74 protein-coding genes and 3 pseudogenes are annotated in these 87058 nt (G+C 58.5%); 39 read left to right on the top strand and 38 right to left on the bottom strand.

What is annotated here, in order from left to right:
• The first annotated feature begins 232 nt into the window (after positions 1 to 232).
• Positions 233 to 1558, top strand: a complete 1326-nt coding sequence (locus tag AO068_RS11980; protein ID WP_058408459.1) for an ammonium transporter — start codon at positions 233 to 235, stop codon at positions 1556 to 1558.
• A gap of 161 nt (positions 1559 to 1719) precedes the next feature.
• On the opposite strand, the gene AO068_RS11975 is transcribed toward AO068_RS11980, so the two are convergent.
• Positions 1720 to 2757 carry an LLM class flavin-dependent oxidoreductase gene (locus AO068_RS11975; protein WP_058408458.1) on the bottom strand — a complete coding sequence of 346 codons (1038 nt, stop codon included), beginning with the start codon at positions 2755 to 2757 and terminating at the stop codon, positions 1720 to 1722.
• Between the two features lie 208 nt (positions 2758 to 2965).
• A complete protein-coding gene (locus AO068_RS11970; protein WP_058408457.1) occupies positions 2966 to 3301 on the bottom strand; it encodes a hypothetical protein in 336 nt (111 codons plus the stop codon).
• Positions 3302 to 3623: 322 nt separating this feature from the next.
• Between AO068_RS11970 and sfnG the strand changes: the two genes are divergently transcribed.
• Positions 3624 to 4724: a dimethylsulfone monooxygenase SfnG gene (gene sfnG, locus AO068_RS11965; RefSeq protein ID WP_044322159.1), complete on the top strand. Its 1101-nt coding sequence runs from the start codon at positions 3624 to 3626 to the stop codon at positions 4722 to 4724.
• A 334-nt stretch (positions 4725 to 5058) separates the two neighbouring features.
• Positions 5059 to 6642, top strand: a complete 1584-nt coding sequence (locus tag AO068_RS11960; protein WP_058408456.1) for a sensor domain-containing diguanylate cyclase — start codon at positions 5059 to 5061, stop codon at positions 6640 to 6642.
• 38 nt (positions 6643 to 6680) lie between these two features.
• Here the strand turns inward: AO068_RS11960 and AO068_RS11955 are convergent, their stop codons facing one another.
• On the bottom strand, positions 6681 to 9824 hold the full coding sequence (locus AO068_RS11955; RefSeq protein WP_058408455.1) for an efflux RND transporter permease subunit: 3144 nt from the start codon (positions 9822 to 9824) through the stop codon (positions 6681 to 6683).
• A 33-nt stretch (positions 9825 to 9857) separates the two neighbouring features.
• Entirely contained in the window at positions 9858 to 11018 is a 1161-nt protein-coding gene (locus AO068_RS11950; RefSeq protein ID WP_058408454.1) for an efflux RND transporter periplasmic adaptor subunit, read from the bottom strand.
• A gap of 179 nt (positions 11019 to 11197) precedes the next feature.
• Between AO068_RS11950 and AO068_RS11945 the strand changes: the two genes are divergently transcribed.
• Positions 11198 to 11752, top strand: a complete 555-nt coding sequence (locus AO068_RS11945; protein WP_005779656.1) for a TetR/AcrR family transcriptional regulator — start codon at positions 11198 to 11200, stop codon at positions 11750 to 11752.
• A 17-nt stretch (positions 11753 to 11769) separates the two neighbouring features.
• Here AO068_RS11945 and AO068_RS11940 read toward each other — a convergent pair whose 3' ends face one another.
• A complete protein-coding gene (locus AO068_RS11940; RefSeq protein WP_058408453.1) occupies positions 11770 to 14268 on the bottom strand; it encodes a TonB-dependent receptor plug domain-containing protein in 2499 nt (832 codons plus the stop codon).
• Between the two features lie 394 nt (positions 14269 to 14662).
• Here AO068_RS11940 and AO068_RS11935 point away from each other — a divergent pair, with 394 nt between their 5' ends.
• From AO068_RS11935 to AO068_RS11910, 6 genes are all read left to right on the top strand, one after another.
• A complete protein-coding gene (locus AO068_RS11935) occupies positions 14663 to 15268 on the top strand; it encodes an SCO family protein (RefSeq protein WP_004658527.1) in 606 nt (201 codons plus the stop codon).
• On the top strand, positions 15262 to 15756 hold the full coding sequence (locus tag AO068_RS11930; protein ID WP_031596194.1) for a copper chaperone PCu(A)C: 495 nt from the start codon (positions 15262 to 15264) through the stop codon (positions 15754 to 15756). The genes AO068_RS11935 and AO068_RS11930 overlap by 7 nt, the downstream gene beginning before the upstream one ends.
• A gap of 735 nt (positions 15757 to 16491) precedes the next feature.
• The gene (locus tag AO068_RS11925; protein ID WP_058408452.1) at positions 16492 to 17322 is read left to right on the top strand and encodes an energy transducer TonB; all 831 of its coding nucleotides are present in this window, start codon (positions 16492 to 16494) and stop codon (positions 17320 to 17322) included.
• Positions 17323 to 17439: 117 nt separating this feature from the next.
• Positions 17440 to 18168 carry a MotA/TolQ/ExbB proton channel family protein gene (locus AO068_RS11920; protein WP_057420663.1) on the top strand — a complete coding sequence of 243 codons (729 nt, stop codon included), beginning with the start codon at positions 17440 to 17442 and terminating at the stop codon, positions 18166 to 18168.
• Between the two features lies 1 nt (position 18169).
• Positions 18170 to 18571, top strand: a complete 402-nt coding sequence (locus AO068_RS11915; RefSeq protein ID WP_002553831.1) for an ExbD/TolR family protein — start codon at positions 18170 to 18172, stop codon at positions 18569 to 18571.
• Between the two features lie 280 nt (positions 18572 to 18851).
• Positions 18852 to 21254 carry a TonB-dependent receptor plug domain-containing protein gene (locus AO068_RS11910; protein WP_058408451.1) on the top strand — a complete coding sequence of 801 codons (2403 nt, stop codon included), beginning with the start codon at positions 18852 to 18854 and terminating at the stop codon, positions 21252 to 21254.
• A 257-nt stretch (positions 21255 to 21511) separates the two neighbouring features.
• On the opposite strand, the gene AO068_RS11905 is transcribed toward AO068_RS11910, so the two are convergent.
• Complete coding sequence (locus AO068_RS11905) at positions 21512 to 22549, bottom strand: ABC transporter substrate-binding protein (protein ID WP_058408450.1); 1038 nt, start codon at positions 22547 to 22549, stop codon at positions 21512 to 21514.
• Positions 22550 to 22782: 233 nt separating this feature from the next.
• On the opposite strand from AO068_RS11905, the gene AO068_RS11900 reads away from it, so the two are divergent.
• The 7 genes from AO068_RS11900 (at position 22783) to AO068_RS11870 (ending at position 31657) form a co-directional block, all read left to right on the top strand.
• Positions 22783 to 23598 carry a class II aldolase/adducin family protein gene (locus AO068_RS11900; RefSeq protein WP_058408449.1) on the top strand — a complete coding sequence of 272 codons (816 nt, stop codon included), beginning with the start codon at positions 22783 to 22785 and terminating at the stop codon, positions 23596 to 23598.
• A 70-nt stretch (positions 23599 to 23668) separates the two neighbouring features.
• Entirely contained in the window at positions 23669 to 24577 is a 909-nt protein-coding gene (glsB, locus tag AO068_RS11895; protein ID WP_002553827.1) for a glutaminase B, read from the top strand.
• A gap of 80 nt (positions 24578 to 24657) precedes the next feature.
• Positions 24658 to 25728 carry a DUF1615 domain-containing protein gene (locus AO068_RS11890; protein ID WP_058408448.1) on the top strand — a complete coding sequence of 357 codons (1071 nt, stop codon included), beginning with the start codon at positions 24658 to 24660 and terminating at the stop codon, positions 25726 to 25728.
• A gap of 305 nt (positions 25729 to 26033) precedes the next feature.
• Positions 26034 to 27845, top strand: coding sequence for an ABC transporter ATP-binding protein (locus tag AO068_RS11885; RefSeq protein WP_058408447.1), 1812 nt, complete (start codon positions 26034 to 26036; stop codon positions 27843 to 27845).
• 87 nt (positions 27846 to 27932) lie between these two features.
• The gene (locus AO068_RS11880; protein ID WP_058401124.1) at positions 27933 to 28970 is read left to right on the top strand and encodes an NADP(H)-dependent aldo-keto reductase; all 1038 of its coding nucleotides are present in this window, start codon (positions 27933 to 27935) and stop codon (positions 28968 to 28970) included.
• A 67-nt stretch (positions 28971 to 29037) separates the two neighbouring features.
• Positions 29038 to 29838, top strand: coding sequence for an SDR family oxidoreductase (locus AO068_RS11875; protein ID WP_058408446.1), 801 nt, complete (start codon positions 29038 to 29040; stop codon positions 29836 to 29838).
• Positions 29831 to 31657, top strand: coding sequence for a glycoside hydrolase family 15 protein (locus tag AO068_RS11870; RefSeq protein ID WP_058408445.1), 1827 nt, complete (start codon positions 29831 to 29833; stop codon positions 31655 to 31657). Before AO068_RS11875 ends, AO068_RS11870 begins: the two co-directional genes overlap by 8 nt.
• Positions 31658 to 31705: 48 nt before the next feature.
• On the opposite strand, the gene AO068_RS11865 is transcribed toward AO068_RS11870, so the two are convergent.
• The 5 genes from AO068_RS11865 to AO068_RS11845 are packed head-to-tail and all read right to left on the bottom strand — an operon-like array spanning position 31706 to position 37648.
• Positions 31706 to 33130: a DUF2723 domain-containing protein gene (locus AO068_RS11865; protein WP_058408444.1), complete on the bottom strand. Its 1425-nt coding sequence runs from the start codon at positions 33128 to 33130 to the stop codon at positions 31706 to 31708.
• Positions 33131 to 33184: 54 nt separating this feature from the next.
• Positions 33185 to 34150, bottom strand: coding sequence for a lysylphosphatidylglycerol synthase transmembrane domain-containing protein (locus AO068_RS11860; RefSeq protein ID WP_058408443.1), 966 nt, complete (start codon positions 34148 to 34150; stop codon positions 33185 to 33187).
• On the bottom strand, positions 34147 to 34887 hold the full coding sequence (locus AO068_RS11855) for an SDR family oxidoreductase (RefSeq protein ID WP_058408442.1): 741 nt from the start codon (positions 34885 to 34887) through the stop codon (positions 34147 to 34149). Before AO068_RS11855 ends, AO068_RS11860 begins: the two co-directional genes overlap by 4 nt.
• A complete protein-coding gene (locus AO068_RS11850; RefSeq protein WP_058408441.1) occupies positions 34884 to 36200 on the bottom strand; it encodes an FAD-binding oxidoreductase in 1317 nt (438 codons plus the stop codon). Before AO068_RS11850 ends, AO068_RS11855 begins: the two co-directional genes overlap by 4 nt.
• On the bottom strand, positions 36197 to 37648 hold the full coding sequence (locus AO068_RS11845) for a UbiA family prenyltransferase (RefSeq protein WP_058408440.1): 1452 nt from the start codon (positions 37646 to 37648) through the stop codon (positions 36197 to 36199). Before AO068_RS11845 ends, AO068_RS11850 begins: the two co-directional genes overlap by 4 nt.
• Before the next feature lie 370 nt (positions 37649 to 38018).
• On the opposite strand from AO068_RS11845, the gene norR reads away from it, so the two are divergent.
• Complete coding sequence (gene norR, locus AO068_RS11840) at positions 38019 to 39569, top strand: nitric oxide reductase transcriptional regulator NorR (protein WP_058408439.1); 1551 nt, start codon at positions 38019 to 38021, stop codon at positions 39567 to 39569.
• 116 nt (positions 39570 to 39685) lie between these two features.
• A complete protein-coding gene (locus tag AO068_RS11835; RefSeq protein ID WP_004658504.1) occupies positions 39686 to 39910 on the top strand; it encodes a DUF6555 family protein in 225 nt (74 codons plus the stop codon).
• Positions 39911 to 39932: 22 nt separating this feature from the next.
• On the opposite strand, the gene AO068_RS11830 is transcribed toward AO068_RS11835, so the two are convergent.
• Positions 39933 to 41351: an MFS transporter gene (locus AO068_RS11830; RefSeq protein ID WP_058408438.1), complete on the bottom strand. Its 1419-nt coding sequence runs from the start codon at positions 41349 to 41351 to the stop codon at positions 39933 to 39935.
• Positions 41352 to 41667: 316 nt separating this feature from the next.
• Here AO068_RS11830 and AO068_RS11825 point away from each other — a divergent pair, with 316 nt between their 5' ends.
• Positions 41668 to 42975 carry an Nramp family divalent metal transporter gene (locus AO068_RS11825; protein WP_161796148.1) on the top strand — a complete coding sequence of 436 codons (1308 nt, stop codon included), beginning with the start codon at positions 41668 to 41670 and terminating at the stop codon, positions 42973 to 42975.
• A gap of 61 nt (positions 42976 to 43036) precedes the next feature.
• Positions 43037 to 44488: an MFS transporter gene (locus AO068_RS11820; RefSeq protein ID WP_058408437.1), complete on the top strand. Its 1452-nt coding sequence runs from the start codon at positions 43037 to 43039 to the stop codon at positions 44486 to 44488.
• 8 nt (positions 44489 to 44496) lie between these two features.
• Here AO068_RS11820 and AO068_RS11815 read toward each other — a convergent pair whose 3' ends face one another.
• From AO068_RS11815 to AO068_RS11805, 3 genes are all read right to left on the bottom strand, one after another.
• Positions 44497 to 44694 (bottom strand): hypothetical protein, encoded by a 198-nt coding sequence (locus tag AO068_RS11815; protein WP_002553811.1) that lies wholly within the window; start codon positions 44692 to 44694, stop codon positions 44497 to 44499.
• Between the two features lie 159 nt (positions 44695 to 44853).
• On the bottom strand, positions 44854 to 45057 hold the full coding sequence (locus AO068_RS11810; RefSeq protein ID WP_002553810.1) for a hypothetical protein: 204 nt from the start codon (positions 45055 to 45057) through the stop codon (positions 44854 to 44856).
• A gap of 63 nt (positions 45058 to 45120) precedes the next feature.
• Entirely contained in the window at positions 45121 to 45609 is a 489-nt protein-coding gene (locus AO068_RS11805) for a DUF3828 domain-containing protein (protein ID WP_005733540.1), read from the bottom strand.
• A 198-nt stretch (positions 45610 to 45807) separates the two neighbouring features.
• On the opposite strand from AO068_RS11805, the gene AO068_RS11800 reads away from it, so the two are divergent.
• A complete protein-coding gene (locus tag AO068_RS11800; protein ID WP_058401136.1) occupies positions 45808 to 46392 on the top strand; it encodes a LysE family translocator in 585 nt (194 codons plus the stop codon).
• Between the two features lie 9 nt (positions 46393 to 46401).
• Here AO068_RS11800 and AO068_RS11795 read toward each other — a convergent pair whose 3' ends face one another.
• From AO068_RS11795 to AO068_RS11785, 3 genes are all read right to left on the bottom strand, one after another.
• Positions 46402 to 47235, bottom strand: coding sequence for an AraC family transcriptional regulator (locus tag AO068_RS11795; RefSeq protein ID WP_058408436.1), 834 nt, complete (start codon positions 47233 to 47235; stop codon positions 46402 to 46404).
• 183 nt (positions 47236 to 47418) lie between these two features.
• Positions 47419 to 47727 (bottom strand): RcnB family protein, encoded by a 309-nt coding sequence (locus AO068_RS11790; protein ID WP_057404684.1) that lies wholly within the window; start codon positions 47725 to 47727, stop codon positions 47419 to 47421.
• 97 nt (positions 47728 to 47824) lie between these two features.
• Complete coding sequence (locus AO068_RS11785; RefSeq protein WP_058401138.1) at positions 47825 to 48682, bottom strand: SDR family oxidoreductase; 858 nt, start codon at positions 48680 to 48682, stop codon at positions 47825 to 47827.
• A gap of 88 nt (positions 48683 to 48770) precedes the next feature.
• Here AO068_RS11785 and AO068_RS11780 point away from each other — a divergent pair, with 88 nt between their 5' ends.
• The 15 genes from AO068_RS11780 to AO068_RS11710 all read left to right on the top strand — a co-directional run bounded on the left by AO068_RS11780 (position 48771) and on the right by AO068_RS11710 (position 66567).
• The gene (locus tag AO068_RS11780; RefSeq protein ID WP_058401139.1) at positions 48771 to 49199 is read left to right on the top strand and encodes a winged helix-turn-helix transcriptional regulator; all 429 of its coding nucleotides are present in this window, start codon (positions 48771 to 48773) and stop codon (positions 49197 to 49199) included.
• Positions 49200 to 49337: 138 nt separating this feature from the next.
• Positions 49338 to 51227: a penicillin-binding protein 2 gene (gene mrdA / locus AO068_RS11775; RefSeq protein WP_044322311.1), complete on the top strand. Its 1890-nt coding sequence runs from the start codon at positions 49338 to 49340 to the stop codon at positions 51225 to 51227.
• Positions 51228 to 51378: 151 nt separating this feature from the next.
• Entirely contained in the window at positions 51379 to 53097 is a 1719-nt protein-coding gene (gene poxB, locus AO068_RS11770; protein ID WP_058408435.1) for a ubiquinone-dependent pyruvate dehydrogenase, read from the top strand.
• 432 nt (positions 53098 to 53529) lie between these two features.
• Positions 53530 to 55446 (top strand): methyl-accepting chemotaxis protein, encoded by a 1917-nt coding sequence (locus AO068_RS11765; RefSeq protein WP_058401164.1) that lies wholly within the window; start codon positions 53530 to 53532, stop codon positions 55444 to 55446.
• Positions 55447 to 56091: 645 nt separating this feature from the next.
• Positions 56092 to 57231, top strand: coding sequence for a hypothetical protein (locus AO068_RS11760; RefSeq protein ID WP_058401141.1), 1140 nt, complete (start codon positions 56092 to 56094; stop codon positions 57229 to 57231).
• 182 nt (positions 57232 to 57413) lie between these two features.
• Complete coding sequence (locus tag AO068_RS11755; protein ID WP_227447928.1) at positions 57414 to 58622, top strand: glycerophosphodiester phosphodiesterase; 1209 nt, start codon at positions 57414 to 57416, stop codon at positions 58620 to 58622.
• 291 nt (positions 58623 to 58913) lie between these two features.
• Positions 58914 to 59741 (top strand): energy transducer TonB, encoded by an 828-nt coding sequence (locus AO068_RS11750; RefSeq protein ID WP_058408434.1) that lies wholly within the window; start codon positions 58914 to 58916, stop codon positions 59739 to 59741.
• Positions 59742 to 59752: 11 nt separating this feature from the next.
• Positions 59753 to 60439 (top strand): MotA/TolQ/ExbB proton channel family protein, encoded by a 687-nt coding sequence (locus tag AO068_RS11745; protein WP_058401143.1) that lies wholly within the window; start codon positions 59753 to 59755, stop codon positions 60437 to 60439.
• 1 nt (position 60440) lies between these two features.
• Entirely contained in the window at positions 60441 to 60845 is a 405-nt protein-coding gene (locus AO068_RS11740) for an ExbD/TolR family protein (protein WP_058401144.1), read from the top strand.
• 71 nt (positions 60846 to 60916) lie between these two features.
• Positions 60917 to 63217 (top strand): TonB-dependent receptor, encoded by a 2301-nt coding sequence (locus AO068_RS11735; protein ID WP_058401145.1) that lies wholly within the window; start codon positions 60917 to 60919, stop codon positions 63215 to 63217.
• A gap of 39 nt (positions 63218 to 63256) precedes the next feature.
• Positions 63257 to 63652, top strand: coding sequence for a type IV pilus modification PilV family protein (locus AO068_RS11730; RefSeq protein ID WP_057430691.1), 396 nt, complete (start codon positions 63257 to 63259; stop codon positions 63650 to 63652).
• 23 nt (positions 63653 to 63675) lie between these two features.
• Entirely contained in the window at positions 63676 to 64398 is a 723-nt protein-coding gene (locus AO068_RS11725; protein ID WP_058408433.1) for a general secretion pathway protein GspK, read from the top strand.
• A gap of 557 nt (positions 64399 to 64955) precedes the next feature.
• The gene (locus tag AO068_RS11720; RefSeq protein WP_058408432.1) at positions 64956 to 65273 is read left to right on the top strand and encodes a hypothetical protein; all 318 of its coding nucleotides are present in this window, start codon (positions 64956 to 64958) and stop codon (positions 65271 to 65273) included.
• 224 nt (positions 65274 to 65497) lie between these two features.
• A complete protein-coding gene (locus tag AO068_RS11715) occupies positions 65498 to 66016 on the top strand; it encodes a chalcone isomerase family protein (RefSeq protein ID WP_058408431.1) in 519 nt (172 codons plus the stop codon).
• Positions 66017 to 66033: 17 nt separating this feature from the next.
• Positions 66034 to 66567: a DUF3833 domain-containing protein gene (locus tag AO068_RS11710; protein ID WP_005783065.1), complete on the top strand. Its 534-nt coding sequence runs from the start codon at positions 66034 to 66036 to the stop codon at positions 66565 to 66567.
• Positions 66568 to 66609: 42 nt separating this feature from the next.
• Here the strand turns inward: AO068_RS11710 and moaA are convergent, their stop codons facing one another.
• From moaA to AO068_RS11665, 9 genes are all read right to left on the bottom strand, one after another.
• Positions 66610 to 67608, bottom strand: a complete 999-nt coding sequence (moaA, locus tag AO068_RS11705; protein WP_058401150.1) for a GTP 3',8-cyclase MoaA — start codon at positions 67606 to 67608, stop codon at positions 66610 to 66612.
• Positions 67609 to 67887: 279 nt separating this feature from the next.
• Complete coding sequence (locus AO068_RS11700; protein WP_058408430.1) at positions 67888 to 69234, bottom strand: cation:proton antiporter; 1347 nt, start codon at positions 69232 to 69234, stop codon at positions 67888 to 67890.
• Between the two features lie 149 nt (positions 69235 to 69383).
• Positions 69384 to 70436 (bottom strand): ABC transporter substrate-binding protein, encoded by a 1053-nt coding sequence (locus AO068_RS11695; RefSeq protein ID WP_058401152.1) that lies wholly within the window; start codon positions 70434 to 70436, stop codon positions 69384 to 69386.
• Positions 70433 to 71617 (bottom strand): NAD(P)/FAD-dependent oxidoreductase, encoded by a 1185-nt coding sequence (locus AO068_RS11690; RefSeq protein WP_058401153.1) that lies wholly within the window; start codon positions 71615 to 71617, stop codon positions 70433 to 70435. Before AO068_RS11690 ends, AO068_RS11695 begins: the two co-directional genes overlap by 4 nt.
• Entirely contained in the window at positions 71614 to 73005 is a 1392-nt protein-coding gene (locus AO068_RS11685; RefSeq protein ID WP_058408429.1) for an FAD/NAD(P)-dependent oxidoreductase, read from the bottom strand. The genes AO068_RS11690 and AO068_RS11685 overlap by 4 nt, the downstream gene beginning before the upstream one ends.
• Positions 73002 to 73292, bottom strand: coding sequence for a (2Fe-2S)-binding protein (locus tag AO068_RS11680; RefSeq protein ID WP_002553787.1), 291 nt, complete (start codon positions 73290 to 73292; stop codon positions 73002 to 73004). Before AO068_RS11680 ends, AO068_RS11685 begins: the two co-directional genes overlap by 4 nt.
• 17 nt (positions 73293 to 73309) lie before the next feature.
• The gene (locus tag AO068_RS11675; protein WP_058408428.1) at positions 73310 to 74104 is read right to left on the bottom strand and encodes an ABC transporter permease; all 795 of its coding nucleotides are present in this window, start codon (positions 74102 to 74104) and stop codon (positions 73310 to 73312) included.
• Between the two features lie 3 nt (positions 74105 to 74107).
• Entirely contained in the window at positions 74108 to 74980 is an 873-nt protein-coding gene (locus tag AO068_RS11670) for an ABC transporter permease (protein WP_058408427.1), read from the bottom strand.
• A complete protein-coding gene (locus tag AO068_RS11665) occupies positions 74977 to 76005 on the bottom strand; it encodes an ABC transporter ATP-binding protein (RefSeq protein WP_058408426.1) in 1029 nt (342 codons plus the stop codon). The genes AO068_RS11670 and AO068_RS11665 overlap by 4 nt, the downstream gene beginning before the upstream one ends.
• Before the next feature lie 241 nt (positions 76006 to 76246).
• On the opposite strand from AO068_RS11665, the gene AO068_RS11660 reads away from it, so the two are divergent.
• Complete coding sequence (locus AO068_RS11660) at positions 76247 to 77086, top strand: IclR family transcriptional regulator (RefSeq protein ID WP_058408425.1); 840 nt, start codon at positions 76247 to 76249, stop codon at positions 77084 to 77086.
• 14 nt (positions 77087 to 77100) lie between these two features.
• Here the strand turns inward: AO068_RS11660 and AO068_RS11655 are convergent, their stop codons facing one another.
• The 6 genes from AO068_RS11655 to AO068_RS11630 form a co-directional block, all read right to left on the bottom strand.
• Complete coding sequence (locus AO068_RS11655; RefSeq protein WP_235592556.1) at positions 77101 to 78624, bottom strand: methyl-accepting chemotaxis protein; 1524 nt, start codon at positions 78622 to 78624, stop codon at positions 77101 to 77103.
• Positions 78625 to 79011: 387 nt separating this feature from the next.
• On the bottom strand, positions 79012 to 79974 hold the full coding sequence (locus tag AO068_RS11650; RefSeq protein ID WP_005783041.1) for a class I SAM-dependent methyltransferase: 963 nt from the start codon (positions 79972 to 79974) through the stop codon (positions 79012 to 79014).
• 65 nt (positions 79975 to 80039) lie between these two features.
• Positions 80040 to 80744 carry a YoaK family protein gene (locus tag AO068_RS11645; protein WP_058408423.1) on the bottom strand — a complete coding sequence of 235 codons (705 nt, stop codon included), beginning with the start codon at positions 80742 to 80744 and terminating at the stop codon, positions 80040 to 80042.
• Positions 80745 to 80794: 50 nt separating this feature from the next.
• Positions 80795 to 81022, bottom strand: a complete 228-nt coding sequence (locus tag AO068_RS11640; protein WP_002553778.1) for a hypothetical protein — start codon at positions 81020 to 81022, stop codon at positions 80795 to 80797.
• A 130-nt stretch (positions 81023 to 81152) separates the two neighbouring features.
• On the bottom strand, positions 81153 to 81494 hold the full coding sequence (locus tag AO068_RS11635) for an FKBP-type peptidyl-prolyl cis-trans isomerase (protein WP_002553777.1): 342 nt from the start codon (positions 81492 to 81494) through the stop codon (positions 81153 to 81155).
• A 150-nt stretch (positions 81495 to 81644) separates the two neighbouring features.
• Entirely contained in the window at positions 81645 to 81926 is a 282-nt protein-coding gene (locus tag AO068_RS11630; protein ID WP_002553776.1) for a hypothetical protein, read from the bottom strand.
• Positions 81927 to 82577: 651 nt separating this feature from the next.
• On the opposite strand from AO068_RS11630, the gene AO068_RS11625 reads away from it, so the two are divergent.
• Positions 82578 to 84146 carry a TerC family protein gene (locus AO068_RS11625; protein ID WP_057403377.1) on the top strand — a complete coding sequence of 523 codons (1569 nt, stop codon included), beginning with the start codon at positions 82578 to 82580 and terminating at the stop codon, positions 84144 to 84146.
• Between the two features lie 70 nt (positions 84147 to 84216).
• On the opposite strand, the gene AO068_RS11620 is transcribed toward AO068_RS11625, so the two are convergent.
• The 5 genes and pseudogenes from AO068_RS11620 to AO068_RS11600 form a co-directional block, all read right to left on the bottom strand.
• Positions 84217 to 84792: a GNAT family N-acetyltransferase gene (locus AO068_RS11620; RefSeq protein ID WP_058408422.1), complete on the bottom strand. Its 576-nt coding sequence runs from the start codon at positions 84790 to 84792 to the stop codon at positions 84217 to 84219.
• Positions 84793 to 84848: 56 nt separating this feature from the next.
• Complete coding sequence (locus tag AO068_RS11615; protein ID WP_058408421.1) at positions 84849 to 85592, bottom strand: hypothetical protein; 744 nt, start codon at positions 85590 to 85592, stop codon at positions 84849 to 84851.
• Between the two features lie 165 nt (positions 85593 to 85757).
• A pseudogene (locus AO068_RS29240) lies at positions 85758 to 86045 on the bottom strand (hypothetical protein); the annotation flags it as partial.
• A 92-nt stretch (positions 86046 to 86137) separates the two neighbouring features.
• Positions 86138 to 86422: pseudogene (locus AO068_RS11605) on the bottom strand (permease); the annotation flags it as partial.
• Between the two features lie 52 nt (positions 86423 to 86474).
• Positions 86475 to 87026: pseudogene (locus AO068_RS11600) on the bottom strand (hypothetical protein); the annotation flags it as partial.
• Positions 87027 to 87058 lie beyond the last annotated feature (32 nt).

Genomic DNA, 87058 nt, shown 5'->3' with positions numbered 1-87058 from the left:
CTACTTTGGCCCCATCAAAGTAGGTCGCCGAGGGGCGAAAAGGTGACCTGAGTCGAACCCCAATCTGCCTGAAACCACAGAATCGTCGTGTGACGCGGAGCGTCACGAAATGCATTACCACGCGGAGCGTGGGAACGAGAATTAGCCCCCCCAAGAGGCCGAAGAGCCTCGCCTGTCTCGATGACCTTCCTTGCTGCCAGACACTTTCCATTCATTTGTGGGAGCTTTGAACATGGTCAATCGTCTACACGGCAAATCCCTTACAGCTTTACTCGCGCTAGGTGCCTTTGCTCCGATTGCGCAGGCAACTGACGCCCCCGTACTGAACACCGGCAGCACGGCATGGATGATCACCGCAGCCGTGCTGGTGCTGTTCATGTGCCTTCCGGGGCTGGCACTGTTTTACGGCGGGCTGGTGCGGGCCAAGAACATGTTGTCGCTGTTCACCCAGTGCTTCGGCATTGCCGGAGTGGTCGGCGTACTGTGGGTCATCTACGGCTACAGCATGGTGGTGGATACCAGCAACATGGTCGAAGGGCAGGTGAGCTTCAACAGCTTTGTCGGCGGACTGAGCCGCGCGTTTCTGGCCGGCATGACCCCCGACAGTCTGGTCGGTGACATTCCGGAAGGCGTGTTTGTGACCTTCCAGATGACCTTCGCCATTATCACGCCTGCGCTGATTGCCGGAGCCTTTGCCGAACGCATGAAATTCTCGGCCGCGCTGCTGTTCATGGCGCTGTGGTTCACCCTGGTGTATGCGCCGGTGGCGCATATGGTCTGGGGCGGGGCAGGGGCACTGATGCACAACTGGGGCGTGCTGGACTTTGCCGGTGGCACCGCCGTGCACATCAATGCCGGTGTCGCGGCACTGGCGGCGTGTCTGGTGCTTGGCAAACGCAAGGGCTATCAGAATACCCCGATGCCTGCACACAACCTGAGCCTGACCATGGCTGGCGCGGCGATGCTCTGGGTCGGCTGGTTTGGTTTCAATATCGGCTCCGGTGGCGGCCTGAACGGCACCTCAGGCATCGTCATGCTCAACACGCAAGTGGGTGCCTGCGCCGGAATACTCGGCTGGATGTTCACCGAGTGGTTCAAGGTCGGCAAACCCAGCGCGCTGGGTCTGGCAAGCGGCGCGTTGGCGGGTCTGGTCGGCATCACCCCGGCGTGTGCCTACGTCGGAGTCGGCGGAGCACTGGCGATTGGCGTGCTGTGCGGGGTGTTCTGCTACCTGAGCGTGACCGTCCTGAAGAAACGCCTGGGTTACGACGACAGCCTCGATGTCTTCGGCCTGCACGGCATCGGCGGCATGATCGGTGCAGTGCTCACCGGCGTGTTCTGCGTGCCGGCAATGGGCGGGCTGGTGCCGGACGTAACCGTGGGAGCCCAGGTGATTGCCCAGATCAAAGGCGTGCTGTTCACCACGGTATATTGCTTCGCAGTCAGCTGGATCATCCTCAAGGCCGTGCAGGCACTGATCGGCCTGCGTGCACATGAATCAGTGGAGGAAATGGGCCTGGACCTGGCTGAGCATAATGAACGGGCTTATAACCATTGAGATAACTGTCGTGCCAATGTCATGTCTTGCCCGTCATCACTGCGCATAAAAACCGCCGTGTGACGCAGAGCGTCACGAACTGCATTCCCACGCGGAGCATGGGAACGATCAATATTGTGGTCTGAGCAGCATTTTCAGTGCTCCTCAGACCATCTCAACACTCAACGAAACACCGGCACCACGTGCTTGATGAACAGCTCAAGTGATTTTTTCTTCTCGGCGTGCGGCAGACTGTTGTCGCACCAGAAGCTGAACTCGTCGACCCCCAGCTCCTGGTAATGACGGATGCGCGGGATGATCTCTTCCGGCGTGCCGATCATGGTGTTCTTGCGGATATTCTCCAGCTCGAACTCCGGACGCTCCTTGAATTTCTCTTCCGGGCTGGGCGCCAGAAAACCATTCACCGGCGTCTGCTTGTTGCCGAACCAGGCGTCGAAGGTGCGGTAGAACTTCGCGATGGCGGCAGCACCGGTTTTCCAGCCTTCAGGGTTGTCCGCAGCATGCACATGCGTGTGGCGCAACACCATCAGTTGTGGCCGAGGTACGTCAGGGTTATTGGCCAGCGCTGCTTCGAACTTGTTCTTCAGGTCGACGACTTCTTCGTCGCCCTTCATCAATGGTGTGACCATCACATTGCAGCCGTTCTGCACGGCGAAGTTATGCGAATCAGGGTCGCGCGCAGCGATCCACATGGGTGGCGTGTTGATCGGCTTGGGCACGGAGGTCGAAGTCGGGAATTTCCAGATATCGCCGTCGTGGGCGTAGTCACCCTGCCATAGCGCACGCACCACCGGCACCATTTCGCGCATCGCCTTGCCGCCTTCGGAGGCCGGCATGCCGCCCGCCATGCGGTCGAACTCCACTTGATAGGCGCCGCGTGCCAGGCCGACTTCCATGCGTCCGTTGCTGATCACATCCAGCAGCGCGCATTCTCCCGCCACCCGCAACGGATGCCAGAACGGCGCAATGATGGTGCCCGCGCCCAGATGGATGCGCGTGGTTCTGGCGGCCAGATACGCCAGAAGTGGCATCGGGCTCGGCGAGATGGTGTATTCCATCGCATGGTGTTCGCCGATCCATACGGTGCTGAAACCGCCTTGCTCAGCCATCAGCGTCAGCTCGGTCAGGTCTTCGAAAAGCTGGCGATGACTGACACTTTCATCCCAGCGTTCCATGTGCACGAACAACGAAAACTTCATGACACTTACCTCGTTTAAATCCTGCTGCCTGCACGGGCATGGTGAGTTATTTCTGTCTGATGGTATACCGTAATACTTTACGTGCAAGCGTTTTTTGCGTCCGACGTGTTGGCTGAATGGCGAGGCAGCCGAAACGAAAAAAGCGCCTCATGAGAGGCGCTTTCGGGCGTGGTGAATTCAGCCGGGGAGGTGCTTGATCAGGGCGAGATCAGCTGCAGGCTTCGGACTCGATATAGTCGGCTGTGGAGTCACGTATCACCGGTCCCATGCCGCTGATGGCCTGAGCCTGTTCCATGATCTCCAGGGTAGAGCCGGTGCCCACCAGGTTCACTGTGTGATTGGCGCAGTTGTAGACGCGCTTGGAGTAGATCACGCCCAGCAGACCTTCACGTCGAGTAACGACGACGCGCGCTTGGGCGCTGCCGCTTTTCTCCACCAGCGCGTGCTGCCCGGTCGGGTCATGGGGGACGGGTATGGTCTTGCCTTCGGCATGTGCCGACAGCGCTGGTATCATCAAGGCCAGAAAACAGGCATGCAGTTTCATCGGTGCTCCTGCGGATGAACGCGGTTTCATTGGATCCAAAAATACCCTAGCCATTTGATTCTGGATAGCTGCGCGGTCAGCCTTCCGTCGGTTTGTTTCTGCGCAATTAACACTGCGTGAGTGAGTAACCCGGCCAGGTACTGTTGCTCTGGCAACAGCGTTTCGACAGCCTGCCGAAGTGCAAACAGTTGACGCTACCCTCCAGACGCTGCAACCCTTTGATCTATAGTCATTTAACTGTCTGGCACGGTTGCTGCTCTGTGCTTCTGCAAGCCCGTTCGATTAATGCGCTCGGGAAGCCTGCAGTCAGAGGAGTGCCGATATGAGCCAATCTTCCATAAAATTTGCGTACTGGGTGCCGAACGTCAGCGGTGGGCTGGTCGTCAGCAAGATCGAACAGCGCACCAGCTGGACCATCGACTACAACCGCAAGCTGGCGCAGATCGCCGAGCAATCCGGTTTCGAATATGCGCTGACGCAAATTCGCTTCACCGCCGGTTACGGTGCGGAATTCCAGCATGAGTCCGTAGCGTTCAGCCATGCCCTGTTGGCGGCCACCGAAAAGCTCAAAGTCATTGCAGCAATATTGCCAGGACCGTGGACGCCCTCTGTGGCGGCCAAACAACTGGCAACCATTGATCAGCTCACCGCCGGGCGCGTGGCGGTCAATATTGTCAGCGGCTGGTTCAAGGGCGAGTTTCAGGCCATTGGCGAGCCCTGGCTGGAGCACGACGAGCGCTATCGCCGTTCCGAAGAGTTCATTCGGGCCCTCAAGGGTATCTGGACCACCGACAATTTTACCTTCAAGGGCGACTTCTATCGCTTCCACGATTACACCCTCAAACCCAAGCCGATCCAGCGTCCTCATCCAGAGATCTTTCAGGGCGGCAGTTCACGTGCTGCGCGGGATATGGCGGCCCGGGTGTCAGACTGGTATTTCACCAATGGCAATACCGTCGAAGGCATCAAGGCCCAGGTCGATGACATTCGAGCCAAGGCTGCCGCGAACGGCCATTCGGTGAAAATCGGCGTCAATGCCTTCATCATTGCCCGGGACACCGAAGAAGAAGCGCGAGCGGTGCTGGCCGAAATTGTCGACAAGGCAGACCCGGAAGCCGTCAATGCGTTTGGTGATGCCGCGAAACAGGCCGGCAAGGCCAGCCCGGAAGGCGAGGGCAACTGGGCCAAATCCACCTTTCAGGATCTGGTGCAGTACAACGATGGCTTCAAGACCAATTTGATCGGCACGCCGCGCCAGATTGCCGAGCGCATCGTCGAGCTCAAGTCCGTTGGCGTCGACCTGGTACTTTCCGCATTTCTGCATTTCCAGGAAGAAGTCGCCTATTTCGGCGAGCATGTATTGCCTTTAGTGCGCGAACTGGAAGCCGCAGCACTGCGCAAACCTGTCGCCGAAACGGCCTGAAGCCTCGCCAATAACAGCGTCCTGCCTTGCCCCTGTAAGCGAGCTTCGCTTCCAGCCCCTTCAGTAAGCAGCCCTCCAGAAAATCAGGCACCACTGTGATCCAGTGCGTGCCTGTCTGCGTAAGTTGAACCCCGATCAACCAATAGACCGCTGTACGTGGCATTATGATGCCACTCTCTGGCATGCTTCATTGATGCCAGGCCTTCAGGTACGGCCGAGCGCTTGCCGACAATGGCAGTTGATAGCGAAAGGATTGTCGATGGCCCCTGAGCAATCAGGTCCGGTTTTCAGAAAAACCAGATGCACTGGTTCTCACCTGTTGTGGAGGCAAGTTTTGAAACGCGACCTTCGGCTTGCGTCATGGCTGATCTTCGTAGTGTGCGCCTGCGTGGTGATGTTGATGGCCTGGCAAGCATGGACCGCGCGCCGTAACACGCTGGAGAACATCCAGACCAGCACGATTAATCTGGCTGGGGCGCTGAGCACTTACACGGACGGCATTTTCAAACAAAGCGAGCTGATGCTGATCGGCCTGACGGAGCGTGTCGAAAGAGACGGTGCCGGGCCCGAGCAGATCGAGCGTCTCAGATGGGTCATTGCCCGTGAGATGGGCGCGTTGCCGCAAATCGGTACGGTTTCGCTGTACAACGCTGACGGTATTTGCACCTTTTCAACCAATCCCAAGGCGATTGGCGTCAACAGCACCCAGCGCGAGTTCTTTCAGCACCACCTTCAGACGCCTGACAAAGCACCTTACATCGGCCCGACGATTCGCAGTCGCGCCTCCGGCGAATGGGTCATATCGGTCAGCAGGCGCATCAACCACCCTGATTCGAGTTTTGCCGGGCTGATGGTCGTGACCATTGGTGTCGATCATCTGTTGAAGTTCTATTCGGATATTCAGGTCGGCAAAACCGGCATCATCAGCCTGACGTCGACGGCCGGGCAGTTGCGTGTGCGCTATCCGCACCTGGAAGCGGAAATAGGTCGTGACCTCTCATCGACGCCGATCTTTACTTCTGAGCGCAATCGACCCTCTGGCACCACTCAGTTTGTCTCCAGAATCGACGGCGTTGCGCGCTTTTATGCGTTCAAGCGCAGCGCCGTGTACCCGATTGTCACTGTCGTCGCGCTGGGCCAGAAAGAGGCCATGCTCGACTGGCTGGGCCAGACCAAACAGTCGATTCTGGTCATGCTGGTGCTGCTCGGGCTGGTGGTCGGCCTTGGCATCCGTCTGATAGGGCACATTCACAGCCGTATACGTGCGGAAGATCAGTTACTCGATTCTCAGGCAGCCCTCATCCAGTTGAATCAGCACCTGGAGTTCATAGCTTCGGAAGACAAGCTCACCGGGCTGGCCAATCGCAGAAGATTCGATCAGTTTCTGGAGGTTGAATTCAAGCGTGCCAGACGCGAGCGCAGCCTGCTCTCACTGATTCTGATCGATGCCGATCATTTCAAGCGCTACAACGATCATTACGGCCATCTGGCTGGTGACGAGTGCCTGGTGGCAATGGCCCGTGTGGTCGAACAATGCATCCGCCGCCCCGGTGATGTCGCTGCTCGTTATGGCGGTGAAGAGATCGCGGTGGTGCTGCCCGGCACTGACGAGTCGAGTGCTCGTCAGGTGGCCGAGAACATCCTGCAGGCTATCCGCGACGAGCAGATCGAGCATCCCGCCAGCCCGTTTGGCATCGTGACGGTCAGCCTCGGCGTTGCCACCTTCGTCGGCACGGATCGACAACTCGACCAGCGCAGCCTGATCGAACTTGCCGACCGTGCGCTGTATGCCGCCAAGTCACAAGGTCGCAACCGGGTGAATGTGGCGTCGGAAATCGCTACCAGCACACTGCCGGCCTGGACCCGCGTAAAGGCATCGGCGGACCCGCAAACCGACAGCAGGCCAACGGCGGAGTGACGGGATTGAAGCCCGCCAGCCCGCTGACCACTCGTCGTTTATGGTTTCTCGGGTAGCTGTGCATCGCCACCAACCTGCTGTACGTGCGGCTTGCGGCGCAACACTGACAGCACCCAGACAAAAAATATCGGCACCAGAATCACGCCCAGCAGTGTAGCGCTGAGCATGCCGCCTATGACGCCGGTGCCGATCGCGCGCTGGCTCGCAGCGCCTGCGCCGGTCGCCAGCGTGAGGGGCACGACGCCAAGGATGAAGGCCAGCGATGTCATGACAATCGGCCGAAAGCGCAGTCGCGCAGCCTGAAGTGCCGCGTTACGCAGCGAATGGCCTTGATCCCACAGCTCCTTGGCGAATTCGACGATGAGAATCGCGTTTTTTGCTGCCAGCCCGATGATGGTGATCAACCCGACCTTGAAATACACATCGTTAGGCATGCCGACCGCAGTCACTGCCAGCACGGAGCCCAGCGCACCGACGGGTACGATCAGCATCACCACCAGCGGAATCGCCCAGCTTTCATACAGCGCAACCAGCAGCAGGAACACCACCAGCAGCGCCAGGCCGAACAGGCCGGCTGCCTGGCCGCTGGCGACTCTTTCCTGATAGGAGAGGCCGGTCCATTCATAGCCGATGCCTTGCGGCAGCTCGGAAACGATCCGTTCGATTTCCGCCATCGCTTCACCTGTACTCACACCCGGTGCTGCATCGCCGGAAATCCTGAACGCGGGGTAGCCGTTGTAGCGGGCGATTTGCACCGGGCCTTGTTCCCATTGCGTCGAAACGAATGCGCCCAGCGGCACCAGCGTGCCGCTGCTGTTGGGCACGTAGAGCTTGAGTACGCTTTCCGGAGTCATTCGCGAACTTTGTTCTGCCTGCACGACGACACGTTGCTGACGTCCGGCATTGGCGAAATCGCTGATCACCGAGGAGCCGAATGCAGTGGACAGCGCGTTGCTGATCGACTCGAAACTCACGCCGAGCGCACGGGCTTTTTCGCGGTCGATATTTAGGCGTAACTGCGGCGCTTCGGCCAGACCTTCCATCATCGCGTAGAGAATTTTCGGGTTGCCGTTGGCTTTGCCCAACAGCTCGTTGCGCGCCGCCAGCAACGCTTCACGGCCCAGGCCTGCGCGGTCTTGCAGGCGCAGCGAGAAGCCACCCGAGGTGCCCAGGCCGTCAATGGGCGGTGGCGTCACCGCCATCACCGTACCGTCGCCCAGCCCGGCAAAATGCTGGTTGAACGCTGCCGCTTCTTCAGCCGCCGACTGACCCTTGCCGCGCTCCGACCAGTCCTTCAGGGTCGGGAACGCCAGACCGGCGTTTTCACCCATACCGGAGAAGCTGAAGCCCAGCAGCATGGTCACCGCGCCGGTTGCCTCGCGTGACAGCATGTAGTTTTCCAGCAGTTGTGCGGTGGCGTCGGTACGCGCCCGGGTCGCGCCGGGCGGCAGTTGCACGTCGATGATCAGGTAACCCTGATCTTCCACGGGCACAAAAGACTCCGGCAGACGCAGGTAGAAAAAGCCCAGCAGACCGACGATACCGACGTACAACAGCATGTAGCGGCCAGCGCGTTTGATCATGCTGGAACTGGCCCGCTCGTAACGGTCGGTGAATTTACCGAACAGCCGATTGAAGCCGCCGAAGAACCCACGCTTCTCACTGTGCCCGGCAGGAATCGGCTTGAGCAACGTGGCACACAGTGCCGGGGTAAAGGTCAGGGCCAGGAAACCCGAGAACAGAATCGACACGGCCAGCGACAGCGAGAACTGCTGGTAGATGACCCCGACCGAGCCACCCATGAACGCCAATGGCAGAAACACGGCGGCCAGTACCAGCGTGATACCGAAAATCGCGCCGGAGACCTGCTGCATTGCCTTGACCGTTGCGGCTGCCGGAGAAAGGCCTTCTTCGGCCATGATCCGCTCGACGTTTTCCACCACCACAATGGCGTCGTCGACCAGAATACCGATGGCCAGCACCATGCCGAACATGGTCATCATGTTCACCGAGAAGCCCATCAGGTACATGATCGCCAGGGTCCCGGCCAGACACACCGGCACCACAATGGTCGGGATCAGCGTGTAGCGAATGTTCTGCAGAAACAGGAACATGACCAGGAACACCAGCACCATGGCCTCGATCAGAGTGTAGATCACCTTGTCGATGGCCACGTCGACGAAACGCGAAGTGTCGTACGGTATCGAAAACTCGACGCCTTCCGGGAAATTGACCGACAGCTCGGTGAGGCGCTGCTTGACTGCCCGGGCGGTCTGGATCGCATTGGCACCTGGTGACAGTTGCACGGCACCGGCCACTGCACGCTGCCCGTTCAGGCGCGATTCAAAACTGTAATCCTGACTGCCGATGGCCACACGTGCCACATCGGACAAATGCACAGCAGAGCCGTCTTCGTTGGCGCGCAGAACGATGCGGCCGAACTCCTCCGGGTTGTCCAGCGTGCCCTTGACCGCCAGGGTCGCGGTCAATTCCTGCAGTGATGAGCCCGGACTGCTGCCGAAGCTGCCTGCCGGAACTTGCACGTTCTGCGCCCGAATGGCCGCGTTCACGTCATCGATGGAGAGCCCGAAACCAACCAGCTTCTGCGGATCGATCCAGACCCGCATTGCGGCTTCGGCGGCGAAAAACTGTAACCGGCCGACGCCGTTCACCCGGCTGATTTCATTATTGACGTTGCGGGCCGCGTAGTCGGCCAGCGCGACCGTATCCTTGGTAGCCGAGCCGTCCTTGTAGTTCAGGGTAAAGATCAACAGGAACCCGGAGCTGGCCTGTTCGACTTGCAGGCCCTGGCTGAGCACCGTCTGCGGCAGACGCGCTTCGGCTTTCTTGATACGGTTCTGGACTTCAACCTGTGCCAGGTCCGGGTTGGTGCCCGGTACGAATGTCACATTGATTTCAGCGCTACCGGTCGAGTTGCTGGTCGACTCGTAATACAGCATGCCCTTGGCACCGTTCAGCTCTTCCTCGATGACGCTGGTCACCGAATCGACCAGCACTTTCGCGGATGCGCCGGGGTAAGTAGCGGTAATGGTGATCTGCGGCGGTGCCACATCAGGGTACTGCGCCACTGGCAAGGCGGGCAGGGCCATCAGGCCTGCCAGCAGAATGAACAGGGCCAGCACCCAGGCAAAGTTGGGTCGCTTGATAAAGAACAGAGACATGAACGGTGATCCTCGATCGCGCTGAAGGCGGCTTTATTGCGACTTGGATTGCGGCTGGGCGGAGGGCGATTTGGCGACGACCTTGTCACCGGAATTGAGCCCGGTCATGTTGCCGACGACAACCTGTTCACCTGCCTTCAGCCCCTCGGTGATCTGCCAGCGCGAATCCTGCATTGCGCCGGTTTTGACCGGGCGGACTTCGACCGTACCGTCCTGGGCAATCACCAGTACGCGGGCTGCGCCATCACTGGAGCGCTGAACGGCACGTTGCGGGACGAGGATGGCATTGGCATCGACCCGCTGCGGTGTGCGCACTCGCACATACATACCGGGCAGCAACACGCCTTTGGGGTTGGCGAAGCGGGCGCGTAACGACACCTGGCCGGTGGTCCGGTCTACTGCAACGTCGGTAAACAACAGGGTGCCGGTGCTTTTATAATCAGTGCCGTCGACGCTCAGCGACAGCGCGTCTTCGCCACCCTTGGGCAGGCGACCTTCCTGAATGGCCGCGCGCATTTGCAAGGCGTCGGCGACCGGCTGGGTGAAGTCGGCGTAGACCGGGTCGAGTTGCTGAATGGTTGCCAGCAGGGTGGTTTCGCCCTGACCGACCAGCGCGCCTTCAGTGACCATTGCGCGGCCGATGCGCCCTGAAATAGGCGCTTTGACCGTGGCATAGCCCAGGTTCAGTCGGGCCGTTTCGACATCTGCCTGAGCCGACTTTTTAGCGGCGATGGCGTTTTGCAGCGCCGAGCGGGCGGTGTCGAAGGTCTGGCGGCTGACCGCTTCGATTTCGACCAGCGACTCGTAACGTTTGACCGTGGCCTTAGTCTCGAACAGCGTGGCTTCTGTACGGGCCAGGTCGCCCTGAGCCTTGGACAGCGCGGCCTTGAACGGTGCCGGGTCGATCTGGAACAGTACCGCGCCCGCTTTCACATCGGCGCCTTCCTCGAAATTGCGCGTGAGCACGATACCGGCCACCCGGGCGCGTACCTGCGCCACACGAACCGGTTCGATACGGCCCGGCAGTTCGTCGACGACAGTGAATGATTCGGCTTTGACCTCGATGGCTTCCACCTCTTTGGGCGCTGTCGATGCCGCGTGATCCTGCTGCTGTTTCTGCTCGCACCCGGCCAGACCGAACACTGCCAGTAGGGCTACTGCAGGCATGACACGCCAATCGCTCAAACTACTCATCGCTCACCCGGGCGCAGCCCATCAGACACTAAAGCCGCGAATGATCTACTGTGTAAGAGAATGAGTCAATATTGACTCATGTGAGACTTTAGTGACTAATTGTGTGTAGGCTTTGAGAACGCGGTAAGGTTTCTGCACAATGCGCCGCCTGCCACTTATACGAGTTGAAGACGTACCCAATGGAATTACCTGCTGCTGACGACAAATTTCTGAAAGCCCTGGCCGTTGCGCTGGTTGACCATTCCAACGGTACGCTCAAGGACATTGCTCAAGCCGCTGGCGTCAGCAAGGCGACGCTCAACCGCTTCTGCGGCACCCGCGCCAACCTCGTGGAACTGTTGCTCAATCACGCCTCGGACCTGATGAACCAGATGGTCGCTGACGCGGATCTGCAGCATGCTCCGCCGCTGGAAGCGCTTCAGCGACTGGTCGACAACCACCTCATGCACCGCGAAATGCTGGTTTTTCTGGTATTTCAGTGGCGCCCGGATTCGCTCGATGAAAGCAGCGGAGGGCGCCGCTGGTTGCCTTACTCCGACGCCCTTGATGCGTTTTTCCTGCGTGGTCAGCATGAAGGTCTGTTCCGGATCGACGTCAGTGCCGCCGTCCTTACCGAAATGTTCGCAGCGCTGCTCTCCGGGATGGTCGACGCCGAACGCCGCGGCCGTGTGGCTCGCGCCGGTATGGGCGCATTGGTGACGCAGTTTTTTCTGCACGGCGCGGCGGCACGCTAAGCAAGTCTGTGCAGACGTCAGAAATCATAGGCAATCTTGCTGTACCAGAAGCCACCGCCCGGATAGAACGGTGAATTGCCGTACAGGTTGAGTCCAACGGCGGAAGGAATTGCGTTTTTGTCCGGGCGCACATCGAAGATATTGGTGCCACCGACGCTGAGGGTGATGTTGTCGTAGAGGGTGTAGGACACATCCAGGTCGGTGATCCACTTGGCCCCGAAGCTGCGATCTCCGCTCTCCAGCTGCTGGAGGGTCTTGACCTTGCCGTAGCGGGTGGTTTGCAGGTTCACGCCCAGATCGCCCAGCGTCCATTTACCGCCCAGCACCCATTTGGTTTTCGGTTGGGCATCGGTCAGGTCGCCTTCGCGGGCCCGGCCGACCCAGGTCAGGCTGCCGCCGGGGTTGTTGCCCAGGCCCTGCAAGGCTGCCGGTGCGTCCTTGACGTCGGTGATGATGGTCTTGTTGTAGTTGAACCCGGCGCTCCAGCGCACGTTGCCCCATGCACCGTACTGGCTGGAATGGTCGAGGACGATGTCCAGGCCGCGCGTGCGAGTGTCAAAGGCGTTGGCGTAATACGAAGTCCAGGTGCTGGTGTCCACACCTTGAGCCGTGAGAATGGGCGCCAGCGCTGGGCCGTACAGGCTTTCGGTACGGGCGATGCGGTCGGCGATCTCGATCCAGTAGGCGTCTGCGGTCAGGCTGGTGCGCGGTGCCGGTTGCCAGGTCACGCCGAAGCCCAGATTGCGCGATTTTTCCGGGTCCAGGGTGGTCGCGCCGAGCGCCTGGGCCAGCGCCGAGTTGACCGGCGCGATGCGCGTTACCGCGGGCACGATGGTGCCATCCGGCGCAGCACCGACCCGGTTGTCCGAGATGCTGTAGCCGACCTGGGTCAGCGAGGGCGCACGAAAGCCAGTGCCGACGGTGCCGCGTACGGCGAAAGTGTCGGTGAATTCGTAGCGCGAGTTGAGCTTGGCACTGACCGTGTTGCCCGAGTCATCGTCGAAATGCTCTGCACGCAGCGCCAGGTCGACAAACAACGGTTCTATCGGGGTGATACCGAAATCGACGTAAGCTGCGTAGTTGTTGCGTTGCAGGCTGGTGGCATCCAGCGGCGAGATGACCGCTGCGGCCTGGGCGGCAATCGACGCCAGTTGCCCGGCCAGCGGGTTGGCCTGGCCATTGGGCAGGGTGGCCGGAAAGCGATAGCCGCCTACCTGATAGGCCTGCGCGTCGCCGGAAAACGTCCGGAACCGTTCCCAGCGATGTTCAAGCCCTGCGGACACTTGCAGCGGCACGCCAAACAGCCCGTCGAACGCACGGGTGATGTCGACGTTGTTGACCCATTGTTCGAATCGATAGGTTGCCAGGTCGTCGAACGACGTCGGCGAGGCCGGTCCCAGCGACGGGTTGATGGTCAGGTCGCTGTACTGATGGTTGTTGTTGCGCCCGTATGTAGTGCTCAGGTCCCAGTTCCAGCCCAGCGCTTCACCCTTGGCGCCAATCAGGTACTGATAGTCGGTATCGTCCAGGTTGTTCAGCGGGTAGTAGCCGTCGGCAAACAGTTCGGGAATGTTGGCGTTGCTGTTGGGATAGCGGAAGTAGTTGTTGATGATGGCGTCACGCTGCCCATAGGTGCCGTAGGAATACAGTGTGGTCTGATCACCCAGCGGCAATTCGGCGTTGTAGGCCAGGTTGAATGCCTTGATCTGCGGGTCGCCATTCTTCACGCCGACCCGATCCCACGTCGCCTCTCGAGGGTCGCCAGGAAAGTAGGCGTTATTGGTGGCTCTTTCGTTCCAGCTGGCATCGCCACGCCTGCGGGCGTCGGCCGAAAGATGCAGAAAGCCGCCGTCGCCCAGTTCGAAGCCGGTGTCCCCTTCGAACTTGGACACTTCGCCTTCGCCGCTGTACAGCTTGCCGTACGTCACCCCCAGATGGCCGCCCTCGGCGCTGGATTTGAGAATCACGTTGATCACCCCGGCAATCGCATCCGAGCCGTATTGCGCAGCGGCACTGTCCTTGAGCACCTCGATCCGCTCCACCGCGCTGATCGGGATCATGTCGATGTCCACCGAGTTCGCGCCGCTGCTGTCGGTCGAGCCATTGGCGGGCAGGGCGCTGTTATGGCGGCGTTTGCCATTGACCAGCACCAGCGTGTAGGCCGGTGCAAGGCTGCGGTTGGACAACGGGCGGATGGTCGAGTTATAGCCTGCGACGTTGGTGCCATAGTTGAACGAAGGCAGCAGTTTGGCGATGGCTTCGGTCAGGTCGGCGCGACCGGTTTTCAGTAACTGATCGCTGGTTACGATATCAATCGGGGCCGGGCTTTCAGTCACGGTGCGCTGTGTACCGCGAACCCCGGTGGAAATCACCGTGACCTTGTCCAGCCGGGCCTCACGGTCGAGGGTTTCATCGGCGGCCTGAGCGGGGTTCATCAGGCCAAGGCCGACAAGCGCTATGCTTTTGATCAGCGGGTTGCGCAGGGCGTGGCGGGGAGCTTGAGCGGGTAAGGCCATGACGGAGTGATCCTTGGGCAATGCTGAGAAAGTTCTGGGCACCTCCACAAGGCAAGGGTCGGTTTGCTGGCGAATATAGGGTTATGAAACGAGCCTGTGAAAGGCCTTTTGGTTATATGTTAATTATAAAAATATTGAATTATTTTTATTTATTATATGTTTTATATGCATTTAAAGCGTTGCGCACGGGTGTTCGGTAACAGTACTTGAGGGTGGTAAAGCTGCCTGTGCTGTTTTGTCGCACGACGTATTGCAGCCCATAAGCCCGACGTTTGCACGCCTGCTCATGGTTTGAAACAGGATTGGCGGTATTCCCTGTTGCCTTGGGGTGGTAAATTCGCCGCCTTTGAATGTGTCAGAACCCACGCGCCTAACCCTCCAGGGGACGCAAGACATGACGTACCAACCGACCCGCCGCGAGGTGGTCACAGGCCTATCGTTGCTGAGCCTTGGCCTGCTGACTGGCTGCGGCAATTCCAATGCCTTGCCGTTCAAGCACGGCAAAGACATGAGCAACGAGATAGTTGGCCGCAACTTCCGACTCAAGGATGCACAAGGCAACGTCAAGACCCTGTCGAGTTTTCGTGGCCTGATGCCGATGATCTTCTTCGGCTTCACCCAATGCCCGGCCATTTGCCCGACGGCACTGGCGCGAGCTGCACAGATCAGAAAGCTGATGGGCGAAGAGGGCAAGACCCTCCAGGTAGTGTTCATTACCCTCGACCCGGAGCGTGATACGCCCGAGGTGATCGACGCCTACGTGAAGGCTTTCGATCCGACCTTCGTCGCCCTGTCCGGTACGCTTGAAGAAACGGCCGCAACGGCAAAGGAGTTCGGCGTATTCTTCGAAAAGGTCCCGCTGGGCGACACCTACACGATCTCGCATACCGCCACCAGTTATGTCTACGACACCCGCGGCGTGCTGCGCCTGGGCCTGTCGCACAGGCTGTCCGCCCAACAATGCACTGAAGATCTGCTCACTTTGATGGAAGTATGCTGATGACCGTTCTGATTCGTAACGTCGCAAAGCCTCTGTTGCTGACCCTTTCGCTGCTGGGCCTGAGCGCTCAGGCGCTGGCCGAAACCAAAGTCGATGACGCCTGGGTGCGTGCCACTGTGCCAGGCCAGTCCGCCACTGGTGCGTTCATGCGCATCACTTCGGACACGGACAGCAAGCTGGTCGACGTTGCTTCACCTGTTGCGAAAACCGTGCAGATCCATGAGATGAGCATGAAAGGCGACGTGATGAGCATGCAGCGCGTCAACTCGGTCGACCTGCCGGCCGGCAAACCGGTGATGCTCGATTCCGACGGTTACCACGTGATGTTCATGGGTTTGGCCGCGCAGGTCAAAGAGGGCGACCAGGTGCCTCTGACCCTGACCGTGGAAGATGCCAAGGGCGTGAAAGAGTCGATTCAAGTCACCGCAATTGCGAAGTCACTGACTAGCGACGAGCACAGCGGGCATGGTGATCACAGCGGTCATTGAGCCTGATCTACCTGACGGCTATCGTTCCTCACGCTCCATTGAGGGAATACCTTTCATGACGCTGCGCGTCACAACTCTGCGCCGCACTGCAATTCAAGAGCGGACGCAGAGCGTCCAGAACGGCATGCGACGCGGAGCGTCGCACGATAGTTGATCTACCTGACGACCATCGTTCCTCACGCTCCAGCGTGGGAATGCCTCTTGTGAAGCTCCGCGTCACAACTCTGCGCCGCACTGCAATTCAAGAGAGGACGCAGAGCGTCCAGAACGGCATGCGACGCGGAGCGTCGCACGATAGTTGATCTACCTGACGACCATCGTTCCTCACGCTCCAGCGTGGGAATGCCTCTTGTGAAGCTCCGCGTCACAACTCTGCGCCGCACTGCAATTCAAGAGAGGACGCAGAGCGTCCAGAACGGCATGCGACGCGGAGCGTCGCACGATAGTTGATCTACCTGACGACTATCTTTCCTCACGCTCCAGCGTGGGAATGCCTCTCGTGACGCTCCGCGTCACAACTCTGCGTCGCACGATAGTTGAGGTTATCGTTCCTCACGCTCTCGCATCACGGTCTGCGCTGATTGATATATTCATTTAAAGTCTAACCAGCGAACCAAATATTCTTTTCAGGAACAAGCCTCTTTCAGCGATGATTGCCTTGCCACATCAACTTTGGAAAGGTGACTGATACCAACAGAACCTGGATTTTTATAATGAAAATGCAGGAGTGTATCAATGGGCAATGTCCAGACCGCAGCCAGCGCACATGATGTGCCCTGGCGCCAGACGCCGAGTGGCGACCTGGTCGATCTGGGGCGTCCTTTCCGTGCGCCTCTGGCGTTATCGCGGTTGCAAAGCACCCCCAGACCCATACTCGGACGACGCGAAGCCATTCTGCTGGGTGCACTGGCGCTGGTATTTCATGGCGCGGTCATCTATTGGTTGAGCCAGAACCCGACACCCGCATTGCCGGTCGTGCCGCCGGAAGTTCCGCCGATGACCATCGAGTTATCTCAGCCCGCACCGCCGGTTGTGGAAACACCACCGCCACCGCCCGAGCCTGTCGTGCAGCCGGTGGTCGAGCCGCCGCCCCCGGTCGAAGATGAACTGGCCGTCAAGCCGCCACCGCCCAAACCGATTCCAAAACCCAAGCCGCAGCCGCCCAAGCCTGCGGTCAAACCGGTCGTCAAGCCAGTGGCAAAACCGGTCGAGCAACCCGCACCACCGGTGCCCGCGCCACCGGTCGCTGCGCCCGCTGCTCCCGCACCGCCCGCACCAAAACCGGTAACTCCGGCTTCTGCCAGCGCTGGCTATCTACACAACCCGGCACCGGAATACCCGTCGCTGGCCATGCGTCGCGGCTGGGAAGGCACTGTTCTGCTACGCGTTCAGGTATTGGCCAGCGGCAAGCCCGGCGAGATTCAGATACAGAAAAGCAGCGGCCGCGATCAATTGGATGACGCAGCGCTGGCAGCGGTGAAGCGCTGGAGCTTTGTGCCCGCCAAGCAGGGCGATGTCGCTCAGGACGGCTGGGTCAGCGTGCCCATTGATTTCAAGATCAAATAACGTTTCAAGTTCCAATAACCAGGACATTCGATTGACCCGGCGAGCTACCTGAACCAAAGGCGCATCGCGATACACCCAATGCCTTGTTCAGACTTCGTTCATAAAGAGAGCTGCGCCATGAACCTACTTGCTTCGCCTTTTGAATCCATCGAACACGCGGTCATCTGGCTGCTGGTGATCTTCTCCGTTGCCACTTGGGGTCTTGCTTTGCTCAAGGGCGTGCAGTTCTCGCGCCTGAAGTCCCAGGACCGCAAGTTCCACAAGCAATTCTGGGCTGCATCGAGCCTGGATTCGGCCGCGCAACTGGCCCAGGAACAGCCCGGCGCTGCTGCTCGTGTTGCGCTGGCCGGTTACGCCGCCATTCAGGTGCCGGACGGCGCGCAGGCTAACGACCTCAGTCATTCCATCAACCATCAGGACCGCCTTGAACGTGCCCTGCGTCAGCAGATCGTTCGGGAGCGCCGCTCGCTGGAGACCGGTCTGGCGATTCTCGCCAGTATTGGCAGCACCTCGCCGTTTATCGGCCTGTTCGGTACGGTCTGGGGCATTATGTCGGCGCTCAAGGGCATCAGTGCTGCCGGTTCGGCAAGCCTGGAAACCGTTGCTGGTCCGATCGGCGCAGCGCTGGTGGCAACCGGTGTCGGCATCGCCGTCGCCGTGCCTGCGGTGCTGGTCTACAACTACTTCCTGCGGCGCCTGAAGCTGACCGCTGCTGACCTGGATGACTTTGCCCACGACTTCTACAGCCTGGCGCAGAAGAGTGCATTCCGCGTGTTGCTGCATCCGGTCCTGAAGTCTGGCGCTACAGGCGGGCAGGCCGGGCAGAAAGTGAAGGAGGCGTCCTGAGATGGCTTTTTCCACACAAGATACCGATGAAGTGCTGAGCGAGATCAACGTCACGCCGCTGGTGGACGTGATGCTGGTACTGCTGGTGGTGTTCATCGTGACCGCGCCGCTGCTGACCAACTCGATCCCGATCAACCTGCCCAAGACCGAATCGGTTGCGCCAGTGGAGCAGAAAGACCCGCTGGTGGTGAGTATCGACGGGCAGGGCAAGCTGTTCATCAACAAGGATGAAATTCAACCAGATCTGTTGGAAACCAGCCTCAAGGCGGCCAAGGACAAGGCCCCTGACGTGCGCGTGCAGTTGCAGGCGGACAATGGCGTGAATTACGGCGAAGTGGCACGAGCCATGGCTTCCATCGAACGCGCAGGTATCACCAAGCTGTCGGTAATCACTGCCAAATAAGCGCTTTTTCGTCCATCAGCTTCATCAGTTTTGGGCCGCATCCTCAGGCAGGTGCGGCCTTTTTTTGTCCGCGTTTCAGGCATTTTTCAGTCTGGACACAAATGTAGATGCTTATTCTTTATTGATATTTAAAAATTTAAATCAATGTCATTAAGCTATAAAGCATCGGACCTCCGGAACACCAATCAGACACTGTAATGATCGCTACCGTCCGCCGCACGGATCGCTCGTTGTAACCAGAACAGAGTTTCTGGATCAAGGATTTTCAAGGGGTAGTGGTATGGGGAATTTCAAGCGGAGTGTATTGGCCACGGCGATTTTTTCAGCCAATTTGCTGAGCGTCGCAGGCATCAGTGCAAGCGCTCACGCTGCACAGGCAACAGATGAACAAAACAACCAAAGCGCATCCACCCTGGGCACGGTAATCGTTACCGGCACCAGGGCGCAGGAGCGCACGGCCAGTGCCTCGCTGTCGCCCATTGATGTGATTTCCGGTGACAGCCTGCGCAGTTCCGGCTCCAGCGAATTGGGCACGGTGCTGGCGCGCTTGATCCCTTCGATCAACTTTCCGCGGCCCAGCCTGGTGGACGGTGCCGAGCTGACCCGGCCGGCGCAATTGCGCGGCCTGTCGCCGGATCAGGTGCTGGTGCTGGTCAATGGCAAGCGTCGCCACACATCGGCCTTCGTCAACCTGGGTGGGGCGGTGGGACGCGGTTCGGCACCTGCCGACCTGAACGCCATTCCGCTGTCCGCCATCGACCACATCGAAGTGCTGCGCGACGGTGCTTCAGCGCGTTACGGTTCCGATGCGATTGCCGGGGTGATCAACATCATCCTCAAGAGCGCCGATCATGGCGGGTCGATTTCCAGCAAGTACGGACAGTACAAGAAGGGCGACGGGATTCAGCGTCAGGTGTCCGGTAACACGGGTTTCGCGCTGGGCGACAACGGCACGTTGAACCTGTCGGGTGAAGGCTCCAACAACGACTACACCAACCGTGCCGGTGATGATCTTCGTACTTCCAGCATAGGCTCCACGACTTACGGTCAGCAGGTGTTCCGTCAGGGTGAGCCGCAAACCCACGAGGGCAAGTTGCAATACAACGCCGAGTACAGCTTCAACGATGCAGCGGAGTTCTACAGCTTCGGGGGCTACAGCAAGCGCCGTGGTGAAACTGCCGCGTTTTATCGGCCGAGCAACGCCTCCAACAATATCGCTGCAATTTACCCCAACGGTTATCTGCCACTGATTAACGGCACTCTGGAAGACACCTCGCTGGTAGCGGGGTTACGCGGCGAACTGGCGGATGACTGGCACTACGACGTGTCTGCCAACTACGGGAAAAACACCTATGAACTGCGCACCAAAACCATCAATACGTCACTGGGCTTGAATACGCCGCGCTCGTTCGATAACGGCACGCTGACCAACGATCAGAAGCAACTTGGCTTCGATCTGTCGCGGGAGTTCAGCGCGGCATGGCTGCCTTACCCGGTGTCGGTCGCGTTCGGCGCCGAATACCTGCGCCAGGGTTATCAGATCGAGGCGGGGCAGGCCGAGTCGTATTTTCAGACCGGCAGTTCCGGGCTGGGCGGCTTCCGCGCCGCCGATGCAGGCAGCTACTCGCGACACAACTTCGCCCAGTATCTGGATGTGGAAACCAACCTGACCGAGAAGCTCGGTGTGTCGGCTGCCGTTCGCCACGAGGACTACAGCGATTTTGGCTCCAACGTCAGCGGCTCGCTCTCGGCGCGTTATGACTTCACTCCGCAGGTGGCCTTGCGAGGCAGCGTGTCGACAGGCTTCCGCGCACCTTCACTGGCGCAGCAGAATTTCACCTTCACCTCGTCGCAACTGATTGGCAACACTGTTCAGGAAGCGGGCACGTTCCCGGCCGGCAGTAACGTTGCGCAACTGTTAGGCGCCGAAGACCTCAAGCCCGAAAAGTCGCGCAACTACAGCCTGGGCCTGGTGCTCCAGCCACTGGACAGCCTGACTGTGACCGCCGACGTCTATCGCATCGATATTCAGGATCGTATCTCGCTGTCCTCTAACCTGGTGCTCAACAACACGGCCATCAACTACCTGCGCAGCAATGGCGTGGGTGATATCAACTACACCAGCGCGCGCTATTTCACCAACGCCACAGACACCAGCACCGATGGTGTCGATCTGGTCGCCAATTACCGCTACCAGTTCGATAACGGCGTCCGTTGGAACAGCACAGTGGGCTACAACTACAACCACACTAAAGTCACCGACGTGAAAGCCAACCCGGCGATTCTCGATCAGTTAGGGGTGAATCTGGTTCGGGTGGATCGCAGGGAGCGTATCGGTCTGCTGGGTGACACCACCCCGCAGCACAAACTGACGCTGGGCAATGATCTGACGTTCGGTAACTGGGCACTGCATTCCAACCTGGTTCGCTACGGCGAGTTCACCAGCTACCAGGCCGACAAGGTCAACGATCAGACCTTCAGCGCTGCGTGGCTGCTGGACCTCGCAGTAGACTACACACTCAAGAACTGGGTCTTCACCCTGGGCGGCGATAACGTCACCGACAAGTACCCCGAAAAGCTCAACGACTTCTCGTCCAGCGGCGGCAACCTGGCTTACAGCACGTTCTCGCCTTACGGGTATAGCGGGGCGTTTTACTACGGCAAGGTGACGTACAACTGGTAATTTGATTTGTCGCTGATTGTCATGTCGAAGCTTCGCGTGATACACAAGTCCGCTCTTGATTCTGGCCGAAGGCCGTGGGAGCGGACCGGGCGACGCTTCGCTTGTTCGCGAAAGGGCAGGTTTAATCGACGAAAATGCATCGTCTGCAACACCGTCTTCGCGAACAAGTTCGCTCCCACGCCCTCCGGGCAGAAGCCCGTCATCCGGACTTGTCTATACGCCGAGCGACTGTTGCGTATAAGGATCAGTGCGAGAACTCAACTGCCCTGCAACGGGGTGGCATCCTGAAAGAAGTAATCCTTCCACGACGCCGGCTTGTTCTTGATCGCGCCGACACGGTACAAAAACTCGGCCAGCGGGTAGGTGTTCTTCGGCGTGATGGTGAACTGAAACTCCGGCTGATCAATGATCTTCAACAGTTCGGCACGGTCGATCTTCGCTTTGGTGACGCGCAGGTAGATGTCGGCGGCAGCCCCGATGTCGTTACTGACGAAAGCTTCTGCCTCGGCCAGCGCTTCAATGAAGGCCTTGTAGGTTTTCGGGTTTTCGTTGCGAAATTTCTCGGTGGCGAACAGTACGGTGGGAGAGTTAGGCCCCAGCAGGTCATAGGTATTGAGCACTACATGCACGTTGGGGTTTTTCAGTTCCTGATCCTGATAAGGCGGGTTGGAAAAGTGCCCGGTCAACTCGGTGCCGCCAGCGATCAGGCTGGCGGCGGCGTCCGGGTGCGGCAGGCTCAAGGTGTACTTGTCCAGGCGTGCGTATTCCTTATCGCCCCAGAGTTTCGCGGCGGCGAACTGCAGGTAGCGTGACTGCACTGAAACACTGACTGCCGGCACCGCGATGCGGTCCTTTTCGGTGAAGTCGGCGATGGTTTTGACGTTGGGGTTATTGCTCACCAGGTAATAGGGGAAGTTGCCCAGCGACGCGACCGCCTTGACGTTCTGCCTGTCCTTGGTGCGGTCCCAGATGGTCAGCAACGGGCCAACCCCGGCACCGGCAACATCAATGGAGCCTGACAGCAGAGCATCGTTGACCGCCGAACCTCCGGACAATTGGGTCCAGTCCACCTTGATCTCCAGGCCGTCTTGCTTGCCGTGTTTCTCGATCAATTGTTGATCGCGCACCACATTGAGCAGCAGGTAGACGATGCCGAACTGCTCGGCGATGCGAATTTCGCCTTCAGCCTGTGCGCTGGCGGGCGCAATCAGCATTCCGGTCAACAGCGCAGCACCAAGCCCGATGGCCGCTGCCAGGCGGCTGAAACGGGGTAGAAAGGGGGCAGGTTTTGACATGCATGGCTCCAAAACGGAAACGGAATTTTCTGGAGCATATCGCTATATAAAAATTTATTTAAATAACCTTACCGAATATCAATAGACCGCCTGATGCGCTTGGGAAACCTGTATGGCAGTCATTTTTAATATTCTTATTTTTTATAATTAGCTTAGAAGTAAATGTAATTTTTAATTGATTTGTAATGCGCCTAGTCTGGCTGGCCAGTCAGCAGTCACCAAGGAGCAACATTATGAGCAACGTCAGCGCTTTGCCACTCCAGCCAGGTACTACGCCGTCAGGTGGCGGCAGTGTGCGTGACAGGGTTTCGCCGCAGGAATGGGACGTCCGGGTCAAGCTGGCGGCGGCCTATCGCCTGGCCGCGCTCAAGCGCTGGACCGACCATATCTATACACACTTCTCGGCGCGGGTGCCGGGGCCGGACGAGCACTTTCTGATCAACGCGTTTGGCCTGCTGTTCGATGAAATCACCGCATCCAATCTGGTCAAGGTCGACATCGACGGCACGATTGTCGATGACCCGACAGGGCTGGGTATCAACTACGCCGGTTACGTGATTCACAGTGCCATCCACGCTGCGCGCCATGACCTGCAAGCGGTGTTGCACACTCACACCCGTGACGGTATTGCGGTGTCGGCGCAAAAGGACGGGCTGCTGCCGATTTCCCAGCACTCCATTGCCTTCTCCGGGCGCGTGGCCTATCACGGTTACGAAGGCATTGCGCTGGACCTGAGCGAGCGTGAACGACTGGTCGCGGATCTGGGTGACAAGAGCGTGATGATCCTGCGCAATCACGGCTTGCTCACCGGCGGTGTGAGTGTAGAGCACGCGTTCCAGCAGCTGCATGCCCTCGAGTACGCCTGCAATATTCAGATTGCAGCGCAGTCTGCCGGCAACGCTGAGCTGGTGTTTCCGCCCCGGGAGGTCATCGCCAAAGTGGAAGAGCAGGCCAAGTCCATCAAGGACGGTCATGGTCCGGGTGTCGCCCGACACTGGAATGCGCTGATCCGAGAGCTGGAGCGCAACGGCACTGATTACCGGGACTGAGCCTGCAACACATTGATGCGAGGCGCTTGGGGTTGGTGTAGTGTGCGCAGCCAAAACAAGGGGCGCACACATGCAAGACCTGCTGAACGAAATCCTCGATGAAGTAAGACCCTTGCTTGGTCAGGGCAAGGTGGCCGATTACATTCCGGCGCTGGGCGGGGTGCGGCCTGATCAACTGGGCATTGCGGTGTACGGCAACGACGGCCAGGTGTTCAGCGCCGGTGATGCCGAGACGCAGTTTTCGATACAGAGTATTTCCAAGGTGTTCAGCCTGGTGCAGGCCATCGGGCACTCCGGTGAGGACATCTGGCAGCGCCTGGGGCACGAGCCCTCCGGCCAGCCATTCAACTCGCTGGTGCAGCTGGAATTCGAACGTGGCAGGCCGCGCAACCCGTTCATCAACGCCGGCGCGCTGGTGATCTGCGACATCAATCAGGCACGGTTTGCGGCACCGTCGCTGTCAATGCGTGACTTCGTTCGGCGCCTGTGCGGCAACCGTGCGATCACCTCCGATTCCAAAGTGGCGGAATCCGAATACCAGCACCGTTCGCGCAACGCCGCAGCGGCCTATCTGATGAAGTCCTTCGACAATTTTCATGGCGATGTGGAAGACGTGCTGCGCAGCTATTTCCACCATTGCGCGCTGAGCATGAATTGCATCGATCTGGCCAAGGCTTTCGGTTTTCTGGCCAATCAGGGCTTCTGCACTCACAGTGGCGAGCAGATACTCACCGCACGCCAGGCCACTCAGGTCAATTCGATCATGGCCACCAGCGGGCTTTACGACGAAGCCGGCAACTTTGCCTATCGCGTCGGCCTGCCGGGCAAGAGCGGAGTTGGGGGTGGTATCGTTGCGATTGTGCCGGAGCGCGCTTCGGTCTGTGTGTGGTCCCCGGAGTTGAACGCGGCGGGCAATTCCCTTGTCGGTATGGCTGCGCTGGAAAAACTCAGCGCGAGGATCGACTGGTCGGTGTTTTAAAGCCTTCTGAAATGAACGGTGCTGTAAAGCGCGAACCTGGCAGGAGTCATGGATTGAATCGAAGGCTAAGCAAATCGCTCATGCTGAGCGTCGGGCTGCTGGTGCTGGCAGGCTGTGGCACCCAGCGTGTGCAGGAACCTGAACTGAGCCCGGAACAGGCGCGTGCGCAGATCGTGCGCCTGATGCCTGCCAATGCCACGGATCGGCAGGCATGGGCAACGGATATCCATGCCGCATTTGCCGCGCAGAAAATTCCGATGACCACCGAAAACCTGTGCTCGGTATTGGCCGTGACCGAACAGGAGTCAACCTTTCAGGTCGATCCTGCGGTGCCGGACATGGGCCGCATTGCGCGTGCCGAAATAAACCGCCGCGCGGCGCGCCTGCACATCCCCAATGCGTTGATAGCCACTGCGTTGCGCGTACGTTCACCCGATGGCAAGACCTACGGCAAGCGGCTCGATTCAGCCCACACAGAGAAAGACCTCAGCGCGATCTTTGATGATTTCATCGGCATGGTGCCGCTGGGCCAGACACTGTTCGGCAATTTCAATCCGGTCAAGACCGGCGGCCCGATGCAGGTCAGCATCGCCTTTGCCGAGAAGCATGCGGAAGATTACCCCTACACGGTGGATGGCTCGATCCGACGTGAAGTCTTTACTCGCCGTGGTGGCATGTATTTCGGCATCGCTCATCTGCTGGGTTACCCGGTGAGCTACACCCAGTCCCTGTACCGCTTTGCCGACTTCAATGCTGGCTGGTACGCCAGTCGCAATGCCGCGTTTCAGAACGCGGTGAGTCGGGCGACCGGCATCGAGCTGGCGCTGGATGGCGATCTGATTCGTTTTGATTCCACCTCGCCGGGCTCCACCGAGTTGGCAGTGCGAACCCTGGCTGACCGGCTGGGCATGAACAAGTCGCAGATATGGAACCAGCTCAAGCAGGGCGATACCCTGGAGTTCGAAGAGACTGATCTGTACAGTAAGGTGTTCGCACTGGCGGACAAGGCAGCGGGCAAACCCTTGCCAAGAGCCATCCTGCCCGGCATCACCCTGAAAAGCCCGAAAATCACCCGCAACCTGACCACCGCCTGGTTCGCCGAGCGCGTCGACGACCGCCGCGAACGCTGCGTACAGCGCGCACCGAAGTGAGGGTGAGTCCGGAATAAGCGATCACACATCGATTATCGTTACCACGCTCCGCGTGGTAATGCAGTTCGTGACGCTCCGCGTCACACATTAGAGCCTTGACACCTGATTCAGGCCGCACGAGATGCAGGCCTGAGCTCCGGTTACGCCTGCTGTTTCACCAGACTGAAGATGTGTGACGCAGAGCGTCACGAACTGCATGCCAACGCGGAGCATTGGCACGATAGTCATCTCAAGGCTTTGTGTATAACGATGAGCGCTCCAGTGAACTGCCCCTATATGTAAGGCTCTTCAGGATTTTTTAACGTATGCCGGTTTTCAAACGCTTCACGTCGTTCATGCAGCAGGCCTTGCGGGCCATGCATCTGGTGTGGACCACGTCCCGAGCGCTCTCCATTGGTTTGATCGTTGCCACGCTGGTGGCAGGCTTGCTGCCCGCGCTCGCCGCCTGGCTGGGGCAGCGGATCGTCGATGCGGTGGTCAGTGCCATGCAGCTGCATGCCAGCACTGGCGAGGCGCCTCTATGGCCGGTGTTGCGTTATGTATTGCTGGAGGCCGGAGTGCTGGCCCTGCTGGCAGCGGCGCAGCGCGGGCTCTCAGTGCAGCAGGCACTGTTGCGAGTGTTGCTGGGGCAGAAGGTCAATACCCTGATTCTGGAGAAAGCCCAGACCCTGTCACTGTCGCAGTTCGAGGATTCGGAGTTCTACGACAAGCTGGTACGAGTCCGGCGTGAAGCCTCGACACGGCCGCTGGCACTGGTGACCAAATCCCTGGGATTGCTGCAAAACCTCATTTCGCTGATCAGCTTTGCCGTACTGCTGGTGCATTTCTCGCCCTGGGCGTTGCTGATTCTGGTGCTCGGCGCATTGCCGGTGTTCTTTGCCGAGGCGCATTTTTCCGGCGACGCGTTCCGCCTGTTTACCCGGCGTGCTCCGGAAACCCGTCGGCAGAACTACATCGAAACACTGCTCTCCCACGAGGGCTACATCAAAGAGGTCAAGCTGTTCGGCTTCGCGCCGCTGCTGCTCAAACGATATCGCGACACCTTTGAACGGTTGTACGCCGAAGACCGCCGTCTGACCGTGCGCCGTGATGGCTGGGGCTTTCTGCTCGGCTTGCTGGGCACTGCTTCGTTCTATCTGGCGTACGCCTGGGTGGTGGTCGACGCGGTGCATGGGCGTATTACGCTGGGGCAGATGACCATGTACCTGGTGCTGTTCAAGCAGGGGCAGGCCGCGGTGAGCAGCAGCCTGAGTGCGATCAGTGGTTTGTACGAGGACGGGCTGTACCTCGCCGACCTGTACATTTACCTCGGCCAGCCGGTCACGCCGTCTGCCGGCAGCCTGACCCAGGGTGCACTGCCCGGCGATGGCATGCGTTTCGAGAACGTAAGCTTCACTTATCCGGGCACCAGCCGTGCGGCACTGGAAAACATCGATCTGCATCTTGCACCGGGTCGTAGTGTGGCGCTGGTGGGCGAGAACGGCTCGGGGAAGACCACCCTGATCAAGTTGCTGACGCGCCTTTATCAGCCCGACCAAGGACGCATTCTGCTGGATGGCAGCGATTTGCAGGAATGGGACGAAGACGCCCTGCGTTCACGCATCGGCGTGATTTTTCAGGACTTCATTCGCTATCAGTTTCTGGTCGGTGAAAACCTCGGGGTCGGCGATACCCAGGCCTTTCACGACGAAACCCGCTGGCGCGAAGCCGCTGCGCAAGGCATGGCAGCGCAGTTTATCGAACAGCTCGACAAGGGTTACGCCACACAATTGGGTCGCTGGTTCGCAGGCGGTCAGGAGCTGTCCGGCGGGCAGTGGCAGAAAATCGCGCTGTCACGCGCCTACATGCGTCGCGATGCCGATATTCTGATTCTCGATGAGCCGACTGCCGCGCTGGATGCCGGGGCAGAAGCTGCGGTATTCGAGCATTTTCGCGAGTACGCCAAGGGACGCATGACGCTGCTGATTTCCCACCGTTTTTCCAGTGTGCGCAACGCCGAACATATCGTCGTGCTGGAGCATGGGCGGGTGCTGGAACGCGGTGATCACGACAGCCTGATTGCCGCCGCAGGGCGCTACGCCGCTCTGTTCGATCTGCAGGCGCAAGGCTATCGCTAGATAAAAAGTGTTGCAGTCAATGACCAGTCGGCGTTTTATGGTAGCCCTGTTTCAAGCTGTATCTTTTTGAATCAAACGGAGACATCGATGCAATTTCGTAAATTGGGCAAAACCGATCTGTCGGTCAGCGCGATCTGTCTGGGCACCATGACCTGGGGCGAGCAGAACACCCAGGATGAAGCATTCGAACAGATTCGTATGGCCAAGGATGCCAAGGTCAACTTCCTCGACACGGCAGAAATGTACCCGGTGCCGCCGCGTGGCGAGACGTATACCAAGACCGAAAGCATCATCGGCGAGTACTTCAAGAAGTACGCTGACCGCAACGACTGGGTACTGGCCAGCAAGGTCGCCGGTCCAGGTCGAATGGATCATATCCGCGATGGCAATCCGCGGCTTGACCGCAAGAACATCACTGCGGCGCTGGAAGCCAGCCTCAAGCGTCTTAATACCGATTATCTGGACCTGTACCAGCTGCACTGGCCAGATCGCAAGACCAACTTCTTCGGCGTGCTGGGTTACACCCACGACCCGGATGATCAGGCTGTCGAAATCGAAGAAACCCTGTCGGTGCTGGGCGATCTGGTCAAGGCGGGCAAGATTCGCCACTTTGGCCTGTCCAACGAAACGCCGTGGGGCACCCAGCGTTTTCTGCACCTGGCCGAAACCCTTGACTTGCCGCGTGCTGTCTCGATCCAGAACCCCTACAACCTGCTTAATCGCACCTTTGAGGTCGGTCTGGCAGAGATCGCCATTCGCGAACAGATCGGCTTGCTGGCCTATTCGCCACTGGCGTTCGGTGTGTTGGCTGGCAAGTACCTGGACGGTGCACGTCCGGCCGATGGCCGCCTGACCCTGTTCGAGCGTTTCCAGCGCTACAACAACCCGCAGGCGGTCAGCGCTACCGCAAAATACGTCGCGCTGGCCCGCGAACACGGCCTGGACCCTTCGCAGATGGCGCTGGCCTACGTCACCAGCCGTCCGTTCGTAACCAGCAACATCATTGGTGCCACGAAACTGGATCAGCTGAAGATCAATCTGGAGAGCATCGACGTCACGCTGTCCGATGAGGTTATCGCCGGTATCGAAGCCATTCATACCGCTCAGCCCAACCCGGCACCCTAAGCCGAACTGAACTTACTTTCAGCCTCGTCAGTCAGCACTAGTACGCTTACTCCGAGGCTGAAATTCGATGCATATCTCACTCAAGCAACAAGTCGCAATCGTTACCGGCGCCAGCTCCGGTCTGGGCGCAGGTGCTGCGCGAGCGCTGGCGGACGCCGGTGCAGCGTTGGTGATCAATTACAACTCCAAGGCTGAACCTGCCGAGAAGCTGGCTGAAGAGATTCGTGCAGCGGGCGGTCGTGCCCTTGCTGTCGGCGCCGACGTGTCGAAAGAAGCAGACGTCGAGCGCCTGTTTGCGCAGACCATCGAGCACTTTGGCGCATTGGACATCCTGGTCGCCAACTCGGGCCTGCAAAAAGACGCAGCCATCGTCGACATGAGCCTGGAAGACTGGAACACGGTCATCAACGTCAACCTGACCGGGCAATTTCTCTGTGCCCGCGCTGCGTTGCGCCAGTTCATCAAGCAAGGCATGCGCCCTGATGTGTCACGGGCGATGGGCAAGATCATTCACATGAGTTCAGTGCACCAGCTGATTCCATGGGCCGGGCACGTCAATTACGCAGCGTCCAAGGGCGGCGTCGATCTGTTGATGCGCAGCATCGCTCAGGAAGTCGGCGAGCTGAAAATTCGCGTCAACAGCGTTGCGCCGGGTGCCATTCGCACGCCGATCAATGCCGACGCACGCAAGGGCGACGCCGAGAAGGAAATGCTCAAGCTGATCCCTTATGGCCGTATCGGTGAGCCCGAAGACGTCGCCAATGCCGTGCTCTGGCTGGCCTCCGATGCCTCGGATTATGTGCACGGCACTACCCTGTACATCGACGGCGGGATGACCCTCTATCCGGAGTTCCGTGGCAATGGCTGATTTTCCCCAGGAAGCGCAAAACCGTATCGAAGACCACGGCATCATTGGCGATATGCGCAGCGCCGCGCTGATCGCCGACACGGGCAGTATCGACTTCTGCTGCTGGCCGGATTTCGACAGTCCGTCGATTTTCACCGCGCTGCTGGATACGCCCGATGCCGGGATTTTTCAACTGGCACCTGACTTGCCGGACGCCAGAAGGCTGCAGATTTACCTGCCCGACACCAATGTCCTGCAAACCCGCTGGATTTCCGAGGACGCAGTGGTGGAAGTCACCGACCTGATGCCGATTGGTGAAGATCAGGACGATCTGCCGCGCATCGTGCGCAGGGTTCAAGTGCGTTTTGGCGAGGCCACGATTCGCATGCGCTGCCGGGTACGCATGGACTACAGCCGAGCTGAAACCACCGCGCGTATCGATGGCCAGGACATCTGTTTCGAGGCCGAAGGGCAGCCAGGCATGCGCTTGTCGGCCGCTACGCCGCTACAGCTGGAGCAGCAAGACGCTGTGGCCGAGTTTCACATGCACAAAGGCCAGACCATCGAGTTCATTCTTGGCGGTATCGATGACCCGAACGTGGCCGCAGGCAAATGCTCGCGCTATTTCGACGACACGCTGAAATTCTGGCGGCGCTGGGCCGGGCAATCGCAATACAAGGGCCGCTGGCGTGAAATGGTCACTCGTTCGGCGCTGGCGCTCAAGCTGCTGACCTCGCGCAAGCATGGCGGTATTGTCGCAGCCGCGACGTTCGGTCTGCCGGAAACCGAGGGCGGCGAGCGCAACTGGGACTACCGTTACACCTGGATACGTGACGCATCATTCACCGTGTATGCGTTCATGCGCCTGGGGTACACCGATGAAGCCAATGCCTTCATGAGCTGGGTGCGCGGGCGACTGGATGACTGCTGTGAACAGACCGAGAAACTCGGCATTCTGTATGCCCTCGATGGCCACGCAGAATTGCCGGAAGACAATCTCGATCATTTGTCCGGCTACGGCGGTGCTCAGCCGGTACGCATCGGCAATGAGGCCTACAAGCAGGTTCAGCTGGATATCTATGGCGAACTGATGGACGCCGTCTACCTGGCCAACAAGTATGGAGACGCTATTTCCCATGATGGCTGGCAGCATGTCGTTCGCCAGGTTGACTACGTGTGCGAACACTGGAGCGACCGCGATGTGGGCATCTGGGAAATGCGCGGTGGCGATCAGCATTTTCTGCATTCGCGGCTGATGTGCTGGGTGGCACTGGACCGGGCACTGCGCCTGGCGTTCAAGCGCTCGCTGTCAGGACCCTTCGAGCGCTGGACCAAAGTACGCGAAGAGATCCATAACGACATCTGGGAAAACTTCTGGAACGAAGACCTGGGCCACTTCGTGCAGCACAAGGGCAGCCGCAATCTGGACGCCTCGATGTTGCTGATGCCGCTGGTGCGCTTTGTCGGCGCCAATGACCCGAAGTGGCTGGCGACGCTGGACGCCATCGAAGCAGCACTGGTGCGTGACGGGATGGTGTTCCGCTATCGCAACGATGATGATCACGATGACGGTCTGGCAGGCGAAGAGGGCGCATTCGTCGCCTGTTCGTTCTGGTACGTCGAATGTCTGGCCCGCGCCGGTCGGGTCGAGCAGGCGCATCTGGAGTTCGAACAATTGCTGCGTTACGCCAACCCGCTGGGCTTGTACGCCGAAGAATTCGACGCGCACGCTCATCATCTCGGTAACACACCGCAGGCCCTGAGCCATCTGGCGTTGATCAGTGCGGCCAGTTTTCTGGACCGCAAACTGGGCGGCGGGCAGGCGCTCTGGCAGCCTTGAGAGTGTGCGCGAACTGATCATGAATGAGAGTCAGAGGTTCATTCATGATCAGTTCGCCTGCAATGAATACCCTACCGGCTGTTCTTCCAGCCGGTAGTGCTGCGTAAGTGTCCCGCAATAGCTCAACCGTGGCAGATAGACGCCATCGCTGTTCAAGGCTGCTCGAATGGCGATGTTGTCGTCGCACATGGCCAGCCTGCGACCGCCAAGCAGCCCGATAGCTTGCCCGGAGCGCATTGCGCCCATCGGTGTCCAGTCGGCGATGATTAACGCACCTTTGGGTATGACCTGCTCATACGCGCGTACGAACTGCTCGGCAGAGCGGTCGCGCAGGTAAGGCACCATGAAATAACGGATATCGTCGCGATAGGGCAGCTCCTCCTTATGCTCAGGAAAATGTATGACTCCGTTTGCGTACAGTGAATACGCCAACAGAATCACTGTCGGCGAGGACAATACCGAGAGATTGAGCAAGATGCCGCGTGTCGAATTGCGTGGCAAAACCCGCCGCAGGTGGATCATGCCGATGATGCTCAGCATCGCCACACCGGGCAGAAAAAAGGTGAAACGGTCGGTCACGTTATAGGAAATGGCAAAAACCAGATTCAACAGCGCCGCGCTCCACAACAAACGCAGCCGACTCTCCTTGGGAAACAGCAGCCCCGCCAACTGCGGCCCTATCAGCGACAGCAGCAACAGTATGGCTGCGTTCTTTTCCTCCAGGAGTTCGTCGAAGCGCAACAGGCTGCCTTCCCACTCCGGCCCCGCAACGGTTGCGGAGGCTCCGGTCAGGTAACGCCGCGCAATATCCAGCAGACCCATTCCGCTGTTCAGGTCATTGAACAGCGCAACAGCGGCTGCCGCGAAGCCGAGCATGAAGCCGGGCAGGGTGATCAAAACGCGCGCCTTATGCAGGTACAGCACATGCAGGTACAGCGGCAGCAGGACCACGAAGGTCAGTTGATGGGTCGAGGCCGCCATGCCAGTCAGCACGCCAATCATGAACAGCTTTTTCAGCGGCGTCAGACGCTTGCTGTCATTGAACTGCAGTGTATAAGCCAGCAGTACGAACAGCGTGTGCAGCAGGTAAACCTCTGCTTTGGTCGACACCCAGAATATCCCGTGCGCCAATACCGTTGCTGCGCCAGCGAGTACGGCCTGACGTGGCCCGGCGCCGAGGCTTTGCGCCAGTCGATAGACGATCCATGCCAACGGCAGGAGCAGTAACGAATTCAGCAGGCTGAGCGCACGTGAGCCGAACAGTGTGAAGAATACCGAGTTGAGCAGTTGATAAAGCGGGTGCTCCAGCGGTCCGAGCGACTGACTGAAATAATGGCCTTCGCGGGCGTTGGCCAGAAACATGCCATTGTCCATCCATTGCACCGGCCCGCTGGAGGCCAGAAAACTTGCGGCGATGGCGGCACCCAGCAGAAACAGGGGCATGGCAATCGAGGTGCGCGAATCGGGTGGCATTGAACAGCTCCTCCGTGAGGTGAACAAAAGGTGTCGGGTGCCTGCTTTACTGCCTCAAGGCTGACGTCCCGGTGGTGCAGCGTTGAATCGGGAAAGCATCACGGCACCGATCGCCACTGCGAACCACAGGGTCGCCAGACGTATCAGCAGCGTGGCGGCAATCGCGTCGGCCCCAGGCATGCCCTTGAACATCAGCAGCCCGACCATCACTGCTTCGGCACTGCCCAGGCCACCCGGCATGAAGCTCAACGCTCCGGCGAGCATTGCCAGTGCATAGGTGAACACGGCAAACGTCAGTGGGATCTGCGCGCCCATCCAGCCAAGCATCCAGTAAAACGCTAGTGCCTCGGCGCTCCAGGCAAGCAGACTGAGCAGGCTGGCAGTCAGCAACACTCTTCCGTGCAGGCATTGACGGGCGGCGAGCAGGATGTCGAACAGCTGCCGCCGCAGCCTGCGCAGTCGTGTGCTCTTCTCCGTCGGCAGCGCACCTCGCATGCGCTTCAGCAAATGACCCTGAGACAGCACCAGCAGCCCCGCCAGAACCAGCGCCAGGCCGATAAAAATCATGGGTTGCGCCTGCTGGTACCATGACAAACCAAACAGCGTCAGCAGCACGATAGCCAGCAGGTCGGACAGGCGTTCGCTGAAAAATGCAGCAAAACTTCGTGGGTACGGTACGCCCAGCGGCCTGAGTAATACGCCACGCAATGCTTCGCCGGCCTTGCCGGGCGTGGTTGTCAGAGCAAAGCCGGCCAGGTAGATCCACAGGCTTTGCCGCCAGGCAAGCGGATGCCCCAGCACCTCAAGGTAAAGCTGCCAGCGTCCGAAGCGCAGCGCGTAGTTGATTGCCGACATCAGCAAGACCAAGCCAATGCCCTGCACCCCGACCTTGCCGGTTGCTGCGCTGACTGCCTGCCAGCCGCCCCACAGGGAAAATCCCAGATAGCCCAGTGCCGAGACGACGACCGACAGCAGCACCGCCCGATAGCGCCAGCCTGACAGCAGCGGCATGTCGCTCAAAGGTCGAGCCTTTTGAATAATGGCTGTGGAATCGCGCGAATCACCCACATGATCCATGCCCAGAAGCCCGGCGCATAAAGGCTTGTAGACCGGCGTGCGATGCCCTTGACGATGCGCTCCGCAACAGCTGCCGGTTGCGCAACCAGCAAGGCAGGCAACGGCAGGCCGTGGGTCATGGGCGTGTCGACAAAACCCGGCTTGATGGTCACTACGTGTACGCCGAGCTTGAACATCCGCGCCTGCAACCCGTCGCAGAACGTCGAGACGGCAGCCTTGGCCGAGCCGTACAGGTAATTGGACGGGCGTCCTCGATCACCAGCGACGGAGGAAAGCACTGCCAGTGTGCCGCAGCGCTGCACTTCGAAATGCCTGGCCAGCAGGGTCAGCAAGGCAATAACCGATGCACCGTTGGTGATGAATTCCTGTATGGCCAGGCCTGCGTATTGCTCGCAGGCCTTCTGGTCGGGCAGGGTGCCGTGAGCCACCAGGACGATATCGATCTGCCCCAATGCAGCCAGACAGTCGGCCAGCATCGCCGGGTGCTCTGAAAAGTGCGTAACGTCCAGTCGGTGTGTGTCGATACGCCCGGCACCGCGCGCCTTGAGATCGGCTGCATTGCTGTCGAGCTTCTCCATGTCGCGCGCCACCAGAAAAAAATCACAGCCCTGCGCGGCCCAGAGTCGGGCACAGGCGTGGGCGATGGCTGATGTCGCGCCGATGATCAGAATTTTTTTCATGGCATCACTCGTTTCCAGAAGCGGGACATCAAGGAAGGGTCACGCAGGGCTTCAAGTTGCTCCCAGGCTGGATAGGCCTGGCGGAAATCGCTTCCGGTCATGTGTGCATCTTTTGCCGGATATAGACGTCCACCCGCTTCACGGACAATGGCATCCAGGCGTGGGAACAGTGTTTCGGCCAGCTCGCGCGTCTGCGAAAAATCCAGTGCCAGCGAAGTACCCGGCATCGGGAAGGACAGCAGCCCCGGCGAAGCGATATCGCCGCAGCGCTTGAGTACCGCAAGGAATGAACCCCGGCCCGATGCAGCAATCGCATCGAGCAGCAGTTGCATGGCCTTGGGCGCGCAATGCTCGGGGATCACGCACTGATATTGCTGAAACCCTTTGCGACCATAAAGACGATTCCAGTGCTGGATGCGATCCAGCGGGTAGAAGAACGCTTCGCACGCGCTGCGGTGGGCCTTGGCCTGTTGTGGATGGGCGTGCCAGTAGATCGAATTGAATGCACGCAAGGACAGATGGTTGACCAGTGAAAGCGGGGCAATGAACGGTATGCTCAGACGCTTGGGCGCATCGACCGTTAGCGACCCATAACGAGCGTGGTCGCCGACGATGTACACGCCACGGCCGCTATTGCTGCCTCGCGCGAGGCAATCAATCCAGGCCACGCTGTATTCGTGCTGCGCGTCCAGCTCGTGCGACAGGGTAAAAAATTCTGCCAGATTGGCGAAGCGCACCACCGTGCTGTTGATCTGACTGGTACGGATCGGCATCAATTGCAGCTCGACCCGACTGATAACGCCGGTCAAGCCCAGGCCGCCGATGCTGGCAGCGAAAAACAAAGGGTTTTCCACGGCCGAACAAACCATCGGTGGCTCGCCATGACGGATCAATTCGAAACGCATGACATGACAGCCGAAGGTGCCGCGTAGATGATGATTCTTGCCGTGCACGTCGTTGGCAAGTGCGCCGCCTATCGTCACAAACTGCGTGCCCGGTGTGACCGGTAGAAACCAGCCGCGCGGGATTGCTGCCGCCAGCAGTTGTGACAGGGTCATGCCTGCTTCCAGTTGCACCACGCCGTTCTGCCAGTCTGCGGCGATGAAGCGATCCAGCTTGCGCATGTCCAGTACGTGACCACTGCTGGCCAGACAACTGTCGCCGTAGCTACGGCCGTTGCCGAACGGCAGGCTGGTGTGATGGTGCGCAAGTGTTTCTGAGATGTGCGCCGGCAAGCGATTTACCGCCTCACAGTCATGACCTTGCTGGGCAACCTGCGGGTAGCGCCCCCAGGAGTAGAGAGGCGCGCTCATGCGGCGATCCAGAACACCAGCAGGAACAGAAAACCGATCCCCTGGCTGATCCGGTCGCGGATCGCGAAAACTACCGGGTCCTCGTTCATCTGGCCGCGATGGGTGAGCATCCAGATCCGCGTGATCCAGAACAACAGCAACGGGCAGGCCAGCCAGATCACATGCGGATGCTGATACAGGGCTACCGTCGCGCCCTCATGGATGTACAGCGCCAGAACCATTACCGCCAGATTGCCCGACGATGCACCCAGGGAGGCGATCATGTCCAGATCGCCCGGGTAGTAGCCGCGGCCGCGTGTCTTGACGGTCACATCGCACAGCCTCGCGTCGCGCAGTTCGGCATAGCGCTTGACCAGCGCGAGGCTGAGAAACAGAAACATTGAAAATGCCAGAATCCAGAACGTCAGCGGTAACTGAAACGCCGCCGCACCGGCCAGGATGCGCGTGGTGTAGAGCATCGCCAGAACAATGACATCGACTGCCATGTGGCGCTTGAGGTAAAGCGAGTAGACCAGCGTCAGCAGGTAATAGGCAGCCAGCACCGCCGCAAATTGCCATGGCAACATGATTGCGGCCAGGGCGAAGGCTGCTGCGAGCAACAGCGGGATCACCAGCAGGCCGGACTCGATCGGCAACTGACCGCTGGCGAACGGGCGCTCGCGTTTGCTGCGATGGTGGCGGTCATCTGCCAGATCAAGCAGGTCATTGAGCAGGTAGACGCTTGATGCGCACAGCCCGAAACACAAAAGTGCGAGCAATCCGTCGAGCAGCAATTGCATGCTCTGGACTTGGTGAGCGGCGAGCAGAGGCACAAAAAGCAGTGTGTTTTTCAGCCATTGGTGGAGGCGTAACGCCTTGCGCCACGCACTGCGTCGGGACGATGTGGATTTGATCACCTGTTCGACGTTTCCTTGTGCCCGCGCCGCGCGTTCCACACCTGCGAGCGGGCTGGCGACGATGGCCTTGCGTGAGACTTTCCAGATGCACAGGTCGTCCCGGGAATTACCGATGTAATCAAAACCGCCCTCACCATAATGGCTGACCAGCAAATCGCGTTTGCGATGGGCAGAAAGATTGGTTTTACCGTCCGAGGCCCAGACCTGATCAAACATTTGCAGGTGAGCTGCGATCTGGTTGGCAAGGGTTTCGTGAGAGGCCGTTGCCAGAATCACCCTGCGCCCGTGCTGCCGCTTGGCCTGGATATAAGCAATGACCGCAGCGTCGTAGGGCAGTAACGCAACGTCGATGTTGGTGCCCAGAGCCAGCCCTTGCTTTAGGAGCGCCTTGCCTTGTAACAGCCAGGTAAAAAGCCTGAATACCTGCAGTGGTCGGCCGCGGATAAAGGCCACCGCAGTTTCAAACAGCAAATCTGAACGCAGCAGCGTTCCATCGAGGTCGACAACCAGAGGTGTATCAACCTCAAGAGCTCTTCCTTGAGTGCCGGGCATGGACAGTTGCTCCTGTAAAAGTGAGCGCACTATGGAACAAAGCCGGACAATCGCCACATCAATAAAATTAAACGATATCCATCATTCAGCCGTGCCTGTGGCGTCAGAAAAATTAAGGGGCGGGCAACTATGACTGCATGAACGCTATTGATTCATTGATTGATCAACTCACGGAGTCTGGTGCGGAAACTGTAAAGTTAATGAGTCATTTCAAATAGCTGATTAACCCGGAGGACTCTATTCGCGCGTTGATACAAGGCGTTCGGCATAAGGTGGCAGAACGGGCGAGCCTGGATAAACATCGCGGTGACCACTTGTTCGGCATGGCGAGTCATAATGACGCCTTTGTTGACCGTCTGCCGGAGTCGTAATGACCCATCCCCTGTTGCGTGAGCTGATACCGTTGGTGTCCGACCTGTCCAGAGAACTGCCGGACGAAGAGCGTTATCGGCGTCTGCTGTGCTCGCTGCGCCACTGGTTGCCTTGCGACGCTACTGCACTGCTCAGGCTAGAGGGTGATGTGCTGATTCCGCTGGCGGTCGACGGCCTCAGTCCGGACACGCTCGGCCGTCGCTTCCGGGTCAGCGAGCATCCGCGCTTCGAGGCGTTGCTTGCGAGTGACGGGCCGCTGCGCTTTGCTGCCGATTGCGATTTACCGGACCCTTATGACGGGCTGGTCGACGGTCATGGTGCGCTGGAAGTGCATGATTGCCTGGGCTGCGTGCTGTCTGTTCAAGGGCGGCCCTGGGGGCTTATTACCCTGGATTCGCTGGACCCTTCCAGCTTTGGCAGCGTCGATCTGGATAACCTGCAGGCCTTTGCCAGTCTCGCAGCGGCAACGGTCATGGCGGGCGAGCGTATCAACCAGTTGGCGCGGGGCTTTGAAGATCAGCGTCAGTTGGCCGAGGTCTACAAGCGCGCTGCCGGTGGGCGAGCACCTCGCGAGCTGATTGGTCAGAGCGCGGTTCACCAGCGTATGCAGCAGGAGATTGAACTGGTCGGCAACAGCCCGCTGACGGTACTGGTCACGGGAGAAACCGGTGTCGGCAAGGAGTTGGTGGCCGAGTCCATCCATCTACACTCGCCGCGGGCACACAAGCCGCTGATCAGCCTCAACTGCGCCGCGCTGCCTGAAATGCTGGTCGAAAGCGAATTGTTCGGGCATGTCAAAGGCGCTTTTTCCGGGGCGGTCAACGGGCGTAGCGGCAGGTTCGAGCTGGCGGATGGCGGTACGTTGTTCCTTGACGAGGTGGGTGAGCTGCCATTGTCGGTGCAATCCAAGCTGTTGCGTGTGCTGCAAAGTGGTCAGTTGCAACGGGTCGGTGCTGATCAGGAACACCATGTGGATGTGCGCATCATCGCTGCCACCAATCGTGATCTGGCCGAGGAAGTGCGCTCCGGCCGGTTTCGGGCGGATCTCTATCATCGATTGAGCGTCTACCCGCTGCTCGTGCCAGCACTGCGCGAGCGCGGACGGGATGTGTTGCTGCTGGCCGGCTATTTTCTCGAGGAAAACCGTGTGCGCATGGGGCTACGTGGACTGCGTCTGAGCGCCGAGGCGCAGCGGCTGCTGCTCGCGCACCCCTGGCCGGGTAACGTTCGTGAGCTGGAGCACCTGATCAGCCGGGCGGTGCTCAAGGCGTTGTCTGCCCATCCGCAAAAGCCGCGCATCCTGACGGTCGAAGGGGCAGCGCTGGGTCTCGACGGCTCGGCGTCTGCCACGCCACTACCCACGGCTGAAAAAGCCCTTTCAGCGGCTGTGCAGGGGGCAGGGCTCAAGGCGTCGGTGGATGCTTTTCAGCGTTCTTTGATTGTTGATTGTCTTGAACGACATCAAGGCCGTTGGGCAGAAGTGGCGCGCGATTTAGCGGTGGACAGAGCCAATCTCAATCGACTTGCCAAGCGCCTGGGTATTCGCTGATATATCCGAATGGGGATGTTCGTTGGTCGCCGATATTGAAAAAAGAATGAATTTCTTTGCAGTGAATGCAGTCACCTATACTTCAAGCCACTGCTGAAAAAAGGATCAGGCTTTCAATGGCACTTCCAAAGCATTACCGCATTGATTATCTGCTGAACGGTTCGTTCAAGAGTTTTTATATACGCACCGAGAATATGGACAACGCTGAAGCATGGCACTGTGCAAGTGTCGACGCGGGTCTTGCGCGCATACCGAAATACCGTTTGGAGAAAGTCGCCAAAGTGTCCAAACCTTATGCGGAACACTTTGGTGTCACCAATGTGGAGTGGGCTCAGGCCTGAACCCACTCCTCGGTCAGTTCAATCAACGGTGGGCTATCTGCTCCAGCGCCAGATTGCGTGTACGTGGTCCGAACCGGCCAATGGTGATGATCACGATCAGCATGCTGCCAACGATGAACGCCAGTACGCCCGGTGTGCCGAAGTGGTCGAGGAAAATCCCGATCAGCAGGCTGCTGAACACTGTTGACAGGCGGCTGAACGAGTAGCAAAAGCCCACGGCACGTGCGCGGATGTTGGTCGGAAACAACTCGCCCTGGTATGAGTGATAACTGAAGCTCAGCCATGCGTTGCAGAATGTGATCATGATCCCGCAGAAAATAAGGCCTGCCGCGCTGGTCTGGAAGGCAAACATGCTGCCGAAGATCATCGCTCCCAACGCTGAGCCGACGATTTGCCATTTGTTCTCGAAGCGGTTGGCAAATTTCACGAACAGCAACGGGCCGAGCGGGTAGGCCAGCGTGATCACGAACGCGTACCCCAGGCTGTGTGTGACACTCAGGCCCTGGCCGGAAAGCAGGGCGGGTAGCCAGTTACCAAAGCCGAAGAAGCCAATGGCCTGGAAGACGTGAAATACGATCAGCATCAGTGCACGACGACGGTATGGCGGTTGCCACATATCAGCGAAGCGGCCGTTGCCTGACAGCGCGACTTTCTCCGGTTCAGGTTCATCCAGCGGCTTGCCCTGGTCTTTGATACAACGTGCTTCAATTCCGTCCATGATCAGTTCGGCTTCGTCGAAACGCCCCTGCTGCGCCAGCCAGCGAGGTGATTCTGGCAGTGCTGAACGCAGCCACCAGACAAACAGCGCAAATACCGCGCTGCCAATCACCACCCAGCGCCATCCGGAAAAGCCGAAGGGTGCTTGGGGCACCAGCCACCATGACATTAGCGCCACGCTGGGGACTGACAGGAACTGGATGAAAAATGCGAAGGCGAACGCCGAACTGCGTATGCGTTTGGGCACCAGTTCCGACAGGTAAGTGTCGATGGTCACCAGCTCGACGCCCAAGCCGATACCCACTAAAAAGCGCATGCCAATCACGCCCAGAGCGGAGGTCTGCAGACCCATGATCACCGTGGCAATGGTGTACCAGATCAGCGCGAAGGTAAAAATTGCGCGGCGACCGTAACGGTCGGCAATCGGGCTAACCAGACTGGCACCGAAAAACAGACCCAGAAAGGTCGCCGAGGCAAAGGCTGCCTGATCGGAAAAGCCGAACAGGCCCTGGTTTCCCGTGGCAAAGATTCCGTCGCGAATCAGGCCGGGGCTGATATAGGCCGTCTGAAACAGGTCGTAAAGCTCGAAAAAACCGGCGATAGACAGCAGGGCGACCAGTTTCCAGATAGTGGCAACCGCAGGCAGTCGATCAATACGCGCCGAGATATACGCTGCCCGCAGCTGTTCGCCCTTGGGTGCACCTGTGCGAGGTGATGAGTTCATCGATGGCCATCCTGAGTGCTTGTAGATGCCTGAATGGTACTCTTTACAATTTGTAATGAATGGTCTTTTAATGCGGTTAATGGCCCCTAAAAGATTAATAATTGTTTAGTTGGTGCGGTTTTTGAGTGTTTATACCGGTTAGCTCAGGCTGTACGCCGTTGAAATAGCTTGTGATTAGCAATGCAGCGCCAGCCTCAAAGACCAGCAAGCGTCAAAACAGCAGGCATGAAGCCGCCAATGATGTATCAACATGTGTCGCAAAACCTTAGGATGAGGGTCTTGATTTTCTGCCTGTCGGGTTCCCGTGACGTACAAACTGCCCACCACTGCAACAGCCCCTTTCTGCCCATCGGCGACCACCGACAGCGTGACCATCCCGCCGAATGCGTCCTTGCTGCGCAAGATGATGCTGTTCGTGGGACCCGGCCTGCTGGTTTCCATCGGTTACATGGACCCCGGCAACTGGGCGACGGCTATCGAGGCCGGGTCGCGCTTTGGCTATTCATTGTTGTTTGTGGTGGTGCTGGCCAGTCTGTCGGGAATGGTCTTGCAAAACCTCTGTTCCCGCCTTGGCATCGCCACCGGGCGTGATCTGGCGCAGCTGTCTGCTGCCCGCTACAGCCGTAATGTCGCCAAAGGCCAGTGGCTGCTGGCAGAGCTGTCGATTATCGCCACCGATCTGGCAGAGGTGCTGGGGGCGGCGTTGGCGTTTCATCTGTTGTTGGGCGTGTCGATCACCACCGGTGTAGCGCTGACCGCTTTCGATACCCTGATCGTGCTGGCCTTGCAGGGCGCCAATTTCCGGCGTCTGGAAGCTATCGTGCTGGGGTTGATTGCAACCATTGCCAGTTGTTTTGCCGTCGAGCTGTTTCTGATCAAGCCATTCTGGCCGGATGTGGTGGCGGGCCTGAAACCGAGCTGGGATGTACTGAGCAGCCAGGAGCCGCTGTATATCGCCATCGGTATTCTGGGTGCCACAGTCATGCCGCATAACCTTTATCTGCATTCGTCGGTGGTGCAGACCCGCGTCAATGGTGCTGATCTGGCCAGCAAAGCCACTGCCATTCGCTACGCCCGACTGGACACTATCGGTTCGCTGAGCCTTGCGCTGCTGATCAATGCGGCGATTCTGATCCTCGCGGCTGCGGCGTTTCACAAGACCGGGCATACCGAAGTTGTCGAGATTCAGGACGCTTATCACCTGCTTGATCCATTGGTCGGCGGTGCCATTGCCAGCGTGCTGTTCGGCGTCGCCTTGCTGGCGGCAGGGCAAAGTTCGACGTTCACGGGAACCATCGCCGGGCAGGTGGTGCTCGAAGGCTTTCTGCAGGCCAAAATTCCTTGCTGGCAGCGGCGCTTGATTACTCGCGCACTGGCACTGATTCCGGCGCTGATCGGCGTGATCTGGCTGGGTGACAGTTCGGTCGGCAAGATGCTGGTGCTCAGCCAGGTGGTGCTGAGCCTGCAACTGCCGTTTGCGCTCTGGCCGCTGATTCGCTTTACCAGTGATCCGCAGTTGATGGGGCCGTTCGTCAACAGTCGGTTGGTCAAGATTGCCGCCTGGGGTCTGTTCGGTCTGATCTCGGCGGCCAATCTGACGCTGCTGTGGTTCTGGGTGAGCTGAACTTGATCGCCGTAAGTCACTCTCAAACCTGACACCAATGTTCGCTGTCAGGGAGCCGGAAATGACCACAACCGATGAAAAGGGTGCAGTGTTCGAAACCGATTTGCCGGCTCGTCTGGACCGCTTGCCCTGGGGGCGGTTTCACACCTTACTGGTTGTGGCGCTGGGTATCACCTGGTTGCTCGATGGCCTGGAAGTGACCCTTGCCGGCTCGGTGGCTGGCGCCCTGAAAGCCAGTCCGGCGCTCAACCTGACCAACAGTGACGTGGGCCTGGCGGGTGCCGCGTATATCGCCGGTGCCGTAATCGGCGCATTATTTTTTGGCTGGCTGGCGGACCGTCTCGGGCGTCGCAAACTGTTCTTCATCACCTTGCTGCTGTACGTCGGTGCCACGGCCGCCACGGCGTTTTCATTCAGTGTCTGGAGCTTCATGCTGTTCCGTTTTCTGACCGGCATGGGTATCGGTGGCGAGTACACCGCAATCAATTCGACGATCCAGGAATTTACCCCGGCGCGTTACCGGGGCTGGGTCGACCTGACCATCAATGGCACGTTCTGGCTGGGTGCTGCGCTGGGCGCGATTGGCTCGATTGTGTTGCTCGATCCGCAATGGGTAGGTGCCGAACTGGGCTGGCGCCTGTGTTTCGGGATCGGTGCGGTATTGGGCCTGCTGGTGCTGCTGATGCGTCTGTGGCTGCCGGAGAGCCCGCGCTGGCTGTTGATTCACGGCCAGGCCACGCAGGCGAAAAAGATCGTTGAACAGATAGAGGCCGATTTGCAGCGCCAGGGCCATGTGCTGCCCGCGGTGCAGGGCAAACCCTTGCGCCTGCACGTGCGCGACCACACGCCACTGGGGGAGGTTGCCAGAACCTTGCTGGTGACGTTTCGCCAGCGTTCGCTGGTTGGCCTGACGCTGCTGACGGCCCAGGCTTTTTTCTACAATGCGATTTTCTTCACTTACGCGTTGGTATTGACCGACTTCTATGGCGTGCCGTCCGAGCGCGTCGGTTGGTATGTGTTACCGCTGGCGTTGGGTAATTTCTGCGGTCCGCTGCTGCTGGGCAGGTTGTTTGACGTGGTGGGGCGGCGGGTCATGATCAGCCTGACCTACGGTGTGTCAGGCGTGCTGTTGGCGATCAGTGGCTATATGTTCGAGCAAGGTCTGCTGGACGTAACCCAGCAGGCCATTGCCTGGATGGTGATTTTTTTCTTTGCTTCGGCAGCGGCCAGCTCGGCCTACCTGACAGTGGCCGAAACCTTTCCGCTGGAAATCCGCGCATTGGCGATTGCAGTGTTCTACGCCTTCGGTACGGGGCTGGGCGGGATGATAGGCCCGACGTTGTTTGGTGAGTTGATAGAAACCGGCGAACGCAGCAATGTGCTGATCGGCTATCTGATCGGGGCAGGGTTGATGATGTTCGCGGCGCTGGTGCAGTCGATATGGGGCGCGGCTGCCGAGCGCAAGTCTCTGGAGGAAGTAGCGAGGCCGCTGTCGCAGGCCGGGGAAAGGTAAATGGTCAGTTACCGGAACACGCCACGAAGGCCATCGACTGACGCACGCAAGCCGACGATCCGCTCGCTGACTTCCTGCGCTTCATGCGGGCGAGAAGTACGCTCCAGGTACAAAAGATGTCCGGCAAGATTGGCCGAGACGCGTTCAAGGTCGTCGGCGGTGCGCCTGACGTAGGCCTGGATGTCTTTCAGTTGTTCGACTTGCACGGATGGTTCCCCTATAGGTCGCATCCGAGCGCACTAAATGACTAAATGAATGGGGGCTGTGACGAACCCCCTCAATCGAATTATCGACCGCTACAGTAGCTTTCTTTAGCGTCGCAGGTAAATAAACAGGTAATAAATTTTTGCCCGCTGCCGCCCAGCCTAATCGTCTTCCTGATCGTCATGTTCCGAGTAGGAATCCAGCAACTCGGCCAATGCCAGGGTACGGTCCAGCCCGCTGCGGCTGGACATGATTTCGGCCACTGCCTGCGTGGCGGCAATTCTGGCAGCTTCGCGTTCGGCATCGGTGTTATTGGGCGTGGCGGCCTGCGCAGCCTCAATAATCGATTGCTCAAAGGTATTCATGGTGCTCGCTCGTGAAATTCAAGTGCCTGTGATACCGAGAATGACGGATTGTTTCAAGGCCGATCAATCACCTTCGTAAGGAAATTCCTCCAGGGTCTGCATCAGTGCGACACCCTGCGGCCCTTGAAGATTGTCCAGCACCCAGCAACTGCTGGCATTTTTAGTCAACAACAGACGAGTGGTCTGGCTGGTGACCGGCTGCTGCGGGGCGTCTTTGTAGCCCAGGTTGTAGGTCATCTCGACCACTGCCTGCTTGTCGGAATTGGACACCAGCTTCCAGTCGATGGGCTTCTGCACATCGCCATCCTGCGCGTCGGTCCAGGGGTTGGCGCTGACTGCGCACTGATCACCGTTCTGACAGGCCCAGTCTTTTTTCAGCAAGCCCAGCAAAGGCTTGGACAGGTAATCAGCCGAGCCTTTGCCACTGAGGTAGAAGTCCTGATGCTTTTCGTAGACCCAGCGCGCTGTATCGACCGGGGTCGCGGCGGGGCAGGCGGCCTGGGCCGTTGATGAAAGCAGGCAGGCGAAGGCAATGGCGACGGTTCTGGACATGGAGCAGGCTCGCAGAGATGGTGGCAGTGAGGTTACATACTGAGAACATTGCATTTGTAAGGCATGCGGACAAAAAAGCAATGGTTTTAGGTGAAGCGGATGGCTGGAATAATATTGTGAGCAATTTCCTTCAATACGCTGTTCATTGCCGTCATTACCTTGAGCGGGTCATTTCTGATCATGTTCAAGGGGTGTTCCATGACTATGCTGATTTCCATGGCTGCGTTTGCACTGGCTTCGTCCATCACGCCGGGACCGGTCAACATTGTGGCGTTTAGTGCCGGTGCGCGCTATGGGGTCTGGCCGGGCATGCGCCACGTGCTGGGTGCAACGCTGGGCTTTACCCTATTGCTGCTGCTCATCGGTTTTGGCCTGTACGAAACCTTGCAGCAATGGCCATTTCTGACCCGAATCATTCAATGGTCCGGCGTGGCATTTCTGCTGTATATGGCGTTCCGGCTTGCAACCGACAACGGTCAACTGAGCCTGGGCGATAAGGCAGTCGGTCCTTCGATGATACAAGGGGCGGTCATGCAATGGCTCAACCCCAAGGCATGGCTGGCATCGATAGCAGGCATGGGTGTTTTTGTTGTCAATGGCGAGGCCACGTTGATCTGGCAATTCGCAACCATCTATTGTGTGGTGTGTTACCTGTCACTGGGTTGCTGGGTCTTTGCCGGGAGTTTTCTGAGCAACTATTTGTGCAGCGCGGCAAGCGTACGTGTTTTCAACCGGATCATGGCGCTGTTATTGGCTGGCTGTGCGTTGTATCTGTTGATCTGACCCGTGCAATCACAACCGATACTGCCCCGGTGTCGCTGCCAGGTGTTTTTTAAACTCACGCTGAAAATGCGCTTGATCGGCAAAGCCGGTTTCCTGTGCAACGTCGGCAATCATCTTGCCGCTTTTCAACTGTGTTTGGGCGTACTGGATACGGCGATTGAGCAAGTAGGCATGCGACGTCAGGTGATATCGCTGCTCAAACGAGCGAATCAGGTATGACGCTGAGAGGTTGGCTGCAGCACGGATGTCGGCGAGTTTGATGGGCCGGGCAAAGTTGTCGTTGATGTACTCAGCGGCGCGCGTGACTCGGGGGGAGAGTTGGAGGAGCGGCGCTGGCGTAGCATCAAATGTCTCCAGCATCAGGGTGAAGAACGCTACCGCCGTGCAATGTTTTTGCAGCGTATCGGCTTTTGCGTCGGTCAGGGTCTGGTACAGCGCCGTCAATTTACCGAACAGTAGCGGATCGCTAGTGTGCGTATAGGGCAGGGGTTGAAAGCCGGATTCAGCGTTCAGCCCTATATCCTGCTGTATGTCGCCTAGCCAATGGCTGTCCACATAAAGCATCAGGTACGACCACGGCTGATTGTTGATCGGGTTGCAGGCATGCACATCTCCGGGGTTCATCAGGACCGCGGTGCCTGCCGTTACGCGCTGTGAGCTCTTTTCGTGCAAATAGGTGCTTTGCCCAGCGGTAATCGCGCCGATGGAAAAAGTCTCATGCGAATGCGGGGCATAGCAGACCAGCCGGCCATCTTCTACCGAGCGCGCCTCAATGAAAGGCAGGCACTCATCGCGCCAGAAAAAGGGGGTTGCGGTCGAGTCGCTGGAGTGGATGGTGCTCATGCTGATATCCCGTCGGCAGAGCACCGAGGGTAGCTGAACTCATGTGCCAGCGCGATGCCGATGTGTCGCAGTGCGTTAAAAAGCACCGGCTAGTGCAAATGCTCTGCGTCGGCATGCGTATCGTGACGAGCTGCGTCACTCAGGCATGCTCACGCAGAGCGTAAAAAGCGAAGCGCGTAAGCCTTACTTCTTCACCGGCACGATATCCATGATGTTGCCGTTGACCTTCTGAAAGCGGACGTATTTGTCATTGATCTTCACCCATTCGCTTTCCTTGGCTGGTGCTTCAAGGCCTTTGCTTTTCCAGTCTTTTACTTCCAGATCGCTGCGGCGATATTTTTCCGGTACGCGGGAACCGATTTCCAGTTCGTGCATATTGTCTTTGGATTCGGCTACTTTCGGGTCCGCCGTCTCTGCTGCGTGAGCGGGCAGGGTGACGGCGGAGAAGCAGCCGAGCAAGGTCATGCAGGCGATCAACGATTTGCTATTCATGTAAAGACTCCCAGTCTTTGGTATCAGGCGATGGCTTAATGCCTCGTAATAACTGGGACCCTCACGGTTGCAAATCATTCGATCGGGTTTGCCGCGCTTAGCCTTGCAGGGTCTTGGCGATGGTTGCAGAGAGCCTGGTGGTGGGGCGGCCGATCAGCGCACTCAACTGGTGACTGTCATCGAACAGCGCGCCTTTGGCTGCTGCCGCGTCGGAATCGGCCAGTAACTGCGCAACGAAGTCTGGCAAGCCTGCCTGGATCAGCGCGGCTTCGAATTCGGCTTGCGGCAGGTTGACGTAAGGCAGAGGCTGGCCGGCCTGCTTTGAAAGCTCGGCAGCGAACTCGGCAAGGGTGTAGGAATCGTCACCAGCCAGCTCGTACACGCGACCGCTCTGATCCTCGCCGGAGGTCAGCAGCACCGCCGCAGCTTCAGCGTAATCGAGGCGCGAAGCCGAACTGATGCGGCCCTCTTCGGCACAGCCCATGACCGCGCCATGGGCCAGTGCGCCTGGAATACCTGCGGTGTAGTTTTCGGTGTACCAGCCATTGCGCAGCAGGACATAAGGCAGCCCGCTGGCGCGCAGGTAGTCTTCGGTTTCGCGGTGCTCTCTGGCCAGGCCCAGTGCCGAGGCGTCTGCATGCAGAACACTGGTGTAAGCCAGCAGTTTGACCCCGACGCGTTTCGCCGCATCAATCACGGCCTTGTGCTGCGGCAGGCGCTGGCCCACTTCGCTGGAAGAAATCAGCAGCACCTTGTCTGCACCGGCAAACGCGCTGTCCAGCGTCGACGGCTGCGAATAGTCGGCATGACGCACTTGAACGCCTTTTGCCGAGAGGTCACTGGCCTTTTCCGGGCTGCGGACTGCGGCAATGATCTGCCCGGCAGGTACACGAGTGAGCAGCTGTTCAATGACGATACGGCCAAGCTGGCCAGTGGCACCGGTGACAACGATCATGGAAGGATTCCTTGAATCAGGTTGAAAGGAAGCACCAGCATAGTCATGATGCTTACCTTTCGTAAGTACGTACAAAAAGGTAAGTGTCATGAGTGAATCTGCCTCGCATCCACAGTCTGAAACGGTCGAGTCCATGCTGGCCTTCGTTCGTCAGGGGCAGGTACTGGCCACTGACTGCCCTTCACGGGTAGTGCTCAACCATGTTTGCAGCCGTTGGGGCGTGCTGGTGCTGGTGGTTTTGCGCGGCGGCATGCATCGTTTCAGCGAGGTGCGGCGCAAAATTGGCGGGGTCAGCGAGAAAATGCTCGCGCAAACCCTGCAGCATCTGGAACAGGACGGCTTCGTCAGCCGCAAGTCACTGCCGGTGGTGCCGCCGCATGTTCAATACCGGCTGACCCCAATGGGCGAAGAAGTCGCCTTGCAGGTTGAAACACTCGCCACCTGGATCGAGACCAATCTGCCGCGCATCATGCAGGCCCGTGAGGCCGCGAACACGGTGCAGACCACGCTTGAATGAGCCGTTTCTGACAGATTTTTCATCCTGCGATTGTCGGCTCAATCGCCTGCAATCAGCCGCTTCTTGGTATGGTGCGCGCCGAAATCTTTATATACACGTTCAGTTGCGCCGTTTGCCCTTCACCGAGAAGCTGTAGAAATGCCCAATCCAATTCCCCTGAAAGACCACGAAAAAGAGACGCGGCTGGTCAATCAGCGCCTGATTGCCTGCGCGGTGCTGGTCGGCCTGCTGGCTGCCTGTCTGGTCGCGCGGATGTACTTCCTGCAAGTCACCGAGTTCGATTACCACTCGACCATTTCCGAAAACAACCGCGTGCATGTGTTGCCGATCCCGCCCGAGCGCGGTTTGATCTTTGACCGCAATGGCGAAGTGCTCGCTGACAATCGCCCCAGTTTCAACCTGACCCTGACCCGTGAGCGCGCCGGTGACTGGCACAAGGTGATCGATGAACTGATGACCCTGCTGGAGTTGCCCGACGAAGACCGGATTCTGTTCGACAAGGAACTGAAACAGGTTCGTCACCCGTTTGAGCCTGCGACCCTGCTGTATGAGCTGACCGAAGAGCAGATCGCCACACTCGCGGTCAATCAGTACCTGCTACCGGGCGTGGATGTGGCAGCGCAGTTCGTTCGTCACTACCCGCTGGGCGCGCACTTTGCCCATTCGATTGGCTATGTCGGGCGCATCAACGAAAAAGAAGCGTCGCACCTCGACAATGAATATCGCGGCACTCAATCCATCGGCAAGACCGGTATCGAGCGCTTCTACGAATCCGAGCTGCACGGCCACGTAGGCTACGAAGAGGTCGAAACCAACGCCCAGGGCCGCGTGCTGCGGGTGCTCAAACACACTGACCCGGTGCCGGGCAAGAACATCACCCTCACGCTGGACGCGCATTTGCAGGCCGCAGCGGAAAACGCTCTGGGTGATCGACGTGGTTCGGTGGTTGCGCTGGACCCGGAAACCGGCGAAGTGCTGGCGATGGTCAGCAAACCAAGCTTCGACCCCAACCTGTTCGTCACCGGCATCAGCTTCAAGCAGTACGCTGCGCTGCGCGATTCCATTGACCGGCCGCTGTTCAACCGGGTGCTGCGTGGCCTTTACGCGCCGGGCTCGACGGTCAAGCCGGAAGTAGCGATTGCCGGTCTCGACAGCGGTGTTGTCACGGCCTCGACCAAGGTCTTCGACCCCGGTTACTTCCAGCTGCCGGACTTTGACCACAAATACCGCAACTGGAACCACAGCGGCGATGGCTGGGTGGACATGGACACGGCGATCATGCGGTCTAATGACACCTACTTCTACACCGTCGCGCACAAGCTCGGCATCGACCGCCTGCACGACTACATGACCATGTTCGGCATCGGCCAAAAGGTCTCGCTGGACATGTTCGAGGAATCGGCCGGGCTGATGCCGTCCCGCGAATGGAAACGCGCTACACGCCGCCAGGCTTGGTTCCCGGGCGAAACGGTGATTCTCGGCATTGGCCAGGGCTACATGCAGGTCACGCCATTGCAACTGGCTCAGGCAACGTCACTGATTGCCAGCAAAGGCGTCTGGCATCGACCGCACCTGGCGATGGAAGTAGGCCACGACGTGCCGCTTGATGAGCACCCGATGCCAAACATCGTGCTGCGCGATCCCAACGAATGGAATCAGGTCAACACCGGCATGCAGATGGTCATGCACGATCCGCGCGGCATTGCGCGCGATGCCGCCAAGGGCGCGCAGTACCGCATCGCTGGCAAAAGCGGTACGGCGCAGGTGGTGGCGATCAAGCAGGGTGAGCGTTACAACCGTCTGAAGACGCTGGAGCGTAACCGTGACAACGCCTTGTTCGTCGGCTTCGCACCGGCCGATCATCCGAAGATCGTGGTGTCGGTGACCATCGAGAACGGCGAGGCGGGCGGTCGAGTCGCGGGCCCTGTGGTCCGGGAAATTCTCGATGCCTGGCTGCTCGACAGCGAGGGCAAGCTCAAACCGCAATACGCAGTCCCTGCCAAGGCGCCGGGCAACCCGCACGCCTGAATTGTTTGCCAAGGCAAACTGTCTGACCGAGCCCTGAACAGGGCTCAGGTTTTCTGAACTGTCGAGAATTCATCGGGTCGACCACAATAGGCGTGGCAGAGCGCTGCGCGCGTTTTACCGAATTCATTATTGCCTCGACAAGGAACCCCTAATGTCCAAGACCATCGCCGACCATCTTGCGCAAACCCTCGCAGCGGCAGGTGTTTCCCACATCTGGGGGGTGTCCGGTGACAGCCTCAACGGCCTGACCGACAGCCTGGAACGTACCGATTCGATTCGCTGGATGCACACCCGTCATGAAGAAGTCGCAGCCTTCGCCGCCGGTGCCCAAGCGGCATCCAGCGGCAAGCTTGCGGTCTGTGCAGGCAGCTGCGGACCGGGCAACCTGCACCTGATCAACGGCCTGTACGACTGCCATCGCAACCGCGTGCCGGTGCTGGCGATTGCTGCGCACATTCCTTCCTCGGAGATCGGCCTGGATTACTTTCAGGAAACTCACCCGCAGGAGCTGTTCAAGGAATGCAGCCACTTCGTCGAACTGGTCAGCAAACCCGAGCAATTCCCGCGTGTGCTGGAACGTGCCATGCGCGCGGCGATCAGCCAGAAAGGTGTGGCCGTTATCGTCTTGCCCGGCGATGTGGCGCTCAGCGAATCCCCTGATGTAGCTGCGAAATGGATCGAGGCCACGCCGCCCACTGTCGTTCCAGCGGACAACGACTTGCAGTCGATGGCCGACATGCTCAACGACTCGAAAGCCGTGACCTTGCTGTGCGGTGCAGGCTGTGCGGGTGCTCACGAGCAGATCCTCGCACTGGCCGACACGCTGGGCGCTCCCATTGTTCATGCCTTGCGCGGCAAGCAGCACGTTGAGTACGACAACCCGTTCGACGTCGGCATGACCGGTCTGATTGGTTTCAGCTCCGGCTACCACGCCATGCTCTCCTGCGACACGCTGGTGATTCTCGGCAGCAGCTTCCCATATCGGAATTTCTACCCCGAAAAAGCCAACATCATCCAGATCGACCTCGACCCTACGCAGTTGGGTCGCCGTACGCCTGTGGCGCTCGGTCTGGTCGGCGGGGTACGGGAAACCCTCGACGCATTGCAGCCAAAACTCAAGCCGCACGCCGACCGCCGCTTCCTCGACAAGGCCCTCAAGCACTACGCCAAGGCCCGCGAAGAGCTTGACGAACTGGCCACGCCTACGCCAGACGGTACGCCTATTCACCCGCAGTACCTCACTCGGTTGGTCGACGAGCAAGCGGACGCTGATGCGATCTTTACCGTCGATGTAGGCACGCCAACGCTGTGGGCTGCGCGCTACCTGCACATGAACGGCAAACGCAGCCTGCTGGGCTCGTTCAACCACGGTTCGATGGCTAACGCCTTGCCTCAGGCTCTGGGCGCGAAGGCCGAGCACCCTGATCGTCAGGTGGTGGCGTTGTGTGGCGATGGCGGCCTGTCGATGCTGCTGGGCGACCTGCTGAGCATCCGTCAACTGAACCTGCCGATCAAAATGGTGGTGTTCAACAACAGCTCGCTGGGCTTTGTCGACATGGAAATGAAAGCCAGCGGCTATGTGCCGCACGGCACCGACCTGCATGAAACCAACTTCGCCGGTATCGCCTTGGGCGCAGGCATGCTCGGCCTGCGCGTGGAGAACGCCGAAGAGCTGCCTGCAGCGTTGCGCAAGGCGTTCGATCATCCAGGCCCGGTGCTGATCGACGTGGTCACTGCCAAGCAGGAGCTGGGCATCCCGCCGAAAATCAAACTGGCACAGGCCAAAGGCTTCAGCCTGTACATGATGCGCGCGATCATGAGCGGGCGCGGCAGTGAAGTGCTGGAACTGGCCAAGACCAACTTGCGCTAATAATCCGGGCAACGTGACAGGCGGAATCAGAAAAACCGCCTTCCTCTCGCCAGACACTGTGGTCATCTCATTTATAGGTGACCACGTTGTCTGGCGTTATGTTTTGCATCTTGGTTTATTGCCGTTAATGTTAATTGCACTTCTTGTGGATCCAAAATTCCCGCGCATTTTCGAATACTCGTCTTCATTAATCTTGTGGTGTGAATTGTCAAGATAAATAGTTTGGTAAAGCTCGGCTGCCCTCAGCCGAAACAATGGGACGGAAGCAAGACCGGCTAAGGCAGGCTAATTACCGAATCATCTCTGGCTATTAAAAAACGTCGAAAAATACAGAACGTTAGGCCTCGGATCGTCTTTATAGAACGTCTGCACGTCATGAGGTCTGCAATGCTTAGAAATGCTCCTTTGAGTATGAAACTGCTGCTTATTTTAATGTTTCCCCTGCTGGGCTTTCTTGCCTTCGCAGGTATTTTCGTCGCTGATAAAAGCGAGAACCTCAGCGATATGAGGCGCGCAGTGACGGCCACCAGTGCCGCACAGAAGCTCAGCAACGTCGTCACCACCATCCAGCGCGAGCGCGGTGCCAGTGGCGTGTTCCTGGGCAGTGGCGGCAAGTCCATGCAAGACAAATTGAAATCATTTCGTCAGGAAACCGACCAGGCGATGGGCGAGATGCGTGCGCAATCGACGGAGGGAATTCCCGGGCCGGAAAAAGTAAACCGCGCGCTGGATGACCTGATCGCGTTACGCCTCAAAGTCGATGCGCTGGCAATCAACAATACTGAATCCGGCACGCGTTTCACTGACATCATCAAAACGCTCATCGGGTTTACTTATTCGATGGAAGCGAGCATTGAAGACCCGCAAATACTGCGCGCCTTGAGTTCGCTCAATCAGTTCGTGGATATGAAAGAGCGCGCGGGTCGCGAACGGGTGTTGTTGGGCCTGGCTTTCAACCAGAATCGCTTCGACGCAGCGCTGTTATCACGCTTCAGTCGTAACCTTGGAGAGTTCTCCGGTTACTTCGAAGCCTTCCAGCGCTGGTCCCCGGAAGCATTCAAAACCAGGCTGAATGATGTTCTGCAACAACCAGGATCACTTGAAGTTGCCCGCCTGCAACGTCTGGGTTTCGATACACCCCTGGGCGACCCGCTCAACATCAAGCCCGAAGACTGGTTCAACCTTTCCACCAACCGCATAGACCTGATGGCCAGGGTTGAAGCGGAATTGGGTCAGACTGTCGTAGGCCTGGCCACCGATGCACGCAGCGCCGCTCAAAGCAGCCTTTACATAGCGGTTGCCACTGTCATCGTGATGCTGATCGTAGTGTTGTGGCTGGCGTCGGTGATCATCCGCAATATCAAGGTTGCAGTGGTCGACGTGAACCGCACGCTGGTTGCGCTATCCACCCGCGACCTGACCGCCAGAACCCGTTACACCGGTAAAGACGAGTTCGGCGAGATATCACGCAATCTGGACAACATGGCGCAACAGATCAGCGAGGTCATCCGCGAAATCGGCAGCGCTACCTCACAGGTCGCCACCGCCGCCGAGCAGTCTTCTGCGGTGGCGTTGCAGACCAGCCAGAACGTCGCGCAGCAGCGCCTGGGCACCGATCAGGTCGCCACAGCCATCAGCGAGATGAGCGCCACCGTCAAGGACGTTGCGCGCAGCACCACCGACGCGGCCGAGATGTCGCAGCGCGTCAATAACAGTACCGTGCAGGGCAAGACCGAGATCGACAACACCATCGGCCTGATTCAAGGGCTCTCGGTCCAGGCTGAAGAGACTTCACGAATCATTGACGAGCTCAAGGGCGAGAGCAACGCCATTTCCTCGGTGCTCGATGTCATCCGAGGCGTCGCCGACCAGACCAACCTGCTGGCCCTCAACGCAGCCATCGAAGCAGCGCGTGCGGGCGAACAAGGTCGCGGCTTTGCCGTGGTGGCCGACGAAGTGCGCAACCTGGCCAAAAAGACTCAGGACTCCACGGTCAGCATCCAGAACATGATCGCCAACCTGCAGTCCGGCTCCGAACGTGCTGCCGCGTCCATGCAGGAAACCCTGGGCAAGGCGCAAGAGGGCGCCAGCAACGTCGTACGCGCTGGCGAACTGCTGGAAGAAATCGCCGAAGGCATCGCGACCATCAGTGACCGCAACATCCAGGTTGCATCTGCTGCCGAAGAGCAAAGCCTGGTGGCCGAAGAAATCCACCGCAACGTGAATGACATCAACGCGCTGGTCATTCAGGTGAGTGCAGGTGCCGAGCAGACAGCAGTCACGAGTCGTGAACTGGCCAGGCTTGCTGAGCAGCAGCAGGGGCTGGTGGGACGCTTTAAAGTGAGCTGACGATAAGGGGTTTGTTGGGTGTTCAGAGGCCTGGGAGCGTTAGCTCTCGGGCTTTTTTGTAGTGGTCGTCGGGCGGCAGGAATTCGCGTGGCAGTTCTTGTGCGACGGCTTGGCTCGGCATGCTTTCGGGACTCAAAGAATATAAAGTGGACGGTCATCTTTTCGACATAAGTGGGTAATCGACACGCACGCCTACAATTTTAAAAAAAGTTTATGTTCGACGCTGTTCACTACATGCTGCGCGTCATATTGTTAGTTGCCTGATCATATTAACCATGCCGGTGTTTCGTGCGTTAATGTCCTCAATCTGTCACATCGCTTCCCTACAGTAATATCAAATGTAAGGGAGTATTTTCGACGCGTTAGTTCACTGGCACATTGCCGTGTTCGCGCTGGTGAGTACGTCGGCGTGAGAATGCCCTGACCCTGTTTAGGTCAGAAGCTTTATTGATGCGTTACTTTCCGAGTCCACCCGTTTCGTCTTGATAGTGTGCGGATCCAATGCCCACTGCGAGACTTGGTTTATCCGTCCCACCTGAATAGTGGCTTGCCTATGAACGCGCAGTTTTTGATGGTTGTTCAGTTGATTGCAGGTGTAGGCATGCCGCAACGGATGTCTGACGCATGACGACGTATGGAACAACAATGGCACTGGCGGCGAGCGCCATGCTGAGCGCGAGTCTCGCGTTAGCTGCTTCTGCACCGGCCAGCGACGAGTCAGTCATTGCCGTCATCAAATTCGTGAAGCGTGAAGAAGGTCCTGGCTTGCGCTTTGACCCGGCAAGTTGTGCCACGTGCAGGCTGGTGGCAGACCCTTACTGGAACGCCGACAACCCGCGCGAGACGGTCATAGCGCTGAAAGTACCGCGTTCAAGGACGCTTGAACTGGGTTTCGACGGAGCGGTGGCGAATACCTCGCGCGTGATTCTGGAAAGTGGTGATATACCGTTCAGGCTCGATGGCGGACGTTTGTATGTGGTATTGCCGCCTCTGGCAGTGGATGCGATAACAGCATCCGAGGTCTCTACGCACATCGTTGAGCCGGGCATGGTCCTGCGCTTTGAACATGCCGACCCGGCACGCCGCGCGGGCCTTTACGTGCAGGACTCGTTTCCGTCCGTTCAGCGTGCTGCAGCCAACGTGCTGGAGTTCGCGCAGCGCGAGGCGGTACGTGATCTTGGGCTTGGCCAATACGTGCAAAGCCAGGGGCTGGGCAAAATCCAGATCATGGGCTTCGACACCAATGCCCCACACGGCCATGAAGATGCACCGCCCCATATGCACATGCACCTGCGCTGGCCCGCGAACACCGGCACGCAAATCGCTCACTACTACATCGGCACGGACGGTTTGCTGCTGCATAACATCGTGGGCGTGAAAGGTATCGATACCCCGGAAAGGCGCTTTGAGCGCGGCGAGTCATTTACCACGGTCGGCCCTGATGGTCGTCCGGTCTACACCCATCGCATCACGCCACAAGGCGCGCTGCAGATCGCTCGTCCGGATGGTGCAATGTGCCTGATCGAACCCGCCGGGGCAGAGGGGCAAGGCTTTGCGGGTGGCGCCAGCGTGACCTGTTCCACTGGGACCAAACGCATCGTCAACGTCGATGACGACCTGCACAGAGGTCGATTGAAAGTCAGCATCGACAGCATCGAGGAGATCTTCTACTACGACCCTGATACCGGCGCTCTGCTGTCCCCCACGCAAGCACCTCCCGCACCACCTTCGGTGTATGTGCAAGGGGTGTCAGTAAAGGACTGGTCATCGGAGCCATCTGACTAGGCTCCGGTAAACAAAGTGGCTGCACGCGTGAAGTTGTATTAACGAAATGTCACGCGGTAGCTCGAGCAAAATGACCATTTAAAGTCTGTTAAAGCCAGAAGAGTCGAGCACGACTCCGCCCGTTCCTTGCCTTTTTTTTGTCTTGCCTTCGCCCGTACAGCAGTTAATTCCATTCTGACCTTATGGGAGTCAACATTATGTTTTGCTTACCGAAAATAGTTCTACTGTGCACGGCGGTATTGATAGTAGCGCCCTCTATTGCATTGGCAGAGTACAACACTGACAAGATCGGCGGGATACTCAAAGATGCCCATAATGACCTTACGATTGTCTGCGCGCACCGGGGGCTGCACGGCACCGCCATCGGTACCAACTCTCACCCCGACTGGTTGCGTGATGTGCCTGAGAACTCGATTGCCTCCATTGAGCAGGCTGCCTCCAATGGAATCGAGTGTTCGGAAATCGATCTTCAGCTGGACCGGGCCGGGAATGTAATCGTCCTGCATGATACCAACCTCGGTCGGACCACCAATGCTTACACGACCGCGAATTCGACTGAATATGACCCTTACGGTCATGGCGGCTATAACCCGAACCTGTCGAATTACTTTGGAAACACCCTGAATCTTTCGCTTCGGCATCCCTCCTTGAATGGCTACAGCAACCAGAAACTGCCGTCTTTCGATGCCATTCTGGACGCGATCAAGCGCGACAAGATCGCGATGATCCTGTTGCTTGACGTCAAGAACATCGACGCGGCGAAAAAAGCCTGGCAGAGCGTGAAGACTCACAGTAACTGGTGGGGAACACCGGCCGAGCGTTGGGTGTACTTCAAAATGCCTGTCAACTCGATTGGCATGAACGCTGCCAGCTTCGAATCCAAAGGGATCATGAATGCCCAGAGCGAAGCTGGCCGTTTTCGCCTGATTCCGGTGTTCGGTGCAGACTTTATCGACACCAGCGGCGGGGCGGCCAATTCGCTGTTGAACTGGCAAAGCTATTACAACAAGGATTATGTCTATGCGACCGAGGTGCGCCTCAAGGAATATGACAGCACGCTCAGATTCCCGCTCAACAACATCATGAACAGCTACTATGCGATGAGAACCCAGCACGATGTAAAAACCATGGGTGCCTATCAGCCTGTGGCGGAAACCAAATACTATAGCTTCTTTGCCGCGGATGGCCATTGCTGTACGGAACCCAAGTACTGGCTCTGGAAGTCCCAGAAGGGCTATGGGCAGGAGACAGGCGACAACCGGACAAGCCTCAACTGGATCATGAACACCGCAGGCAAGAGTTTCAGCTACATCATTACCGACGATCCTGTTACCGCCGTGTCGGCGCTCAGAAATGATGGCCGTCGAAATACCAGCCTGATTTCAAACTGATTATTTAATGACGGTCTTGTTAACGAACATTTTTATCGCGCCGGCCGGACGCGCATGCCGTGTCCGGCCGACAGCGAGGGCGACACTCGTTTCGAAACATGCTCACACTAGATAGTGTGCTATCTAACGATTTTCCTGAAACGCAACATGAAATAATCTTACTGTTGTTTCGTCAACTAACTTCCCTCTCGTCACAATAAGTACATATAGAAAAGCGTAGCATCGGCACGCTTTTTAAAACCTTTTGAAAGCGGCGCGCCGTTATTTATTTCGTCCCGGATTGGTGATGTCATGCCCGCGTTACTTCTATCTCGTCGTCCGCCACAACCCTGTCGCGACGATCTGCTGCCCATGTTGCCAGCAGGCAGGTTCGATGCCCCGGCGGTGCCGTTACCGGCAATCGCTGTGCCGCGCATTGGCGTGGGTCATGTTGCCTTGGCATGCGTTATTGCACTGGCTGTCCATGCTGCGGGTTTTCTCTGGTTTCGCAACAGTGCGCCCGCGCAACCGTTACCGCCGATAACCCGGCCCATGCCAATCGCGATGCAAATGGTCGCCAGGCCCACGCCGCCTGCTCCAGCAACGCCCGCCGCAGCGGCTCCTGCGGTTGAGCAACCCACGGCACCGCCACCCGTTATACCGGCAGAGCCAGCCAAACCCCTGGCCGCCGCACCCAAGCCTGAGACACCACGTCCGCAGCCTGCCAAGCCACAGGCCAAGCCACAACAAAAAGCACAGCAACAGGTAGCCGAGAGGCAAGTGCCTGCTGCTGCGCCCCAATCGATACCGGCACAGCAGCCCATGCCTGCACCGCCAGCCAGCAGCGAACCGCCTGCCACGGCACCCATCGGCCGCGCCGGTTATCTGAACAATCCGCCACCCGTGTATCCGCCTGCGGCCGCCAAACGCCATCAGCAAGGCACCACACTGCTGCGCGTGCATGTGCTGGCCAGCGGTCGTCCGGACCAGATTGAGGTGGCTCAGTCCAGTGGTTTTTCGGCGCTGGACGATGCGGCCAAGGCGGCCGTTCGACAGTGGTCATTCACTCCTGCCAAGCGCGGCAACAGCCCGGTCGATGGCTGGGTCAACGTTCCGCTTGCCTTCACGCTCGCTCCTTGAGGCGCCTTACCATGACAATCGATTATTCAACACTGATTCAGCAAAGCTCCATGGGCATCCTGCTGTTGTTCTCATTGGCAACCTGGGCTGTGCTGCTGCTCAAAGCCTGGCAGCAGGGGAGGCTGAAAAACCAGAACAAGCGCTACACGCAGGCCTTCTGGGCAGCTCAGGATTTCGACGCAGCGCTGCACAGCGGTCCGCAGAAAAGCCAGTTGGCACGTCTTGCGCAAGTGACCACGCAAGCGCTTTCCGGCGGTCAGGACGGTCACGAACCGGCTGACAGCTGGAGCCGCCAGGAGCTGCTGGAGCGTAGCCTGCATCAACAGATTCACTCTGAGCGACGCAACCTTGAAAGCGGCATGATCGTGCTCGCCTCAATCGGCAGCACGGCTCCTTTTATCGGCCTGTTCGGTACGGTGTTCGGCATCATCCATGCCCTTCAGGCCATCAGTACCGCCAAGTCAGCGAGCATTGCCGTGGTCGCCGGGCCAATCGGCGAGGCCTTGATCGCCACAGGTATCGGCATTGCCGTGGCAGTACCGGCGGTACTTGCCTACAACTTTTTCAACCGCCGTCTGAAGCTCATGGTGGCCGATCTGGACGCCTTTGCAATCGATCTGCTGAACCGCGCCCAGCGCCATGCCTTCAGATTGAAAGGCGAGCGCGACGGTACTCGCAGCCTCAGCGGGGTTGCTTGAAATGGCCTTCTCCTCAAGCCAGGGCGACGACGCGATCAGCGATATCAACATTACGCCTCTGGTCGACGTGATGCTGGTGCTGCTGGTGGTGTTTATCGTGACCGCACCGTTATTGACCAATGCCATACCGCTTGATTTGCCGCAGACAGCGGCCACCGCGCCGCTGGACGACGCCAAACCAGTGGCCATCAGCATTGACGCCAAAGGCGGTTTGTTTGTCGACGACCAGCCTGTAGCCGAAGAGCAATTACCGGACGCCCTGCAGAATCTGCATACCAATGACCCCGACGTGGCGCTGACCCTGCGTGCCGACACGGCAACTGACTACGGACGCGTTGCCAGGGTTCTCGCCGATGTGCAGCGATCCGGCATAACGCGCCTGGCGGTAATCACCGAAAGCCCTTGATTCCGGCAATTCCGATTAATAGGCGCAGGGCCAGAGCCTGCCGACTTCTTACGCCTTCAGGAAACGTTTTCATGATCATGCTATCGACTACGCGTGCGTCACGTTTTCCCCTTCAACGACTGGTGTTACTGATCGGACTGCATGCACTTAGCCTGACGAGCTATGCGCAGGACAGCGCGACGCCGACAGACCCGGCGCAGGAGCCTGCCACCGGCGCAGCCGATACCACGCTCGGTACCGTTTCAGTGATTGGCCAAGGGGAAACGCGCCAGGTACAGCGTGTCGATGAAAAGGACATCAAGGCCTATTCAGCGGGCACCAACCCGATGAAGGTGCTCCAGCGTCTTGCCGGGGTAAGCTTTCAAGCCGGCGACCCGCTCGGGCGTGAAGAAAGCAGTCAGCGCATCAGTCTGCGTGGCTTCGACATGCATCATCTGGGCTACACACTGGATGGTGTGACGCTGGGCAACATGAGTTTCGCCAATTTCAACGGCCTGAGTATCACCCGCGCAATCATCGCGGAAAATATCGCCAAGAGTGAAGTCGCGGCCGGTATCGGTGCGCTGGGCACTGCCTCCAACAGCAACCTGGGCGGCACAATCGCGTTCACCAGTTCAAACCCCGAAAAGGAGTTTGGCGCGCGCCTTTCGCAAACCCTCGGCAGCTATGACACCACGCGCACGTATGTGCGCGTTGATACCGGCGAATACAACGGGCTGGCGGCTTATGTGTCAGGCGAAAAATACGATGCCGATGCCTGGAAAGGTCATGACAATCCGCAGGAATCCGACGCGCTCAACGCCAAGGTCACCTACGATTTCGACGCTAATCACCTGAGCTTCTATCACAGTACCTCAACGCACAACGAGGCCAACCTGCCTGCCATGTCGAGCAGCATGATCAGGCGTCTGGGGTACAACTGGAGTTACTACACGCCGGACTGGACCCGGGCTGTGAACGCCGCCAACGGTATTTTCACCGGCGGTGTCACCCGTGCAGCAGACGCGACCTATAACGGCAGCAGTTTGCGTGATGATGAACTGGACATCCTCAGTGGCAACTTTTCCCTCAGCGATGATCTGCTGCTGGATGCCACGGTTTATCACCACCACGACTCGGGGCGGGGCAACTCTTACTATCCATTCGTGTACACCAGTGGCAGCACGACCGTACCTACCAACTCCATTCGCAGCACGGTCTACGGTATCAACCGCTCGGGCTTCCAGACCTCGCTGACTTACTTTCTGGGTCAGCACGAAATTCAGGGTGGGTTCTGGATTCAGTCGAACAAGAATGACGTCTCCCGCTACCTGTTCGACCCGACCGGCACGGCACCGCAGAATCACATCGTGAGAACCAAGGGTTTGCCGCAGGTCGCGACCATTCTTTCTCAGGATTACAACGACCTGACTCGGCAATTCTATCTGCGCGACAGCTACACCTTGCTCGACGACCGCCTGAAACTCGAGTTCGGTGCCAAGAACACAGTCACTACCTCGACGGTGGAAGGCAAGGGTGGCGGTTACGCCAGTGGTTCGCTGGAGGCGCGAGACCGTTTCCTGCCGCAACTGGGGGCGACCTACAAGCTTGATGATCAGGATGAGGTGTTTACCTCCTACTCGGAAAACGTCGCCGCCTTCCCCAGTGGCGGCTACGGCCCGTTTTTCACCACTCAGACGGCAGTCGACGCGGCAGGCGGGTTCAAGAACCTCAAACCGGAAACCTCAAAGACGGTTGAAGTGGGTGTGCGTCGCAGCAACGCGCTTTATTCAACCTCGGCCGCGGTCTACAACACCCGGTTCGACAACCGCCTGGTGGCTATTACCAATTGCACCGGGATCGTGATCTGCCAGAACAGCGTAGCCAACGTCGGCTCGGTGACCAGCCGAGGCCTGGAACTGACCTTCGCACTGACCCCGGACGAGAACTGGAGCTGGTCCAACACGGCGTCCTATAACCACAGCACCTACGACGATGATTATCAGAGCGGTACCAGCGAGGTGCATGTCAAAGGCAAGACGGTCGTCGACACGCCCAGGCTGATGTATTCAAGCAGTCTGGACTGGCATTGGCAGCAATGGAACGCGGGCCTGCAGGGCAGCTACATGAGCAAGCGTTATTACACCTACACCAACGACTCGAGCGTTGCAGGCTATTGGCTGGCCAACACCACGCTGGGCTACGACTTCGGCAAGTTGGGCGCGGTCAAGGACACCACCTTGTCGCTGAACGTAGTGAACCTGTTCGACAAGCGCTACATCTCGACTATCAACACGGACGCCAGTGCTGCGAGTGATCCCACTGGCGACTTGCAGATACTTCAGATAGGCAACCCGCGCAGTGCGTTCGTGACCATGGCGGTTCGCCTTTAACGCATCGTCCTGGAGGGCCCGCCCCCGAGGCTGAACCGCATGTGTGAGAGCCGAGCCGACCCCGCACGCTACCAGCGTGGGTTCACCTTGCTGGAGATGCTTGCCGCATTGACCCTTATGGCCATTTGCAGCACGGTCCTGCTGGTCGCCTTCGGCCAAAGCGTGCATTCCCTGTCGCAGGCCGAGCAGAGCGACCGCCTGACCGAGGCGGCCATGAGCGTGATGGATCAGGAAGCAGCAGGGCCGTTGGCTGACGGTATCCGCCAGGGCAGTCTGGGTGGCGGTATCGACTGGCAACTGAGCGTCGCCCGGCAACCGACACGTCAAGGCCAACTGCGCCTGTTTCGCCTGGACCTGACGGTAAGCGACGCCCGGCATCAGGCGCGTTTCAGTACCTTGAGACTGCGTCCGGCGACTGATCAGGTGCACCTGTGAATCCCCAACTATGGCGTGTGTGCATGATGCAGCAGCGTGGCATTGCATTGCTGGTGGTGCTTTGGGTCATGGCCTTGCTCAGCCTGCTGCTGGGGTCACTGGCCGGCTGGGTGCAACTGGAGAATCGCCAGGCGCTGCATCTTCGCCAGCACAGCCAGGCACTGCTGGCCGCAGAGGCTGGCGTCGAGCTGGCGGTGCAGGCCCTGGCTGACCCTGTGCAGCGCAAAAAGTGGGTCGCCGACGGACGTGAAATAGCCCTGACATTCGACGACACGCAGCTCTACATCAGCCTGCACAGCGAGAACGGCAAGCTCTACCTGAACAACGCTCAAGCGGAAGACTTTTCCCGTCTGGCAATGGCGTGCGGCGCGAGTCAGGCACAAGCCAGTCAAATAGCCAGTGAACTCGAAGTTCGGCGAAATAACGGCCAGCCGCCATTTCGCTTGCTTGAAGAAGTTCGGCAACTGCCGAGCATGACGCAAGCGCTGTACAGCAGGCTGTTGCCTGAAATCACGCTGTGGAGCGGCTTCGACCGACCTGATCCGGCCTTCGCAAGCCCGCTGATGCGCATGGCACTCAATCTGCCAACAGGAAACGCGGTGGGCGTCGATCCTGGGGAGGTGCTGGTGATCGAGAGCCGGGCGCAGAGGGCAGAGGGGTCTATGGCGCGTCTGCAAGTGACGGTGTTGTTGAATTCGATGGAGGGGCGAGGCAAGGCCTATACGGTGTTGCGGTGGGAGGAGTGAGGCGGGATTGCAGGCTGAGCAAGAGCCTTGAACATCCGTAATATCTGCCTGGAGCAGTGACTATTCAGTCAGGTTTTAACGTAACTACAAGCCCCTTATACAATTGTGTAGTGCTATAAAATATTCACTACATAATCGTTGACGTACCCGTTTTCCTTTTGCATTATGCAGCTGTCTCCCCGATCGGGAGCGCTGCAAAAGTGTACTGAACAGGCTCGGCAAGCCGTCGAGATGTTCCCGGATGTAGGCTGCCCACAAGGCAGATTGATGGAGCTGAACTGGCATTTGTCGTCGATATGGGCGAGAAGCTGGCGAAACGTCCTCATGATGCTTGTAATGGATCGATTGCCGATCCTGGGTCAGGTCTTTGGGTTTCGTGACTTCTTCTCTCTACGCTGATGCCGCTGTGTAGCGGCTCTTCATCAAGGCTACCTGCATGTCCTTGAGGGGCTGGAGCGGTATTCGACCAACACTTACGTGTGTTGCATTGATGACGCTCTGGCGCATGAACTTGATGTATCAATTATTGAACAGTCTACGAGCGAAGGAGCATCAACATGAATATCAACAAGCAACCGACTATTGATGAACTGGCTCGTCTGTTTGCAGCATGCAAAGACACGCTGGACAACCACATTGTATGGATTGCCGATTCAGGTGAAGTCCATGTCGACGCCATGTCGCCATTCACCCAGGAAGACGAATTCCGTGACGCTCATCCACAGATGCGCACTGCGCTGAAGATGTTTCGTCGCGGTCAGGGTTATGTCGGCAAAAAAGCGGCGGCCGACTGCACGTATGTGGAAAATACGTTGCAGACGCTGAAAGGCGAATGGCAGAAGAGCCGTCGGCAGGCGCACTCTCAGGTCGCCTGAATTCAAGGTGCGATGAGTATTGAGCCCTGAAGCCTGTTCCCGAACCTGATCGGGAACAGGCTTTTTTATTTTCAGCGCCCGAAAGGGTAATTGCCTTATTGGTTGTACAAAGTGTTTTTGCTGGTATAGATTCCGGCCATGAGTCAGTTATCTGGCTTCTCTCATTCCCGGCCTGCCGATGCTTTCATGGCAGCGCCTGCACCTGACATACACAGAGGTTGCCGATGCGTGCGCCACGATGGCTATGGTTGGTGATGTTGCTCAGCGCTGGCGCTTCGGCGGATTGGCGAGAGGCATTGCCCAATGCCCAGGTTGTCGGTGGCGGTGATCTCAGCTTGTTCGGCTTTCGTGTCTACACGGCCAGGTTGCTTAGCCCCGCCAAGCCCTTTGTAGCGGATGCGCCGCTGGCCCTTGAGCTGACTTACCATCGCGATATTGACCGCGAAGATCTGGTCGATGCCAGTATCGATGAGATCAAGCGTATTTCCGGGTCGAAGGTGAACGAACAGCAACTGGTGCAATGGCGTCAGCAAATGAACCAGTCATTTGTCGATGTTAAGCCGGGCATGAAGATTACCGGGGTTTACCTGCCCGGCCGCGAAGCGCGTTTCTATGTCGGCGACAAACTCCAGCATGTTGTGCCTGACGAGCAGTTCGCCAAGGCTTTCTTTTCTATCTGGCTTGACCCGAAAACCCGTAACCCCGAACTTCGCGAGCAGTTGCTCGGCAGTACCGGCTCATGACCCATCAAGGAGGGCGCATGCTGAGAAAGTGGATGTTGATGTTGTTTGCGGGGCTTGTACTGAGCGGCTGCGGCGGTGTGCCGGTAACCCGTTACAGTCAGGAAGAGCCCAAGCTCGATCTGCGCCAGTACTTCACCGGGCGTGTCGAGGCCTGGGGAATGTTTCAAAAGCGCTCCGGTGAAGTCACCAAGCGCTTTACCGTGGTGATCGACGGGCACAGCGAAGGCGAAGTGCTGGTTATGCACGAGGCCTTCAGCTACAGCGATGGCACCAAACAGGTCCGGGAGTGGCGCTTGCGTCCCGATGGTCCGGGGCGCTGGAAGGGCACGGCAGGTGACGTGGTTGGCGAGGCCTATGGCGAAGTGTCAGGCAACAGCTTCCACTGGAACTATGTGCTCAGGTTGCCGGTGGATGGCACCGAGTATGACGTGAGCCTGGATGACTGGATGTACCTGATCGACAAGCAGACCATGGCCAATCGTTCTTCCATGACCAAACTGGGCGTGGAAGTCGGGCAGATCACTTTGTTTTTTCGCAAGTCGGGTAAATAAACCGCGCCTCATGAGCTGAGGCGTTATCCACCAGGGCGGCTGTCAGCCGCCCGTCATGTTCATGAAGCGCACCACCTGCACGCCATCGTCGTGGGTGAAGTTGTGGCTCCACGGCTTGAGCTGCATGGCGTCGATGATGGCTTTTTCGAGTTTTTCCGGCTGACCGGGATTGGCGCGCAATACCGCCTTCAAATCCACGGAATGCTCGTTGCCGAGGCACAGCAGCAAGCGACCTTCGACCGTCAGACGCACGCGATTGCAGGTGCCGCAGAAGTTATGGCTGTGCGGTGAGATGAAGCCAATGCGAATGCCCGGCGCTTCGGCCAGACGCCAGTAGCGCGACGGCCCCTGGGTCGAGTCGGTGGAAGGCACCAGCGTGTAACGTTCGGCAATGCGCTCGCGAACCTGATCGCTGGAGTAGAAGGACTCGGCACGGCTGTGCTCGCTGATGATGCCCAGCGGCATTTCTTCGATGAACGAGACATCCAGATTGCGATCGATGGCGAACGCCAGCAGGTCGTTTATCTCGTGATCGTTGCGACCATGCATTACCACGCAGTTGAGCTTGGTATGCACAAAACCTGCGGCATTGGCGGCGTCGATACCGGCAATGACCTTGTGCAGATCACCCGTGCGGGTCAGCTCGCGAAAACGTTGCGGGTCGAGGCTGTCCAGGCTGATGTTCAAACGGGTGACGCCCGCCTTGAACAGCGGGGCGGCCAGTTTGTCCAGTTGTGAACCGTTTGTGGTCATGCACAGTTCGCGCAGGCCGGGCAGGGCGGCGATCTTTTCGCACAAACCCACGACGCCCGAGCGTACCAGTGGCTCACCGCCGGTAAGACGAATTTTACGCGTACCCAGCGCCACGAAGCGCTCGGCTACCTGAAGGATTTCCTCCAGCGACAGAATCTGTTGCCGAGGCAAAAACGTCATCTCTTCGGCCATGCAGTACACGCAGCGGAAATCGCACCGGTCGGTAACCGACATGCGCAAATAATCGACTTTACGTGCAAAGCGGTCCATCAGGACGGGTTCTGACATTTCACCTTCTAAATGATCGAGAGAGCTGTATTCCAGGTTTGGAGGCCAGCGTGCTACAGGGGTTCAGCTCTTTTTGCAGGGTGCAGTATCCGGGCCTCGGCGCAGGCTGGCAAAGTGCCCAAGCCTGCTCACATATTAGCTGCACGCCTCAAGCTTTGCACTGGCGGCCATGCACCTGCTACGTGGCCGCCACGCTACCGAGTCGAAATGCCGCAGTCCAATTGCTTCTTCCAATGCCCTCATCGATCCCCTCTATGGCCCTTTGCCGTAATGAGCCTGTCAATCAGGATTGGCAGCGGCACTGCGCTCGTAGCGTTCCAGTAAAGGCTGGATACTGATGCCGTGTACCAGAATGCTCAGCGCTACGACCGAAAGGGTCATACCAATCACGACATGGCCGACATCGTGTGCCAGACCGTGTGACAAGGCGAAGCACAGGTAATAAAGGCTGCCGATGCCGCGGATGCCGAACCAGCCGACCAGCGCTTTTTGCCTGCCGTTGAGCAGGCGACGGCTGACCAGCAGCCAGACGCTCGCAGGACGAATCACGCAAAACAATGCCAGCCCCAGACCAATCGCGCGCCAATCCCAGTACATCGCCAGCGCCGCGCCCAGCAGGGTGATCAGCAACACTTCCATTGCGCGTTCCACCAGGCTGCCGAACGCGAGCATATCGCCCATCATTACCCCGGCAGCCAGTTGCGAGTCGCTCATGTCTTCGCCCTGCGCTACTGTGCCCTGTTCAAGGGATGCAGTCATATGCCCCAGTACCGGTTGCGCGACATGCTCCGATGGCAGCTCTGAGCGCGTGACACGTACTTCAGCCTGACGCAGCCCGAATCCGGCGGTAAAGACCGAAAGAAAACCGAAGGCTCCCACACCTTGCGCGACCACGTAGGCCAGGGCGATCAATGCCAGCGCCAGAAAGTCATTGGGTGATGTGGTGCTGTCGGCGTTCTTGATGCGCAGAAAGATCATCAGATGGCCAACGCCGCGGCCCATGCCGTAACCAATCAACAAACCGGCCGGCACCGCCCAGATCAAATCCTTGATCAGCCATCCCTGGACCCAGTCGCTCATTGCGCCCCCGGAACTCAGGTACAGCAAGGCAAAGATCACGAATGGAAACGCGGTTCCGTCGTTGAGGCCCGCTTCGCCGGACAGACCAAACCGCAGGCGATCCTGATCCTGGGCGTTATTCACCTGGACCATCCCGGCCAGTACGGGGTCGGTCGGCGACAGCATGGCACCGAGCAGCAACGACACGCCCCAATCCAGGCCGATGATGTAGTGCCCTGCGACCGTCACGCCAGCAATGGTCGCCAGCATCACCGGTCCGGCCAGCCAGTAGGCAGAGTGCCAGGCCTTGCCGCGCAGGGGCAGGCGCAACTTGATGCCCGTCCCGAACAGGGAAAACAGCACCGCCACCTCGGTCAGGCGCTCCAGCCATTCGTAGGATTTTTCGAAATCCAGATTGACGATATCCAGGCCCATCGGCCCGATGCCAAAGCCAAATCCCAGGCACACCGCTGACGTGGTGACTGGCATCCAGCGCAGGTACGAGGACGTGAGCGCCAATAGCATCAAGAGCACGCCAAGCACGCCCATGCAGACAATAAAACTCATAAAGAAAGAACCACCGTTAAATGCGCCCGAAGAAGAGGGCGTAACGGTGGGACTCTCTTGTGCGGTAATAAGTTGAAATAATTTGCCGGGCGGTGATCAGTCGGTGCTTGCCTGTAAATGGCACGGCCTTTCGACCTTGCCGCTTGCGGCTAGCGCTCGATACTGCGGCTCCAGCGTGCGTTCCACTCGGGGCGGATCTGGTTGACTTGATCCCAGTCGATGGTCACCGCTGTTTCCAGGTACTTCTCCATGGCCTCGACCTGCGCGCGCGTCTTCTCGGAGGTCGGGGTTTTCGGGTTTGACGGTATCTGATCGCCGAACTCCAGCGCAGGTGCCTGTGCTTCCGGTGTCAGCAGGTAGGCCGCCAGCTTCTGGGCCAGCTTTGGCTGGTTGTTATTGGCGATTGCACATTCAGCCACGTTCAACACCACGCCGCCTTCCTTGGGCGAGGCGTATTCCACAGGCACGCCCTTGATCTTCAAGGCGGTCACTTGCGTCGGCGTCAGCGGGAACAGCGCGGCTTCGTCGGTCTGTACCATTTCCGAGATCTTCGCCGAACTGGCGATGTATTCCAGCACGTTCGGTCCAATGGTCTTCGGCCAGGCCTTGAAGCCTGGCTCGACGTCTTTCTCGCTGCCGCCCTGGATACGGTTGAACATCAGAAAGCCATGCAGGCCGAAGGTCGAGGAGGCCAGTGACTGGAACACCACTTTGTCCTTGAAGCGTTTGTCGGCCAGGTCCATCCATGAGGTGGGCGCGCCCCAGCCCTTTTCCTTGAACATCCGCGTGTTGTAGGCCAGGCCGGTCACACCCAGGCTGACAGCCGCTGCCTGTTCCTTGATTTTCGCCTTGGCAGGCAGGTCAGCGAGGCTGGCGCTGGGCTGCAGGGTGTCGCACAGGCCCATGGAAATGGCACGGTACATGATGCCGTCATCGAGAAAGATGACGTGCATCTGCGGGTTGTCTTTACTCGCCTGCACCTTGGCAAGGATATCGGCCGAGGTGCCGGGCACGATCACCACCTTGACGTTGTTGGCCTTCTCGAAAGCAGGCAGCACCTGATCGGCGTACAGGCGCTCCATGGTTCCGCCGTTCATGCCCAGGTACAGCGTGGTTTCGGCCTGGGCAGGCAACGACACGAGTGCGGCCGCCAAGGGCAGGCATGACAGGCCGGTGAGGGCGAGACGTTTGGTGCTTTTCATAGGGACGACCTTCCTCTGTGCAATGGGATGACTTTAGTAGCGGGTTCTATCGCAGTGGGTTGGCTAGCTGCCTGGCGGAAGCGGCCGATGGAAAAGGCCTCGAGCGAGATCGTTGAGGCACCGCCGCAGACCCATTCGGCCAGCGCTTCGCCCGCGGCCGGGCCGATCTGAAAGCCTGCCCCGGCAAAGCCGAAGCCGTGCAGCAGGCCTGGTCTTGTCAGGCTCGGGCCCAGCACCGGTTCGCGATCAGGCAGGTAGCCTTCAGTGCCGCTCCAGGTGCGAATGGCCTGGGCACCGGCCAGTGGCGGGTAGAGTTCGACGGCGTTGCGCAGGATGTCGAGCACTGCCGCCTGTCCTGGTCTGGCGTGTGCCGGGCCGAGGGCAAAGCCTTGTCCGCCGCCCAGCACGCAATTGCCGCGTGCTACCTGCCGGGCATAGATGCCGCCGCCTTCGACACCGGTGCTGACGTCCATGAACATCGGCAGTGGTTCTGTCACCAGCATCGCCGGATGCCCTGAATACATCGGCACCGGTTCGTTGAATTGTGCCGCCAGCGCTCCGGCCCAGGCGCCCGCGCAATTAAGCAGCCAGGGGGCTCGCAGTGTCAGGCCGCTGTCGGTCGTGACGATGAAGGCGTTGCCGTCGTGACTGACTTCGCTGACCGGCGCCTGCTCGAATACCTGAGCGCCCGCCCGGCGAGCTGCGCTGGCAAAGGCGGGCGATACCAGACGCGGATTGGCGTGCCCGTCGTCGGCGCACAGCGATGCGCCGACGGCGACATCGCCCGCCCAAGGGTAACGGGCGCGCAGTTGCTCTCGATCCAGCAGTTGCAAATCCAGCCCGAACCCCTGGCTGGCTTCGGCGTAGCTGCGCAGCGCATCCATGTCCAGCTCGCTGCGCGCCAGTTTGAGGTGGCCGGAGCGTTGGTATTCGCCGTCGATACCGATCAGCTCACGCAGGCCGCTCCAGATCTGATGCGCCCGTTGCGACAAGGGCAGTTGCGACAAGGGCCGGCCTTGACGGCGCACACCGCCATAATTGACGCCGCTGGAGTGTGAGCCGCAAAAGTCGCGCTCCAGCAGAGCCACACGCTTGCCCTTCAGTGCGAGCGCCAAGGCTGCCGACGAGCCGACAATGCCGCCGCCGATGACAATCGCATCGCTTTCAATCAGCGTGCTCATGGTTGTGTCTCCGCTGATTGTTTGTCCACGGGCAGCATCCCCAGGCCGAACGGCAGTGGCTTGATCGGAGCCTGGCCGCGTAGACGGCCGACCTGCTCAACTGGCCGGCCGCTCTCGCGGGCGATGATCTCGGCGGCTGCCAGGCCGCACATCCGGCCCTGACAGCGGCCCATACCGACCCGGCACATGGCCTTGACCCGGTTGATCTCCCAATGGCCGTCCTGCACGGTGGTACGAATATCGCCCGCAGAGACTTCTTCACAGCGGCACACCAGCGTGTCATCCGCTACATTGGCAGCCCAGTCTTCGGGGAACGGGAAAGCGGTTTCCAGCCCGTGGCGGAAGCGTTCGATGCGTTGCAGTGCGGTTTGCAGGTCACTGATACGCACGGCGTCGACGGTGACACCGCTGTCTTGCAGCAGCCCGAGCGCGGCCAGTTCTCCGGCCATTTCCGCCGCGTCTGCGCCCATGATTCCAGCACCGTCGCCTGCCAGATACACGTCTGGCACGCTGCTGCGCCCACAGTCATCGCGAATGGGCAGCCACGTTCGGTTAAGCGGGCTCCAACCGAATTCACAGCCGAGCAGGTCGGCCAGTTGTGTCTCGCTGCGCAGCGCATGGGCAAAGGCTACTGCGTCGCAGGCCAAGTGGCCTGACTGGCCGTCGCGTTGCCAGTGAATGCCGTCTACGCGTTTGTCACCGTTGATGCGTGTGAGGTGTGCGCCCTGGTGCACGGGAATGCCATGCGCACTCAGCCACCCGCGGTAATACAGGCCCTTGGCAAGGGTTGCCGGTTGGCCGAGCAGCGCAGGCAGCGCCTTGCATTGGGCTGAAAACGGCGCGCTGTCGAGCACCGCCAGCACGTTCGCGCCAGCCTTGGCATATTGATAGGCGACCAGATACAGCAAGGGGCCGCTGCCGCAAAACACCACGCGTTCGCCAATCGCACAACCTTGATATTTAAGTGCGATCTGCGCTGCACCCAGGCTATACACGCCGGGCATTGTCCAGCCGGGCACTGGCAGAATGCGGTCGGTGGCACCTGTTGCGACAATCAGTCGGGTGAAATCCAGGGTTGCGACTGTTCCGTTGTGCAGGGTATCGAGTTGATTGCCTTCGACGTTCCACACCAGCGTCTGCGGTCGGTAGTCGATCTGTGTTGTCAGTGCATCGAGTGTCTGATGCAGCGCAACGGCCTTGCCGCTTTCAAAGCCGTAAAGCGCCTTGGCCGGACGCTGGAAATTCTCTGGCTGGCGACGATAGATCTGCCCGCCGCCGCGCAGACCTTCGTCGATCAGGCAGGCTTTGACACCGTGCGCCAGCAGCGTTTGGGCAGCGCGAATCCCGGCTGGGCCGGCGCCGATAATGGCAACACGGTCATTGCTCATGGCCGCCGCCCCGGTTCGCGAATAATCGCCTGGCCAGCTTCCAGCAGCGTCGAGCAGGCACGCACCCGCTGGCCGTTGCCCAGTCTTACCCAGCAGTCCTGGCAGGCGCCCATCATGCAGAACCCGGCGCGCGGTTCGGCACTGAAGTCACTGCCGCGCAGGTGCTCGCTTGCGGTCAATACCGCAGTCAGCACGGTGTCGCCCAACAGACCATTGGCCGGTTGCCCATCGAGGGTGAAGGGCAGAACGGGGCGATCATGTTCAGCCAGTCGTTTCAGCAATGCCATGACGTGAAAGCTCCGGATCAGTGTTTGCCGACCAGCACCCGGTCCAGCCCATAGACCCGGTCGAGCAGGATCATGGTGGCGGCGGTGAGGGCGATGACCAGTGCCGATACGGCGGCCATCATCGGGTCGATGGATTCGGTGGCGTAAACGTACATGCGCACCGGCAGGGTCTGGGTAGCAGGCGAGGTGACGAAGATCGACAGCGTGACTTCATCGAAGCTGTTGATGAACGCCAGCAACCAGCCGCCTGCCACGCCGGGCAGGATCATCGGCAGGGTGATCTGCCGAAACAGGGTGAAACGGTTGGCCCCCAATGACTCGGCGGCGTGTTCGGCGCTGCGGTCGATACCGATCGCCGCCGCCAGCACCAGACGCAGTACGTAAGGCGTGATGACCAGCACGTGGGCGAAGATCAGCCAGGTGAAGCTGCCGTTTACGCCCATCAGCGCAAACAGGCGCAGCATCGCCACCCCCAGCACCAGGTGCGGAATGATGATCGGCGAAAGAAACAGCGCATTGAAAAAGTTGCGGCCCGGAAATGTATGCCGGGTGATCGCCAGCGCAGCAGGCACCGCGATCAACGTCGCCAGCGTTGCGGATACAAACGCCAGAATCAGACTGTTGTAGAACGAGTCGATAAAGTCGGCGCGTTCGAACACCGCCCTGAACCAGCGCAGCGAGAAGTCGGTAGTGGGCAGGCTCAGGGTGTTTTCCGGGGTAAACGCCACCAGGCACACCACCACCAGCGGGGCCATCATGAAGATCACTACCAGCGCATGAAACGACAGGGCCAAAGGACCGTTCTTGGACATGGATCATTCCCCCAGAGTTTTTTTGTAGCGGCCTTCGATCATGCGGTTCCAGGACAGCATGACCAGCAGGTTGACCAGCAGCAGCGCCACCGCCAGGGTCGCGCCCATCGGCCAGTTGAGTTCCGAGAGGTACTGGTCGTAGATCACCGTGGCGACCATCTTCAAACGTCGACCACCGAGCAGGCCGGGAATGGCAAACGAACTGGCGGCCAGGCCAAAAACAATCAGCGAGCCGGACAGCACGCCGGGCATGATCTGCGGCAGGACGATCAGGCGCATGACTTTCGCCTGACTGGCACCCAGCGACAGCGCGGCCTGTTCTGCGGTGGGGTCGAGCTTTTGCAACGATGTCCAGACCGGAATGATCATGAACGGCAACATGACGTGGACCAGCGCGATGATCACGGCGAACGGGGTGTACAGCAGTTTCACCGGTCGACCGCCCATGAACTGGATGGCCTGATTGATCAGGCCGTCTGCCCCCAGCAGCAGGCTCCAGCCGAAGGCCCGGACCACTACCGAGATCAGCAGCGGCGTGAGGATCAGAATCAGGAAGATCGAGCGCCACGGTGTGCCCATGCGGCTCAGAATGTAGGCCTCCGGCACGCCGATCAGCACGCAGAGCAACGTCACCAGCGCGCTGATCCAGAAGGTGCGCAGGAAGATTTCATAGAAATACGAGTCGGTGACAACGGCCATATAGTTGGCCAGCGTATAGCTGTCGCTTTTCACCCCGACCTGATAGTCGAACACGTTGAACGACAGCAGCAGTGTCAGGCCCAGCGGCAGCACCAGCAAGCCGATATACAACGCCAGTGCCGGGGCTGACAGCCAATAACCGCGGCTACACTGACGCATTTCGCTCATCAGGCTCATGCGCGCACCTCGTCGGCGTCCAGCACGCGCAGCAATTCGGCTGGCCAATCCATGCCGACCGCAGCACCTTGTTCCAGCGGTGCCTGGCCGTCGTTGCGACGCACTACGGTTATTTCGCCGATGCCGGTTTGAATGCGATACAGCCACTGGCTGCCGAGAAAGTAACGCGTGACGATACGTCCCGACAGCCGTCCGCAGCCGGGTTCGACCAGATCAATTTTTTCTGGACGCAGGCTGAGGGTCAGCGTGCCATCGCCGGGTAGCAGGCGGATCTGCGGGTTGCCGCTGCTGTCCGGGTCACCCTGCAGCATATTGGCTTTGCCGACAAACCCCGAGATAAAGCGCGTGCGCGGGTGTTCGTAGAGTGTGTAGGGCTCGTCGATCTGCGTGATATGCCCGGCCTGCATGACCACTACCCGATCACTGATCGACAGGGCTTCGGCCTGATCGTGGGTAACCATCAGCGTGGTGATGCCCACTTCATTCTGAATACGGCGAATTTCGAACTGCATCTCTTCGCGCAGGTTGGCGTCCAGGTTGGACAGCGGTTCATCCAGAAGCAGCACCGGCGGCTCGATCACCAAGGCTCTGGCCAGCGCGACCCGCTGCCGTTGCCCACCAGACAGCTCGCGCGGGTAGCGCTCGGCATGCTGAGCGAGACGAACCAGCTCCAGCACCCGGGTGACACGCTGTTGCAGCTCGGCAGCAGGCACCTTGCGCATGCGCAGGCCAAACGCAACGTTGTTGGCCACGGTCATGTGCGGAAACAATGCATAGCTCTGAAATACAACGCCCAGACCCCGGCTGCTGGGCTTGGCATGGGTAATGTCGCGGCCGTCGAGCACTATGCGCCCGTCACTGACTTCAACGAAGCCGGCGATCATTTGCAGAGTGGTGGTCTTGCCACAGCCGGAAGGGCCGAGCAGTGAAACGAATTCGCCCTTGTCGACGGCCAGGTTGGTGGCAACGACCGCGTCTATGGAGCCGTAACGTTTGGAGAGACCTTCGAGCTGCAGAAATGCCATGCCTGCTTCCACCTTTGTGCATGCGCGCCGAGGCACGCGTTTGTCATGGGCAGATGCGAAATGAAGTCATGCAGTTCTGTGGACGTTGGTGCTCGCTCTGAGTCGGCTACCGATGATTGTTCAAATCGCCCCTGTGGACTGAGAGTAGGGCGAAGGCTAGGATGGGCTCAATAAGGAATTTCACTGAATAACATCTTTCTTTGAATTAATTCTTTTAGTGGAAAAATAGCGAGATATATTCATGAATAATTCCACTGATCGGAATACTGCTTCTGCAGAAGTGGGCGTCGGCGCTGTGTCGCGTCTGTTCGCCGTATTGCGTTGCCTGGGCGATTGCGACGAAGGCGGCGAGCGGGTCACGCAACTCGCCCAACGTGTCGGGCTCTCGCAACCCACCACGCACCGCTTGCTGCGCAGCCTGATGGATGAGGGCATGGTCGAGCAGGACCTGCTCAGCAAGCGCTATCGGTTGAGCATCGAATTCTTTGCGCTGGCCGCCAAGGCGGGCAACACCGGCAATCTGCGCGACGTGGTACGCCCAAGTCTGTTACGCCTGTCTGCATCGCTTGGCGACTCTCTGTTTCTGCTGGCACGCAGTGGCTTTGACGCGATCTGTCTGGACCGCAGTGAGGGCCCGTACCCGATTCGCACGTTCACCGGCGACATTGGTGGCCGTGTTGCGTTGGGCGTGGGGCAGGGCAGCCTGGCGATTCTCGCTTTTCTGCCCGAGGACGAGCGGGAAACGGTGATTGCCTACAACCTGCCGCGGCTCAAGGATTTTCACCTGTACGACGAGGTGTTTCTGCGTTCAGAGGTCGAAAACGTGCGCCGCCTCGGCTACGCCGGGCGCAACACCGGCGCGCTACCGGGCATGGCCGGGCTGGCCGTGCCGATCCTGGACCGCAGCGGCCGGGCAGTGGCAGCGCTCAGCGTGGCAACTATCTCCGACCGCTTGGGTCCTGATCGCCTGATGACCGTGGTAGAACTGCTCAAGCGTGAAGCCACGGCCATCAGTGCCAGAATCAATCCCTTCGATCCTTCGCTGCGACGGCCCAGTCAGGTATTTGGGCAGGCGGAGTAAAGGAGAGGTCCGTCTCAGATTGAAAACTTCGACACCATACGGTTGAGATCCACAGCCAGGCGAGACAGCTCCTGGCTGGCAGTGGAGGTCTGGCTGGAAGCCGAAGAGCTCTGCGCCGACAGATCGCGAATGCTCACCAGGTTCTCGTCGACCGACCGCGCAACATGCGCTTGCTGTTCAGAAGCTGTCGCAATCATCAGGTTGCGTTCATTGATATGACTGATCGAGGCGGTGATGTCCTTGATCGCAATCCCGGCCTGCTGGGCGATCAGCAAGGTGGCGTCGGTTTCCGCATTGCTCTGCTTCATCGACTGGACGGCTTCATTGGAGTTCTTCTGAATACCCTGGATCATCTGTTCTATTTCCTGGGTAGACGTCTGCGTGCGATGTGCCAACGCCCTGACCTCATCGGCAACCACCGCAAACCCGCGGCCCTGTTCGCCAGCCCGCGCCGCTTCGATGGCGGCGTTGAGCGCTAGCAGGTTGGTCTGTTCGGCGATGGCGCGAATCACGTCCACAACCTTGGCGATGCTTTGAGCCTGATTGGCGAGGCCCTCTACTTCTGTGCCTGTTCTGTCCACGGTGTGACTGAGCTTTTCCAGCGCAGTGATGGTCTGGCCGACGCAATCCTGGCCAGTCTGCGCGGATTTTTCACAGGCCTGGGTAGAGGAAGAGGCCGCAACAGCGTTGCGTGCGACCTCTTCGATGGCGGCTGTCATCTGGTTGACCGCCGTGGCCGCCTGCTCGGTTTCCTGGGTCTGACGCTGCATGCCCTGTGTGGAATCCTGTGTGATCGAGCTCATTTCTTCGGCGGCCGAGGCGAGCAGGCCTGAGGCATCGGAAATATGCTGAATGGTGCCCTTGAGGTTAGAGAGCATCGCTGCGCTGGCTTTTTGCAGTTCGGTCAGCTCGTCTGCCCCGTTGATTTCGACAGTCGTGCGCAGATCACCTTCGGCGATCCGTCGTGTGGAGTCGAGTAGCGCCTTGACCGGCTTTGCAATGCTGCGCGTAAATAAGGTGGCAACAATCAACGTAATGATGATGGCGAGAATAATCAGCGTCATGGTCACGGTCAGTCCGCTCTGATAATTCCTGTTAGCCACCAACCCCGATTGTTCGGCTCCTTTGATATTGACTTCGATCAGTTTTTCTATCGATGCTTGTAACGCCTTGGCTTGCGGGCTCGTCACATCGCGAATGAATGCGAATAATTCGCTATCGGACTTGTTCTTGCTAAGTTCAACCAGTTCATCGATTTTGGCGATGTAAGCCGACGCATCAGTCTTCACTTTTCGATAGGCTTCCTCTTCTTCCGGGCTTGATACCAGCGGGCCGTAAGTGTCAGCTTCTTGCAGTAACGAATTTTTCAATCCGGTCAGCTTGTTCATGGACTCGGAAGACCGTCTGTCGTCATCCATCACGAAGCGTCGAGCATCGAGGCGATACAGCAGGCCTGCGGTATTAATGCGGCCTGCCTGCCTCACGCTGGGCAGCCAGTCATTCTGTAACCGCTCGGCGGACTGGTGGAGCCCTTCCATTTTGAACAGTGCGTTGATGCCCAGGCCAGCGAGCAGCAAGCAAATAAAGCCAAAGCTGACAAACGCCCTGAGGTTCAATCCGATATTTCTTATTGGCATTATGGATCCCCTTTGTGTCACCACTTCATGGCGGGGGCCATCTTACAAATGATGGTGACTTGATATCACTCTAGTGCTGTGGACTGGAAAAAACTACTGTCTGACACAAAAAGTTTATCCGTCATTCAGGAAGTGTTAAACAAACAAAAAGTTTGCCAATAGTCAGACTTTTATAGTGAGGGTTGTTCTTGAATGTGAAAAGTTTGTAAACGCATTTCCCGTAACGTTACTTGTTCCATTGACGGTAGCCAGCGATACTCGCGCGTCGCTGGCTAAATTCTTTAGGGTTTACGCCCACCCTGTCCGACTCAAGCCTTCAGCCTTGAACACCAAAGCCTTCAGGCCGCCATCGACCCGCGCATCCGGGAATTCCGGCGGGTTCTCCAGGCGTTGTTCGAAGCGCAGGCACGGTGCCTCGATTGCCGTGTGCTGGATCAGAAAGTCCGGCCCCAGCGCCGGATCGTTCATGCATGCCAGCACCGAACCGTCTTCATCCAGCAACTCTGGCAGACGGCGCAGGACTCGCTGGTAGTCCTTGTCGAGCATGAAGCTGCCTTTCTGGAAAGACGGCGGGTCAATGATGATCAGGTCGTAAGGGCCGGAGCGGGTGACTTTGGCCCATGACTTGAACAGGTCATGCCCGAGAAAGGTCACCCGGCCCAGGTCCTGATCATTGAGCCGGTGATTCTCACGACCGCGATTCAATGCCGCGCGGGCCATGTCCAGGTTCACTACATGGTCTGCACCACCGGCAAGGGCGGCGACCGAGAAGCCGCAGGTGTAGGCGAACAGGTTCAGGATGCGCTTGCCCTTTGCCTGGGCCTGCACCCATTCGCGGCCATAGCGCATGTCCAGAAACAGACCGCTGTTCTGCTTCTTGCCGAAATCGACTTTATAACGCAGGCCATTTTCGGTGATCACCCATTCATCGACCACCTCGCCGGTCAGCCATTGCGTAGTGCTTTGCGGCAGATAGCGGTGTTGCAACAACAGGGTATGGGCCTGACTTTGTTGCCACTGCGGCGTTTCGATCAACTCGTTCAACAGCTGCGTCAGAGCTGCCAGTTCGGGCTCAAGAGGCTCTTTGAACAGCGAGACCAGCACCACGCCCTGCATCCAGTCGACGGTAATGTGCTCCAGCCCCGGCCATACGCGACCACGGCCATGAAACAGGCGGCGGGTTTCAGTCGGAACGTTGTTCAGGGCGGCGAGTAGATGCTGTTGCAGGATGGCGAGTGCTTCAGGGGTCATGACGAAGGTCGGTTATGAAAGGCGGCGTATGGTAAACGTATTTCAGCAGATGGGAATCGCAGGGTTCAGCGTGGCATGTATTGGCGTTGCCAGCGATGCGGGATTTTCAATGAAACCAGCCCCAGCAATGCCGACAGGCTGCCGCTGACCAACAGGGCATTGAGCCCCAGGCGTTGTTCAAGCATTGCGCCGATGACCGCCCCGATGAACATGCCAACCCACGGCACCAGTTGCACGCGCCAGCCCTCCCGGCGCTCGCCCAGTATCCAGCGGCCAAGGCCACGCCCGAAACGCGACAGCGCGCCGGTTACGTAGGTCAGGCCGACCGGCAGCCCGTTGACCTGTTCCACGGCGGCGTTAAGCATGCCCATCGCCAGAATGGCCCAGATCAGTGCGAGCATATTGCTTTCCAGCGGCCATGCGGCTGCGGCACACAGCAGCGTGGCGATCCCCAGCAGCAGGGGCAGGGCGCGCCGACCGCCAAGCCGCGCAACGACGACACCCAGCGCATTGCCGGCAATAAAGGCGAAGATGGCCAGCGCCAGGCGAAGGGTCACGCTCAGGTCGCCGGCACTGATCGCGACGGCAAGCCGGGTGGTGTTGCCACTCATGAACGAAACGAAGTCGCCGGTCGCCATGAAACCGATGGCATCGGTCATGCCGGCCAGTACCGACAGGCTTGCGACCAGACACATTCCAACCCGGCCCCGCCATTTCTGCATGTGCAGGTGCCTGGGGCTGGCGCTGATTCTGGCGGGCTGTGGCAGCATCGAAGGCCCTCTGGACCGATGGAAGTGCGTCTGATCGTTGGTTCAGCAGTTCATAGTGGCTTGGCGCGTACGATTCGCTTGGCCCTGACCTCATCGGCATAGGCCTTGAGCTGATCGGCATCGCTGTAAAGGCGGTTGACCATCTGCAGCACTGCCGTAACGTCGACATCTTTCATTTGTGAGGCGAGTTTGAGAATTTCTTCCGCCGTGTTTTCCAGATTGGTTGCTGTCCCTTTCAAGTGCCGCTTCAGCTCCTGAGTCGACTTATTGAGCGCCATACGTGTTCCTGTGCCAAGACCTTGAATTCCATACCCGGAGCATGGCTTTTTCCGCGATAACAAGCAATCAGGCTTATGCCTGTCAGCCAGGGTTATCGGCCGATTCAAGGCGATCTGCAAGGCGGCTCGCTCAATCGTCGCGGGTCAGCACTTCCAGCAGCTCTATTTCAAACGTCAGGTCGGCACCCGGCTTGATGTGCGCGCCCATCGTTCTGTCGCCATAGGCCAGATGGGCAGGCACGAACAGTTTGCGTTTACCGCCCACCTTCATGCCCATAAGGCCCTGATCCCAGCCCTTGATAACGCGTCCGGTGCCGATCACGCACTGAAACGGCTTGCCACGCTGGTGAGAGGAATCAAAGACAGTGCCGTCTTCGAGGGTTCCGGTGTAATGCGTGGTGATCAGCGCACCTTTGACCGCTTCCTTGCCTTCGCCGGGATGCAGGTCGGTAATCTGTAATTCTTTGCTCATTACAAGGCTTCCGTTTAAAGCGCGCTCAATGAATGGCGCGAGCGGGCATTTTCGCAGCGCTTTCTCGCAGAAAAGCATGCCTGTGACAAGCGGGCGAAACGAAAACGGGGAAGCTTTCGCTTCCCCGTCGTATTCCGATTGTGTCGTTCGTCAGAGATTCTGCGAACTGACCACCATCGCCTGGGCGATATTCTCTTTCTGCTCCTGGGTGAAACCGTCCCAGATATTGGTCTTGGCGTAGTAACCCAGGCCAGCCAGGCAGTAAAGGCTGAGGGTCAGAACGATGACGATTGAAACAAAGGTCCAGCGGCCTTCGTCATCGTTTTCCCGAGTGAAGCTGCGGGAATAGTTGTCCTCGGCGCTGCGGAAGAACAGCGCGGACGACAGGCGCTTGAGCCATTGGAACAAATGAACGACGACGATACGCAGCATGGGAATCACCTCAAAGGTTAAAAGAAACGGGTCGTCCGCGATACCGTTCACCGGCATCGGGGTACAAAAGCTGAAAACGAAAAAAGCCCGTCTATGACGGGCTTTCTTTTTATGATTCTGGTCAGGGGGCAGGGGATCGTGCATTCACACAAGTCGCGTTGGACACTGCGCAGGCCTGACGTTATTGCAACATTTTAAAACAAATGATTTGGGTGATCTACCCGGACACTGCCGTTGTCAGACAACTGGTCGTACCTAGAGGTGCGGCAAAACGTCGCTCCGGGTTGAGCGAGGCTTAGGAATACGCCGTGCTTTTGGTCAAGTCTTGTAATACTTATACAAAATACGAAACAGTTGTGTGTATTGTACGATCAACGCCCGTATTGATTTTCAGGACCGTATGAATACCCTCCAGGAGCCTCCGAGTTGCCTTCCCTTCACCGCTGATGGCTGGCCAGTGATATCCCATTCACCAGGCAGGCCGTTTGATTCGAACGCCGGTTTACCCTCTCTCTCGTATTGTAATGGCCCCGACATGCCTGTGCATGGTCGCAAGGTACCTTTGCGCATGGCAATTCATTGCAGTGCGTGGCCAGCTGTGGCCAACGATGAGTTTTCCCGCCATTTTTCTCGTGAGGCTGCATAACTACCATGGAATGGATCGCTGACCCCACGGCATGGCTTGGCCTGCTGACCCTCATCGTGCTGGAACTGGTGCTGGGTATCGATAACCTGGTGTTTATTGCCATTCTGGCGGACAAACTGCCCCCTGAACAACGCGACAAGGCGCGCGTCATCGGCCTGTCGCTGGCACTGATCATGCGCCTGGGCCTGCTGGCGAGCATCTCCTGGATGGTGACGCTGACGGAGCCGTTGTTCGAGATCTTCGACAAGACGTTCTCCGGTCGTGACCTGATCATGCTGTTTGGTGGTGTGTTCCTGTTGTTCAAGGCCACCATGGAACTGCACGAACGGCTGGAAGGCCATGTTGCCCAGCGCGCCGGTAACGCAGGCTATGCGTTGTTCTGGCCCATCGTTGCGCAGATTGTGGTACTCGACGCGGTGTTCTCGCTGGACGCCGTAATCACGGCCGTCGGCATGGTTGAGCACCTGTCGGTGATGATGATTGCTGTGATCTTCTCCATCGGCCTGATGATGATTGCCAGCAAGCCGCTGACCAAGTTCGTCAACAGCCGCCCGACAGTGATCATGCTGTGTCTGGGCTTCCTGATGATGATTGGTTTCAGCCTGACCGCCGAGGGCCTGGGTTTCCATATTCCCAAGGGCTATCTGTATGCGGCCATCGGTTTCTCGATCCTCATCGAGGTGTTCAACCAGATCGCTCGCAAGCGCAGCAAGAAGTCTGCTCATGGCCACCTGCCGCGTCGCGAGCGGGCTGCCCATGCGGTGATGCGCCTACTGGGCGGTCGCAAGCTGGAGTCTGGCGATGTCGATGAGGAAATCACCGACATGCTGGAAGGCGAAAGCAGCGAGCCGGTGTTTGACCGTCGTGAGCGGGTGATGATCAGCGGCGTACTGCAACTGGCAGAGCGTCCGATTCGCACGGTGATGACGCCGAGGGCCGAAATCGACTACATCGACCTGAAAGACGATGCCGAGAAAATCCGCCTGAAACTGATGCACTCGTCCTACTCGCGTCTGCCGTTGATTGGCGAGCGAGGCATCGATGAGCCGTTGGGCTTCGTGCACAAGAAAGAGCTGTTCAAGGAATTGTTGTCCGGCAACGAGCCCGACCTGAAGCTGATGTCGCGCAAGGCAATCAACCTGCTGGAAAGCTTCAGCATCCTCAATGCCCTGGAACAGATGCGCAAGGAGTCGACGCACATCGCCTTTGTGGTCAACGAATTCGGTGATTTCATCGGCGTTCTGAGCATGACCGACATTCTGGAGTCCATCGCTGGCCAACTGCCGGACGCCAGCGAAGTGGAAGGTCCGGACATCGTCAAGCAGGGCGAGGACTTCGTGGTATCGGGTGCCTTGAACCTGAGCCTGATTCGCGAGCGCACCGGCTTCCAGGCCAAGGCCACCGAGGATTATCAGACGCTCGCCGGACTGGTCATGAGCCTGCTGGATCGCCTGCCGTCCACCGGCGATAGCCTGGACTGGCAGGGCTGGAACCTTCAGGTTGTCGGCGTGGAAGAGCGCCGGGTAACTCGGGTGTTGTTGCAGAAACAGCCTGAGGTCGGGGCTGGCAAATAAGCACGGAGCTGTAATAAAAAACGGGGCCTGCTCATGGTGAGCAGGCCCCGTTTTCATGTGTGCGTCGCGCTTACTTTCGACGCGGACGCGACACCACAGATTCGATATTCTTGCGGCCGATCAGCTTGGGCTGCGCAGGTTCTTTGGCCATCGGCGCATCAGCCAGCCACTTGAACATCACCAGACAATCCACCAGCCCCAATCGGGCGTGACGATAAGCCTTGGGCAAACGCCCGACTGTCTCGAAACCCAGCTTGGCCCACAGCGCGACAGCTACTTCATTGCTGGCCACCACCGAATTGAACTGCATCGCCAAAAAACCGCTGTCGCGCGCCAGTTGCTGCGAGTGCTCGCACATCAACCGCGCTACACCACGACCCCGCGCCGCATCCGTCACCATATAGCCGCAATTGCAGACATGACTCCCCGGACCCGCTGCATTGGCCTTCAAGTAGTAACTGCCCAACAGCTGGCCGTCTTCCTCGGCAATCAGCGTGTGCAGCGGCAGCTCCATCCACAGACTGCGGGCCTGCTCCTGAGTGACGTCAGGTTCGTAGGCGTAGGTTTCCTGAGCGATGACGACAGCCTGAAAGGTGGGCCAGAAGCGCTCAAAGTCTTCCGGGGTCATGGGGCGGATCTGGATCATGGTGGGGCCTTGGTGGGTATGGCTTGAATTCCGGCGTGTACGTTAGCTTGGGTGTGCTACCACTTCCAGGCTTTTTCGGTGAACTCGGCGGTGGAGGGGAGCACTGTGTGGAGAAAATTCAGGTATTTGTTGAATAGTACCTCGTGCTGGAAACGGGCCTCAAAGCCTAGCGTGACGTCAGTGCGGTGCGTGATGATCATGAGGCGTTTACGGTCGACGGTTACAAAGTTGTACTCATCCCAGGGCAGGCTTTGTTCATGATGAATGGGGTTTTCCCAGTTTAGTAGCTTGAGGGCTGCGATACAGGCCATGGCTGCCGGGCCGATCAGGAAGAGCAGTGAGCCGGTGAGGGCGGCTATGAAGACAAATATCAGGATGACGGCTATGGCAATGCCCTTGAAGAAGAACGAGGCGAAGTCGGGGTAATGGAGGTAGTACTCCAGGTGGACGCAGTTGGTTTTTATGGTGTAGTTGTAGATGGTTTTTTGGCGAACACCCAGAGCTATAATGTAAATTGCAGCGCCCGTTAGTGTAACTATTTGGTATAACGAATGCATTGGTTCTTTTGAGTAATAGCACCAGCCTGCCCATAAAATAAAAATCAGCATTGTGGCGCATAAGAAAATTACCCCAAGCTCAGCCAGCAAGGTTTCTTTTGGCGATCTTGCGATGGTTTTTATTGACCAGCTCAAGCTCTCTTTGTCCATGAAATACGGCGTATTATCTTGAGCTTTCTGAAGCTTGCTTGTTGTATTTTCATTTTTCTTTATGTGGGTTTCTGGTTCTTCATACTTGCTCATGTCGTATTATTCCGCAACTAAAATAGTTAAGGTGTCGATCCGGCTTGTCAATTTTACTTCCAGCTCGATGGTATTAAGTGCGTCGGCGGCCGTCCGGCCCTTGCTGTTCAGTTCAAGCTGAAATAAGTAGCCGGCCTTCTGCTGATCCGGCTCCTTAAGGTGATCATCGATCAGCACTGGCGCCGCATCCCTTATCAAGCTCCATGGCGCTTCAACAAATACCGCCATCAACAGATTGAAGCTATACCCCAGTTCATACCTAACCTTGCCAATGTCCTTGGCACTGAAGTCTCCATCCTGCGTAAGGTCCCGGTAAGTGAGCGCGGTATTGATGAAATTGAGCATGACCACGCCCCAGGTGATTGACCCGGCAATCCCTCCCAGTCCATCGATCCAGCGCTTGGCGATGGCTTTGCCGGACTTGAAGCGCAGATGAATCTCGTCCTGCAACCGCTGGTTTATGCAAGCGAGTAGCCATATAGGATGAATATCAGTGATCTCATTGTGCGGCCTTAATGGAGTGCTTATTGAGGTCGGCAACGGGACTACCATTTCCAGGCTTTTTCCGTGAACTCGGTTGTTGGGGGGAGCACGGTGTGGAGAAAGCTCAGGTATTTGTTGAACAGTACTTCGTGCTGGAAACGGGCCTCAAAGCCTAGCGTGACGTCAGTGCGGTGCGTGATGATCATGAGGCGTTTACGGTCGACGGTTACAAAGTTGTACTCATTCCAAGGCAGGCTTTGTTCATGGTGAATGGGGTTTTCCCAGTTTAGTAGCTTGAGGGCTGCGATACAGGCCATGGCTGCCGGGCCGATCAGGAAGAGCAGTGANAGGCTGCAATACAGGCCATGGCTGCCGGGCCGATCAGGAAGAGCAGTGANTCCAAGGCAGGCTTTGTTCATGGTGAATGGGGTTTTCCCAGTTTAGTAGCTTGAAGGCTGCAATACAGGCCATGGCTGCCGGGCCGATCAGGAAGAGCAGTGAGCCGGTGAGGGCGGCTATGAAGACGAATATCAGGATGACGGCTATGGCAATGCCCTTGAAGAAGAACGAGGCGAAGTCGGGGTAATGGAGGTAGTACTCCAGGTGGGCGCAGTTGGTTTTTATGGTGTAGTTGTAGATGGTTTTTTGGCGTATGAGCAGGCCTATGAAATACGCAAGATGGCCTCCAAGTGCGAGTATTACGCACACTAGGGAGGACGGAATGAGCAGGCCTATGAAATACGCAAGATGGCCTCCAAGTGCGAGTATTACGCACACTAGGGAGGACGGGCTGTCTGAAAACATTACCCAGCCTACCCAAATAAAAAGTGAGCTTGCCATTAAATAGAAGGCCGTAAATCCAAGCTGCGTGATCATGATCTCTTTAGGTGACCTTGCGAGGGTTTTAATTTTCCAGGTTAGGAGACTGTCAGAAATTTTGTGTTCGGGCATAACATGTAGCTAGAGGTGCATGTATGCCGACC

The sequence above is a fragment of the Pseudomonas sp. ICMP 3272 genome (genome assembly GCF_001466905.1).
In the GTDB taxonomy this organism is placed as follows: domain Bacteria; phylum Pseudomonadota; class Gammaproteobacteria; order Pseudomonadales; family Pseudomonadaceae; genus Aquipseudomonas; species Aquipseudomonas amygdali.
Note: the sequence above shows the minus strand (reverse complement) of the source record. Positions and strands in the feature narration are given on the sequence as shown.

What these genes read in the sequence shown, in the direction of transcription:
- AO068_RS11875 (WP_058408446.1), top strand. Translation starts at nt 29,038, where the DNA reads ATGCATATCTCACTCAAGCAACAAGTCGCAATCGTTACCGGCGCCAGC.
- AO068_RS11910 (WP_058408451.1), top strand. Translation starts at nt 18,852, where the DNA reads ATGGGGAATTTCAAGCGGAGTGTATTGGCCACGGCGATTTTTTCAGCC.
- AO068_RS11905 (WP_058408450.1), bottom strand. Translation starts at nt 22,549, where the DNA reads ATGTCAAAACCTGCCCCCTTTCTACCCCGTTTCAGCCGCCTGGCAGCG.
- AO068_RS11635 (WP_002553777.1), bottom strand. Translation starts at nt 81,494, where the DNA reads ATGAGCAAAGAATTACAGATTACCGACCTGCATCCCGGCGAAGGCAAG.
- AO068_RS11920 (WP_057420663.1), top strand. Translation starts at nt 17,440, where the DNA reads ATGAACCTACTTGCTTCGCCTTTTGAATCCATCGAACACGCGGTCATC.
- glsB (WP_002553827.1), top strand. Translation starts at nt 23,669, where the DNA reads ATGCAAGACCTGCTGAACGAAATCCTCGATGAAGTAAGACCCTTGCTT.
- AO068_RS11660 (WP_058408425.1), top strand. Translation starts at nt 76,247, where the DNA reads ATGAATAATTCCACTGATCGGAATACTGCTTCTGCAGAAGTGGGCGTC.
- AO068_RS11680 (WP_002553787.1), bottom strand. Translation starts at nt 73,292, where the DNA reads ATGGCATTGCTGAAACGACTGGCTGAACATGATCGCCCCGTTCTGCCC.
- AO068_RS11790 (WP_057404684.1), bottom strand. Translation starts at nt 47,727, where the DNA reads ATGAATAGCAAATCGTTGATCGCCTGCATGACCTTGCTCGGCTGCTTC.
- AO068_RS11630 (WP_002553776.1), bottom strand. Translation starts at nt 81,926, where the DNA reads ATGCTGCGTATCGTCGTCGTTCATTTGTTCCAATGGCTCAAGCGCCTG.
- AO068_RS11955 (WP_058408455.1), bottom strand. Translation starts at nt 9,824, where the DNA reads ATGTCTCTGTTCTTTATCAAGCGACCCAACTTTGCCTGGGTGCTGGCC.
- AO068_RS11675 (WP_058408428.1), bottom strand. Translation starts at nt 74,104, where the DNA reads ATGTCCAAGAACGGTCCTTTGGCCCTGTCGTTTCATGCGCTGGTAGTG.
- AO068_RS11805 (WP_005733540.1), bottom strand. Translation starts at nt 45,609, where the DNA reads ATGTCCAGAACCGTCGCCATTGCCTTCGCCTGCCTGCTTTCATCAACG.
- AO068_RS11765 (WP_058401164.1), top strand. Translation starts at nt 53,530, where the DNA reads ATGTTTCCCCTGCTGGGCTTTCTTGCCTTCGCAGGTATTTTCGTCGCT.
- AO068_RS11835 (WP_004658504.1), top strand. Translation starts at nt 39,686, where the DNA reads ATGGCACTTCCAAAGCATTACCGCATTGATTATCTGCTGAACGGTTCG.
- AO068_RS11810 (WP_002553810.1), bottom strand. Translation starts at nt 45,057, where the DNA reads ATGAATACCTTTGAGCAATCGATTATTGAGGCTGCGCAGGCCGCCACG.
- AO068_RS11780 (WP_058401139.1), top strand. Translation starts at nt 48,771, where the DNA reads ATGAGTGAATCTGCCTCGCATCCACAGTCTGAAACGGTCGAGTCCATG.
- AO068_RS11650 (WP_005783041.1), bottom strand. Translation starts at nt 79,974, where the DNA reads ATGACCCCTGAAGCACTCGCCATCCTGCAACAGCATCTACTCGCCGCC.
- AO068_RS11900 (WP_058408449.1), top strand. Translation starts at nt 22,783, where the DNA reads ATGAGCAACGTCAGCGCTTTGCCACTCCAGCCAGGTACTACGCCGTCA.
- poxB (WP_058408435.1), top strand. Translation starts at nt 51,379, where the DNA reads ATGTCCAAGACCATCGCCGACCATCTTGCGCAAACCCTCGCAGCGGCA.
- AO068_RS11695 (WP_058401152.1), bottom strand. Translation starts at nt 70,436, where the DNA reads ATGAAAAGCACCAAACGTCTCGCCCTCACCGGCCTGTCATGCCTGCCC.
- AO068_RS11620 (WP_058408422.1), bottom strand. Translation starts at nt 84,792, where the DNA reads ATGATCCAGATCCGCCCCATGACCCCGGAAGACTTTGAGCGCTTCTGG.
- AO068_RS11700 (WP_058408430.1), bottom strand. Translation starts at nt 69,234, where the DNA reads ATGAGTTTTATTGTCTGCATGGGCGTGCTTGGCGTGCTCTTGATGCTA.
- AO068_RS11720 (WP_058408432.1), top strand. Translation starts at nt 64,956, where the DNA reads ATGAATATCAACAAGCAACCGACTATTGATGAACTGGCTCGTCTGTTT.
- AO068_RS11980 (WP_058408459.1), top strand. Translation starts at nt 233, where the DNA reads ATGGTCAATCGTCTACACGGCAAATCCCTTACAGCTTTACTCGCGCTA.
- AO068_RS11785 (WP_058401138.1), bottom strand. Translation starts at nt 48,682, where the DNA reads ATGATCGTTGTCACCGGTGCCACTGGCCAGCTTGGCCGTATCGTCATT.
- AO068_RS11665 (WP_058408426.1), bottom strand. Translation starts at nt 76,005, where the DNA reads ATGGCATTTCTGCAGCTCGAAGGTCTCTCCAAACGTTACGGCTCCATA.
- AO068_RS11830 (WP_058408438.1), bottom strand. Translation starts at nt 41,351, where the DNA reads ATGAACTCATCACCTCGCACAGGTGCACCCAAGGGCGAACAGCTGCGG.
- AO068_RS11925 (WP_058408452.1), top strand. Translation starts at nt 16,492, where the DNA reads ATGGGCAATGTCCAGACCGCAGCCAGCGCACATGATGTGCCCTGGCGC.
- AO068_RS11915 (WP_002553831.1), top strand. Translation starts at nt 18,170, where the DNA reads ATGGCTTTTTCCACACAAGATACCGATGAAGTGCTGAGCGAGATCAAC.
- AO068_RS11670 (WP_058408427.1), bottom strand. Translation starts at nt 74,980, where the DNA reads ATGAGCCTGATGAGCGAAATGCGTCAGTGTAGCCGCGGTTATTGGCTG.
- AO068_RS11760 (WP_058401141.1), top strand. Translation starts at nt 56,092, where the DNA reads ATGGCACTGGCGGCGAGCGCCATGCTGAGCGCGAGTCTCGCGTTAGCT.
- AO068_RS11890 (WP_058408448.1), top strand. Translation starts at nt 24,658, where the DNA reads ATGCTGAGCGTCGGGCTGCTGGTGCTGGCAGGCTGTGGCACCCAGCGT.
- AO068_RS11970 (WP_058408457.1), bottom strand. Translation starts at nt 3,301, where the DNA reads ATGAAACTGCATGCCTGTTTTCTGGCCTTGATGATACCAGCGCTGTCG.
- AO068_RS11750 (WP_058408434.1), top strand. Translation starts at nt 58,914, where the DNA reads ATGCCCGCGTTACTTCTATCTCGTCGTCCGCCACAACCCTGTCGCGAC.
- moaA (WP_058401150.1), bottom strand. Translation starts at nt 67,608, where the DNA reads ATGTCAGAACCCGTCCTGATGGACCGCTTTGCACGTAAAGTCGATTAT.
- AO068_RS11945 (WP_005779656.1), top strand. Translation starts at nt 11,198, where the DNA reads ATGGAATTACCTGCTGCTGACGACAAATTTCTGAAAGCCCTGGCCGTT.
- AO068_RS11935 (WP_004658527.1), top strand. Translation starts at nt 14,663, where the DNA reads ATGACGTACCAACCGACCCGCCGCGAGGTGGTCACAGGCCTATCGTTG.
- AO068_RS11735 (WP_058401145.1), top strand. Translation starts at nt 60,917, where the DNA reads ATGATCATGCTATCGACTACGCGTGCGTCACGTTTTCCCCTTCAACGA.
- AO068_RS11725 (WP_058408433.1), top strand. Translation starts at nt 63,676, where the DNA reads ATGATGCAGCAGCGTGGCATTGCATTGCTGGTGGTGCTTTGGGTCATG.
- AO068_RS11710 (WP_005783065.1), top strand. Translation starts at nt 66,034, where the DNA reads ATGCTGAGAAAGTGGATGTTGATGTTGTTTGCGGGGCTTGTACTGAGC.
- AO068_RS11655 (WP_235592556.1), bottom strand. Translation starts at nt 78,624, where the DNA reads ATGGAAGGGCTCCACCAGTCCGCCGAGCGGTTACAGAATGACTGGCTG.
- AO068_RS11690 (WP_058401153.1), bottom strand. Translation starts at nt 71,617, where the DNA reads ATGAGCACGCTGATTGAAAGCGATGCGATTGTCATCGGCGGCGGCATT.
- AO068_RS11625 (WP_057403377.1), top strand. Translation starts at nt 82,578, where the DNA reads ATGGAATGGATCGCTGACCCCACGGCATGGCTTGGCCTGCTGACCCTC.
- AO068_RS11975 (WP_058408458.1), bottom strand. Translation starts at nt 2,757, where the DNA reads ATGAAGTTTTCGTTGTTCGTGCACATGGAACGCTGGGATGAAAGTGTC.
- AO068_RS11950 (WP_058408454.1), bottom strand. Translation starts at nt 11,018, where the DNA reads ATGAGTAGTTTGAGCGATTGGCGTGTCATGCCTGCAGTAGCCCTACTG.
- AO068_RS11885 (WP_058408447.1), top strand. Translation starts at nt 26,034, where the DNA reads ATGCCGGTTTTCAAACGCTTCACGTCGTTCATGCAGCAGGCCTTGCGG.
- AO068_RS11820 (WP_058408437.1), top strand. Translation starts at nt 43,037, where the DNA reads ATGACCACAACCGATGAAAAGGGTGCAGTGTTCGAAACCGATTTGCCG.
- AO068_RS11755 (WP_227447928.1), top strand. Translation starts at nt 57,414, where the DNA reads ATGGGAGTCAACATTATGTTTTGCTTACCGAAAATAGTTCTACTGTGC.
- AO068_RS11745 (WP_058401143.1), top strand. Translation starts at nt 59,753, where the DNA reads ATGACAATCGATTATTCAACACTGATTCAGCAAAGCTCCATGGGCATC.
- AO068_RS11640 (WP_002553778.1), bottom strand. Translation starts at nt 81,022, where the DNA reads ATGGCGCTCAATAAGTCGACTCAGGAGCTGAAGCGGCACTTGAAAGGG.
- AO068_RS11740 (WP_058401144.1), top strand. Translation starts at nt 60,441, where the DNA reads ATGGCCTTCTCCTCAAGCCAGGGCGACGACGCGATCAGCGATATCAAC.
- AO068_RS11845 (WP_058408440.1), bottom strand. Translation starts at nt 37,648, where the DNA reads ATGCCCGGCACTCAAGGAAGAGCTCTTGAGGTTGATACACCTCTGGTT.
- AO068_RS11880 (WP_058401124.1), top strand. Translation starts at nt 27,933, where the DNA reads ATGCAATTTCGTAAATTGGGCAAAACCGATCTGTCGGTCAGCGCGATC.
- AO068_RS11930 (WP_031596194.1), top strand. Translation starts at nt 15,262, where the DNA reads ATGCTGATGACCGTTCTGATTCGTAACGTCGCAAAGCCTCTGTTGCTG.
- norR (WP_058408439.1), top strand. Translation starts at nt 38,019, where the DNA reads ATGACCCATCCCCTGTTGCGTGAGCTGATACCGTTGGTGTCCGACCTG.
- AO068_RS11870 (WP_058408445.1), top strand. Translation starts at nt 29,831, where the DNA reads ATGGCTGATTTTCCCCAGGAAGCGCAAAACCGTATCGAAGACCACGGC.
- AO068_RS11865 (WP_058408444.1), bottom strand. Translation starts at nt 33,130, where the DNA reads ATGCCACCCGATTCGCGCACCTCGATTGCCATGCCCCTGTTTCTGCTG.
- AO068_RS11715 (WP_058408431.1), top strand. Translation starts at nt 65,498, where the DNA reads ATGCGTGCGCCACGATGGCTATGGTTGGTGATGTTGCTCAGCGCTGGC.
- AO068_RS11800 (WP_058401136.1), top strand. Translation starts at nt 45,808, where the DNA reads ATGACTATGCTGATTTCCATGGCTGCGTTTGCACTGGCTTCGTCCATC.
- AO068_RS11855 (WP_058408442.1), bottom strand. Translation starts at nt 34,887, where the DNA reads ATGAAAAAAATTCTGATCATCGGCGCGACATCAGCCATCGCCCACGCC.
- AO068_RS11940 (WP_058408453.1), bottom strand. Translation starts at nt 14,268, where the DNA reads ATGGCCTTACCCGCTCAAGCTCCCCGCCACGCCCTGCGCAACCCGCTG.
- sfnG (WP_044322159.1), top strand. Translation starts at nt 3,624, where the DNA reads ATGAGCCAATCTTCCATAAAATTTGCGTACTGGGTGCCGAACGTCAGC.
- AO068_RS11645 (WP_058408423.1), bottom strand. Translation starts at nt 80,744, where the DNA reads ATGCTGCCACAGCCCGCCAGAATCAGCGCCAGCCCCAGGCACCTGCAC.
- AO068_RS11685 (WP_058408429.1), bottom strand. Translation starts at nt 73,005, where the DNA reads ATGAGCAATGACCGTGTTGCCATTATCGGCGCCGGCCCAGCCGGGATT.
- AO068_RS11850 (WP_058408441.1), bottom strand. Translation starts at nt 36,200, where the DNA reads ATGAGCGCGCCTCTCTACTCCTGGGGGCGCTACCCGCAGGTTGCCCAG.
- mrdA (WP_044322311.1), top strand. Translation starts at nt 49,338, where the DNA reads ATGCCCAATCCAATTCCCCTGAAAGACCACGAAAAAGAGACGCGGCTG.
- AO068_RS11730 (WP_057430691.1), top strand. Translation starts at nt 63,257, where the DNA reads ATGTGTGAGAGCCGAGCCGACCCCGCACGCTACCAGCGTGGGTTCACC.
- AO068_RS11615 (WP_058408421.1), bottom strand. Translation starts at nt 85,592, where the DNA reads ATGAGCAAGTATGAAGAACCAGAAACCCACATAAAGAAAAATGAAAAT.
- AO068_RS11795 (WP_058408436.1), bottom strand. Translation starts at nt 47,235, where the DNA reads ATGAGCACCATCCACTCCAGCGACTCGACCGCAACCCCCTTTTTCTGG.